This is a genomic window from Streptomyces mobaraensis, assembly GCF_020099395.1.
Taxonomy (GTDB): Bacteria; Actinomycetota; Actinomycetes; order Streptomycetales; family Streptomycetaceae; genus Streptomyces.
This window is the reverse complement of the sequence record NZ_CP083590.1, coordinates 6336373-6451715: the sequence shown is the minus strand read 5'-3', so window position 1 is coordinate 6451715 and position 115343 is coordinate 6336373. Positions and strand designations below refer to the sequence as shown.

At 72.1% G+C, this 115343-nt stretch carries 101 protein-coding genes and 4 pseudogenes (2 of these 105 only partly in view); 59 read left to right on the top strand and 46 right to left on the bottom strand.

Going from position 1 to position 115343, the window contains the following annotated elements; translation table 11 throughout:
- The 10 genes from K7I03_RS28595 to K7I03_RS28550 form a co-directional block, all read right to left on the bottom strand.
- A protein-coding gene (locus K7I03_RS28595) for a hypothetical protein (RefSeq protein WP_185944538.1) crosses the window boundary here: on the bottom strand, window positions 1–266 show its 5' portion. The gene continues 181 nt to the left of window position 1, outside the view; the window shows 266 of its 447 coding nt (coding positions 1–266); it begins with the start codon at window positions 264–266; its stop codon lies beyond the left edge, outside the window.
- Window positions 263–718 carry a hypothetical protein gene (locus tag K7I03_RS28590; protein ID WP_185944537.1) on the bottom strand — a complete coding sequence of 152 codons (456 nt, stop codon included), beginning with the start codon at window positions 716–718 and terminating at the stop codon, window positions 263–265. Before K7I03_RS28590 ends, K7I03_RS28595 begins: the two co-directional genes overlap by 4 nt.
- A 101-nt stretch (window positions 719–819) precedes the next feature.
- Window positions 820–1161, bottom strand: coding sequence for an SH3 domain-containing protein (locus K7I03_RS28585; RefSeq protein WP_185944536.1), 342 nt, complete (start codon window positions 1159–1161; stop codon window positions 820–822).
- 188 nt (window positions 1162–1349) lie between these two features.
- On the bottom strand, window positions 1350–2078 hold the full coding sequence (locus K7I03_RS28580; protein ID WP_185944535.1) for a hypothetical protein: 729 nt from the start codon (window positions 2076–2078) through the stop codon (window positions 1350–1352).
- 14 nt (window positions 2079–2092) lie between these two features.
- Complete coding sequence (locus tag K7I03_RS28575; protein ID WP_185944534.1) at window positions 2093–2818, bottom strand: hypothetical protein; 726 nt, start codon at window positions 2816–2818, stop codon at window positions 2093–2095.
- Between the two features lie 31 nt (window positions 2819–2849).
- On the bottom strand, window positions 2850–3320 hold the full coding sequence (locus tag K7I03_RS28570) for a GNAT family N-acetyltransferase (RefSeq protein ID WP_338019838.1): 471 nt from the start codon (window positions 3318–3320) through the stop codon (window positions 2850–2852).
- Window positions 3317–3916, bottom strand: coding sequence for a DUF3631 domain-containing protein (locus K7I03_RS28565; RefSeq protein WP_185944533.1), 600 nt, complete (start codon window positions 3914–3916; stop codon window positions 3317–3319). Before K7I03_RS28565 ends, K7I03_RS28570 begins: the two co-directional genes overlap by 4 nt.
- Window positions 3913–4395, bottom strand: a complete 483-nt coding sequence (locus K7I03_RS28560; protein ID WP_185944532.1) for a hypothetical protein — start codon at window positions 4393–4395, stop codon at window positions 3913–3915. The genes K7I03_RS28565 and K7I03_RS28560 overlap by 4 nt, the downstream gene beginning before the upstream one ends.
- Window positions 4392–5012, bottom strand: a complete 621-nt coding sequence (locus K7I03_RS28555) for a DUF4913 domain-containing protein (protein WP_185944575.1) — start codon at window positions 5010–5012, stop codon at window positions 4392–4394. The genes K7I03_RS28560 and K7I03_RS28555 overlap by 4 nt, the downstream gene beginning before the upstream one ends.
- A 191-nt stretch (window positions 5013–5203) precedes the next feature.
- Complete coding sequence (locus tag K7I03_RS28550; RefSeq protein WP_185944531.1) at window positions 5204–5959, bottom strand: DNA-methyltransferase; 756 nt, start codon at window positions 5957–5959, stop codon at window positions 5204–5206.
- 534 nt (window positions 5960–6493) lie between these two features.
- Here K7I03_RS28550 and K7I03_RS28545 point away from each other — a divergent pair.
- The 34 genes from K7I03_RS28545 to K7I03_RS28370 all read left to right on the top strand — a co-directional run bounded on the left by K7I03_RS28545 (window position 6494) and on the right by K7I03_RS28370 (window position 39669).
- On the top strand, window positions 6494–7642 hold the full coding sequence (locus tag K7I03_RS28545) for a C40 family peptidase (protein ID WP_185944530.1): 1149 nt from the start codon (window positions 6494–6496) through the stop codon (window positions 7640–7642).
- 131 nt (window positions 7643–7773) lie between these two features.
- Entirely contained in the window at window positions 7774–8082 is a 309-nt protein-coding gene (locus tag K7I03_RS28540; RefSeq protein WP_221903327.1) for a DUF6112 family protein, read from the top strand.
- Window positions 8082–8762: a hypothetical protein gene (locus K7I03_RS28535; protein WP_185944529.1), complete on the top strand. Its 681-nt coding sequence runs from the start codon at window positions 8082–8084 to the stop codon at window positions 8760–8762. Before K7I03_RS28540 ends, K7I03_RS28535 begins: the two co-directional genes overlap by 1 nt.
- Before the next feature lie 32 nt (window positions 8763–8794).
- Complete coding sequence (locus tag K7I03_RS28530) at window positions 8795–10159, top strand: SCO6881 family protein (RefSeq protein WP_185944528.1); 1365 nt, start codon at window positions 8795–8797, stop codon at window positions 10157–10159.
- Window positions 10160–10252: 93 nt separating this feature from the next.
- Complete coding sequence (locus K7I03_RS28525; RefSeq protein ID WP_185944527.1) at window positions 10253–11725, top strand: SCO6880 family protein; 1473 nt, start codon at window positions 10253–10255, stop codon at window positions 11723–11725.
- Between the two features lie 41 nt (window positions 11726–11766).
- On the top strand, window positions 11767–12225 hold the full coding sequence (locus K7I03_RS28520) for a DUF6238 family protein (RefSeq protein ID WP_185944526.1): 459 nt from the start codon (window positions 11767–11769) through the stop codon (window positions 12223–12225).
- Between the two features lie 28 nt (window positions 12226–12253).
- On the top strand, window positions 12254–13768 hold the full coding sequence (locus tag K7I03_RS28515) for a TraC family protein (RefSeq protein WP_185944525.1): 1515 nt from the start codon (window positions 12254–12256) through the stop codon (window positions 13766–13768).
- A gap of 16 nt (window positions 13769–13784) precedes the next feature.
- The gene (locus tag K7I03_RS28510; RefSeq protein ID WP_313772166.1) at window positions 13785–14480 is read left to right on the top strand and encodes a hypothetical protein; all 696 of its coding nucleotides are present in this window, start codon (window positions 13785–13787) and stop codon (window positions 14478–14480) included.
- Between the two features lie 59 nt (window positions 14481–14539).
- Window positions 14540–15277, top strand: coding sequence for a glycosyltransferase family 2 protein (locus K7I03_RS28505; RefSeq protein ID WP_274390186.1), 738 nt, complete (start codon window positions 14540–14542; stop codon window positions 15275–15277).
- Between the two features lie 34 nt (window positions 15278–15311).
- A complete protein-coding gene (locus tag K7I03_RS28500; protein ID WP_185944523.1) occupies window positions 15312–16499 on the top strand; it encodes a hypothetical protein in 1188 nt (395 codons plus the stop codon).
- 624 nt (window positions 16500–17123) lie between these two features.
- Window positions 17124–18089 carry a hypothetical protein gene (locus K7I03_RS28490; protein WP_185944522.1) on the top strand — a complete coding sequence of 322 codons (966 nt, stop codon included), beginning with the start codon at window positions 17124–17126 and terminating at the stop codon, window positions 18087–18089.
- A 92-nt stretch (window positions 18090–18181) separates the two neighbouring features.
- Window positions 18182–19438 (top strand): MFS transporter, encoded by a 1257-nt coding sequence (locus K7I03_RS28485; protein WP_185944521.1) that lies wholly within the window; start codon window positions 18182–18184, stop codon window positions 19436–19438.
- Between the two features lie 28 nt (window positions 19439–19466).
- A complete protein-coding gene (locus K7I03_RS28480; protein WP_185944520.1) occupies window positions 19467–19964 on the top strand; it encodes a hypothetical protein in 498 nt (165 codons plus the stop codon).
- Window positions 19965–20074: 110 nt separating this feature from the next.
- The gene (locus K7I03_RS28475; RefSeq protein ID WP_185944519.1) at window positions 20075–20518 is read left to right on the top strand and encodes a hypothetical protein; all 444 of its coding nucleotides are present in this window, start codon (window positions 20075–20077) and stop codon (window positions 20516–20518) included.
- Window positions 20515–21297: a tetratricopeptide repeat protein gene (locus K7I03_RS28470; protein ID WP_224347257.1), complete on the top strand. Its 783-nt coding sequence runs from the start codon at window positions 20515–20517 to the stop codon at window positions 21295–21297. Before K7I03_RS28475 ends, K7I03_RS28470 begins: the two co-directional genes overlap by 4 nt.
- A gap of 8 nt (window positions 21298–21305) precedes the next feature.
- On the top strand, window positions 21306–22145 hold the full coding sequence (locus tag K7I03_RS28465; protein WP_224347256.1) for a hypothetical protein: 840 nt from the start codon (window positions 21306–21308) through the stop codon (window positions 22143–22145).
- Window positions 22146–22171: 26 nt separating this feature from the next.
- Window positions 22172–22867 (top strand): hypothetical protein, encoded by a 696-nt coding sequence (locus tag K7I03_RS28460; protein WP_185944517.1) that lies wholly within the window; start codon window positions 22172–22174, stop codon window positions 22865–22867.
- A gap of 28 nt (window positions 22868–22895) precedes the next feature.
- Complete coding sequence (locus tag K7I03_RS28455) at window positions 22896–23657, top strand: hypothetical protein (RefSeq protein ID WP_185944516.1); 762 nt, start codon at window positions 22896–22898, stop codon at window positions 23655–23657.
- Between the two features lie 402 nt (window positions 23658–24059).
- On the top strand, window positions 24060–24452 hold the full coding sequence (locus K7I03_RS28450; protein ID WP_185944515.1) for a hypothetical protein: 393 nt from the start codon (window positions 24060–24062) through the stop codon (window positions 24450–24452).
- Window positions 24449–25255 carry a DUF317 domain-containing protein gene (locus tag K7I03_RS28445; RefSeq protein ID WP_185944514.1) on the top strand — a complete coding sequence of 269 codons (807 nt, stop codon included), beginning with the start codon at window positions 24449–24451 and terminating at the stop codon, window positions 25253–25255. Before K7I03_RS28450 ends, K7I03_RS28445 begins: the two co-directional genes overlap by 4 nt.
- 141 nt (window positions 25256–25396) lie before the next feature.
- On the top strand, window positions 25397–26212 hold the full coding sequence (locus tag K7I03_RS28440; RefSeq protein WP_185944513.1) for a DUF317 domain-containing protein: 816 nt from the start codon (window positions 25397–25399) through the stop codon (window positions 26210–26212).
- A gap of 103 nt (window positions 26213–26315) precedes the next feature.
- A complete protein-coding gene (locus K7I03_RS28435; protein ID WP_224347255.1) occupies window positions 26316–26909 on the top strand; it encodes a hypothetical protein in 594 nt (197 codons plus the stop codon).
- Window positions 26906–27676 (top strand): DUF317 domain-containing protein, encoded by a 771-nt coding sequence (locus K7I03_RS28430; protein WP_224347254.1) that lies wholly within the window; start codon window positions 26906–26908, stop codon window positions 27674–27676. Before K7I03_RS28435 ends, K7I03_RS28430 begins: the two co-directional genes overlap by 4 nt.
- Window positions 27677–27709: 33 nt before the next feature.
- Window positions 27710–29512, top strand: a complete 1803-nt coding sequence (locus tag K7I03_RS28425) for a type IV secretory system conjugative DNA transfer family protein (RefSeq protein ID WP_185944511.1) — start codon at window positions 27710–27712, stop codon at window positions 29510–29512.
- An 89-nt stretch (window positions 29513–29601) separates the two neighbouring features.
- Window positions 29602–30204: a hypothetical protein gene (locus tag K7I03_RS28420; protein WP_185944510.1), complete on the top strand. Its 603-nt coding sequence runs from the start codon at window positions 29602–29604 to the stop codon at window positions 30202–30204.
- Between the two features lie 45 nt (window positions 30205–30249).
- Window positions 30250–31050, top strand: coding sequence for a hypothetical protein (locus tag K7I03_RS28415; protein ID WP_185944509.1), 801 nt, complete (start codon window positions 30250–30252; stop codon window positions 31048–31050).
- Between the two features lie 216 nt (window positions 31051–31266).
- Window positions 31267–32142, top strand: coding sequence for an adenine nucleotide alpha hydrolase family protein (locus tag K7I03_RS28410; protein ID WP_185944571.1), 876 nt, complete (start codon window positions 31267–31269; stop codon window positions 32140–32142).
- Complete coding sequence (locus K7I03_RS28405) at window positions 32142–33395, top strand: DNA cytosine methyltransferase (protein ID WP_224347687.1); 1254 nt, start codon at window positions 32142–32144, stop codon at window positions 33393–33395. Before K7I03_RS28410 ends, K7I03_RS28405 begins: the two co-directional genes overlap by 1 nt.
- Window positions 33395–34528, top strand: coding sequence for a DnaB-like helicase N-terminal domain-containing protein (locus tag K7I03_RS33950; protein WP_185944507.1), 1134 nt, complete (start codon window positions 33395–33397; stop codon window positions 34526–34528). Before K7I03_RS28405 ends, K7I03_RS33950 begins: the two co-directional genes overlap by 1 nt.
- 54 nt (window positions 34529–34582) lie before the next feature.
- Entirely contained in the window at window positions 34583–35965 is a 1383-nt protein-coding gene (locus tag K7I03_RS28390) for a DUF317 domain-containing protein (RefSeq protein WP_185944506.1), read from the top strand.
- A 390-nt stretch (window positions 35966–36355) separates the two neighbouring features.
- Complete coding sequence (locus K7I03_RS28385; RefSeq protein WP_185944505.1) at window positions 36356–36571, top strand: hypothetical protein; 216 nt, start codon at window positions 36356–36358, stop codon at window positions 36569–36571.
- Between the two features lie 300 nt (window positions 36572–36871).
- Complete coding sequence (locus tag K7I03_RS28380; RefSeq protein ID WP_185944504.1) at window positions 36872–37072, top strand: hypothetical protein; 201 nt, start codon at window positions 36872–36874, stop codon at window positions 37070–37072.
- Window positions 37073–37828: 756 nt separating this feature from the next.
- Window positions 37829–38494: a spirocyclase AveC family protein gene (locus K7I03_RS28375; RefSeq protein WP_185944503.1), complete on the top strand. Its 666-nt coding sequence runs from the start codon at window positions 37829–37831 to the stop codon at window positions 38492–38494.
- Window positions 38495–38622: 128 nt separating this feature from the next.
- Window positions 38623–39669, top strand: a complete 1047-nt coding sequence (locus K7I03_RS28370; protein WP_185944502.1) for a terpene synthase family protein — start codon at window positions 38623–38625, stop codon at window positions 39667–39669.
- A 240-nt stretch (window positions 39670–39909) separates the two neighbouring features.
- On the opposite strand, the gene K7I03_RS28365 is transcribed toward K7I03_RS28370, so the two are convergent.
- Both K7I03_RS28365 and uppS read right to left on the bottom strand, forming a co-directional pair.
- Complete coding sequence (locus K7I03_RS28365) at window positions 39910–41025, bottom strand: terpene synthase family protein (RefSeq protein WP_185944501.1); 1116 nt, start codon at window positions 41023–41025, stop codon at window positions 39910–39912.
- Window positions 41026–41128: 103 nt separating this feature from the next.
- The gene (gene uppS, locus K7I03_RS28360) at window positions 41129–41803 is read right to left on the bottom strand and encodes a polyprenyl diphosphate synthase (protein WP_224347673.1); all 675 of its coding nucleotides are present in this window, start codon (window positions 41801–41803) and stop codon (window positions 41129–41131) included.
- 1140 nt (window positions 41804–42943) lie between these two features.
- On the opposite strand from uppS, the gene K7I03_RS28355 reads away from it, so the two are divergent.
- Entirely contained in the window at window positions 42944–44437 is a 1494-nt protein-coding gene (locus K7I03_RS28355; protein ID WP_185944499.1) for an ABC1 kinase family protein, read from the top strand.
- A 718-nt stretch (window positions 44438–45155) separates the two neighbouring features.
- The gene (locus K7I03_RS28350; protein ID WP_185944498.1) at window positions 45156–45329 is read left to right on the top strand and encodes a hypothetical protein; all 174 of its coding nucleotides are present in this window, start codon (window positions 45156–45158) and stop codon (window positions 45327–45329) included.
- Between the two features lie 701 nt (window positions 45330–46030).
- On the opposite strand, the gene K7I03_RS28345 is transcribed toward K7I03_RS28350, so the two are convergent.
- Together K7I03_RS28345 and K7I03_RS28340 are read right to left on the bottom strand one after the other, a co-directional pair.
- The gene (locus tag K7I03_RS28345; RefSeq protein ID WP_185944497.1) at window positions 46031–46339 is read right to left on the bottom strand and encodes a polyhydroxyalkanoate synthesis regulator DNA-binding domain-containing protein; all 309 of its coding nucleotides are present in this window, start codon (window positions 46337–46339) and stop codon (window positions 46031–46033) included.
- Window positions 46339–46605: a hypothetical protein gene (locus K7I03_RS28340; protein ID WP_185944496.1), complete on the bottom strand. Its 267-nt coding sequence runs from the start codon at window positions 46603–46605 to the stop codon at window positions 46339–46341. Before K7I03_RS28340 ends, K7I03_RS28345 begins: the two co-directional genes overlap by 1 nt.
- A gap of 582 nt (window positions 46606–47187) precedes the next feature.
- On the opposite strand from K7I03_RS28340, the gene K7I03_RS28335 reads away from it, so the two are divergent.
- The 4 genes from K7I03_RS28335 (at window position 47188) to K7I03_RS28320 (ending at window position 52775) form a co-directional block, all read left to right on the top strand.
- Entirely contained in the window at window positions 47188–49068 is a 1881-nt protein-coding gene (locus K7I03_RS28335) for a 1-deoxy-D-xylulose-5-phosphate synthase (protein WP_185944495.1), read from the top strand.
- 435 nt (window positions 49069–49503) lie between these two features.
- Entirely contained in the window at window positions 49504–50637 is a 1134-nt protein-coding gene (ispG, locus tag K7I03_RS28330; protein ID WP_185944494.1) for a flavodoxin-dependent (E)-4-hydroxy-3-methylbut-2-enyl-diphosphate synthase, read from the top strand.
- Window positions 50634–51722 carry a polyprenyl synthetase family protein gene (locus K7I03_RS28325; RefSeq protein ID WP_185944493.1) on the top strand — a complete coding sequence of 363 codons (1089 nt, stop codon included), beginning with the start codon at window positions 50634–50636 and terminating at the stop codon, window positions 51720–51722. Before ispG ends, K7I03_RS28325 begins: the two co-directional genes overlap by 4 nt.
- A gap of 78 nt (window positions 51723–51800) precedes the next feature.
- The gene (locus tag K7I03_RS28320; RefSeq protein WP_185944492.1) at window positions 51801–52775 is read left to right on the top strand and encodes a terpene synthase family protein; all 975 of its coding nucleotides are present in this window, start codon (window positions 51801–51803) and stop codon (window positions 52773–52775) included.
- On the opposite strand, the pseudogene K7I03_RS28315 reads toward K7I03_RS28320, so the two are convergent.
- Window positions 52766–52969 (bottom strand): annotated as a pseudogene (locus K7I03_RS28315) (integrase core domain-containing protein); the annotation flags it as partial. The gene K7I03_RS28320 and the pseudogene K7I03_RS28315 overlap by 10 nt on opposite strands.
- 475 nt (window positions 52970–53444) lie before the next feature.
- Between K7I03_RS28315 and K7I03_RS28305 the strand changes: the two are divergent.
- Both K7I03_RS28305 and K7I03_RS28300 read left to right on the top strand, forming a co-directional pair.
- Window positions 53445–54449 (top strand): hypothetical protein, encoded by a 1005-nt coding sequence (locus K7I03_RS28305; RefSeq protein ID WP_185944491.1) that lies wholly within the window; start codon window positions 53445–53447, stop codon window positions 54447–54449.
- A gap of 355 nt (window positions 54450–54804) precedes the next feature.
- Window positions 54805–55701 carry an IS5 family transposase gene (locus tag K7I03_RS28300; protein WP_224347253.1) on the top strand — a complete coding sequence of 299 codons (897 nt, stop codon included), beginning with the start codon at window positions 54805–54807 and terminating at the stop codon, window positions 55699–55701.
- Window positions 55702–55759: 58 nt separating this feature from the next.
- On the opposite strand, the gene K7I03_RS28295 is transcribed toward K7I03_RS28300, so the two are convergent.
- Window positions 55760–56020 (bottom strand): Lrp/AsnC ligand binding domain-containing protein, encoded by a 261-nt coding sequence (locus K7I03_RS28295; protein WP_185944490.1) that lies wholly within the window; start codon window positions 56018–56020, stop codon window positions 55760–55762.
- A gap of 767 nt (window positions 56021–56787) precedes the next feature.
- Between K7I03_RS28295 and K7I03_RS33945 the strand changes: the two genes are divergently transcribed.
- A complete protein-coding gene (locus tag K7I03_RS33945; RefSeq protein WP_260630345.1) occupies window positions 56788–56910 on the top strand; it encodes a hypothetical protein in 123 nt (40 codons plus the stop codon).
- A gap of 193 nt (window positions 56911–57103) precedes the next feature.
- On the opposite strand, the gene K7I03_RS28290 is transcribed toward K7I03_RS33945, so the two are convergent.
- Window positions 57104–57982: a DUF5655 domain-containing protein gene (locus K7I03_RS28290; protein ID WP_185944489.1), complete on the bottom strand. Its 879-nt coding sequence runs from the start codon at window positions 57980–57982 to the stop codon at window positions 57104–57106.
- A gap of 584 nt (window positions 57983–58566) precedes the next feature.
- Window positions 58567–58966: pseudogene (locus K7I03_RS28285) on the bottom strand (oxygenase MpaB family protein); the annotation flags it as partial.
- Window positions 58967–59177: 211 nt separating this feature from the next.
- Between K7I03_RS28285 and K7I03_RS28280 the strand changes: the two are divergent.
- Complete coding sequence (locus K7I03_RS28280; RefSeq protein ID WP_185944488.1) at window positions 59178–60116, top strand: alpha/beta hydrolase; 939 nt, start codon at window positions 59178–59180, stop codon at window positions 60114–60116.
- Between the two features lie 10 nt (window positions 60117–60126).
- Window positions 60127–60846, top strand: a complete 720-nt coding sequence (locus K7I03_RS28275; protein ID WP_185944487.1) for a helix-turn-helix transcriptional regulator — start codon at window positions 60127–60129, stop codon at window positions 60844–60846.
- A 239-nt stretch (window positions 60847–61085) separates the two neighbouring features.
- Here K7I03_RS28275 and K7I03_RS28270 read toward each other — a convergent pair whose 3' ends face one another.
- Window positions 61086–62495, bottom strand: coding sequence for an MFS transporter (locus K7I03_RS28270; RefSeq protein WP_185944486.1), 1410 nt, complete (start codon window positions 62493–62495; stop codon window positions 61086–61088).
- A 298-nt stretch (window positions 62496–62793) separates the two neighbouring features.
- A complete protein-coding gene (locus tag K7I03_RS28265) occupies window positions 62794–62970 on the bottom strand; it encodes a hypothetical protein (protein ID WP_185944485.1) in 177 nt (58 codons plus the stop codon).
- 377 nt (window positions 62971–63347) lie between these two features.
- Between K7I03_RS28265 and K7I03_RS28260 the strand changes: the two genes are divergently transcribed.
- Both K7I03_RS28260 and K7I03_RS28255 read left to right on the top strand, forming a co-directional pair.
- On the top strand, window positions 63348–64544 hold the full coding sequence (locus K7I03_RS28260; protein ID WP_185944484.1) for a multidrug effflux MFS transporter: 1197 nt from the start codon (window positions 63348–63350) through the stop codon (window positions 64542–64544).
- A 224-nt stretch (window positions 64545–64768) separates the two neighbouring features.
- Complete coding sequence (locus K7I03_RS28255) at window positions 64769–66241, top strand: helix-turn-helix domain-containing protein (protein WP_224347252.1); 1473 nt, start codon at window positions 64769–64771, stop codon at window positions 66239–66241.
- Window positions 66242–66591: 350 nt separating this feature from the next.
- On the opposite strand, the gene K7I03_RS34135 is transcribed toward K7I03_RS28255, so the two are convergent.
- From K7I03_RS34135 to K7I03_RS28235, 4 genes are all read right to left on the bottom strand, one after another.
- The gene (locus K7I03_RS34135) at window positions 66592–67782 is read right to left on the bottom strand and encodes a polymorphic toxin-type HINT domain-containing protein (RefSeq protein ID WP_313772165.1); all 1191 of its coding nucleotides are present in this window, start codon (window positions 67780–67782) and stop codon (window positions 66592–66594) included.
- 190 nt (window positions 67783–67972) lie between these two features.
- On the bottom strand, window positions 67973–69397 hold the full coding sequence (locus tag K7I03_RS28245; protein WP_185944483.1) for a DEAD/DEAH box helicase: 1425 nt from the start codon (window positions 69395–69397) through the stop codon (window positions 67973–67975).
- Between the two features lie 440 nt (window positions 69398–69837).
- A complete protein-coding gene (locus K7I03_RS28240; RefSeq protein WP_185944482.1) occupies window positions 69838–70308 on the bottom strand; it encodes an MSMEG_6728 family protein in 471 nt (156 codons plus the stop codon).
- A gap of 310 nt (window positions 70309–70618) precedes the next feature.
- Window positions 70619–72004 carry a LuxR family transcriptional regulator gene (locus K7I03_RS28235; protein WP_185944481.1) on the bottom strand — a complete coding sequence of 462 codons (1386 nt, stop codon included), beginning with the start codon at window positions 72002–72004 and terminating at the stop codon, window positions 70619–70621.
- 336 nt (window positions 72005–72340) lie between these two features.
- Here K7I03_RS28235 and K7I03_RS28230 point away from each other — a divergent pair, with 336 nt between their 5' ends.
- Genes K7I03_RS28230 through K7I03_RS28220 form a run of 3 tightly spaced genes read left to right on the top strand, consistent with a single transcriptional unit; the run spans window position 72341 to window position 77093 of the window.
- Window positions 72341–73696 carry an ATP-grasp domain-containing protein gene (locus tag K7I03_RS28230; protein ID WP_423229697.1) on the top strand — a complete coding sequence of 452 codons (1356 nt, stop codon included), beginning with the start codon at window positions 72341–72343 and terminating at the stop codon, window positions 73694–73696.
- 32 nt (window positions 73697–73728) lie between these two features.
- A complete protein-coding gene (locus K7I03_RS28225) occupies window positions 73729–75747 on the top strand; it encodes a PEP/pyruvate-binding domain-containing protein (RefSeq protein ID WP_185944569.1) in 2019 nt (672 codons plus the stop codon).
- Entirely contained in the window at window positions 75744–77093 is a 1350-nt protein-coding gene (locus K7I03_RS28220; protein WP_185944479.1) for an MFS transporter, read from the top strand. Before K7I03_RS28225 ends, K7I03_RS28220 begins: the two co-directional genes overlap by 4 nt.
- Here the strand turns inward: K7I03_RS28220 and K7I03_RS28215 are convergent.
- Window positions 76981–77613, bottom strand: a complete 633-nt coding sequence (locus K7I03_RS28215; RefSeq protein ID WP_185944478.1) for an HAD family hydrolase — start codon at window positions 77611–77613, stop codon at window positions 76981–76983. The genes K7I03_RS28220 and K7I03_RS28215 overlap by 113 nt on opposite strands.
- Before the next feature lie 243 nt (window positions 77614–77856).
- On the opposite strand from K7I03_RS28215, the gene K7I03_RS28210 reads away from it, so the two are divergent.
- Window positions 77857–78816 (top strand): NAD-dependent epimerase/dehydratase family protein, encoded by a 960-nt coding sequence (locus K7I03_RS28210; protein WP_185944477.1) that lies wholly within the window; start codon window positions 77857–77859, stop codon window positions 78814–78816.
- A 27-nt stretch (window positions 78817–78843) separates the two neighbouring features.
- On the opposite strand, the gene K7I03_RS28205 is transcribed toward K7I03_RS28210, so the two are convergent.
- The 4 genes from K7I03_RS28205 to rph all read right to left on the bottom strand — a co-directional run bounded on the left by K7I03_RS28205 (window position 78844) and on the right by rph (window position 86425).
- Window positions 78844–79740 carry a short-chain dehydrogenase/reductase gene (locus K7I03_RS28205; protein WP_185944476.1) on the bottom strand — a complete coding sequence of 299 codons (897 nt, stop codon included), beginning with the start codon at window positions 79738–79740 and terminating at the stop codon, window positions 78844–78846.
- A 27-nt stretch (window positions 79741–79767) separates the two neighbouring features.
- Window positions 79768–82131: an MMPL family transporter gene (locus K7I03_RS28200; RefSeq protein ID WP_185944475.1), complete on the bottom strand. Its 2364-nt coding sequence runs from the start codon at window positions 82129–82131 to the stop codon at window positions 79768–79770.
- Between the two features lie 304 nt (window positions 82132–82435).
- Window positions 82436–83719 carry a glycosyltransferase gene (locus K7I03_RS28195; protein ID WP_185944474.1) on the bottom strand — a complete coding sequence of 428 codons (1284 nt, stop codon included), beginning with the start codon at window positions 83717–83719 and terminating at the stop codon, window positions 82436–82438.
- 102 nt (window positions 83720–83821) lie between these two features.
- Entirely contained in the window at window positions 83822–86425 is a 2604-nt protein-coding gene (rph, locus tag K7I03_RS28190) for a rifamycin-inactivating phosphotransferase (protein ID WP_185944473.1), read from the bottom strand.
- 311 nt (window positions 86426–86736) lie between these two features.
- Between rph and K7I03_RS33940 the strand changes: the two genes are divergently transcribed.
- From K7I03_RS33940 to K7I03_RS28165, 5 genes are all read left to right on the top strand, one after another.
- Window positions 86737–90576 (top strand): DEAD/DEAH box helicase, encoded by a 3840-nt coding sequence (locus K7I03_RS33940; RefSeq protein ID WP_185944472.1) that lies wholly within the window; start codon window positions 86737–86739, stop codon window positions 90574–90576.
- A 201-nt stretch (window positions 90577–90777) separates the two neighbouring features.
- Window positions 90778–91179: a hypothetical protein gene (locus tag K7I03_RS28180; protein WP_185944471.1), complete on the top strand. Its 402-nt coding sequence runs from the start codon at window positions 90778–90780 to the stop codon at window positions 91177–91179.
- 131 nt (window positions 91180–91310) lie between these two features.
- Window positions 91311–92135 carry an aminoglycoside phosphotransferase family protein gene (locus tag K7I03_RS28175; protein WP_224347251.1) on the top strand — a complete coding sequence of 275 codons (825 nt, stop codon included), beginning with the start codon at window positions 91311–91313 and terminating at the stop codon, window positions 92133–92135.
- Window positions 92136–92371: 236 nt separating this feature from the next.
- Window positions 92372–93034 carry a hypothetical protein gene (locus tag K7I03_RS28170; RefSeq protein WP_185944470.1) on the top strand — a complete coding sequence of 221 codons (663 nt, stop codon included), beginning with the start codon at window positions 92372–92374 and terminating at the stop codon, window positions 93032–93034.
- 19 nt (window positions 93035–93053) lie between these two features.
- On the top strand, window positions 93054–93821 hold the full coding sequence (locus tag K7I03_RS28165) for a class F sortase (RefSeq protein ID WP_224347250.1): 768 nt from the start codon (window positions 93054–93056) through the stop codon (window positions 93819–93821).
- Between the two features lie 43 nt (window positions 93822–93864).
- On the opposite strand, the pseudogene K7I03_RS28160 reads toward K7I03_RS28165, so the two are convergent.
- The 3 genes and pseudogenes from K7I03_RS28160 to K7I03_RS28150 all read right to left on the bottom strand — a co-directional run bounded on the left by K7I03_RS28160 (window position 93865) and on the right by K7I03_RS28150 (window position 96242).
- Window positions 93865–94753 (bottom strand): annotated as a pseudogene (locus tag K7I03_RS28160) (class I SAM-dependent methyltransferase).
- Window positions 94750–95616, bottom strand: coding sequence for a polyphosphate polymerase domain-containing protein (locus K7I03_RS28155; RefSeq protein WP_224347249.1), 867 nt, complete (start codon window positions 95614–95616; stop codon window positions 94750–94752). The pseudogene K7I03_RS28160 and the gene K7I03_RS28155 overlap by 4 nt, the downstream one beginning before the upstream one ends.
- Entirely contained in the window at window positions 95613–96242 is a 630-nt protein-coding gene (locus K7I03_RS28150; protein ID WP_185944469.1) for a DUF4956 domain-containing protein, read from the bottom strand. The genes K7I03_RS28155 and K7I03_RS28150 overlap by 4 nt, the downstream gene beginning before the upstream one ends.
- 316 nt (window positions 96243–96558) lie before the next feature.
- Between K7I03_RS28150 and K7I03_RS28145 the strand changes: the two genes are divergently transcribed.
- Window positions 96559–97035: a DUF779 domain-containing protein gene (locus K7I03_RS28145; protein ID WP_224347248.1), complete on the top strand. Its 477-nt coding sequence runs from the start codon at window positions 96559–96561 to the stop codon at window positions 97033–97035.
- A 9-nt stretch (window positions 97036–97044) separates the two neighbouring features.
- Here K7I03_RS28145 and K7I03_RS28140 read toward each other — a convergent pair whose 3' ends face one another.
- The 5 genes and pseudogenes from K7I03_RS28140 to K7I03_RS28120 all read right to left on the bottom strand — a co-directional run bounded on the left by K7I03_RS28140 (window position 97045) and on the right by K7I03_RS28120 (window position 105110).
- Window positions 97045–99267, bottom strand: coding sequence for a putative bifunctional diguanylate cyclase/phosphodiesterase (locus K7I03_RS28140; protein WP_398858097.1), 2223 nt, complete (start codon window positions 99265–99267; stop codon window positions 97045–97047).
- 140 nt (window positions 99268–99407) lie between these two features.
- A pseudogene (locus K7I03_RS28135) lies at window positions 99408–100202 on the bottom strand (SAM-dependent methyltransferase); the annotation flags it as partial.
- A gap of 547 nt (window positions 100203–100749) precedes the next feature.
- Complete coding sequence (locus tag K7I03_RS28130; RefSeq protein ID WP_185944468.1) at window positions 100750–102315, bottom strand: amino acid permease; 1566 nt, start codon at window positions 102313–102315, stop codon at window positions 100750–100752.
- An 81-nt stretch (window positions 102316–102396) separates the two neighbouring features.
- Window positions 102397–103392 (bottom strand): hypothetical protein, encoded by a 996-nt coding sequence (locus tag K7I03_RS28125; RefSeq protein WP_185944467.1) that lies wholly within the window; start codon window positions 103390–103392, stop codon window positions 102397–102399.
- Between the two features lie 320 nt (window positions 103393–103712).
- Window positions 103713–105110 (bottom strand): C39 family peptidase, encoded by a 1398-nt coding sequence (locus K7I03_RS28120; RefSeq protein WP_185944466.1) that lies wholly within the window; start codon window positions 105108–105110, stop codon window positions 103713–103715.
- A gap of 213 nt (window positions 105111–105323) precedes the next feature.
- Between K7I03_RS28120 and K7I03_RS28115 the strand changes: the two genes are divergently transcribed.
- Both K7I03_RS28115 and K7I03_RS28110 read left to right on the top strand, forming a co-directional pair.
- Window positions 105324–105932: a uridine kinase family protein gene (locus K7I03_RS28115; protein ID WP_185944465.1), complete on the top strand. Its 609-nt coding sequence runs from the start codon at window positions 105324–105326 to the stop codon at window positions 105930–105932.
- Window positions 105933–106428: 496 nt separating this feature from the next.
- Window positions 106429–108270 (top strand): AAA family ATPase, encoded by a 1842-nt coding sequence (locus K7I03_RS28110; protein ID WP_185944464.1) that lies wholly within the window; start codon window positions 106429–106431, stop codon window positions 108268–108270.
- A gap of 150 nt (window positions 108271–108420) precedes the next feature.
- On the opposite strand, the gene K7I03_RS28105 is transcribed toward K7I03_RS28110, so the two are convergent.
- From K7I03_RS28105 to K7I03_RS28065, 9 genes are all read right to left on the bottom strand, one after another.
- On the bottom strand, window positions 108421–109506 hold the full coding sequence (locus tag K7I03_RS28105; RefSeq protein WP_185944463.1) for a hemolysin family protein: 1086 nt from the start codon (window positions 109504–109506) through the stop codon (window positions 108421–108423).
- Window positions 109503–110837: a hemolysin family protein gene (locus tag K7I03_RS28100; RefSeq protein WP_185944563.1), complete on the bottom strand. Its 1335-nt coding sequence runs from the start codon at window positions 110835–110837 to the stop codon at window positions 109503–109505. The genes K7I03_RS28105 and K7I03_RS28100 overlap by 4 nt, the downstream gene beginning before the upstream one ends.
- Window positions 110838–111033: 196 nt before the next feature.
- Entirely contained in the window at window positions 111034–111501 is a 468-nt protein-coding gene (locus K7I03_RS28095; RefSeq protein WP_185944462.1) for a PH domain-containing protein, read from the bottom strand.
- A gap of 74 nt (window positions 111502–111575) precedes the next feature.
- Window positions 111576–112424 (bottom strand): ATP phosphoribosyltransferase, encoded by an 849-nt coding sequence (gene hisG / locus K7I03_RS28090; RefSeq protein ID WP_004952247.1) that lies wholly within the window; start codon window positions 112422–112424, stop codon window positions 111576–111578.
- A gap of 48 nt (window positions 112425–112472) precedes the next feature.
- The gene (locus K7I03_RS28085) at window positions 112473–112742 is read right to left on the bottom strand and encodes a phosphoribosyl-ATP diphosphatase (protein ID WP_004952249.1); all 270 of its coding nucleotides are present in this window, start codon (window positions 112740–112742) and stop codon (window positions 112473–112475) included.
- Window positions 112743–112776: 34 nt separating this feature from the next.
- Entirely contained in the window at window positions 112777–113262 is a 486-nt protein-coding gene (gene ribH, locus K7I03_RS28080) for a 6,7-dimethyl-8-ribityllumazine synthase (protein ID WP_185944461.1), read from the bottom strand.
- 43 nt (window positions 113263–113305) lie between these two features.
- Complete coding sequence (locus tag K7I03_RS28075; protein ID WP_185944460.1) at window positions 113306–114580, bottom strand: bifunctional 3,4-dihydroxy-2-butanone-4-phosphate synthase/GTP cyclohydrolase II; 1275 nt, start codon at window positions 114578–114580, stop codon at window positions 113306–113308.
- Window positions 114581–114629: 49 nt separating this feature from the next.
- Window positions 114630–115295, bottom strand: a complete 666-nt coding sequence (locus tag K7I03_RS28070) for a nicotinamide mononucleotide transporter family protein (RefSeq protein WP_185944459.1) — start codon at window positions 115293–115295, stop codon at window positions 114630–114632.
- Window positions 115292–115343, bottom strand: partial view of a riboflavin synthase gene (locus tag K7I03_RS28065; RefSeq protein ID WP_185944458.1) — the end only. Its footprint extends 590 nt past the window's final position; only the last 52 of its 642 coding nucleotides appear in the window; its start codon lies off the right edge, out of view; its stop codon occupies window positions 115292–115294. The genes K7I03_RS28070 and K7I03_RS28065 overlap by 4 nt, the downstream gene beginning before the upstream one ends.

Here is a 115343-nt window from a genome sequence, read left to right as displayed (position 1 = left end):
GCCTCCAGCCACTGGGCGTCCATCCGCAACTCCTCCGCGGACAGCTCGCCCATGTCGCGATCGGGGCCGGTGGCCTGGTGGACGCGGTCGCGGACCCGGGCGACCTGTTCCTCGGCAAGGGCGAGGAAGCTGCGCAGCTCCATGGCGCGTCGCAGCGCCGCCGGCGCCTCCTCTGTGAGCGCCCTTTCGTACAGCACGCCGATGACGAACCCGAAGGCATCCTCCAGCCGGCGGTCCTGGCTGCTGGGCTTGGTGCTCACGCTCATCGCGTTGCTCCCCGGACCGGAACCGCCGGGGCCGACGGACGGGTCGGCGGGCTCGTCTGCAGAGCCGGACCCCGGCCGATGGCCAGGGCGGCGCCAAGGCGGGGGCCGGATCGGTGCCCGGCGGGGGCGGCGGAGTCCAGGAGGTGGCGCACGACCAGGGCGCGGCCGTCCCGGACCGTGACGGCCGCATTCACCCGGTGGGCACGTTCCATCGCCGGATCGTCGAGCGGTACCGGATCCTGGATGAGGACCGCGACGAGGTCGTCCTCGGCTCGCTCCAGCGCCGTCTGGGACTCCGCCAGCAGACCGAACCAGTGCACGACTTCGGTCGCCTGCTGGTTGGCACGCGGGGCAGCCATCACGGCCCGGCGCAGCTCGGGCAGGCTCATGTGGAATCGGGTCTCGATCTGCTGGGCGATGACGCCCATCACATCGTCGACGTCGTCGGGCACGGCCAGCTCCTCACAGTGAGTATTCCGACGAGGGAAAGGGGCCCGGCCTGCCCCCCTCGAAAATGCTTTGAGTGGCAGATCCGGCTGCTAGGGATGGGGAATTAGTCCAGACAGACGTAGACCTCGTTGTAGACGTAAGTGCCCGAGACCCAGCCGGTAACGCCCGTCGTCCGGTCGGTGATGTAGCGCCAGCCCCCGCTCGACTTGTGAACGGTGAACTTGTGGCCCCGGTACAGGATGCCGACGGCAGTGGAGTTGCTGGTGGCCCTGGAGCGGATGGTGACCGCGCTCGCGTCGATCACCCACGGGCCGGTCCGGTGGCAGTAGTCGGACGCGACGGTCGGGGCTGCAGCGGGCGCCGCATGGGCCTGGGAGGTGAAGGCGAACGGCAGGGACAGCGCCCCGAGGACAGCGGCGTGGACAGCGAATTTGGAAGAACGCATGGAGAAGTAACCCCTGGGAAGATAGAAGGAGATAGGGAGATGCCCCTCCGGAATTCCGATGGGGACGGATACAAGGGTCTGGACAATTCCCGGTTTCGCTAACCGGAGATGAGCTGCTATGTTCCGGCCCTCACACGAAGGCCAGTGCTTTCCGACAGCGACCCGAAGTCATCACGTCGGCCGCGCCGTCAACGCCCGCGGCCACGCGGTGGTACGGCCACTGCGGGCCGTGCGGGCGTGAGGGGTACCGGGCGGCGGCGTAGGGGCGGTGCAGCCGCCGGCAGGGCGGGAGTCTCGCCGGTGAGGTGGTCCTCGCACCACTCCGTCGCGGCCTCGTAGGTGGCGAAGGCGCCTTCGCGCAGCGTGTGGGTGCCCGCGTCGAGGTCGGCTTCCTCCAGCAGGATCCGGAAGGGCAGAGGTGCCCGCTCGTCCAGGGCCCGCAGCAGGACCACGGTCTCCGGCCGGTCCGTGGTGTCGTCGGTGTAGCTGTGCAGCAGGGCGAAGTGGTCGCCGTCGGTCATCAGCCGCTCTTGCAGGGCCCGGGTGGTCTCGTCGGCGGGGCGTGTGCCCATGCCGTCCGGCAGGCCGATCGCCTCCTTCGGGCAGCCACGGGCGATCAGCCAGGACTGGGCCATCGCCGGCAACGGCAGTACCGCGTGCTGGAAGCGGAACGCACGAGCGGCCGGGTCCCGCTGCAGGTGCAAGGCGATAATCTGCGGCTCCCCCGGGACGCCCCAGGTCGCGGCGCCGTCGTGGAGGACGTAAAAGCTGTGCTTGTCATCGTCGGTGTGGTGCTGGGCCAGCACCGTGAGGTCGGCCTGATCGACGGCGATGTGCTGCCAGAACTGTTCCTCGACGGCCGGGCTTTCGGCTTCATATCCGTCGAGGTGGAAAGGGTCGGGTTCGGAGTGCGGCATGGCGGCTTTCGATGTCAGGGGCGGTGGCCGGAGGCCGGATCGTGGCGGACATGGGCCGCCTGCGGCACCGGCCAGGCCCCGGCCCGCCGGCCGGGCACGGCGGGTGGGCTCGTGCGGCGCGATCCGGGCAGCGCCGCGCGGCCGGCGTCGGTGAGGGTGACGGGTTGTCCCGCGTGCACGGGATGGGAGGTGTCGCGCTGGACGAGACCGGCGTCTTCCAGGCGCTGAAGTTGGCTGTAGGGAAGGCGGGTTCCCGAGGCGGTGACGACCGACAGGCGCTGGGTGAGCAGGTGCTCGTGCAGCTTGGCGCCCTGGGCGATGGCCAGTAGCGCGGCGACATCCGGGGCCGTCATCTCCCGGCCGTCGAACGAGGCGTGCTCACGGGCGGCCGTCTCAAGCGGCTCCAGGACGGCCACCAGGTGCTGTTGGCGTTCGTCGCGGGTGACTGCTGCCTGCTTCAGCTGATCGACGGTGCGGTCGATGCGCGCGAACAGAGCCGCCTCGACGGGGAACCCGCCGGAGGACAGGCGGTGCAGCAGGACACGGTGGTAGGTCACCGAGGTCTCGGCCTGGGCAAGGCTGCGATGGGCGTCGACCAGACGGCGATGGGGCTCGTCGAGCAGACCGCGGTCGCGGTGCTCCCACAGCTGGTCGACGCTGCGGCCGGTGGCGGCCTCGACGCGGTGATCCAGTGCCGTCAGCGCCTTTCGTGCCGTGGTCGGCGCGCGAGTGGTGGACATGAGGTGCACGGGGGGGTTCCCTGGGGTGATGTCATAGCGCACGGCCGAGGGGAATCCGGACGTCGATGCGGGTGCCGTCGCGCGCGTGCTGGGCAGGGCCAAGGCGCTGCAGGAGGCGGAGCATCGGGGTGTTGGCCGCGTCGGTGTGCACGGCCAGGGTGTGCGCACCCCGGGCACGGGCGTGCGCGGCGACGTGCCGGGCCAGGGCAGTGCCGATGCCGCGGCGCTGATGAGCGTCGGCCACCTGGAGGGCGAGGTCGACGACGCCGGCTTCCTGGCTGATCCAGCCGGCGGAGGCCAGGGCGAGCGGGCGGCCTGCGGCGTCGAGGCTGATCCAGCAGGTGCTGTGCTCCAGCAGGCGTTCGAGATCGCGGCAGGTGACGCGAGTGGGGCCCCAGCGGCGCAGGAGGTTCTCCGGCGAGCAGCGCCGGTGCAGGTCGTCGACCAGGTGCCGGTCCGCCGCCCGTGCAGGCCGGGTGAGGCAGACGGCGGGGTGGTTCAGCAGCGGCGCTCCCGCCCGGCGGCCTGGAGGGCGGCGCGCCGGTAGGACTTGCGGCGGCGGCCGTCGGAGAGGGTGACGTCGCGGGGCGCGATCTCGTACCGGGACAAGAGGTTGGCCAGGCGTATCGGGGTGAGATCGGCGTAGCGCCAGCGGTTCTCGGCGACTCCGGGAAGGTGCTGCAGGGCGGCGACGAGGTCGGTGGAGGCCATGGCGTCCGGGCCGCCACGATCGGCGAAGACCTTCAGGCACGCCTCGACGATGCTGTCCGACGACTCGGTCCGGCGCGGGTCCGGGGCTTCTGCGGTGTCCGCGGGTGCGCCGTCCGCTGTGGTGGGGGTGCAGCAGCAGGCTGACGACAGCAGCGCTCGCAGCTCGCCTCCGGCCTGCAGCCGGGCGAGGAGAAGCTCCGTGAGGTCCACCAGCTCGTCGAAGGCGCGGGCACCGCCGTCGACGACGTCGAGGATGTGCTCGTCGATGTGCTGGATGGTGAGGAAGGTCTCCAGCAGCCGTCGGTGGTGCGGGTTCTCCTGGAGCGGTGCGCCCTCCGTGAGCAGGCGGGTGACAAGCGCTTCGAGGAGGGCGGGGGACGTCGTCAACGGTGGGGGCCTTTCGACAGGGCAGGGGCGGCGGCGGGTTGAGGCAGGCCGGGCATCGCGTACGGCGGGCCCGGCTTCGGGACGGGCCGGTGGGTGTCCGCCAGTTGCGGAGAGCGGGTGCGGGCGGCATGGGTGCGCGCGCTGGTGCGGCGCGCGGTGATGCCCAGACGGGCCCGGGCGGTGTCGTAGACGTCGTAGCCGGCGCGCTGCCGCACCGCGACGACGTGGATCTCGGTGCGGTGGGCGGAGTCGGCGGGGGCCGGACGCTGGGCGTAGACGATGCGCCAGGCGTTGCGGGAGTCGACGTAGACCTTGCGGTACCCCTCCAGGTCGCCGGCCAGTCTGCCGCCGAACAGCTCGGCGTTGACGACGCCTTGGAGCCGGTCGAGGGCAAGGTCGCGGATGTCGCTGGGGGCCTGAAGCAGGTCGGTGAGCGCGCGGGGGTCGAAGCTCAGGCCGAAGGCCGGCTCCCCGTTCATGAGCCGGCCCCGGTTCCGGCCGCGTTCTCCACCGGATCCTCGGAGTCGGCACGGGCTGTGCGCAGGGAGGGCTTCGGGCCGGGGAGCAGGCGGTGGGCGGGCCGGTCGGGGTCGGTCATGCACGCCGAGAGCGGTCCGCCCGGTGCCCGGACGGTCGTCATGGCGTGGGTGAGGAAGTCGCGGTGCCACACGAACGGGCCCGACGGGCCGGCTTCGGGGTCCTTGTGCTGCTGGTAGGCCATCCACAGGGCGTGCAGCCAGGCCACGACGTCGTCGTGTTCCTGCCACTGCTGGCACCACGGGGAGGCGGTGGTGACCTCGGCGCCGTAGGTGGGCATCAGAAAGTCGTCCACCCAGTCGCTCAGCGAGTCGAGTTCGTTCTCGTACTCCTCGCCCTCCAGCTCCAGGATCGGGCGCGGCTCCGGCGGCGCGGTGGGCGGGGGCGGCAGGCCCGGCAGGCCCGGCATGCCGAAGGCGGGAAACGGCGAGGGGGGCACCTCGGGAGCGGCGGCCAGGTGATCTAGCTGCCGGGCCTGCTCGGCCGACTGCTCCATCAGCCGGCGGACGCTCGCCTCGATGCTCTCCAGATTGGAGTCCGGAAGCCGGACCGGCTCCATCTCCCCCTCGTCGCGGGGGTCTACGGATTCAGGCACGAATGGATCTCCTTGCAGCCACGGCCGTCAGTTCATGAAGTGCGGCTCCAACCATCCGGACATTCCCCGGTTTCACTAACCGGGGAATGCCTGCTATAAAGCGCCGACGCCCAGGCGGAAGACGCTTCTTCGTGCTGCGGATCCGGGGCGGCGGGTCAGGCGGAAAGCGTGACGTCGTCCTGGCTGAGGGTCTGGCGCAGGGTGTCGGTGAGCCGGTCGGCGGCGATTTCGGCGTAGTGCATGGTCTTCTCCACGCCGATGAAATCCCGGCCCTCCAGCAGGGCTGCCACCCCCGTCGAGCCGGACCCGGCGCAGAAGTCCAGGACAGTGCCGTCCGGCGGCGCGATCTTCACCAGCTCGCGCATCACCTGGATCGGCTTTTGCGTGATGTGCTGCCGGTCCTTCCCCGAGGGCTGCGAGGCGCTGTACAGGCCCGGCAGGTACACGGGGTTGCGGGAGGCGTCGATCTTTCCCTTGGCGCCCCAGACGATGTACTCGCAGTCCTGACGGAACTTGCCCTTCTGCGGCCGGGCCTGAGGCTTGTGCCAGGTCAGGATGCCAAGCCACAGCCACCCGGCCGCCTGAAAGGCGTCCGTGGTGGCCGGCAGCTGACGCCAGTCAGTGAACAGCAGCGCCGTCCCGCCGTCCTTGGTGAGGCGGTGGGCCTCGGTCATGATCTGGGTGAGCCAGAACGTGTAGGAGCGCTGGTCCATGTTCTCGCCCGTGAAGTCCGGCAGCGCGTGCTGGGCGTCGGCGGAGACGTACTTCTGGCGAGCCGAGCGGCTCGTACGCTCCTTCGCCGTCCGGCCGCCGGAGTTGTAGGGCGGGTCGGTGATGACGGAGTCGACACAGGCATCCGGCAGGCTGGAGAGTACGCTCAGCGCGTCGCCCTGGTGGAGGGAAAAAGGCAAAGGGAAATCCCAATCTGGGTGCGTGAGATGAGAGAGAAGGCTGCTGCCACCCTCACGTGATCCCCGCGGCTGCATGCGGGCGCAAGAAAGCCCACGAGCCGATTGGCGGGGTCTGAGAGGGAGCGTGCCAAAACTGTAGGTCACGATCCCCGGTTGAGCGGTACCGCCAGCCGCCGCGCCCTGGGAACGGGCGCGGGCCGCCCGGTTTTTTCGCCAACCGGGAATCGCCGCTTACTGTTTTGAAACCGCCCGGCCCACACGGCCGCTGGCCCCTTTTCTGCTCTCATGCCCTCACGGAGGTTCGCCCTGTCCCGGTCCACCTGACCTGCCCGCCGGCCCGGGCATCGAGCTGCCACTCGCGCCCTCGTCCGCCGGCCTCGGTTCACCCACCACCCCGGCCTCCGCACCCTTTCCACCCTTTTCGCGCGTGCACGGCCGGGGCCTCACTTCGAAGGACACCGCAGTGATCCACCACCCCCCTCCGCTGCCTGAACCACGGCCGCGCTACCAGCGCTTTCCGGGAGGCGGAACGGGTTGAAGGGCATAGCCGCCGTCCTCGGCGTCGTCTGCCTCTCTCCCCTTCTGATCGCCGGCGCCGCGGCAACCGCCGCGGCCGGCTCCGGCGGTGCCCATTCCAAGGCCGCGAACTGCACCACAGGCGCGGACATCGACACCGACGCCGTCGCCAAGCAGGTCGCCTCCATTCTCGGCGGCAAGGGCTCGAAGAAGGATGTCCACGTCGAGGGCCTGGAGCTGCCCGCCGAGCAGATCCCGAACGCCAAGACCATCGTGGCCACCGGCATCTCCTTGAAGGTGCCCGAGCGCGGGCAGATCGTCGCGCTCGCCACCGCCATGCAGGAATCACGGATCCGCAACCTCAACTACGGCGACCGCGATTCGCTCGGCATCTTCCAGCAGCGCCCCAGCCAGGGCTGGGGCACCCCGCAGCAGATCCGCGACCCCGTGTACGCGAGCACGCGGTTCTACAAGGCGCTGCTCGAAGTGCACGGGTGGCAGCAGATGACCGTCACCCAGGCCGCCCAGGCCGTACAGGCATCCGGGCTCCCGGACGCGTACGCGCAGTGGGAACCGCTGTCCCGGGCCCTGCAGCAGACCATCGTCAAAACCCTCCCGGACAGCGGCAAGAACGCCGCCGGCACCAAGAACAGTAAGGACAGCAAGGACAAGGACACGCCGGCCCCGAGCGGCGGGGGGTGCAAGCCCGGCGAGGACGGGTCCGGGTACGGCCCGATCCCCGAAGGCGCGGTACCCAAGGGCTACTCGATTCCCAAGGACGCCAACCCCAAGGCGCGCAAGGCCATCGAGTGGGCCATGCACCAGCTCGGCACCATGTACCAGTGGGGCGGCGAGTGCACCAACCCGCACGGCCCCGACCCGATGGGGCGGTGCGACTGCAGCTCACTGATGCAGCAGGCGTACGCCCACGCCGGCGTCCAGCTCAGCCGCACCACCTACACCCAGGTCAACGAGGGCAAGCCCGTCTCGCCCAAGAGCCTGCAGCCCGGTGACCTGCTGTTCGCACGCGGCACCGCCGCCGTCCCCGAACACGTCGGGATGTACATGGGCACGGGCCTGGTGATCGAGGCGCCGCGCACGACGAAACCGGTGCGGATCCAGCCGGTCAAGGACTGGAACATCCTCGCCGCCCGCCGGGTCATCTAGCGCCCCTCCCGCCGCCCTCCGGCCGCGCACCAGCGCCCGTGCTGTCTCCCCGGGCGCCGCCTTCCTCTCCGCTTCTCCCCCTCACCGCGGGCTGCCGCCTGCCCGCGCCCGCAAGGAGTTTCGCCATACCCATGTCTGTCGCAGACCGCGTGATCATCCTCGCCTATGACCCAGGCGTCGCGCCCAAGGAGGGCGGCCTGCCCGGCCTGTCGGTGCTGAAGAACGTGGTCAGCTCGATCAACCTCTTCGGCATCATCGCCGTGGTCGGCGCGCTGGCCGTCTCGCTCGGCGTGTGGGCCTGGGGCCACCACACCGGCGGCCACCAGGCCGAGGCCAACGGCAAGAAGGGCGCCGTCGTCGCCGCCGGCGCCGCTCTCGGCCTCGGTGCCGCCAACGGCATCGTCGCCTTCTTCTCCGCGCTGGGGTCGCAGGTCCACTGATGCCACGCTTCCCCTCGCCCCTCTCCGGCTACGGCACCACCTGGTCCACCAAGGCCCGCGTCCTCGCCGGCGCCTTGGTACTGAGCGTCCTGCTCGCCGTCGCGGGCGTTGCCGCGTGGGCCACCGGCAGCGGCGGCCAGGACCACGACGACACCGCCGCCCCCTCCCCCAGCAGCACGTCGGTGCCGGAGTCCACGTCGAAGCCGGCCGCGGGGACGGGCTCGGTGCCCAAGCCCCCGCAGCTATCCGACCCGCTCGCCTACGCCAAGGCCGCCGCGGTGATGCTGTGGTCCTACGACACCCGCACCACCAACCGCGACCAGCAACTCGCCGGGATGGCCGCGTGGATGACCAAGGAGACCAAGTACACCGACTGGACCTCGATCTCCGCCCAGGTCCCCGACCCGGTGCTGTGGTCGCGGATGGCCGACAACGCCCAGTACGCCACCGTGAAGATCACCGAGGCACACTTCCCGTCGGCCTTCAAGCAGGCCCTGGCGGAGAACCCCTCGGCAATCACCGAGGCGTACATCTACGCCGTCACCGTCACCGGCAAGCAGCAGATCAGCTGGAAGAAGGGCGGAGGCGGGGCCGAGGACCGCTCGGTCACCCTCGCCGTGCAGTGCCGCCCCTCCCGCGACTGCGCCCTGGTCTCCATCGCCCCCCGCGTCGCCCCGTGACGGGCCACTGACCGAAGAAAGGAGGAAACGCAGTGGACTTCTGTTCCATCCCCCTCGCGGGCAAACTCTGCAGCGCGGCCGACGCCATCGACTTCGTGTCCGACCCCGGCAAGGCGATCACCGAAGGCATCGGCAACTGGATCGCGAAGTCGACAGGGCAGCTGGCCGCCGCGGCAGCCGACCTCGCCGCCGAGGCCGTCAACAAGACCACCAACGTCGACCTGGGTGCCGGCTGGTTCCGCAACAACTTTGAATTGATCTTGCCCATCGGCCTCGTACTGCTGGTGGCCACCTTCTGCGCCCAGCTCATCCGGGCCGCCGTCAAACGCGACGGCCAGGCCCTCGGCCAAGCCTTCACCGGCACGATGAGCGGCGTCTTGTTCGCCTTCTCCGCCATCGCCGCCACCACCGTGGCCATCGAAGTCGTCGACGCGCTGTCGGACGGGCTGTTCAAGGCCGCCGATTCCTCGCTGTCCGACGCGGTGCGGCGCATGGTCAAGGTCTCGCAGCTCGGCGCCCTCGGCCCGCTGGGCTGGCTGGTGTGCGCCTTCTGCGGCATCGGCGCCGCCATCGGCGCGTTCCTGTACTGGTGCGTGATGATGGTCCGCAAGGTCGGCATCCTCGTCATGGTCACCCTCGCCGTGTTCGCCGGAGCGGGCGGCGGCTGGGAGGTCGCCCGCCGCTGGAGACGGGGCTGGATCGAAGCCACCGCCACGCTGGTCTGCAGCAAGCTGCTGATGACCGTGATCTTCCTCCTCGGGATCTCCGCCATGGGCAAGGCGGACTCCAAGGGTGGTCTCGACGCGCTCGCCGACGTCATGTCCGGCATCGTCATCATGATTTTGGTGCTGCTCTGCCCGTACGCAACCTTCAAGTTCGTCCACTGGGCATCGGAAGGCACCAACGGCGAGGACATCCACCGCGCCGGCGGAGCCGGCGCTCAGCTCGCCAAGCAGCACGCCGAGCGCGCCGCCCGCAAGGCCGCCCAGGCCGCGGCAACCGCCGGAACCGGCGGAGCCGCTGCCGGAGCGGGTGCTGCCAGCACTGCGGCACCGCAGGGTCCCGACGCGATCCCCGGCGGCGGCTTCCCCGGCGACATCGCCCCCACCAGCAGCGGCGGCCAGGGCGGAGGCAGCGAGTCCTCCGGCAACGGTGCGAAGAACGGCCTGGAACAGGCCGTCCAGCCTCCGCCGACGCGCACCACCGAGGACACCAGCGGCCTCGGAGGTAGCCCCGCCCAGGGCGGATCAGGATCCGCAGCCGCGAGCGGCCAGGGCGGCGGATGGATGTCCGCCCCGCCGACCGGCGCCACGCCCCCGCCGCAAGGCGCCCCTCCGGCCACGGGTGACGCGGCGAACGGTCCCGTCTCCCCGACGCCACCGCCCACCGGCCTCTGATCTCGCCCCGTTCGACGCCGAAGGCGGGACGCACCGGCCACTTCACCGGTGCGTCCCGCCCCCGGCCCCGCCCCGCGCACCCCTCCCGGAACCATGTCTGATCTCTCCGTCGCCCCCCTCACAGTCAAGTTCCCCCACCGATCCCGGCGCGGGATCCTCCTCGGTCTGTCCCTGCCCCAGCTCCTCCTCGTCTCGTGCACCCTGGCACTGCTTTTGCTGACCGTGGTGAGCACCGGTCTGGTCGGCGCCGTCGTCCTCGCTCCGCTGTGGGTGGCCAGCGCGGCCCTGGTCGCCATCCGCCGAGGCGGCCGGTCGCTGATCGACTGGTCCCCGATCGTCGCCCGCTACGCCCACCGCCGGCGGACCGGGCAGACGCTGTGGCTGGCCCGGCCGGTCTCCCGCCCTCGCCAGGAGGGCGTGCTGCACCTGCCCGGTACCACCGCCTCGCTGCGCGTGGTCACCCCCGGCGACTCGGCGAACGGCGCCGCCGCGGTGCACGACCCGCACCAGCAGACCCTGACCGCCGTCGCCCGCGTCTCCTCCCGCGCCTTCGCCCTGCTGGACCCCGCCACCCAGAACCACAACGTCCAGTCCTGGGGCCGTGCGCTGGCCGGTATCGCTCGCACCGGCCACGTCGCCACCGTGCAGGTCCTCGAGCGCACCGTGCCCGACTCCGGCGACACCCTCGCCCGGCACTGGACGCAGCAGGGCCGGCCCGAGACTCCGGTGGCCGGGCAGGTCTACGCCGACCTCGTCGCCTCCGCCGGCCCCGCCGCCGCCCCACACGAGGCGTACCTGGCGATCTCACTGGACATGAAGGCCGCCAAGCGGCTCATCAGCCAGGCCGGCGGCGGACTGCCCGGTGCCTTCACCGTGATGGAGCAGACCACCGCCTCCGTCGCGCAGGCCGCCCGCACCGCCGGGCTGATGGTGACCGGCTGGCTCACCGCCCGCGAAATCGCCGCCGTCATCCGCACCGCCTACGACCCCAAGGCGCTCTCCGGCCTGCAACAGTGGTCCCGCTCCGGCAGAGCCGAAGCCGACCCGGCCGCCGCCGGTCCCGTGGTCCAGGTCGAGGAGTCCGACCGGGTGATCACCGACTCCGCCCGCCACACCACCTACTGGATCGAGGACTGGCCCCGCACCGAAACCAGCCCCGGTTTCCTGCACGGGCTGATGTTCACCGCCGGCGTCCGCCGGAGCCTGTCCCTGATCTACGTGCCCCAGGGGCTGGAGTCCGCCCTGCGGGACGTGCAGCGCAAGAAGGCGGCCATCATCGCCGATGCCAACGAGCGCGCCCGCCGCGGCCAGGTCGACAACGAGGCCGACTCCATCGAGTACGCCGACGTCAAGGTCCGCGAACGCCAGCTCATCGCCGGCCACGCCGACGTCGCCCTGACCGGCCTGCTCACCGTCAGCGCGGAAACCGACGCCCTGCTGGACGCCGCCTGCGCCCAGATCGAGACCGCCGCCGTCACCGCCCAAGTCGACCTGCGCCGCCTGAAGTACCAGCAGCCCAACGCCTTCACCGCCGCCGCCCTGCCGCTTGCCCGCACCACCTTGTAACCCGCGCCCTGCCGGTGCCCGGCAGGAAGGATTCTGCTCTTTTGACCTCCCTCTCCCCCGCCGAGGCGCACCCGTACCTGCGGGCCGCCACGGCTGGCATCCGCCACCATGCCCGCTCGCTCGACGAGACGCCGCCGGGTCGGGCCGACCGCGTTCAGCTCGACGTGCTCCACGGGCACCTCACCGCGCTGCACCAGCTGCTCGACCACCTCGCCGAGGCCACCCGGCCTCCGCACCCGGCGGCAGGCCGGCACCTGGCCACGGCGCACGTCCGGCTGTGGCAGGCCACCGCCGCCGTGCACGACGCCTTCCACCTCCTGCCCCCGACGCCCGACGGCGCCGCAGGCACCGAGTGCCGGCCCGAGCGGCTGCCGGAAGGACCCCCGGTGCTGACCATCTGCCATCGCCACCTCGGCGCCGGCCACGCCATCCGCCGCAGGACCACCCCCACCGATCTCCACACCCCGCTCCCCGGCCACACCGCCGACCGCGCCGCCTGAGCGGGCACCGCCGAATCGAGCACCACCGATGACCCACCGGCCCGCCCGCCGCGCCCGACGCGCCTCGGCCTCCCCGCTATTCACCCCGCACGGCACCGACCGCGCCGCCCGCAAAGCCGCCCGGCGCCAGCTCGCCGAGGCCACCGCCAAGGCCCGCGCCGAAGCCGCCGCCCACCCGAACGGCCAGGACCCCGCCGAGCAGGAAACCCCCGCTCCTCTTTACCCGCTGCGCGGGCGCCCCGGCCCCGCCTCGGCCCGGGGCAACAAGCTCAAGCTGCCCGCCCACCGGATGACCACCGCCACCGCGAGCGGCGCCTACCCCTTCCTCGCCGAAGGCGGCCTCGGCGCCGAGGGCATCTACATCGGCCGTGACGTCCACGCCGAAGCGAGTTTTTGTTTCGACCCCTTCGCCCTCTACGGCAAGATCGAGGGCTTCACCAACCCCAACGTCCTGCTCGCGGGCGTGATCGGGCAGGGCAAGAGCGCCCTGGCCAAGTCCTTCGCCCTGCGCAGCGTGGCCTTCGGCTACCGCGTCTACGTGCCCTGTGACCCCAAGGGCGAGTGGACACCGGTGGCCAACGCCCTCGGCGGCACCTCGATCGCCCTCGGCCCGGGCCTGCCGGGCAAGCTCAACCCGCTCGACGCCGCTCCCCGGCCGAACAGCGTCTCCGAGGCCGACTGGGCAGGTGAGATCCGCAAGCGCCGCCTTCTCCTCCTCGGCTCCCTGGCCCGTACCGTCCTCGGACGGGACCTGATGCCGATGGAGCACACCGCGCTCGACGTTGCCCTCGACGCCGTCGTCACCCACGCCACCGCCACCGGCCGCACTCCGCTGCTCAGCGACATCGCCGCCACCCTCAACAACCCCACCGCCCTCGACACGGCCGGCGGCAGCATGTCCGGCCACCTCGGCGACGCCGCCCGCGACCTCGCCCACGCCCTGCGCCGCATGGTCCACGGCGACCTCGCCGGCATGTTCGACGCGCCCTCGACTGTGGCGTTCGATCCGAACTCGCCGATGCTGACCATCGACCTCTCCCGCCTCGGTGGTTCCGGCGACGACACCGCCCTCGTCCTCGCCATGACCTGCGCCTCCGCCTGGATGGAATCCGCCCTCACCGACCCCCGCGGCGGACGCCGCTGGATCGTCTACGACGAAGCCTGGCGCCTCATGCGCCACCCCGGCCTCCTGCAGCGCATGCAGTCCCAGTGGAAGCTGAGCCGTGGCCTCGGCATCGCCAACCTCATGGTCATCCACCGCTTGTCCGACCTGCTCACCGCCGGCGACGCCGGATCCCGCGGACGCGCCCTCGCCGAAGGACTGCTCGCCGACTGCTCCACCCGCATCGTCTACCGGCAGGAGACCGACCAGCTCCACGCCGCAGCCGCCCTCCTCGGCCTCACCTCCGTCGAAACCGAAGCCATCGCCCACCTCAACCGGGGCAGGGGGCTATGGAAGGTCGCCGGCAGGTCGTTCATCGTCCAGCACCTTCTCCACCCGCACGAGAGTCGACTCTTCGACACCGACGCCCGGATGCACTGAGTTCCGAACTCGCCCGGTGAGCGGGCCACTGGCCAGCACACCACCGCTCCACAGCCGCTCCGCCTCGCCGCGTCCCGGCCGTACTGCTCACGACACACCGGGGACGCGTCCCTCCCCCATCCCCTTCAGGAGCATTCCCCTGGCTACGCGCTCTTTCATCGCCCGCCCCACCAGTACAGGGTTCACCGGCGTCTACGTCCACTGGGACGGCTACCCCAGCCACCACCTCCCCCTCCTGCTGGCCGCCTACCAGCACCGCTTCGCCGGCGACCTGGAGGCCATGTCGCAGCACCTCGTCGACAACGTCTCCGTCGGCTGGTCCGAGCTGGGCACCGACCTCCTCGACGGCGCCCCCGAGCCCCTGCGCCAGGCCCTGGCCGGTAGCGAGAACCACCCCAGCAGCCAGCTGGACGACCTCATCACCCCTGACGGCTCCCCGCCCCGGCGCATGACCGTCACCGAAGCCTCCACCGAGGGCCTGGACTGGGGATACATCCTCCGCCCGCACGGCATCGAGGTCATCCACCAGTACGAAGACCGCGGACCCGTCGTGGGCTGGAAGACCGACCCCCGCGCCCGGTTCAGCGACGGCTACGCCCGGTGGACACCCGGCGGCCCCGTACCGGCCACCGCACCCCCGCGCACCACCCAGCCGCCGGCACCCGCCAAGTCGGCGGCAACGAGCATCGCCCGAAACGCTGCACGCCGCTGACCCCCTCCTGCCACATCCGTCACCTGGAGAAGTTCCACCCCGTGTCTGAACACCCCGAGATCACCGTCGTCATCGCCACCCAGCTGCGCGAGGACCGGCTGGAGTACCTGGCCGCCATGCACGCCAGCCTCACCCGGCAGTCCACCCCCTGGGAAGCGGTGATCGCGATCGACGGTGCCGATCCAGCGCGGCTGCCCGGATCCCTCGACCGCGACCCGCGGGTGCGCACCCTGGCACTGCCGCGCCCCGTCGGAGCCGCCTGCGCCCGCAACCTCGCCCTGAACGAGGTGCGCACCGAATTCTGCAACTGGGCTGACGATGACGATGAGTTCCACGACACGGCGATGGCCGCGCGGCTGCAGGTGCTGAAGACGCAAGAGGTGGGCTGGGTCGCCGGGTACAGCGAAGACCTCCACCCGGACGGGACGACCACCCTGTGGAGGTGCCCCACACCGCCCGGACGGCACGGTGCCGGTGATGTGTGGACGTACTGGAACGATCCGGCGGACACCATCCCCATCGGCCCGACGACGATCCTGGCCCGCACCGAGCTGATGCGCGCAGCTCCCATGGGCGGTCTCGTCCAGGGCGAGGACTACATGGCCGCCGTCGGCGTCACCTGCCTCGCCCCCGGAATCCTGCTGCCCCGGCCGGTCTACCGCTACCGCAAACACGCCGGTCAGATGACCCAACAGGGCGAGTACGACGCACTGGAGGCAGCGGCGCGCCGGCACGCCTGGAATTTCGGACGCAGTCTGCGCACTGCCCTCGCCGTGCCCCCTGTCACCACGGCGTAGGGCTCGCCACCCACCCCGCACGATCGAGAGCCCGATGACTTCCACGAACGCCCCCGCGCAGATCACCCTTTCCTTCAGCCGGAGCGCCGGCATCGTCGCCGTCGCTGCCGGCGAGAAATATCCCTGGGCGCAGACCGCGCTGGAGGCCACCGGCTTCCAGCGGCGCCAGGACGGCACGTACACCCTGCCCATCGAGGACCCGCAGGCTGCTCAGGCCACGATGGCCGAGCTTCTTCGGACCGCCGACCGCCACCAGAGTGTGGTGAAGATCAGCGGCCGGACCTTCATCGGTGATGTCGCCGAGGGCATCGCCGCGCAGCTGCCCGGCCAGTGGAGCGCGACGGTGGACGTCTACAGCCATCCCGTCTGGCAGGAAGACCTCGTCCCGCTGCTGTGGGACGCCGGAGAACTCGCTCAGGCGGTCCGAACCGCCAGGATCCCCTGCGCCGCGGTACTCAACGACGGCGCCGGCACCGAGCTGCTCCTCATCGAACGGCCCGGCCACCGCCAGGACTACCTCGTCGGCGCGTTCGCTCCGGAGGGCTTCGACGACAACTACGAAGAACCGCACGCGCCGAGCAGCATCGTCATACCCGGCGCAGCCCAGCCGGCAGCACAGGCGATCACCGAACGCTTCCTGCCCGCCTACCAGCAGGCGGTGCATGCCCGGCGTATCGCCGATATCGCCTCGACCCTGGAGCGCCTCCGCGAGGAGTACCAGACCTGGGAGGCGATCAAGGCGTCCGGCCGCTACAGCGACGGCAGTCCTCTGATGGCCGGGGTTCTACCCGGCGCCGAGGAGGCGTTCGCGAACCTGTCCTGGAATGCGTTCGGCGACACATTGCGCCATGCCCTGGCCGTTCTGGAGCGCTGCCCGCCTGCCGGGCCCGTCGCACCGCAGGACGCTGCCGCTCTCGACCGCCTTGCCGGAGCCCTGGCCCGTGGGGAGGAGGTCCTCGCGGACTGGGACGCTCTGCAGGAAGACTGGCGGAGGACGCCGAGAGCGCTGACCGTCGGCTCCTACATCGACGCCAAGGCCGAGCGGGACGCCCGGTTGCGGCCGGTGATCGAGACGTGGCTCGCCGACGGCGACGCCTTCCTGCGTCACGCCCGCGCCGTCACTCCCGTCTCAACCAGCGCACCGTCCGGCCAGGGCCGTACCCTCCCCGCGCTCCCGCCCGCTCTGCCGGCACCGCCCGGCTCCGCGCCCGTCCGGCGTTGACCTCGCGCAGAAAGGTTCCCCCTGCCCGAGCATTTCCACTTCGGCACCCACCCCCACCACGGCTTCGTCGCCGCCGCTACCGCCAACCTGCCGGCCCACCTGGCCGATTGGTTCTTGACGCAGGAGCAGTTCGAATCCGTCCCCGGGACCCCCGGCCTGTACCGGCTGAGTGATCCGGACCGCGACGGACAGCGGCGCACCCGCCAGGCCGTGCAGGACCTGCGCCGGCACGGCTACACCGTCCAGGCCGACTACGCCCTCGACCCGGCCCTGACTCCCGGCCCACCCCAACACCCCGCTCGGCATGGCCAGGTGGAACAGCGCAGTCGCATCGCCCAGGCAGCCGCGGCCCGTTCACCGCAACGCGGTCCCGCTCCGGCCACTCCCCTTGGAGGCCCGCCCGTTCCGCCCTCCTCCGCCACAGCCCCACCGGCGCCAGGCCGGACGAAGGCGGCAATGGCCGTCCAGCCCGTTACCCCGCCTGTCCTGCAGCGTCCTCGCCACTGACCCGTTCACCCGGAGCCCCTCCTGACCTCTTCCGCCGAGATCATTCTCTACCTCAGACCGCCCGACGGGATCGTCGCCCTGTCGAGGGGAGCCAGCCGCCTCTGGGCCGACACCGCCTTGACCCTCGCAGGCTTCACACAGGACGATCGCGGACTCCACTTCCTGCCTCTCAGTGACCCGGCCAGGGCACGAGAAGCGCTCACCCAGCTCACCCAAGCCGCCCGCGACTGCAGGGTAAGCGTCACCACCAGCAACAGCCCTTACCTCGGCGACATCGCCCAAGCCGTCACCGAACAGTTGCCCGGCTGCTGGGAGGCGGCCGTCGAGAAACTACCGGAGCAGCGGCATCAGGAAGACATGATGCTGTGGCTGTGGGACGACGATCTGCTGCCGCCGGTCATGAGGAGATCCCGCGTACCTGTCTGCGCGATCCTCCGCGACGGTGTCGGTACCGAACTGCTGCTGATCGAACGGCCTTCGGACGGGCGGTACCTCGTAGGCGCCCTGGTTCCCAGCCCCGACAGCGTTAACGCCACGGCGCCACCACCACGTACCGTTTCCGCGCCCAACGCCCTTGCGGCGGCAACCGCGGTGAGAACCCAGCTCCTGCCCGCCTACGAACGCGCCGTCCTGCTCTCGCGACTGAGCGAGGCCGAGGAGGACCTGCGATGGGCACACGAGACGTACGAGCCGGGCTGCGTGCGCACTCCGTATCCCACGGACCTGGATGCTGCGCTCGACCGATTCGCCACCCACGCGACGGAGTTCGTCGCAGCCCTGCGTCGGCGCAGTGACCGGCCGCTGACCGCGCAGGAGAAGGCGTTCCTCGACCATGTCGAGGGCGGTCTCGAAGCAGCACGCCAGACCGACGAAGGCCCCGTGCGCAGCGGGGAAGGCGCAGCGTCCTCGGCCGATCCGATGGCGCTGTGGCTCACTGAGGGTGAACACCTGCTGGAAATGGTCCGCACCGCCATCACGCCTCCCGCCCTGGCCTCTGCTGCCAGCCGCGGCCCGGGTGCCGTACGGACGTCTCTGCCGCCCCCGCCTCCGCCGCCGGCCACAGTCGGCGGGCCGCGCCGCTGACTCCCGTCCTCACCGCGCCCCAGGACACCACCCCTTGATTTATCCGCCCGCGCCGTAGGCGTGCCGTCGCCCACCACGGAAAGCCCCTCGCGTTGACCACGACCGTCCACCCGCCCACGCCACCTGGTGCCCACCCGGTGCTGGCCCATCCGCACGTCGCCCGCCTCCTGGTGGGCACCCTGATCGGGCGGCTGCCCAACGGCATGGCGCCGGTCGCCATCCTCCTGCTGGTCACCGACCAGGGCGGAGCCCTGTCGCTCGGCGGGTCGCTGTGCGCCCTTTACGGTCTGGCGTCCGCCGCGGGGCAGCCGCTTCTCGGCCGGATGGTCGACCGTCGCGGCCAGAGTCTGGTCACCTCGGCAGCGGTGATCGTCACCACCATGTCTCTCCTGCTGCTGCCCGTGGTCAACGCGGCGGCGCGGCCCGGCCTCGCGGCGGCCCTGGTCGCGGTCGCCGGGCTCAGCACGCCGCCGTTGGAGGCCGGTCTGCGGGCGCTGTGGCCGCAGGTGCTGCCCGATCCGGACCGTCAGCGGGCCGCTCTGGCCCTGGACACCGGCACCCAGGGGTTGATCTACGTCGCCGGGCCCCCGCTGGTGGCTGTCCTCGTCGCCGCCGCCGGCCCGGGCACTGCGATGACCGCGAGTGCCGTCCTGGGACTGCTCGGTGCGGCCGTCGTGCTGTCCGCAGCCCCATCCCGCAGGTGGACGCCCACTCCCGTCGCCGGGACGGACCGCTTCGGGCCGCTGCGCCATGGCGGACTGCTCCTGCTCTTCATCGCCTTGACCGGCGTCGGGTTCGCCCTGGGCGCCATGAACGTGTGGGCCGTGGCGATGGCCGACCGCTACGAGATGAACCTGCTCTCCGGGCTGATCCCCGCGGCGCTGTCCGCCGGAAGCCTGCTCGGCGGGCTCCTGTACGGGCGGCGGACCTGGCCGGGTGCGGTCACCACCCAGCTCACCGTCGGCGCCGCGGCGTTCGCAAGCGGATGGCTGGCGCTGATGACCGGCCCCGGGCCGATTCCGGCGGTCGTGTTCACCGCGCTGCCGGGCCTGTTCCTCACCCCGCTGATCACCAATGCCTTCCTCACCGTCGACCTGCTCGCCCCGGCCGGCACCACGACCGAGGCGTACGCCTGGCTGATCGCCTCCATCGGCGTCGGCCAGGCCGCCGGAACCGCCCTGTCCGGCACCGTGGCCGCCCACCCACTCACCGGTTCGGCGCTCCCCGCGGCAGGCGCCCTCACCTGCCTGGCCGTGCTCGTCGCCGCGCACCGCCGGATCACCCCCGCAGGCGTACTCCGTCGACGAGGCCGGCACCGCAGGGTTCCCGCTCACGCCGCCCGCCCTTGACCCCCTTTTCCCGCAAGGAGATTCACCGATGGCTGTCCGTACGAACTGGACCATTGCCCATACCTGTGGCCACAGTGTGGAGCAGGACCTGTCGAACCGCCCGGCCGACAAGCGCGCCGGCTTCGCCCGCTGGCTGGCCGGCAAGGACTGCACCGACTGCTGGAAGGCCGCCCGCGACGGCGACAGTGCCGGCAAGGAGGAGTGGCTCGCCGCCAAGCGTGCCGAGGAACAGCAGGCCGCCGCCACGTGGGCCGGCCAGTTCCAGATGCCGCCGCTCGAAGGCCCGGCCAAAGCCCTGGACTGGGGAGAGCGCTCCCGCCACCAGCTGGTGACCGCCGCCTACACCGCCCTGGTCACCGAAGGAACGTGGGACGAGGCGGACTGGGCCGAGCTGGAGGAGAAGGTCCGCGCCGTCACGCGGGCCGGCTGGTGGATCGACCAGCGCGACGCCGAAGCGGCGGACCTCCCCGAACTCCTGGACGCCGCCACCGACGACGACCGCGGCACGGAGAACCCGTTCCGGTAGAAGCACGGGCGTATACCCGAGGATCCCCGGTTAGCGAAACCGGGGATCCTCCGGACCATTGATCCTCCCACCGCCACCCCAAGTGCCGTTCGTGGAAGGACCCTTTCGAAGTGCCTGACGCCACCGCGCCCCGCCCCCCACATATCTCCACCATCTGGGCACCGGTCCCCGACCGCCTCACCCCCCAGCGCGACATCACCCACGCGCACTTCCGCCCCGGCGAACAGGTCGTCATCGTCAAGGGCGTCGCCGACGGCGAGCTGTGGGGCGACGCCATGACGGTCGTCACCCCCTCGTGGCACACCCCGACCGACGAGGACGGCTGGCGGCTGCGCAACCCCAACGGTGGCGAGCGCACCTACATCACCGCCCACCCCCGGTACATGATCCACCTCTCCCGGCGCTGCGCCGACTGCCTGATCCACCACCGCGCCCTGAAGGAGATCCTGCTGCCCGCGTACGCGACGGCGACCGGCATCGTCGACTGCGGTTGGTACAGCGTGACGGCCCTGAACCAGCTGGTCCACGTCGACGACGCCCGGAGCGGCCGATGACCACGACCACGATCCGCGCACGCAGCGCCGCTCTCGAACGCATCCGTGCCGCCACGACTACGTCCCTGGCTTCCGGCGGCGGCTGGCCGGACGTCCTCGCGGGACTCCTCGGCGACATCGACGCGACCTGGCAGGAATCCGCGGAGGTCTGCTCCGACATCGCCTGGCAGGCCCGCGCCACCGGCACGAGCGCCCTGCTGGTGCTGCGTCCCGAACAGATCACCGCCCCCGTCGCCGATCCGGTCATCGCGCGGGCGCACCGGCACCTGTATCTGGCGGGCCTGCGCTACGACTTCCGCTGTCCCAGCATCGAGGCGCTCTTCGACCGCATGCCCCCGGAGGTCGTAGACCGGTTGGATGTCTACAGCCGCGCCCTGTGGGCCTTCGCCCTGCTCGGCCAGTCCCGCACGGGCGGCTTCGAGCTGATGGACCAGGTGCTCGTGGACGCCGGTGATCACCCGAAGGTGCTGCAGGTGCTGCTGCACGGGCTGTGGCTGGGACACCGCCTCCCTGGCCGCGAGGAGCACATGCTCGGTCTGCTGGACCGGCCGCCGTTCGCGGACCGTACGGACCCGGTCGCCCTCTTCCGCGAGGCCGCAGCCCTGCGCGGGCTGGGCAAGTATCGCAAGGCGCTGGACGTCATCGACCGGGCGCTGGACCTACTGCCGCCCGGCGACCCCGCCGTGCACGCCGACTTCGTCCGCGAGCGCTCCCTGATCACCGCAGCAGACGACTGGACCCGCCTTGCCCGGCCCTCCTGCGCGGAGCCCCAGCGTTGATCGCGCGCGTGTCCCGCTCGTTCCGGTCCTTCAGCGAAGCTTTGCGCGAGATCACCGGCCGGCTCCAGGCGCTGGAGGAGGAGCTGAGCGGTGAGACGGTCCTCGCCCACTCCCCCGGCCTCGCCGCCGCCGGCCGGGGAGGGCCACCCTGGGGCGGCAGGGATGTGACGGAGTACCTCGCAGCCCCCGCCCGCGAAAGCGGATACGGCGAGCACGAGGAGCGGCCGTTCCTCTTCCACCTCGCCGTGCGTCTTCACCCCGAGGAGCGCACGGTGACCAGGGGAGAGTGGTCGGAAGTCGCGCACCGGCTCGTCCGGGCCGCCGGCATCGCTCCGCCAGGGGAAGAGCAGGCGTGCCGCTGGGTGGCCTTCCAGTCCCGGGCCGGCCGACTCGACCTGCTGGCCAACCTCATCCGAGAAGACGGCACCCGCGCCCGCCAGCCGCGCCCCCTGCACACGCACCTAGGGACCGAGTGCCGCCGCATCAACCAAGACCTCGGCCTTCGGACCGCCAGAAGCCTCCCGATCGCGCCCAGCGACACGGAGTCCGCGGTCGCCGGCGCGGCGCAGGCGGCATTCCTGCACCGGCTCGTCGGGGAGAGCGACGGGCCCCTGGCTGCTGTCCGACGACAGCTCGAACAGGCGGCCTACCTCGTCGCCGGGCTCCCCGACGGCCAGGGCGGCGACGCCAGTCGGCGTCTGGAGTGGGCCGCCCGCCGCCTGTACGTCCTGCAGGAGGACTTGAAGGAGACCGCCACCGCCCTGGGCCGCGGCATCCAGTGCCTGCCCACCGCCGTCACTCCGGTTCCGGTGACCACCGCCGCAGTCCCGGCCGGCCGTTCCCGATGACCGCGCCTTTCAGAAAGATCTCGTTCTTGGCTCTTGCCGACCGTCTGCTCACCCTGCGGCGCGATGTGCACTTCGGCGAAGTCCTCGCCCGCGGCGGCGATATGGAAGCGCACAGCATCCTCCAGCGCACCATGTTCGTACCCGTCGTCCGCCTACATGAGGACTACCACCGTCTGCCCACCGGGCTCGACACAAGCGAGGAGATCCGCCTTGCCACCCGGGCCGTGGCCCGCCTACGGGCCGTGGGCTACCACGTCGACTGCGACCCGGACTTCGACACCGAGCACCGCGAGCCGCACTACCTCACTCTCGGCGCCCAGGTCGCGGCCATCGCCAACCGCATCCGCACCGCCGAAACCACCGAGGACGTCGCCGACGCCCTGACGGAACTGACCGCCGCCCAAGACGGCATCCTCGACGGCTTGTGCGAAGTCCTCTTCGCCACCGTCGACTTCTACCAGGACCTGGGCCAGGGCGCCGATCCGTACTGCGCCCAATGGCTGCGTTTCCTCGCCGACGAGCGTCTGGGCGCCATTGCCTCCGACGTGCGCGGCCTGCGCAACGACCTCGCCGACCGGCACGCGCCCCACCCGCGGCGCACCGCCTGCGAAGGCGAGGTTGCAGGTAACGAGCGGGAGGCGTCCGCTGTGTGCGCCTGCCCTCCCCCGCCGCCCCGCATCGCCTCCGCGCCCGCCGCCGCGGCCGGCGGACGGCGCCGCTGAGCCCCCACCTGCTGCCCCTGAGGAGAACATGCCCGACCCCGCTGACATGCACGACCTCGAGTCGTTCGCCCCAGTTCTCGCCGGTGAGCTGCCCGGCCGCTGGACCAGCGCCTACCACCGCCACGCTGAGTACGCCGACCAGTTCCCGCTCGCCGAGGAGGTGTGGGACATGAACCTGGTCTCCGGCGCCGTCGCCGCGTACGTCCTCGGCCACGACGCCGTCCTCACCCGCGACGACGGCGCCCGCCTCTACATCACCGGCCGTCCCGGCCACCCGGAGGAGTACCTCGTCGGCGCCATGGCCCCCTCCGGCTTCGAACCGGATGCGTTTCGGGGTGTCCGCGAGCCGGACGGCATCGCCGTCCCCGACGACCCCTTCCGCGCGGCGCACGAGATCGCCTCCGACTTGCTGCCGCGCTACGACCAGGCCGTCGCCCAGGTCCGGTACAACGCCGCCTACCCACAGCCGCCAGCCTCCGCTCCGGTCCCGGAGCCGGAGCGCGTGGTGATGACCTGGTTCGGCGACGGCATGCTGGCCGCCAAGCCGGACAGCTCCCAGGCCGCCACGGTCCTGCACGAGGCCGGTTTCGTCTACGACCCGCGCGAGCAGGCGTTCGTCCTCTCCGGCGACGACACCGCCCTCCAGGCGCGGGCCGTGCGCGCCGCCGGTGCCCAGCTGGCCGCCCACGGCATCGGCGTCATCCTGCGCCACCCGCCCAGCCGGCCCGCGCTGGAGACTACGGCCGTCCCGCCCCCACAGCCGGCCAAGCCGTCCACCCGCACCCGCTGAGAGCGCCCACCGCGGGAGAAAAGCCGCGCTTCTGCGTCCTGGGCGGGCAACCCACGAGCCTGCCGACCCGGCCCAGTAACGGTCCGGCGCTGACCACCGCTGCGCGCCGCCGCGCCTGACGCCACCGGCCGGTCCCGGTCTGCGACCGGGGCCGGCCGCCCACCCCCGATACCTGGAGTTTGAGCAATACCCGAGCGCGACCGCACCACCCCGCCACCGATCACCGCCGACCGCCCGCCCCGCCTGGCCACCTTCCTCTTCCGCCGCTACCTGCACGCCTGCGCCCTCGGCAGCAGCACCCGCGGCCATCCCCTGGCCACCGGCCCGCACGGAGCCCTCGACGACGCTCGCCGCCGCGGCCAGCGCCCCTGACCAACCGCCGCCTTCACTGCCCGGAGCGCCATGCCCGATCCGACGCCCTACCCCGTACTTCTCGCTGACAACATCGCCCGTCAACTCGGGCTTCTCGCCCAGCACCTCGCCCAGGCGCCGCCCGAGCAGACCGCCCAGATCCTCGGCCGCGTCCTGGACACCGACACCGGAGTCCTCGGCCAGGTCACCGCCCTGGCCGAAACCGGGGCCCGCTCCACCCGGGCCCACGCCGAGCAGGGGTCCTTCCCGCCCGAGCTGTGGCTGGCCCTGGGCCGCGCCGCGAACGACCTCCACGGCCTGTGCACGGACATCAGCGACCACGTCGAGGACTTCCAGCGCCTGGCCCGGCCGACACGCGCCGAGGCCGCGCCCCGTCCACCGGCCCCGGTGGCCGCGGCCTTCGTGGCCCGGAGGCGCCGATGAAGAAGGAGTGGGCCGGCCGGGGACCGGCCGGCCAGCAGGCCGAGCAGTACTACCTCATCGAACCCCGGCATCTGGCCGGCGGCGGCGACCTGCGCCACGTCACCGAGTTCCTGCGCGCCTCCGGCTGGACGGACCGCTCGTCCAAAGCCGGCATGCCGATCGTCTTCGACAGCCCCGACCGCACGGTCCGCATCGGCTACGACCCTCATACTCAGCCCGGCGGTTGGACGGTCCGCGGCGCCGCCACCGGCCGGCAGGAAGCCTGGCACGGCACCCTCGGCAAGCAGGTCCCGGTGGAGATCGTCGCCGGATTCACCGACGCCCTCACCCGCCCTCGCTCCGCGCACGCCCCCAACGTGTGGCAGCCGCTGCAGCACAACGGGTGGCGCACTGAGCAGGGGCAGCACGTCACGGCGACGAGCACGGACGGCAACGCCGTCGTCCAATTCCACCAGGACGGGCAGGGGCAGGCGTACTGGTGGGCCGCGGCCCAGACCGAACACGGGCCGGCGTGGAACGCGGTGTTCACCCCGACCACGCCGATGCATCTGTTGCAGGGGCTCACCACCGCCCTGTCCGACCCGCAGCCGGTGATGCGCCCGCGCGGACACGTACCCCCCACCCAACGTATCCGCACCACCTCCGTCTCGGTACTGCCCTCCCAGCTCAGTGCCTGGCAGCAGGCCCGCGTCACCGCCGCCCGCGCCGCCACCTGGGCCCGCAACTCCTGGGCCAGCACCCGCCCCCGCAAGACCGCCACCGGCCCGTACGCCGCCGCCGGCGGCGCGCGCTCCCACCGCTGACCAACCACACCCCCGGTACCCCGGGGGCTCCGCCCGAGAGAGAACCCCGCGCGTGCACCACCCCGCCCGCCTCACCGCACGGGAGGCCGACATCGCCTCCGCCGGACTCCGGCGGCCAAGCGACCAGCGCGGACACCAGCCATGAGCCAGCCCTACACCCCCACCCGCGCCAGGGATCCCCGCGATCTCATCTGGTACGCCACCCGCCCCCGGCACCTGGCCGGGCCCGGCGACCCCCGCCACGTCACCCAGGCCCTGCGGGCAGCCGGCTGGAAGAACCACTCCGCCCCGGACTACCCCCACGTCGTCCTGGCCAGCGCCGACCACCGGCACACCCTCCTGCTCGAACCCGTCCCCGACACGTACGCGGCTTGGTGGCGCATCTCCTCCCGGACCGACGGGCAGCACTGGCACGCCTCTTTCGGCGGCAACACTCCCGTCGAAGTCCTCGCCGCCTACACCGACGCACTCATCCGGCCCGCGCCGAAAGCCGAGCCGGAGGTGTGGTCGGCGGTCACCCGGGCGGGCTGGACGTATGAACGCGACGAGCACGGCAGCGAGCAGGCTCTCCATCCGGACGGCGTTCTGAGCCTGCGCCGGCAGGTCAGCCACGACCCCGCGTTCGTCCACTGGCGCGCGGAAGCCGCGCTGCCCACCGGCCTCGGCGGTCAGCGCCGCCTGTGGGAAGCCTGGTTCAGCGAGAACTCTCCGCCTCATCTGATCGCCGCCTTCGCCACCGCGCTGGCCAGTAACGAACCGGTCCAGCGCGCCATGTCCGGCGTCCCGCACCCGCACCTGGTCACCCAAGAGATCAGCGGGCCGCAGGGCGAACAGCTCCTGACCTCCCACGAGGAGCGCCTGACCGCCGCCCGTGCCGCAGCCCGCCGCGCAGCATCACCGCGCGCCCGGCCCCGTGCCGGTCCGGCCGCTGCTGCCCGCGCCTCACGCAGCCGCTGACCCTTACCCGCCCTTCCGTCCCCGCCCGCCGGGGGAGGGAGAGCGGCACCGATCCGCTCTCCCTCCCCCGCGGCTGCGCCCTGCCTTCGGAGACTCACCGACTTTGACAACCGATCCCGCCGCGACGCACCAGTTGCTCCTTGACCAACTTGCCGCCTTCCTCAAGGAGAGCGAGCAGATCCTGGCCGACTGGGACGCCTACTCCGACCAGCACACCGACCTCGACGGCTGGCCCCACGACGAGATCACCTACGGCCTGCGCGCCGGCCGCCGCGATGCCGACACCTGGCGTTCGTTCAACCGCGTCCGCCACGCCGCGAAAGATCTCCTCGCCACCGCCCAGGCGCAGCTGCGCACGCTGCCCGCCTCCCGCATCCAGTCCCAGTGGGCGTGGCAGCTCTCCGCCCTGGACGACGCGCTCGACCAACTCGCCGCCCTCCAAGAGCAATGGCTCCAGACGCGGGAAGGACTGCCGTCGTCGGCCGTGCCGGGCACCGCGGCATACGACGACGCGCTGGCCGAGCGCAACGACGAAGCCTGGCACCACCTGCACCAGTGGTCCCTGCACGGGCAGAGCGTCCTCGACATCCACGCCGCCGCGCAGGACGAGGCCCTCTTCCGCACGGCGCCGGTCCTGCCCTCACGCGCCCCGGCCGCCCCGACGCAGCCCCGGAAGGCGCCGGGGGTCCGCCGGTGACACCCGTACCCGAAGACATCGAACAGGTCCTGATCGCCCCGCGGTACCTGGCCGGCGGCGGCGATCCGGCCTGGATCACCGCCGCGCTCCACCGGGCCTGCGGCTGGAGCCACGGCAACGACCCGTTGATGCCCCGTGTTCTGCTGACCAGCCCCGACCAGCAGGCCATGCTCCGCCTTGACCCCACCCCCGACCAGCAGTGGTGGACCGTGCAGCACGCCCGCACCGCCGCGTCGCCGGCCTGGTCGGCGTCCTTCGGCGCCCGCACCCCGGTGGAAATCATCGCCGCCGTCACCGACACCCTCACCCACCCGGCGCTGCCCACCGCCTCGCTCGCCGCCGACCCCTACGAGCCGCTGCGTCAGGCCGGTTGGCACGAGGACGAGCAACGCCGCGCTCTCGTCTCGCCCGACGGTGTGGCCTGTGTCGAGCACTTCGTCGAGGGGCGGTCCAACAGCTGGTTCGTCGACGTCGCGGACGAGAGCCGGCAGGAGCGGGTGTGGCGGGCGTACTTCAGCGGAAGCGCCCCACTGCACCTGGTCGCCGCCTTCACCCGCGCCCTCGCCGGCGAGACCCCGCTGTCGCGCGACCCGCTCCACGTCCCCCTCCTGGGCCGCCACCACCAGCGCGCCACCACGCGCCAGGTCCCGGCAGCCGCCGTCGCCTTCGCGCTGGAAAAGCGCGTCAAGGCCCTCGCCAGCCGCGGCGCACCGACGCAGCCGCCGAAGAGCCCGCCGAGCGTTCCTCCGCGCCCCCGTTCGCGCTGACCGCCGCCCCTCCCCCACGCCCCCTGGAGCTCCGTGCCTCCGTCTCCCTCAGCTCCTGGCGGCAGCTCCGACGGCTACGACATAGCCTTCCGCGTTCTGCTCGCCCTCTTCGCCATCGCCGTGCCGCTGGCCAACCTCGCCTGGCTCGGCGGCAACATCACCGTCTACCTGACCGGCTCCGGCCCCTGGGCCGCCTACCAGCCGGTCGAGGCCCTCCTGCATCCCGAACGCCTCTGGCCGGATACGGGTGAAACGTCCCTGCTGGTCGGCACGCGCATCATCCCCGCCATCCTCCTGATCGCCCTGGCCATCGCCGGAGCCGTGCTGTGGTCGCGGCACCGGGGCGGAACCGGCAGCCGGAAGAAGACGGTCGCCGGGATGGCGAAGCAGAAGGACATCGAGCCTCTGCTATCGAAGGCCATCACCGCCAAGGCCCGCTCGCTGCGCCCCAGTCTGAAGGAGGTCAAGAGCGTCGAGGCGAAGGACACCGGCATCCTGCTCGGCAACCTCCAGGGCACCCGGCGTGAAGTCCGCATGGGATACGAGGACGTCGCCGTGGCCATCATGGCGCCGCGCTCGGGCAAGACCACCAGCCTCGCCATCCCCTCGATCCTCGCCGCGCCCGGCCCCGTACTGCTCACCTCGAACAAGGCCGCGGGCGACGCCTACACCGCCACCCTCGAAGCCCGGGCGAAGGTGGGCCGGACATGGTCGATGGACCCACAACAAATCGCCCACGCCAAGCGGGAGATGTGGTGGAACCCGCTCGCCGACGCCACCACCCTCGAAGGCGCCGGCCGGCTCGCCGGGCACTTCCTCGCCGCCTCCGTCGACGCCTCCCAGCAGGGGGACTTCTGGTCGAAGGCCGGCAGCAACATCCTGAGCCAGCTCTTCCTGGCCGCGGCCCTGGACGAGCGGCCGGTCACCGACGTGATGCAGTGGCTGGCCTTCCCCGCCGACCGCGGCCCGCTGGACATCCTGCGCGACCACGGCTTCAGCGCCGTCGCCGCCCAGCTCAAGGGCACCGTCGAAGGGCCGCCCGAGACCCGCGACGGCATCTACGAAACCGCCCGCCAGTACGCCGCCGCCCTGCTCAACAGCGAGATCGCCGCCTGGGTCACCCCCCAGAAGGACGTCGCCGAGTTCCGGCCGGCCGACTTCGTCACCTCACGCGACACCCTCTACCTGCTGTCGAAAGACGGCGGCGGCGGCGCCAGCGCGCTGATCGCCGCGTGCGCGGACTCGGTGATGCGGGCCGCCACCGCCCAGGCCGAACGCGCCGGCGGACGCCTGGACCCGCCGATGCTCGCGATCCTGGACGAGGCCGCCAACGTCTGCAAGATCTCGGACCTGCCGGACCTGTACTCCCACCTCGGCTCCCGCGGGATCATCCCGATCACCATCCTGCAGTCCTACCGCCAGGGCCAGAAGGTCTGGGGCGACGCGGGCATGGACGCCATGTGGTCCGCCTCCACGATCAAGGTGATCGGCTCCGGTATCGACGACCCGGACTTCGCCGACAAGCTCTCCCGCCTGATCGGCGACCACGACGTCGAGACGAAGTCCACCTCCGTCTCCGAGTCCGGCAAGTCCACCAGCATCAGCATGCGCCAGGAACGCATCCTGCCCGCCGACGCCATCCGCGCCCTGCCCAAGGGCACCGCCCTGTGCTTCGCCACCGGCATGCGCGCCGCCATGCTCGACCTGCGCCCCTGGTACCTCGAACCCGACGCCGCCGAACTCTCCGCCGCCTCCGCCCGTGCCTCGAAGGCCATCACCACCCGCGCGGTGGCCAAGGCCGCCCCGAAGCAGACGGACTTCGGCACCGCCGCCTGATCCGCCAGTGCCGCCGCAGCAGGCGCTGGCGCCCTCCTGCGGAGGCATCGGCTCCTCCGTTCTCCATCTGTATCTCTTTATGGAGTGACATGGCCTTCATCGACCACCACGACGTGGTCGTCGGCTCGACCGACGACGGTCACACCTTCATCGTCCTCAACCGCCCGATCCGCACCGCCCACCGCGCCCTGACCGCCAGCGGCTTCACCGCCCGAGAACACAACCGCCGCACCGTGTACCTGCTTCCGCCCGGTACTTCGGCGGAAGAGGCGCACAACCGCACCGGCGACGCGCTGCACGCTCTCCTGGCGCACACCATGGACTTCGTCGACCTGAGCTGGACCACCCGCTACCCGGCCGCCGGGCCCGTGCCCGAGGCCGCCGTCCGCTTCGACCTCTCCGACGGCCAGGTCACCGCCACCGTCCACGCGCCGACCGCCCGCGACGTGATCGCCCAGCACGGGTTCGCCCCGACCCCGCAGGGACACGTCCTGGCCGCCCAGCTGAGCGAGCGCGAAGCGGTCGGCGCCGTCGCCCGCGCCGAAGCACATCTGTCGTCCCTCGGCCTCCCCAGCAAGATCACCCTCGGCATACCCACGCCCAAGGCGATCCCCGCGGCCCCCGGCCACACCGGCGCGACCACTCCGGCACGGCCGTCTCCCGTCCCTCGACAGAGCCGGCGCCCGCGCTGAGCCGCTGCTTCACCACGACACACTTCGCTCCCAAGGACCCCTTCATTGGCCGCCGACCCCTTCCTTCCCGAGCAGATCCTCGCCCTGGCCTCCCACATCACCCGTCACAACGACGCCCTCCCCGCCATCAACCTCGCCTCACCCGCGCCAGCCCGACAGCTCCTCCTGCACCTCCCGCTCACCCAGCGCGTGGCCCACGAGGCGTTCGACGCCGCCGACGCCCTCGCACACCAACCGCTGCACCCCGCGCCCGCCGTACGCAGGAGCGAGCTGCGGATCAGGCAGCTAGCCCACCTGATCACCGAAGCAGCCGAACACCTCCTCGACGCCGCGGACCTCCTGGAAGCGACCCGCCCCCAGGGGCACGAGCCCCATGACGAGCGCACTCTCGCTCTGGCCTACCAGGAAGTTCGCGCCCGCATCGCAATCGCCCGCGACCTGACCGCCCTCGGCCCGGACGACGCGGTCGAGGCCGCCGAACTCCTCGGCGGCGAGATGCAACGACAGCACGCCGCCCTCGTCCACCCGCCCCACGCACTCTCCGCCGCGCAGCTGGCGGCCCTGCGGGCCGTCGCCCGCGGCCAGGTGACGGTCGAGGGCCGGGACGACAAGCTCGACGTCTTCAGCGGCGAGAGGCGGGTGAGCAGTACGACACTGCGGGCCCTGGAAGCCAAGCACCTCCTGCTGCGTGAGGCCCTTCCAAACGGCAGTCGCCGACAGCGCCCGCACCTGACCGCCGCCGGCCGCCGGACCTTGTCCGCCACCTTCGCCACCGGCACGCCCGCCCCTCGCTCCCCGGCGGCACCTGCCCGGCCGGCGGCCCGTTCAACGGCCCGCACTCGCTGATCGAGCCCAGCCCGTCCGCTCGGCCTCACCGCCCAGCCGAGAACCTTCTCAGCCATCGCCTGCCGTCGCCAGCATGCCCTCCACCGGTGACGGCGCTCCGCGTCTCGCCCTGCCGACCACTCGGCAGTCACAGCCCCCACCGCTCAAGGAACAACCATTTCAACCGCTCCCCGATTCCGTGCCATTTCCCTCGGTGCTGGTGTTCAATCCAGCGCGCTGCTCGCGCTGTCAGCCCAAAGGGTTCTCCCCAAGGTCGACTACGCCCTTTTCGTCGACACCGGCTGGGAACCGGCCGCCGTCTACGCCCATCTCGACCGCCTGGAACGAGAAGTAGCCGCGCCCGCCGGCATACCGATCCTGCGCGTATCCTCCGGCAACGACCGCAACGACGCGCTGAACCCCTCTCATCGCTTCGCCAGCATGCCGCTGTACATCCTCAACCAGGACGGCCGACCCGGCATGACCCGCAGGCAGTGCACCGGCGAATACAAAATCAAACCGATCAAGGCGAAGGTCCGCGAACTCCTCGGATATCCCTATCCCGCACGCATCCCGAAGGGCACCTTCGCCGAGCAGTGGGTGGGTATCTCCACCGACGAATTCCACCGCGCCAAGGACGCCGACGTGCAATACATGCGCAACCGGCATCCCCTTATCGACATGGGCTGGTCACGCACCGACTGCACCCGCTACCTGACCACGCTCGGTCTGGCCGACACCCCGAAATCCAGCTGCCTGGGCTGCCCGTTCCACGGAAACGCCCAGTGGCGGCACATCCGCGACACCTCGCCCACGGAGTGGGCGGACGTCGTCGCCTTCGACGCGGCCATCCGCAAGGGCAACGCCCGCGCCAACGCCGTCGGCAACCGCCTGCTCGGCGAAGCGTTCCTCCACCCCTCCCGCCTGCCGCTGGACCAAGCCCCGATCGACCACGTCACCGCTGCCGAATGGGCTGCCCTCCAGCAGCCGCCCGGCACATCAGCGGTGGATGCCGAGGAGCTGGAACAGGGCGTCGAGAACGGCTGCTCCCCGTGGGCATGCCGCGGCGCCGAAACGAACGCCGTGCATTCCGACTTCGGGCTGGCCGCGTGATCGTTGTCGATCTCTTCGCCGGACCCGGCGGATGGTCGCACGCGTTGTCGCTCCTCGGCGTACGCGACGTGGGACTGGAGTGGGACGCCTGGGCGTGCAAAACGCGAGCGGCAGCCGGGCAGTTGACCCTTCGCACCGATGTGGCGCTGTACCCGGTCGCGCCCTTCGTCGGAAAAACCGCGGGATTCATCGCGAGCCCGCCGTGTCAGGCATGGTCGATGGCCGGCAAGCGCCTGGGCCTGGTCGACCAGCCGCTCGTTCACCAGGCCGTCGCCGACCTCGCCCGCGGCCGCGACACCCGCGCCGGACTGCTGAGCGCATGCCGGGACGAGCGGTCCCTGCTGGCCGCCGAGCCGATGCGCTACCTCTACGCGCTCAACCAGGCCGGCGAACCGGAGTGGGTGGCCATGGAGGAAGTGCCGGACGTCCTGCCGTTGTGGAAGCAGTACGCCGCGATCCTGCGCGGCTGGGGCTTCTCCGTGTGGACCGGGATCCTCAACGCCGCCGACTACGGGGTGCCGCAGACCAGACGGCGGGCGATCCTGCTCGCCTCCCGCGCCCGCACCGCCGAGCCGCCGGCCCCGACCCACGCGAAGATCGCCGAGCCGCAGACGCTCTTCGGCCCCGGTAGGGCACGGTGGGTGTCGATGGCCGAGGCGCTCGGCTGGGGTGCCACCGACCGTCCCGTCCCCACCGTCTGCGCCGGCGGAGGCCCTGGCGGGGGCCCCGAGCCCTTCCCCTCCGGCTCCCGCAAAGCCCTCGCCGACGCCCGAAGCCGCGGAACCTGGAAACATCACGCCACCCCGACGAGCGTCACCCTCGCGTCGCGGCATCAGGGCTTGAAGCCGCCCGAGCGGTACAGCGCTGGTGAGGACCGACCCGCCCACCACTGCGAGGTCCATCGTTGGTCCTGGTCGCTGCGCAGCAACAACCAGTCCCACGCGACAGTGCGGCGCGCAGATGAGCCGGCGGGGACCTTGTTCTTCGGGCACCGCGCGAACGAGTGCCTGTGGATGCCCGAGCCGGTGCCCGGCGGATCCGGCGCGAAAGCGCCGGTGCCGAAGTCGGTGCGGATCACCGCGGCCGAGGCCGGGGTGCTGCAGACCTTCCCCGCCGACTACCCCTCGCAGGGAAACAAGGGGCAGCAGTTCTCCCAAATCGGCAACGCGGTCCCACCCCGGCTGGCCGCGCACTTGCTCGCCCCGCACGTCGGCAAGACCCTCAACCGCGACGACTTCACCCTGGCCGCCTGATGCCACGCCCCGAACTGCCGCACGAGGAGAGCGGCCTGGAGGAGCCGACGCCCAGGCCGGCCGTGCACTACGCCGAGCAGGCCCTGCTCGGAGCGCTGCTCCTCGACCCCCACCGTCTCCGGGCCCTCACCACTCTCGCGCCCGAGCACTTCGGCGACCCCGCCCACAGCGCCCTCTTCGCCGCCATGCACACCGTGCCGCCCCCGGTACCCGAGGTGCACCGGAGCGAGCCGGCCTGGCTCAACGCCGTCCTTATGGCGGCGCGCCGTGAAGCGGCCGGGCTCACCGCGTCCTACCTGCACACGCTGGTCGACGCCTGCCCCTGGCCGCAGCACGCGGCGGCGTACGCACGGATGGTCCGCGCCGATCACGCCCGCCGAAGCCTGCGCATACACGCGACGCGCCTGGCCCAAGCCACCACCGACACCACCGGCCCCAACCCCACCGCCACCGTCCTCGCCGAGGCCGACACGCTGACCCGCTTCCTGAACGACCTCGCCGGCCAGTTCCCCCCGCACCCCGGCTCCCTCCCGCGCACCCCGCTCCCCTCACTCCCGCCACGCGAGCGCAGTGGAGAGGCGCTGTCCGAGGAACAACTGCTGCTGGCCGCCGCCACCGCGTGCCCGGACGACGTGAAGACCATGCGCTGGCTGCAGGCCGACGACTTCGCCCTGCCCCTGCACGGCGCCCTTTTCTGCGCTCTGACCGCCCTGGCCCACCGAGGTGATCCCGTGGATCCGGTCACCGTGTTTTGGGAGGCCCAGCACCACGGCCTGCTCGCCACCGCCCTCGCGCCGGCCGACCTCATGGCCCTGGTGACGAACCCCGTCGGCTCGCCGGACCACTGGGGTGAACGCGTCCTCCAACGCGCCCTGCTCGACCACGCCCGCCTCGCCGCCCTGCGGATCCAGGCGTTCGCCGACGACCCGGCCAACAGCCCCCACCAGCTCGTCACCGGCAGCCGCCGCGCCCTCGCCGAGCTGACCGCCGTCCGGACCCGCTGGCAGCGCGCCACCACATCCCCAGCGCCATCGACCCGTCTGCGCATGCCCCGCGCACCGGTAGCCGCCCGAGCCGGGCCGCCCCGCGGCTCCGGCCATCCCGCTTCCGCAGCGCAACGCGTCACCCGATGACCTCACCGGCCGGCCGCCGCACGTCCGGCCGGGCCCCGCGAATTGAGCACACCCATGCCAGATCCCGCCTTCCACGTCCACGTCCGGCTCGGCTGGCACCCCGAGCACCCCAACGCCGTGACCGCCGCCACCGTCGGCACCGACACCTACGCTGCCCGAGCGCTGCTGAGCGTCCACGGGTTTCGCCCCACCGACGACCAGACGATGATCCTGGCCCGCATCGACCGCGAGGAGCCCTACTACGCCGACCAGGCCGCCCACGCCCTGCGAAAGGCAGGCGTCACCGTCGAGATCACGCCCAACCTGCAGGAGGACATCGACAGCGAGTGGACGTGGCTCGATCACCCCATGCACTGGCTGAACCGGGACGAAATCCGCGAGGTCTCCGCCGAGGCCCAGAAGGTCTACGACGACATCGCCTCCGGCCGCCTCGTCATCCACGCCCACGCCCACGACGGCTGGACCCACGTCGCGGTCGGCACCTACCCGGGCGGCGAAAGCATCCACCTCCACGGCGAAGACCACCTGCGGCAGGTCGCCCTCGTCTACGACACCCCCACCCAGGCCATCGCGGAGTTCCAGAAGCTGTACGGCGAGGCGGTCCGCCCCGGTCCGGTGCCCGCCACGGAAACCGAGCAACAAGCAGCCAAGGCCCTGGCCACCACAGGCACAACCGCACCGTCCTCCACTGCATCCGGAGCACAACGCAAGCCCGCGCGGCCGGCACCGGAGATCGTCCCCGTGTATGCCGCCGAGGCCGGTGACCACGAGGTCCTTCTGCACGACTTCCTCGCCACACAGGCCGACTGGGAGAAGGTGCGGGCCCGGGGCGAGAACGCAACTATCGCCAGCCACGAATCCCTCACCCTGCGCGCCCTCTTCGACCATGAGGCCGACGGCCGCGACATCAAGTGGGCCTTCGCCGCCTACGAGACCCCGGTCAGCGACCTCTTGTGGCATGGCAAGGCCACCGCCTCCACCCCGTCCCAGATCGTCCGCACCCTGCTGACCTTCATGGCCTCGGAGAACGCCTGGGGCCGAGGCCCCTGCACCAGCGTCACCGAGACCGCCATCGCCGAGGCGGCCCGGCCACTCGCCAACGCGGGCTGGAAATACGCCGTCGACGACCGCTACCTCACCTGGCAAGCCCCCGGCACCCACGCCGCCGGCGTCCAGTTCGACGCCTTCGCCGCCCAGCAGACCAACAGCCCCCTCCCCACGTGGACCGTCTGGGGCGGCCACGCGGCCCACCAGCCGGACTGGGAAATCCACCTGTCCGCGAACGCTCCGGCAGCCCTGGTCAAGGACCTCACCGCCCACATGGTCCTCGGACATGGGCTCCGATCGCCTTCCAGGCCAACACACCCTGCCCTGCCCCTCGCCTCACGGCTGGGCCCGCCGATCCCTTCTCCCAGCCACGGTATACGCGCCCGCTGACGAACGAGGGCGGTTGCGCCCGAACGAAATGCCAGGGAGAACACCAGCGTGGTGACAGCCGCCATCCGCTCGCCGGTCTCCAGCTGCCGCTCGTCAGACACGCACAGCGCCGAGAGGCCGGAGGACAGAGCCGGCGTACCAGCGGCGGCCTTCGGCCTGTTGCGGAGAGGGCTGCGGATGGACGAGCTACCTTGCGGGCGCCTGCGGTTTCGGGCCCGGAAGGGTTGCTGACGGAGTCGCTGCCCGTCGAAGACACAACGCAGGACTTCACGACCGTCAGGCGCGCGCTGGGAGGACAAACTCGTCGCCCCGTTGGTCACTGACGCCCAGCGGTTCAAGATCCAGCCTCACTGGACAGTGACGAGTGACTTTCGCGGTCGTTTGCACAGCATGAGCATCTTCGGAAAATCGCATGTCGCCGCCGGGGCTTTCCTTGCGGTGATAGCCGTCCTTGGAGTCGCCCCCTCCGCCCACGCCGACCCTGGCACTCTTTACCCTGCTGTCACTGCTGCCACCTCTCTGGATGCCCAGACGTTGGGCATCGCCGAAGGTGTCGCCTGTTCCGCTGCGATGACCTTCGACTTCCGCGCGGACAGCAGCGCTTGAGGCGGCGCCACTGTGGTGTCGCCGGGCGCCACGGGTCGCCCCGGGTAGCGACTCCGTCAGCAACCCTTCCGGGCCCAAAACCGCAGGCGCCCGCAAGGTAGCTCGTCCAGCCGCAGCCCTCTCCGCAAGGTGGGCTTCAATCCGCAAGGTTCGCCTGCACAGGACACGCGCAATGGCACCTTCAAACCATCAGGGTGGTGATACGAACAGCATCGCGCTCAAGTCCAGCGCTTATAGCAGCGGATCCCCGGTTAGCGAAACCGAGGATCCGCTACACCATAGGAAATCCACCGCCAGTCCATGACCACCTCGACGCGGTCACCACCGGCAGACCTCTTGATCTATACCGCCGGGTTTAACGAACTACCGGTAGTCAGCAGATGGAACGCGGTGTCGGTGGCCGCGTGCGCGCTGACCACGACCGGGCGTGTCGAAGAACGCGGCGAAGCGCTGGTCGAACCCCGGCCACGCCAAATCACCGGTTGCACGGTCATCATCTAAAGCACCAGCGTGCCAAGCCGAGAGCCGCCCCAGCACATCCCAACTACGAGGGTTTCGCCAAGACTTCCCACATTCGACGCGGAGGGCGCACGGAACATGCCACTGTCATTTGCACTGCCTTGTGGCGATCCACGTGCCCCCCTTCGCCGGGGAGTGCCAGGCCGGACACGGGGGAAGCTGAAAGGTGTACGGGTGATGGGCCAGCTCCGGCCAGGGGAAAGCCCTGTATCAGCGGATGCAGCTGGAGGCGGTGACCCGCGCTGGCGGTGCGGGCGGAGAATCCCCAGATTCGGCCACCCGCCCCGAAAATCTGTGGGCCCTGACGCCGGAGCTGCCGGCACAGCCGGCCGCCGCGGTCCGCTCCCTTCTCGCGACCAAGGCGTGGGCATGGCAAGACATCCAGCCCGTGCCTAGGCGTCGCGAAGTCGGGAATGGCGTTGCATCGAGGGGAGCATCGAAGATGTCCGAGGCACCTGCCGAAAGGCCACGCTCATGAAAGCCACAACGTCTGTGAGGGCGTCCCACTCTAGGGTGACCCCAGTCAAGGTGTGGGCAGGAATCGGTGTATTGCTCCTGTGCGTCGCCGTTTGGACGCTCGGGCGCTGGGCGCTCGATGGTGGCCTGCGCTCGGTGCCTAGCAGCGGGCGACTTTCCACTACTCGAGCGGTAGTAGTGTGGGGCGTCCAGGGCGCCGTTGCCGTCGCCCTGCTTTTCACTGCTGTGCGCGCCGTCCGAAGGACACGTCGCACGGGCCGCGTGAGGGTTGAAGACGCGCTGTACTTCGGCTTCTTCACATGCTTCTGGCTGGACCCGCTCACCAACTATTGGGAGTTGGGTTACGTAGTCAATCGCTATGCGCTGAATGTAACCACCTGGGGACCCTACTTCCCGGGCTGGAACAGCCCCGACTCCTCCAGCCAGGCGGTAACGATCTTCGCGGCCGGAGGTTTGGCTTGGGGCCTTGGACCCGTCTGGATCCTCATTCCGTGGGCGATTGTCCGCCGCCTCACCGAGAACAGGCCGCACTGGGGCATGTACCGGGTGCTCGTAGTGGCTCTGTTGGGATCAGCTCTGGCGGAGCTCATCCTGGAGGCACCCTGGGCGCTCACCGGCACCTACAGGTGGCGAGTGGGCGGGTCTTGGGACCTGTTTGCAGGCCACTGGTACCACGTTCCCCTGTTCGAAATCGCGCTTGCGTCGATCGTATTCAGTGTGCCGGTAGTCATGTTGCTCTACCGGGCACAACGCAAGGAGACGGAAGTGTGGCCACTACGCGGCAGCAGCAGCACAGGGCTGCGACTACTGGCCGCATCGGGCTTCACTCAGGCACTGACCGTCGTCTACCTATTCAGCCTGAGCGTTGCCGTCGCGTTCTCCCCCGTACATGTCCCGGCCGACACTCCTCCCTACCTCCTCCCCTGAAATCTCTCACCCACACGTACCGGCCCGAGTCCACAACGATCAGGCTTCGCCGCCACGCTCCAGACCCCTGCGACCCGGCAGCGCCGTCACGGCTTGCAGGCAAAAGTGCGCTCCTCAGGAGGACTGACATGAGCGAATCCAAGTCGTCGAAACTCACTCTCCCGCTGCTCTACTACCCGTTCCCGGTGGGGGTGAGCTCCGATCTGGAGGCAGTTGAGGCAGAGGCTCTGCAGTGGGCGATCGATTTCGGGCTGACGGAATTCGGGGTGGAGCGGGAGGAACAGATCCGGGACACGAAATGTGCGGAGTTCATCGGACGGCTGTTCCACACGATGCCGCCCGAGCGGTTCCGCGTCGCGGCCATCTGGTGCACCTGGATCTTCGTCATCGACGCCTCGTTCTGCGAAGCGGGAATCTACCTCACAGACCCCGCCGAACTGGCCGCGTTCCAGCTGTGGTTGCACGACATGCACTACGACCCCAAAGGGTACGACCGGCGGCCGCTGTGCGAGGAACTGGCCAGCCGGCTGCCCGCCGAGCACGCCGAGCTCTGTCGCAGGCTGGCCCCGGCCACGGTGGATGTCAGCGAACGCGTCGAGCGTCTGACGGGGCCGGGCCTGTACATGCAGTGGCTCGGTGAGATGAACTACTGGTACATGAGCACACTCTGGCAAGTGGGCCGCCCTTTCACCGGCACCCGGCCCAGTGTTCGGCAGTGGCTGTCGGCACGCCGGGCCCTCACGGCGATCCTGCCCACGCTCGCGGCCTGGCCGGCCTTTACGGGATCCGACGTGCCGGAGCACGAGTGGAACCGTGCGGATGTCCGTCGGTTGATGGCCTTGACCTCAGACATCGGCGGGATGTTCAACGACATCATCTCCTTTCCGCGGGAGAAGGGGGTGATCTGGAGCCTCCCGATCATCCTCGCCGACGAAGGCAGGAACGATCAGGAAGCAGTGAACGAGGCGGTGAGGCTGCACAACAACGCCGTCACCGAATATCTCTCTCTGGAACGAGACGTACGGAAGCGGGCCAGTCCCGGCCTGTGCCGATTCCTCGACGCGATGCGTACCCATCAACGGGGGCAGTACGAATGGTCCATCCGCGCCGGCCGCTACCGCAGCGATGAGAACTACGAGATCGAAGGGTGCATTGAAGCGGAAGCGTCAACATGAGTATCGGCGTGCCAGCGCCCGACTCTCGATGTCCGGGGCGGGGGCGCCGTAGGCGGGACTCGGGTGGAGGCCTGCCATAGCCGGCCCGGCCGCGGAAGTGATGGCGTGCTGTTCCCCCGTCGCGAGGCAAGAACATCCCCGCTGGAGGAATGTCCCGGCCATCACCGGCAGGTCGGCGGCACACAGCACGGCGGTGGTGACGGAGGAGGAGGCCCCGTGCCCATGGGATGTGAACGGGCCTCAGGCGGTCGCGAGTTGATCCCACCACCAGCTGATGGTGGGGATGGGCAGGGGTTCCGAGGCGTTGTCCGGCGGTTTCGAGGTGAACCGGTATGCGACGCGCAGCAAGGTGTCGGGCGAGCGGCCGTCGGGGTTGCGGTACTTGTCGGTGACGCCGTAGTAGTCGAGGTTGCCGCGGATGAGGTATCCCAGGTGCCGCATGTAGTTGCGCAGAGCGCTGCCGGCCCGCGGTCGGTGCCGTTCGGTGAGCTGGTCGCGCAGTGCGAGGAAGAGGGCCGTCAACCGGTTCCTCATCCAGGTCACTTCCCTGAGAGCCTGGTCGGTGGTGCAGCCGCCCTCGGCGGCCAGGACGGTCGCGAAGTTCCGCAGGGTCACTCCCTGGTTCTGATGGAACCAGAGGTCATTGGCGTAGGAGAACAGGTCGTTGTCGATGCCGACGATCAGTCCGGTGATCTCGGTAAGGGCGCGGACCGACGGGTGGTCCATCTCCGAGGCGGGTACTTCGACGCCGGTCAGAGTGTCGATCCAGCTGGTGAAGAGCGCCCCGCCAATGGTCTGCTGGCGTTGGGTGGTGTAGTCGTTGAGGGAAGGGGGCTCAGGGCGGGCGTGATCCGCGACTTCCCAGACCAGAGCCGACGCCCACAAGTGAGTGCCTTCGACGATCCGGCGCCTTTGCGAGGGTGTGGTCATGCGGTGCATCCGCGTGGCGAGGTCTTCCAGGGGGGCGCCGAACGGGCTGGTGGTCAGCAGTCCGGCACCGGGCGTCTCAAAGGTACGCACCAGTTTGACGGCCAGTTCCGCGGCCTCGGCCAGTACGTTCCGGTCCGACCGGGCCAGGGGGATACGGTCGAAACGCTCGTCGATCACGAAGCCGAGGTTGCACCAGTCGGTAAGGACTTGCATCGGGTCCAGCAGCCCGTGTGGCGCCATGCGCCCGACGAAATCGGCGGAGTTGAAAGAGCGCACGAACTGCAGGCTTGCCGCGTCCGGGCAGAATCCGTACCCGTGCATCCACTCTTCCGAGCGACGCCGCAGATGGTCGGTGTGGGGGTGGATGGCTCCCTGAATGGGACAGTAAAAGGGCGGGAGTTCGACCACTGGTTGCACCTTCTGCATCAACACACCTCCTGATTACGGGCAGGGACGCCGTGTGCGGATGTAGTGGGCGTGAGCATACATGCGCTTCTTCAGCCTCGACCTTTCGTGACGATCAGCCTTCTCAGCGGCCGAAACGCCGATGTCGACCGTGATACCAGCGCAGTGCCGCGTCGAAGCTGTGGTGGTCGAAGTCGGGCCAGGCGGTATCGGTGAAGTAGAGTTCCGCCTCCGCGACCTGCCACACCATGAATCCGGACAGGCGCTGTTCGCCCGAGGTGCGGATGACCAGGTCGACGTCGGGCTGGCCGGCCGTGGACAGATGCCGAGCCAGCCGGTCTTCGGTGACAGCCCCGCCGCCCGCACCATCGCTGCGGATGAGGGAGCGGACGGCGCTCACGATGTCGTCCCGCCCGCTGTAGGCGACGGCCACGTTCAGCGTGATGCCCTGGATGTGCCGGGTCTGTTCCGTGATCTCTCGCAAGGTGCGAGCGTCCTCGGGCCGCAGTTCGTCCATGGCGCCGATGATGCGGATGCGCCATCGCCTGGTGGAAGCCATCGTCTGCAGCCCGGCCGTGACCGCTCCCGTGATCTGTCGGACCACGGCGGGAGCCCTCCGCAGATTGTCCCGGGAGAGTGCCCAGACGGTCACGAAGGTGATGCCTGCCTGTTCACACCAGCCGGCGAGTTCGTGCACGCGCACGGCTCCCGCCCGGTACGCGGCGAAGAGCGGGAGCCGGTGTTCCGCGGCCCAGCGCCGGTTGCCGTCGAGGATCACCGCCACATGCCTCGGCGGCATACCCTGCCCGGCCGCTGTGGGTTGAGGGGCCGGGACGGGCTGGGGCATGTCCGTGACATTCACGTCGGCCTCCCCGCTCAGTTCGCTTGGACGAGCGGGTTGCGGCGGAATTCCCTGGGAGTGAGAAGGTGCCGGCCTTCTCGACGGCGGCGACGGTCCGGAGTTCCGCGTAGCCGCACTGTGCCGGCCGCTGGGAGACCTGCTGGATCGGAGGACGTGACCGAGGCATCGAGGTCCCAGACCATGCCGCCGAATTCCCCGGCCAGGCCGGAATGCAGGCCACCGACTACCCTACGATTCCGTGCCATGACATCCTCCCTCGGTGCTCTGCCGGCAGGAACGCCCCCACGGCGCCCGCTGAGCCGCATGCGGGGATTTATTTCGTCGGAAAAGTTTGTGTTCCCGGCAGTTGCCCGCCGGGAATGTGGAGAGCGTTTTCGCAGGGTGCGTTGACGTGAGCTCCGCGTGCGTCTCCCCGCCGTGACCATACGAAGCCGGTCGGCCGCCCCATGGGGGGGGGTGAACTTGGTCCCGCGCGCACGGAGAAACCGGAGCCCATCGGGTGCTCACGAGCGGATGTGCCCACTCCTTTCATGACGACACACCGCGCACTTCCAGTCCAGGCGCGCAACGCCCCGATCGGCGGCACTCGGCAGCCATGCGGAGTACGCGAGGGGCGTACGGCATGCTGACCCGCCCATCGCTGACGACCGCGCCGGGGCGTCGGCTCGCACCACGCGCACGGACGACGCGGAGCCCCGGCACGAGCCGCCGCGACAAGCCGGGTGGTGCACACGGATGGCACCCGGGCCCGTGCCCTGGTCCATAGTCGTGTCAGGGAGTACCGGCACGGTTCCCACGGCCGGCGAGTGCGCCCGCCGAGCACATCCCGGCCGGCCGTTCGGGCGGAGGGCCGCGCGGAATCGCGGGCGGGGATGACCGGGCCCGCGCGCCGCTGCCGGCCGCCGTGCGCCTCCCCGCACCCATCACGCGCCGCCGGGTGCGGGGTTGTGGGCCGACGGCGAGGTGCCGTGCACTGGAGATGACCGGAAGGGAGTCAGAGCAGGAAGTACCCGCCCCCGGTGCGCGGGTGGGCCGTATCGCCGGTTCCGGCGCGGGTTCGTGCACGGGGGAGGGACTGTGGGCGGTGGCCGCACGCGGCACGTCTCCCGTGTGGTGGGACGGCTGCTGGCCGAGCAGGTCCGCGTCCGCCGGGCGAAGCCGGAGGAAGGCGCCGAGGGCCAGGCGCGGGCCGTCCGGGAGGCGCTGCAGGAGCTGGGCCCGTTCTACATCAAGGTGGGGCAGATGCTCTCCACGCGGCCGGACTTCGTACCGCGGGCCGTGCTGGAGGAGTTGGGGCAGTTGCACGACCAGGTCACCCCCGTGTCCTTCGCCACGTTCGAGCCGGTGCTCGCGGCGGAGCTCGGGCCGCGGTGGCGGCGGCTGTTCCGGGAGATCGACACCTCGGCGCCGCTGGGCGCCGCCTCGCTGGCACAGGTCTACCGGGCGCGGCTGGCCGACGGGGCGTTCGCCGCGGTCAAGGTCCAACGTCCGGGTGTGGAACAGGCGATGGCCGAGGACATCCGGCTGTTGCGGCGGGCCGCCCGCCTCCTGGCGCGGGCCGCTCCCCGGTTCGCGGCCGTGGTGGACGTGCCGGCCATGCTGGGCGTGCTGTTCGAGGCCATGGAGGCGGAGACGGACTTCCGGGTGGAGGCCGGCCACATGCGCCGGGCCCGGGAGCTGTGTGAGGAGTTCGCGTTCCTGTCCGTGCCCCGGGTGCTGCTGCCGCCGACCCGGCGGGTACTGGTACAGGCGCTGGCCCCGGGCGTGTCGATCCGGGACGCCGATCCGCGCGCGTTCACCTCCGCCCAGCGCTCGGGTATCGGCCGGGACTTGATGGCGTTCATGTACCGCGGCTACTTCCTCGACCGCTTCTTCCACGCCGACCCTCACCCGGGCAACATCTTCGTCGCCCCGGGCGAGCCCGCGCACCTGATCGACTGGGGCATGGTGGGCCGTATGGAGAGCGGTACCAGCCGGCACCTGGTGCTGGCCCTGCTGAACCTCGCGGCCAACGACGGCGCGGGTCTGGCCGCGACCTGGATCGACATGGGGACCGCCACGACCTGGGCCGACGTCGCCGGGTTCCGCTCCGACATCAGCATGCTCGTCCCGAAGATCGCCTCCGTCACGCTGGAGGAGCTCAACTTCGGCGTCACCCTGACCGCGATCCTCGTCCACGCCACCCGCCGCGGCATCCGCACCAGCCCGGTGATCTCGCTGCTGGGAAAGTCCTTCGCCAATCTCGAGGGGTCGATCCGCTACCTGTGCCCGGAACTCTCCCTCACCGACGTCTTCGCCGACAACCTCCGCACCATCGTCTTCGGCCTCGCCCGCGAGACCCTCTCCGAACAGCAGGCCGCCCGCACCGCCCTCGATCTCATGATCGCCGCGCCGGGGGCCCTCCAGCAGACCCGGGGGATCCTGCGCGCCTTCGCCGAGAAGGACGTCACCTTCCACGCCAAGGTGGCCGGTGAGGACGACCGGCGGAAGAGGGCCACGGACGCCGGGTCGTGGCCCTTCTGGGCCGCCCTCGTCCTCGCCGGCTTCCTCGCCCGTGGCAGGAGGGGATGAGCCCACGCGACGTCGCTCGCCCTGCCACCGCCGTCCGAAGCCGGCAGTACCCCGGTGGGCGCCCCCGGGTGTGGACGGCGGGTGACGAGCAGGCGGAGCCGACCGCGTCGCCGGCAGCCGTAACAGCTTCCCCGCGACGTGGCCAGACGGCACTCCCGCCGCGCACGCCGCCCGGGGCGTGCCGTACGCGCCTGATGCGCTCGCGCGCCGCCGGGTGCGGGGTTGTCGCCGAGGGGCGGTGTGCCGTGCACTGGAAGGGGAGAAACCGATTTACGGGGGCCGGCCATCGCCCAGTGCCAAGGGCCGGCGGTGCGCTCCGGAGCGGACGCGGAGGCGTCCGGCGGCCGTACCGACGTCGTGGAGGGGGATGTGGCCCGTGGCCGCGCTCGTTCGGACCGGTGCCGGGACGGCTGCCCCTGGGGCAGACCCCACGGCAGCGGTGGCCGGAGCCGCCCCGGAAGACCGGCCGGAAGGCCGTCCTCTCCTCGGAGGCCGACGCGGCGCGCCGGCACCGGACTCGACGCCGCGGCGCAGCCTCCGAGGCATCCAAGCCGCCGAAGCCGCCGCGCCGCCCGGCGGACGGGAGCGGTGGCCGCCGGCCCCCGATGTGCTCCCCGCCGCCCGCGCCCCGACCCGATCCCGGGCCCGACGCGGCAGGAGGACGTGAACCCGGAACCCACCGCCCGTCCGGTCCCGCCCGCCACGAAGGGTAAGCCCCTTGCTCTCGCGTCCCCGCGGTCTCTTCTTCTGGCTGGTCCTGATCATCTTTCTGTTCTTCATCGCGACGGCTCCCGTCGCCACCGCCCACGCGATCCTGGCCGTCTGGCGGGCGATCATCTCCCTCTTCACCGGACTGAAGACGTTCATGAGCGTGCTCAGCGCGCCACGGTGACGACAGCCGACCGGCCCGATACCTGCCCTCGGCCCCGCCCCTCATCCCGAGGCGGGGCAGGGCTTCGCTCTCCCCTCGCGCCAAAGCGGTCTGGGAGCAGTCCCGAGCAAAGGAGTTCCCCGTGCGGTTTCCCCGCTACGTCTTACGACGCACGCTTGCCGCCGTTTTCCTGGCGACGGCCACCGGGTGCGCTTCGTTCAGCGCCACATACGTCGAACCGGTCCCTCAGCGGCTGCCCGCTGTTCCGTCACCGGTACCCGGCAGGAGCGGACCGACCACACCGGCGGGCTCCGCCGCGTCGCCCTCCCGATCCGCCACACCGTCACCCGGCGCATCGCGGCAGGGCCCACCGCCCGTTGGCGCGCCCATCCCGGCCGGCGACGCCGCGCCGACGCCCTCGGCGGACAGCCGGGACGCCGTGTCCCAGCGCTCCCTGTCACCACCGAGGCCGCGATCCGGCCCCGCCGGGGGCAGCGAGGCTTCACCAGGCCGCAGTGGCGCACGGGAAGAACCGTCGCCCGCCCCCGAGCCCACACGGCCGTGCCCTCGCCGGCCACTCCCGGGCGACGCGCCGCCGGACGGCGCCACCTCGTTCGACCGGCCCGTGGCCGACGGCACGCCGCTCACCTCCCCCTCCGCCGGTGGACCGGCGGGATATGGCTTGCCGGACGGCGGCGCCGATGACTGCCTGTGACGCCCGGTCAGCTCCGCTCGGGCGCCAGAAGGGTGGCGATCGTCGCGGACGGCACGGCCCCGTGCCCCAAAGGGGCGGGTATCCAGGAGAGCGCTCCGGCGAGGACGGTGGCCAGGACCTGGTAGGTGCAATCCCGGTTCGTGGCCGCGTCCCGCGCCCGAAAGGTGGCTCCCGCGCGTACGTCGTCCGCCAGCTCGCCGAGCGAGACGGGCCGGTGCGCGGTGGTGTCGTGCAGCGAGCCGTCATGGTGACGGGTCAGTTCCCGCACCACCCGGGCCGGTCCGGGCGGCCCTTGGCGTGAGGCGGCATCCCGCATCAACGCACCCCGGGGCCCGTCACGTCCGGGTGCTTCTTGCCGGCCACCGGCGTCCGCGGGGTGGCGGTGCGGCCGGTCCGGGCGGCCGGCCGGCGGTCGTCGTCCTCGTCGGGCCGGACGGCGTTGCTCGCCGCCTTGCGCAGGTCGTACTCCAGGTCGCGTGCCCGGTCCAGGCAGTCGTCGGTGAAGTCCTTCGCGTCATCGATGACGTCGCCGATGAAACGGATGAGGCCGCTACGGCGGCGGCCCCTCGAACGGGTGGTCATGACTGGCCCCTTCTTCTGCGCCGGCTCTTCCCGGCCGGCACGCGCGGGCAGGGGTGCCGTGCCCATGCGGCGCTCTCGCGGACGGGCCCGGCCACTCCTTTCATGACGACACACGCCGTCATACCCGTCCAGACGCGCACGGGCCCGGCCGGCGGCACTCGGACGCCGAGGGAGAGGCATGAGGGCGTACGACGTGGCTGCCCGCCCCATGCCTCCCGACACGCCCCACCCTCGGTGCGCACCACGCTCGTGGGCGCCTCAGTGCCCCGGCACAAGGAGGCCGGGACAAGCCGGGTGGTGCGCACGGTGGGAACCCGCCCGGCCCTGTGTGGCGCGGACATTCGCGGAGGTACCGCCGCGCTTCCTCCGGCCGGCGAATGCACCTGCCGCCCTACATCGGGGTTGCCGGACGCTGGGCATGTGCACCGTGGACGACGTCGCCGCCCCCAAAGTAACGGTCGCCGACCCCGCGGCGCGGCGGCCCGCACGAAGCCGCCCTCGGAAAGGAACACGGCGTCGATCACCGCACCCGGGCCCGCCGCCGCAGGCGGGGCCCATTATCAGCCCAGCGCGGAGGCCCTCATGCAGAACCCCCCTGGCAATACGACAAAAGTACCGCCACTTCTGGCGTCCGTAACGGGCCCGGAGGCCTTACGCACCCTGCCGGCGGAAGCACTGCCGGCGCTGGCCGAGGACATCCGGCGCTACCTGGTGACAACGGTGTGCGCCTCGGGCGGTCACCTGGGCCCGAGCCTGGGGGTGGTCGAGCTGACGATCGCCCTGCACCGCGTCTTCCACTCGCCGCGCGACAGCGTCCTGTTCGACATCGGACACCAGGCGTACGTCCACAAGCTGCTGACCGGCCGCCAGAAAGGCTTCGAACAGCTGCGCCGGGCCGGCGGCCTGTCGGGATACTGCTGCCGCGCGGAGTCCGAACACGATCTGATCGAGAACTCGCACGCCTCCACCGCCCTGTCCTACGCCGACGGGCTCGCCAAGGCCCGCGCCCTGGCGGGGGAACGGGACCGTGCGGTGGTAGCGGTCATCGGCGACGGCGCGCTCACCGGCGGCATGGCGTGGGAAGCGCTCGACAACATCGGCGCCGCCCCCGAACGCCCGGTGATCGTCGTCCTCAACGACAACGGCCGCTCCTACTCCCCCACCACCGGCGCCGTCGCCACCCGCCTGGCCGCGCTGCGCGCCCCCGGCCCGCACCCGGCCGGGAACGACGTGTTCGCCGCGCACGGCCTGGCCTGCCTCGGGCCGGTCGACGGACACGACATCCCCGCGGTGGAGGAGGCGCTGCGCCAAGCCCGCGCCCTGGGCCGCCCCGCCGTCGTGCACGTCGTCACCGTCAAGGGCAAGGGATATCCCTTCGCGGAGGCGGACGAGGCGGACTGCTTCCATGCCGTCGGAGTGATCGATCCCGTCACCGGCCGCACCCGGGCCACCGCCGCGCCGCCCGTACGGCAGCCCGGCAGCTGGACCGACGTCTTCGGCCAGGAGCTGCTCGCCTTGGCCGAGCAGCGGCCGGACCTGGTCGCGGTGACCGCGGCGATGCTCCGCCCCACCGGCCTGCACCCCATGGCCGTGGCCCATCCCGGCCGCGTCTTCGACGTCGGCATCGCCGAACAGCACGCCGTCACCAGCGCCGCGGGCCTGGCCATGGGCGGCCTCCACCCCGTGGTGGCCGTCTACGCCACGTTCCTCAACCGCGCCTTCGACCAGGTCCTGATGGACGTGGCCCTGCACCGCCTGCCCGTCACCCTCGTCCTGGACCGCGCCGGCATCACCGGCCCCGACGGCCCCTCGCACCACGGCATGTGGGACATCAGCCTCCTCGCCCTCGTCCCCGGCCTGCGCGTCGCCGCCCCCCGCGACACCACACGCCTCAAAGAGCTGTTGCGCGAGGCCGTCGCCACCGATGACGGGCCGACCGCCCTGCGCCTGCCCAAAGCCCCGGCCGGGCCCGACCTGGAGGCACTGGCTCGCATGGACGGCGTGGACGTCCTCCACCGCAGCGCCGGCCGTTCCCTGGACGTCCTCCTCGTCTCCGCGGGCCTCACCGCGGGCGCCGCCGTCGCGGCGGCCCGGCAACTCGAAGAGGACGAGGGCATCGGCTCCACCGTGGTCGACCCCCGCTGGATCACCCCCGTCAACCGCGCCCTCGTCCACCTCGCCGCACGCCACCACCTGACCGTGACCGTGGAGGACAACACCCGCACCGGCGGCTTCGGCAACCTGCTCGCCCAGGCGTGCGCCGACGCCGCCGTCACCACCCCGGTGCGCTGCCTGGGCCTGCCCCGCGCCTTCCTCCCCCACGGCACCCGAGCCGACCTCCTGGCCGACGCCGGACTCGACGCCGACGGCATCACCTCCGCCATTCTGCGCGCCCATACCGACTTCCTCACCTACGACGTCGCTCCCCTCGCCAACCCGGTCAACGGCCGGCGGCGACCGTGATGAACACCGGCCGCCGGCTGCCCGGCCGACCCCCCGAGCCGCCGGAGCACCGCCCGGCCCGGCGCGCCCCCGGCGCCGATGCCCTCCTCCCCGGGCGGCACTCCGGCCCTGGCGCCCTGCCGGCGGCCACCGGACATCCGTTTCTCCCACCCGCTGGGAATTGGCCACGCCCTGCCCGTCCCCCGCCCCTGACCTCTCCTGCCCCCCGGCGCCTTCCTGGACATCACCCCGCGGCCCTCCTGACACCAGTGACAGCGCGCCACAGGAGTCCGGCCCTCCCGCCGAAAGCCCCCGGCCCGCACGCACCTCGAACGGAGCCCCCATGCCCCCGCCACCACACGTCAGCAGCACCTACGGCCGCGAGCCCGCCCACAGCTCCCCCCGACGACCGTTCACCACCCCGCCTGGCGGAACCGGCCGCGTACCGGAGATGTCATGACGCCCACCCGCCTCGGGCTGCCCACCGTCCCCCCGAAGCCGCCGGAACGCCGTGCCTCGCGGCGGATCCGGGTCGGTGACGTCCCGGTCGGGGGCGGTGCGCCGATTTCCGTGCAGACCATGACGACCACCACGACCGCGGACGTGGATGCGACACTGCGGCAGATCGCGGAGATCACGGCCGCGGGTTGTGACATCGTGCGGGTGGCCGTGCCCTCGCGGGACGACGCCGACGCCCTGCGGGCCATCGTCGCGAAGTCCCCCCTGCCGGTCGTGGCGGACATCCACTTCCAGCCCCGTTACGTCTTCGCCGCGATCGACGCCGGCTGCGCGGCGGTGCGCGTCAACCCCGGCAACATCAAGCGCTTCGACGACCGCGTCGCCGAGATCGCCAAGGCCGCCTCGGCCGCGAAGGTACCGATCCGCGTCGGCGTCAACGCCGGCTCCCTCGACCCGCGGCTGCTGGCCAAACACGGCGCCGCGACGCCGGAGGCGTTGGTGGAGTCGGCGTTGTGGGAGTGCTCCCTCTTCGAGGAGCACGGCTTCACGGACATCAAGATCGCGGTGAAGCACCATGACCCGATGACCGTCGTCGCCGCCAACCGCCTCCTCGCCGCCGCCTGCGACTACCCCCTCCACCTCGGCGTCACCGAAGCGGGACCGGCTTTCCAGGGCGCGATCAAATCCGCCGTCGCCTTCGGCATCCTCCTCGGTGAAGGCATCGGCGACACCATCCGCGTCTCCCTCTCCGCCCCACCCGTCGAGCAGGTCACAGCCGGCATCCACATCCTCCAGTCCCTCGGCCTGCGCCCCCGCCAGTTGGAGATCGTCTCCTGCCCCGGCTGCGGCCGCCTTCAAGTCGACATCCACCGCCTCGCCACCGAAGTCCAGGCCGCCTTCGACGGCTTTCCCCATCCCCTGCGCGTCGCCGTCATGGGCTGCGTCGTCAACGGCCCCGGCGAAGCACGCGAAGCCGACCTCGGCGTCTCCTGCGGCAACGGCAAAGGCCAGATCTTCGTCCACGGCGAAGTCGTGCGCACCGTTCCTGAACACCGCGTCGTGGAGGCCCTGCTGGAGGAAGCTCTCCGCCTCACCGAACCGCCTCCCCCCGAAACGGGTGACCCCACATGAACCCGTCTCCCACCCTGACCACCGGACCCCCGGACCTCGTCCACCTCCGCCGCCAGATCGAAGAGGCCCTGACGAGCTTCGTCAACGCCAAACGCGACGCCACACACGCAGCAGGCATGCCCGCGGAAGCGACCGAGGTCCTGGCCGAGTTCGTCCTCGACGGCGGCAAACGCCTGCGCCCCCTGCTGTGCCTGCTCGGCTGGCACACCGTCGCCGAAGCGCCCCCGCCACCGCCGGTCGTCCGCACGGCCGCCGCCCTGGAAATCTTCCACGACTTCTGCCTCATCCACGACGACGTCATGGACCACTCCGCCCTGCGCCGCGGCCACCCCACCGTCCACCGCATCCTGGCCGCCCGCCACCGGCCGGCCCGCTCGCCGGCCGGCGCCGACGAACTCGGCGCCCACGCCGCCGTCCTCGTCGGGGACCTCGCCTTCGTCTGGTCCGACGAACTCCTGCACACCGCCGGCCTGACGCCGACGCAGGCAGAGGCCGCCTGGCCGCTCATCGACGCCATGCACGCCGAGGTCATTCACGGCCAGTACCTCGACCTCATCCAGGACGCCACGACCGCTACCGACCTCGACGCCCCGCTGCGCGTCATCCTCTACAAGACCGCCAAGTACACCGTCGAACGGCCCCTGCACATCGGCGCCGCCCTCGCCGGGGGCGGCCCCGCCCTCCGCCAGGCCCTCACCGCGTACGCCCTCCCGCTCGGCGAGGCCTTCCAGCTCCGCGACGACCTCCTCGGCGTCTTCGGCGACCCCACCCGCACCGGCAAACCCAACCTCGACGACCTCCGCGAAGGCAAACACACCGTTCTCATCGCCCACGCTCTCCACCACGCCGACTCCGACCAACGCGAACTGCTCCGCCAGGCCCTGGGCGACCCCGGCCTGACCGAAGACACCGCCGCCCGCGTCCGCGCCGTCCTCGTCTCCACCGGCGCCCGCGCCACCGTGGAACAACTAATCCGCCATCGTTGTAAGCAGGCCCTCAATGCCCTCGACGGCCTCCCTGCCCCGCCCGCCGCCCGCCACGTCCTGCACGACGTCGCCTTGGCGGCCACCGTGAGGCAGTCATGACCACCTTTCCCGACGTAGCCGGCGCTTCGGCCGCTGACCACCGCTGCCCTCTGTCACCACCGAACGCCAGAGGCCCTCATGCCCATGGTCGACTTCGACATCCCCTTCCCCAGCCGACGCAGTCCGCACATCGCCGACACCCACGAACGCGCCCGCCGATGGGCCCTGGACACCGGCTTGCTCAACTTGCAGCACTTGCCCGCCTACGACGCCTGGCAGATGGCCCTCTTCTGCGGCCTGGCCTGGCCCGACGCCCCGGCCGATGACCTCTATCTGGCCACCCGACTGTTCATCTGGTGGCCCCTGTTCGACGATCAGTTCGACAGCCCGCTCGGCGAAGACCCCAAGCGCGCCGCCACCATCTGCCTGCCCTACATCCACACCGTCCGCACCACCGACACCCGCCCCCGCAGCACCGACGACCCACTCCTGGCGGTGTACCGCGGCCTATGGGCACGCATCACCGGCCCGATGTCGGAGCAGTGGCGACAGCGTGCCGCCGACCACTGGCAGGGCTACTTCCATGTCTACGAATACGAAGCCGCCATCAGAGGCAGTGACCACCCGCTGCCCGGCCTGGACGAATACCAGCGGCTACGCCTGCACTCCACCGCCGTCCAGCCCTGCTTCGACCTCGCCGAACGCTTCCGACCCCACCTCACCGCCGAAGTACCCGACCACCTCGCCCGCCACCCCCACATGCACCGACTGCGGGAGCTGTCCACCCTGGTCGTCGGCACCGTCAACGACGTCATCTCCCTCGACAAGGAGGAAAAGCACACCCGGGAGCGGATCAACCTCATCCCCCTCCTCGAACACCACCAGGACATGACCCGCGACGAAGCCGTCCGCCACGCACAACACCAGGTCCAGCACTGGGTGCACAAATACCTCACTGAGGAAGCCCGCCTACGGGCGGCCGCCGAACGCGTCACGCCCACCCCAGCCGAACACGATGCCCTCGACAACTTCCTCACCCACACCCGCGACTGGATGCGCGCCAACTACGAATGGCACCTCGTCACCGGCCGCTACACCGGCACCTACGCCTGACAGCAAGCCGCACGATCTCCCAGCATCACGTTTCCCAACACGCCCTGGGTGTGCTGACCGGACACGTTGGTGACGCGGTTGGCTGGGGGTTGGCCTCCGATGCCGGTGTGGGGCCGGTGGTAGTTGTACCAGTCCAGCCAGTCGGGGAATGCTGCCTGGCGTTCGGCGTCTGAGGTGTAGGGCTGGTGGTAGGCCAAGGGAGGTGAACCGTTGAGCACGGAACTCGGGGGCGGGAGTGTCGCGCAGGTCCTGTGGTATCCGCTCCCGCAGCGACCGAACCCGCGTGCCGACGCCGGCATCTGGTGTGTACCAGCCGAACAGCGCCCCGAACTTCCACCGGAGCACCCAGAGCGCCCGAGCGGCAGGCGACCAGGTCCGCCGGGCTCCACCCAGTGGTCATCGGACGCAAGGACCGCACCATCTGGTCCGGGTCACTCTTCCGTGCGAAGACGCGGCACTTGCTCTTACTCATCATCCGGCCCGATCTACATTCGAAGCGGTTACCACTTCGATGCCTGAGGACTGGCTGACTGCCTGAGCGGTGACGGTGGCGGCCGGCCCGGGTGCGCCGTCGTCGTCGCTTCCACGGAACGAGCGGCGGCCCTCCCCACGATGTACGCGACACACGCTGTACAGCGTGGGCTTCCCTGTAAGAACGAGAGGATCCGTATGTCCTTCGCAACTCAACGCCGCTCCGCTCTGTCGGCGGCCGTGCGGCCGTGGGGTGTGGTGAGTGCCTCGGCGGCGCTGGTCGTCGGCGGTGTCTGGGGGGCCTACCCGGCGCACGCGCAGAACCGGGCGGTCTTCTCCGCTCCCTCGACCGTGGCTGACCCGGCGATCTGGAAAGTCCCGGCCGGGGTCCAGGAGTTGACCATTACTGCTGTCGGTGGAGGCGCCGGTGGCAGCGGAGGCGGCGGGGGTGGGGGCGGAGGCGGAGGCGCCGGGACGAACCTCTTCGGCAATTCGGCGGGCCTCGATGTGCACGGCCGTCCGGGTGGCCGAGGTGGTGCCGGTGGTGGAGGCGGTGGAGGTTCGCTGATCGTCTGCCGCGTCAGCGTCAGCCCGGGTGAGGAACTGGACATCGTCGTAGGGGACGGTGGCGAGGGCGCCACCGGGGGCCAAGGAGGTGCCGGGGGCTACGGCACCGTCCGCAAGACCCTCGGGCGGGACGCCGGCCCCGGAAGCACGGGCCAATCGGGTCGCACGGCCTCCCCCGGACTGCTCTCCGGCGTCCTGCGGCACACCGGGGAGAAGCACTATCGGTACGGCCGCGCCCTCGCGGACGCCAAGGGTGGATCGGAGGGGCACCCGGGGTCCGGTGGCGGGGGTGGCCGCGGCGGCTCCCCCAACGGAACGCCGCACACCGAGGGCGACCCCGGGACAAACGGAGCAGGCGGCCGGAACGGCAACACCTTTTGCAAGCAGAAGTCGCTGCGGCACGGTTACGGCACTCAAGCGGGCGACGGAAGGTCGTCCGTCGGCGGCAAGGGCGGTCCCGGGCCACTCGGTGACCGTGCCGGACGCGGGGGTGACGGCGGCGCCGGTGGTGACCCCGGTTTCGGCGGCCGGGGCAAGACCCACACCAACGACCAGCACACCGGGGAGGGATTCAAAGGCAGCACGGGGGCGGCGGGCCTGCGCGGTTCCCCCGGCACCGTCATCCTTACCTGGTGAGCGGCCAGCGCCAACCGACCGCACCAGCCGCCCCCCCCTACTGCCCCAAGCGCGGCTCGGCGCAGTAGGGGGCGGCTGACTCCGCGCCGCCGGGCCACGCCGCAGAAACCGGGGAATATCGAAGCAACCGAGGTCGACACGACCTCTAACTGAGCGTTTGGTCCTGTTTGCGGGCGGTGTGTCGGGGTTTTCCCGCCTAGGTGGTCTGGGGCGGGAGGGGCAGGTGCGGTGGCTGTCCGTGCTGCGACAGCAGAGGACTACTTCGCTCCGGCTTCTCCTGTCTCATCCCAACACCGCCCCGTGCGCGGGGATTTACCTGCTGACAGGGCCTGTTCCCGCGCGGCACACCAGAAACATGACTCTGCGTAGCGGCTACCCCGGCGACCTGTCCGACGACCGCTGGACGCTGATCGAACCCGTCCTCTCGGCCTGGCGGGCCAGCCGGCGCCAGCACGCCCTGGACATCGGACGCCCGCCTGAGCACGACCTGCGGCAGATCATGAACGCCATCCTCTACGTGGACCGCACCGGCATCCCCTGGCGGTACCTCCCGCACGACTTCGCACCGTGGGCCACCGTCTACGGGTACTTCGCAAAGTGGCAGCAGGACGGTGTTTCGAACAGCTCACCGGCTTGCTGCGGCGCCTGGTCCGCCAGAAGGAGGGACGCGACAGCGAACCGTCAGCCTGCGTGCTGGACTCCCAGACCATCAAAACCTCCGCCAACGTCCACCTCGCGGATCAGGGCACCGACACCAGGAAACGGATCATCGGCCGCAAGCGTCACCTGGGCCACGGACACCCCTGGGCTGCTGCTGACCGTCATGGTCACAGCCGCGAGCATCTCCGACACCGCCGCCGGCGTCCAGCTCCTGTCCCGCATCGCCACAGCCCACCTCCGCTTCAGCAAAGCCTGGGTAGACGCCGGCTACCGCACCACCGCCATCGGCCATGGCGCCCGCCTCGGCATCGACGTCCAGCCCGTCCAATGTCCGCCGGGCACCCAAGGGTTCACGATCGTCCCCCGGCGCTGGACCATCGAACGCAGCATCGGCTGGCTCATGCACCACCGCCGCCCTCGCCCGCGACTACGAGACCCACCCACACCGTTCCGAAGCCATTTTCCCAATCGCGATGATCGACCTAATGAGCCGCCGCCTCACCGACGAAGCCACCCCAAACGGGCGCGGCACCTGACCTGCCGGAACCAAACGCAAACCAGCGGACCAAACGCTCAGTTACGGATTGCGTGAGTCAGGCACTGGCCGCATCACTGGGGTGGCGTGCGTGCGCCTGGCCGCTACGCGGTGCTCATCGGGCGGCGGTGGGGTGGTACGTCAGGCGTTTGACTTCTCGCAGGATGGGGGTGGTCTCGATGGACTGCACGCCGGGGAGGGTGCCGATGCGGTGGTCCAGGTACTGGTACAGCTCGTCGGTGTCGCGAAAGAGCCCGGTCGCGAACAGGTTGGATGCGCCGGTGGTGACGGCCGCGAAGGGGATTTCTGGGTGGGCGGCCAGGGCGGTGCCGACGGTTCCGAGCTGTCCGGGGGCCACGCGGAGCCAGAAACGCACCTGCATGTCGTAGCCCAGGTATTCCGGGATGTAGTCGACGGCGAGGCGCAGGGCCGCGGTGGAGCGCAGGTGGTCGAGACGCCGGGTGATGCTGGCGGGTGAGCGGCCCGTGGCGTGGGCGAGTTCGGAGACGGTGGCGCGGCCGTCCTTGGACGACCCGGACGGTGACGCAGCCAGCCACCGGATGATGTGATCACGGCGCGGGCCGGACAGACCCTCGACGGAAACTACTGAGAACCCGGGAGGCGGGCTGTCGTGCCTTCGCGCTCCTGGCGTTTTCGCTCGACCTCCTTCTGCATGAGGTCGTCGGTGCGGCTGCTGTGTCAGACGGTGCCCTGCCAGAGCGCGTATTGCGGTGCCTCGTTCCGCAGGAGGGCGGGCTTGAGGTGGCCGTGGAAGAGAAGGGTGCGGCCCTGGTTCGCGCGGAGGCGGCTGAACCACTTCGCGCTCTTGTTGTGCCGTTCGAGCCGGTTGAGGGCGATGCCCGGCAGCCGTGGTCCATGACCTCACCTTCCACATGACCCACGGGCAGGGGTCCGATCACCTTCCGGACCAACACGCACTGTCCTGCCCGTCGCGTCAGCACGGCTTCCCCCGCCCGCCCCGTCGCCCGGCAACGGTGCACGCGCCCGCTGACGATTTAGGGCGAGAAGGTCCGCAACGTTCGCGTCGTCGGCCCCGGCGTGACGGTGACCGGAAGCCAGGCCAAAGGCCGCTGCTGGTGCGTCCTCGAAGGCACTGCGGTCATCAAGGACGACCTTGGATCCGTGGCCGACGCAGACCGACGCTACACCCAGCGGTACAAGCCCCCGCGCGTCAACCCGAACCGGGTCGTCATCGAAATCACCGTGGCCCGTGCCGTGGGCACCGCCAAACCCTCCGGCTGGTGATGTAGGGAGCGCCGTGCCCAGGTTCAGCGCTATAGCAGTGGATCCCCGGTTAGCGAAACCGGGGATCCACTGCACCATAGGAAATCCACCGCCAGTCCATGACCGCCGCATCGAGAGGCCCTAGCAAGACCGAACCGCCAACTCCATACGCCGTGGCCCGCCACCCGGGCACCGGGCAAGTACCCGCCGGTGCCTACGCCGCGGTGTAGCTGAGCCGGAACAGCTCTTGGGCCCGCTCCAGGTCGCGGTCCGTGCGCAGCCGCACTTCCAGGTCGCCGGTCCCGTGGTGGCCGAGCGCCGTGACGTCCCGGGTGAAGCCGGGGACGAGTTCGATCTCCTTGGGGTTGACCTTGAGGTAGACGAGCAGCTTGTTCTTCTGTGGCGGGCAGACGCAGGCGAAGTTCCGCAGGCGCTGGTAGGCGCGGTAGGTCTTGCGCTGGACCTTGGTGATGTCGTCACCGAGCCCGAGCAGAACCTGGTCGACCTCAGCGAACAGCTCCTCCATCGCTGCAGCGGCCACACGGGCACCGGGCGCCGCGGTCTCACTCGCCCGGCGGGTGCGCGGCACCGTCGTCTGGGCGGCGACGGAGGCGACAGTCTCCAGGCCGAAGTGGTCGGTGCCGAAGAAGCGGTAGCGGACCAGGTCGATGCTGCGCCGGTGCTCGCGGATGGCATGGACGTCGTAGCGGGTGAAGTTGCCGGCGACGCAGATCAGCCGGGGCGCGCTCCAGAGCACCTGGGCCGCGACCGCTGCCCCGAGCCGGTCGCGGACCAAGTGCCCGAACTCCGCCTTGTGGTCCACCAGCCACGAAAGGTAAAAGAGCCCCTGGTTGATTACGCCAGCGTCTATCGCACGCTTGAACTCGATGACCACGGGGGCACCGTTCTCGTCGATCCCCAGGGTGTCGATCCGGCCGCCGTGCACGGGCCCAGTGCTGTACTCACTCGCCAGGAACCGCACACCGAGCATCACCTCGAGGTTGGCCTCGACAAGGTCCTGCACATCCGCCTCGACCTCGGCAAGACGCGACCCGACCTCCGTAACACAGCCCTGCGTGCGGAACAGCCTCATCCCCAAATCCCCTCCCTCAGCTCCATAACGGCAGCAACAACAGGCGCAGCACGGCTATTTCGAGGTGCCGCCGACCCTACGTCCGTCCTGTCGTCGTCTCGCCTGACAACAAGCGCAGCTTCACGACGCCACGGCTGATCTCTTCACCTCCTCGCGACGCTGGCCACCCTCCGCCGAACACGCGACAGCAGCCCGGGGCGCCGGACGAACGGGACCAAGATCCGGACCATTCCCGGCCCAGACTCCTCCCAGAAGCCGCACACAACAGCATTTCCCCTGGTCAGAGCAGTGCGGCTGCTGTACCACCAGCAGACGAAGAACCTGCTCGTCTCGTACTCCCCGAAGAAGCTCGGCTTCTTCTAGGGGCCACACGAAAAGGCGCCTGACCCGGGCTTTTGTCGTCAGGCGCCTTGCTCGGAGCGACAGTCCGGCAGGGCCGGGACTATGTCGTAACCCCCAGTTCTCCCGGGCCCATACCGCTCCCGACCGGCCGAAGGGGGGCACGGCCCACTGCGGCACCTGCGGCACGTGCTGTGAGCGCCGCGAAGCCTTCGCCCTGTAAGGTCCGGCCACCCCACGGAGCGCCGAACCGTGCGGGAAACCGCGCTGGAGACGCCGTAGTCCTTCTTGAGCTGTTCGGGAATGGCGTAGTGCATGACGTGTCCGCGAGTGAAGGAGGACAGCTCGGACACGGTGGTGAGGTGGCCGAGGCGGCCCAGGGCCCAGGCACCGAGCGGGGAGCGGTCCTCTATGGTTTCCAGGATGCCGAGGAGGTGGGGTACGGCCTTGACGACGGTGTCCCACGGGGTCCGCGGTACCCGGAGCCATTCGGCGCACGTGTCGCCGACGAGGGGGCGGATGAGGGCGGACACGATCGGGTCGAAGAGGTGCCGGGCACGACCTCCTCGTAGAGATCGATCAGTTGCCGGGTCAGGACTCGCCCTCCTCGGACGGCCCCATGTGCCGGACCATGTACAGGTCGAGCAGGCATGCCTCCCCGTCCCGACCAGACGTGTCGTCATATCCCGTCGGTGCTCACTGGATTCCGGTCGCGGAGGGATGCCGCGGCTGGGCCGGGACGACGCGCCGATCAGGCGGTGGGCGGGGCTGGGTGGCGGCGCGGGCAGACCTGTGACGCAGCTCACCGGGAAACGGTGACAGGACGGTGTCGCGGACGGCTGCGACTGTCGGCAACATGATGATGACCGATGAGGACTGCCTCGCCGAGACCCTGGCATTCAACAAGCAATTCGAGGCCGCCGCCGCGAGCCGCCCAGCACGCGAAGAGGCGCCGGACGCGACCCTGCTGGCCACGCTTCGGCGCAACCGGCTCGGCGGCGACAGGCCGCCGGTACGACTGCCACAGGGCCAAGACCGCGTCGTCGAGGGCGGAGTGAAGGTACGGGTCTTCGTGCCGGACCACGTCGAGGGCGTGTATGTGCACATTCACGGAGGCGGCTGGGCGTTCGGCTCCGCGGACGGACAGGACGAGAGACTGTGGCGACTCGCCGAGCAGGCGCGGCTGGCCGTGGTCAGCGTGGATTACCGCCTCGCGCCGGAACACCCCTTCCCCGCCGGGCCCGACGACTGTGAAGCGGCCGCCCGGTGGCTGGTGAGGCACGCCGCGGCCGAGTTCGGCACCTGGCGGCTGCTGATCGGAGGTGAATCGGCCGGTGCCCACCTGAGCGTCGTGACACTGCTGCGCCTTCGCGACCGGCACGGCATCACCGGCGCGTTCCAGGCGGCCCATCTGCTGTTCGGCCCCTACGACCTGTCGATGACACCAAGCCAGCGATCGTTCGGCTCCAAGCGGCTGCTGAGCAACACCGACACGCTTCGGCGGACCTATGAGCTGTTCACACCCGGCATGGGGGCGGAGCAGCGCCGCGACCCGGAGGTCTCACCGCTGTTCGCCGACCTGACCGGCCTGCCGCCCGCCCGGATCGTCGTCGGCGCCGAGGACCCGCTGCGGGACGACTCGCTCTTCCTGGCCCGGCGGTGGCAGGCGGCAGGCGCACCTGTGCAGCTCGGTGTCGTCGCCGGAGCCATGCACGGCTTCACCCTGTTCCCCCTGACCATCACCGAGCGGGAACTGCGGCGCGAGCGGGATTTCCTGTCCGCCACGGGCCGGTAGCGTCGCCCGCATGAACCGCACTGCCCGGCTCTACGCACTGGTGGAGGAGTTGCGCGCGACGGCACCGCGACCACTGACGGTCGCGGCGCTCGCCGCGCGATTCGAGGTGAGCACGCGCACCGTCCAACGCGACCTCCAGGCGCTGATGGAGACCGGCGTCCCGGTACGCACCACACCCGGGCGCGGCGGGGGCTGGTCGATCGACCCGGAAATGACCCTGCCCCCGATCCGCTTCACCACCGATGAAGCCTCGGCCCTGGCTGCCGCGCTCGCCACGGCCGACGCCTGCGCCCCGTACGCCGGTGCGGCCCGCACGGCAGCCCAGAAGATCGCGGCCTCGATGACCGGCCCGGCCTCGGCGGCGGCCCAGCACCTCGCCGCACGGATCGTCGCGGTGCCCGCGCCGTCCGACTCCGCGGTCCGCACGGCGGTGGAGCAGGCCCTCACCACCAGCACAGTGCTGCGGCTGTCCTACATCGACGCGGCAGGGCGCGAGAGCGAGCGCGCGGTGGAGCCGGCCGGGCTGCTCACCGCCGACGGCCGGTGGTACCTCATCGCCTGGTGCCGCACGCGAGAGGCGGGCCGGGGCTTCCGTCTCGACCGCGTCACGGCGGCGACTCCCACCATGGAGCGGGCCGGGACGCACGATCTGGCCGAGCTCCTGCGCGGCTCGGCCGCCGCCGGCGCGGTGCGACCCGCCGCACTGGCCGCGCTCGCACCCCCGCCATGAGAAGCGGCGATCCTTCGTAACCGTCACACGCCGCCAGGGTGCCCGGCGAATCGTGCGGCTGGGCCTGTGCACCGCCATGACGACCGGACGAGGCAGCAGGACGGCAATGCCGCACGCTGCACATGCTCACCCCGTCAGCGGAGGGAAAGTGCCCTTCGGGCTCCGCTGGGCACCAAGACCCCCTGCAAGTTCCGCTGGACACCAGGACTCTGCGCCCCCTGGAGCCGCCAGACTCTGGATCAGGCGCACCGGGCCTCCGGGTCTGCGGCCTGCTTGCCGGTGATCAGGAATCCCAGCAGGGCGGTGGTCACTCCGCCGGCCGCGAGGATCCACCAGGCGGGTCGGACGGCCGAGGTGAAGGCTGCCGCGTCGGTCAGCGGGGCGCCGTGCAGCCCGGCGTTGAGGATGGCACCGAGGACTGCGACGCCCATCGCGAAGGCGGAGCGGCCGAAGGTGGTGAGCATCCCGGAGGCGAGTCCGGCCCGGTCCTCCGGCATGCCCGAGACGCCGGCGGTGATCATCAGCGGGCTCGACAGACCGACGCCCAGTCCGAAGAGGACGTACTCGACGGCGATCAGCCAGCGTGCGGAGTCGGCGGCGAACAGGGCGATCAGTGCGCCGCTTGCCGCGAGCGCGACTCCGGCTCCGACCATCAGCGACCGCGCTCCGTACCGCTGGGCGAGCCGGGCCGCGTACAGGGAGGAGATCGCGAGGACGCCCGCGGGCACCAGCATCCACAGGCCCGCCTCGGCGGCGGACATCCGCAGCGGGTTCTGCAAGTAGATGGCGGTCAGGAAGAAGAAGCCGCCGAACGTCCCGAAGATGGCCACCGCGGCGGCGATCGCGCCGCCGAACTGCGGATCATGGAAGAACCCCAGTTCGATCAGTGGTTCCGTCCGGCGGCGCTCGTAGGCGAGCAGGGCGGCACACGAGGCGACGGCGACCACGAAGCAGGCGATGACGGCCGGCGCCGTCCAGCCGGCGCGCGGCGCTTCGATGATCCCGTACGCCAGCGGCGCCAGCAGGGTCATCACCAGCAGCTGGCCCACCGGGTCCGGCCGGCGCGGCCGCTCGGCCCGCGACTCCGGGACGCTGCGCACCGCGATCACGGACGCGGCGATCCCGAAGGGGACGTTCAGCCAGAACACCGACCGCCAGCCGGCAGCGTCCACCAGCACCCCGCCGACCACCGGCCCGAGGGCCAGTCCGAGGCCATAGGCCCCCATCCACATACCCATGGCGCGGGTCCGCTCATGCCGCTCGGGGAAGGTGTGCGCGACGATCGCCATGGCGACGGGGCCCAGGCCCGCGGCCCCCACGCCCTGAAGGATCCGGAAGCCGATCAGGGCGGGCAGAGACGGCGCGAGCGCGCACAGCACCGAGGCGACCGTGAAGATCACGATGCCTGCCAGCAGGACCTTTTTGCGCCCGATCCGGTCAGCGGTGGACCCGGCGTAGAGCATCAGCGTCGCCATGCCCAGGCTGTAGGCGGCGACGGCCCACTGCATCCCGGAGACGGAGGCGGACAGCTCCCGCTCCATGGCGGGGAGGGCGACGTTCAGCGCGGTGACATCGACGCCGACCATGAGGATGGCGGCCGAACAGACCGCCAGGGCGAGACCGCGTCGGCGGGGGGCGAGCTCGGGCACGGCGGCTTGTCCTTCCCTGCGGAAGCCTTTTCTCTCCGACAATTCCTCCGCTTGTTCCCGGCCGCCAGCGGACGGACGGGGTGGGCGGGGCGCCCGCTCCGGGGAGCCGGCCGGCGAACCGCCCGGACAGCCTGTCCGGGGCCGATCGCCGATGCGGCGCAGTGCTCTCGCCTGACCGGGCGTACTGCCCACCGGCCGCAACGGCCCGCGTGTGCGGCTCGTGGAGTCGACCCGTCGCGGGGCGGAACGTCCGCAAGCCGGGCGGCAGCGACGGACGGACGGTGCCGTCCGCCGACCCTCACCATCTTTCGCTGGTCAGAGCCTTCCTGATGTCCGTAACGGCCCGTTCCAGCTCCTCCGCGGCCCTCTCCCGCACAGCATTCTCGCGGGCGTCCTTGGGCAGTCCTCGCAGGTAGAAGGCGGCGATCTCGGACAACCGCCGAGTGGCGGCCTCGTCCCCGGTGGTCGCAGACATGACGACCCGTACTCCCTTCGCATCGATCGGCGGCTTGCTGCTGCCGCCCCGATCCCTTCCAGGGTCCGGCCGTACGGCCCGCCCGCGCGTCGGCCGATCGGCGGGTAGGGCGGGCGACGTACGTCCGCCGACGGTCCGTCCTGGGCCGGGGCCTGCGGAGCAGCACTTTCGGAGGGCTACATTCCGGTCCGCGGGCCGATGCGTCGACGGGGGCGCAGTTCCTACGGTCGATGCGGGTGGCGGGCGCCTCGAATGCCCTCAGGCTCCGCGCGCCGCGGTGGGCGTCGTGCGGGCCCCGTCGCCCGCCCGGCGGGACCTCCCTCCGCTCCGGAGGAGGGCCCTGTCCTTCCTCGACCCGTTCCTTTCGGAGACAATGCATGCCTGTTGTGATGATGGCGGCCCTGGTGCTGCTGGCGTTCGTGATGCCCCTGGCCACCGACATGTACTTGCCCGCCTTTCCCGAGATGGCCGGTGACCTGCACACCAATGCCTCGGGCGTCCAGCTCACCCTGACCGCGTTCCTGACCGGCATGGGCCTGGGCCAGCTGGTCCTGGGGCCGCTGTCCGACCGGTTCGGCCGCCGACGGCCGATCCTGGTCGGCGGTACGGCGTGCATCGCGGCCAGTGCCCTGTGCGCCCTCGCCCCGTCGGCGGGCTGGCTGATCGTGCTCCGCTTCGTCCAGGGCTTCAGCGGCGCGGCCGGCGTGGTCATCGGCCGGGCCGTCATCTCCGACAGGGCCAAGGGCGACACCGCGGCCCGGCTCTTCGGGGTCCTGATGACCATCGGCAGCGTCGCCCCGGTCGTCGCCCCCGTCGCGGGCGGCGTGGTGATCGAGGCCGCCGACTGGCGCACCGTGTTCTGGGTCCTGACCGGCGTCTCGCTGCTCGCCCTGCTCGCCGCCGTCTTCGCCCTCCCGGAGAGCCTGCCCCGCGAGCAGCGCCACACCGGCGGCACGGCCGGCACCCTGCGCGCGGTGCGGGAGGTCCTGGCCGACCGTGGCTACCTCGGCTACACGCTCTGCTTCGGCATGTCCATGGCCGTCCTCTTCTGCTACCTGGGCGGATCGTCCTTCCTCTTCCAGAACGTCCTCGGCCTCACCGTCGGCCAGAACTCCGCCGCCCTCGCCTCCGTCGGCATCGTCAGCGTCCTCGCCAGCACCGTCATCACCAAGCTCGTCGGACGCTTCACCCCGGCCGCCCTGCTGCGCACCGGGCTCTTCGTCATGCTCGCGGCCACGGCCGCAGCCCTCGCCGCCGCCGTCGCCGACGGGCTGAACCTGTGGCTGACCCTGGCCCTGCTCTACGCCGCCCTGGTCGGCATATGCCTGGTCGGCATCACGACCACCTCCCTCGCTCTGGAACACGCCTCCCGCGCCGCCGGCACCGGATCCGCCCTCCTGGGCACTGTCCAGAGCGTCCTGAGCGCCGTCGCCGCCCCACTGGTCGGCCTCGGCGGCCGGGACACGGCTGTCCCCGTCTTTCTCGGCATGACGATCTGCGCCGTCCTGGCCCTCCTGGCCCTGAACCTGACCCGGGCCGCACGGCCCACGGCCGCGACGGAACCCGCCTCCTGAGGCGTCAACAGGCCAAGGCCCTGCCCCGACCGGAGGTTGGGGTCCCGGTGACGTTGCGTCCCGAGCGCCGACCGACGGGCGGTTCTGCCTGGGCGGGGCGGTAATCCGGGAGCGGTTCCACGGGCGGAAGGGCGGGTTGTCCGACACTGATCGTCGGGGAGGCCGCCCTGCCGGTCAGGGGATGCGGGGCCGGTTCTGCCGTGTTTGCCTGTGGGGGACGATCGGTGTCCCGGGAGGCACGCCATGGGCGCGCCACCGAACGGGAGCGGGAGGCCGGCGCCGTGTCGAGCGTGATGATCATGCTGCGGATGCTGATGCTGGACCAGATGTACTCCGGCGACTGGAAGGAGGCGGAGCGGACCGGGCACCAGGCGCTGGAGCTGTCCACCGCGCACGGCCACGTCCTCCTCGCGTACCACACCCGGGCCGTGCTGGGGCAGTTGGCGGCCAGACAGCGGCGGCTCGGCGCCGCGCGGCAGCCACAGTCCGCCGTGGACGCCTGGGCCCGCCCGCGCGGGGTCGGTCTGCTCACCCAGATCACGGAGGCGATCGCCACCGGAGTGCCGCTCACCGAAGGAGACTTCGAGGCGGCCTGCCTGTGCGCCATCGGGATGACGCCGCCGGGCAGCTTCGACCGCCACGCCCACCAGATCGCCCCGCGCGCCCTGCTCGAACTGGTGGAGGCCTCGCTGCACAGCGGCCGCCGTGAGCAGGCGCGGCAGCACACCCTGGCGGCCCGCGAGGCCGGCCTGCCGGAGGCGTCCCCACGGCTGGCCCTCTCCGCCTACGGCGCCCTCGCGATGACCGCCGCCGACGACCTGGCGGAGGCGACGACGATGTACGCGCGCGTCGAAGCACACCCGGCGGCCGGCGACTTTCCCTTCGAGCTGGCCCGCATCCGCCTCGCCTACGGCTCCGCCCTGCAACGACTGAAGGAACCGCGCGCCGCCCGGCAGGCGCTGGTGCCGGCCGCCGAGGCCTTCGACCGCCTCGGCTGCGCGGCGTGGGCGGACCGTGCCCGCACCGAACTGCGGTTCGTCGGCCACCCCCTGGCCCCGTCGGCCCGCGACGTCGCGGCGCTGACCTGGCAGGAACGCCGGATCGCCGAGCTCGCCGCGACCGGGCTGACGAACAAGGAGATCGGCGAGCGCACCCGGTTGTCCCCACGGGCCGTCAGTTCGCGCCTCTACCGCGTCTTCCCCAGGCTCGGCATCACCTCCCCCGCGCCGCCCTGCGCGACGCGCTCACAACCACGCCTGCGCGGGGTGAGACGGCGCCCTCTGCAGCACCGGCACCCGGTGGGCAGCGGGGGGCGCAACGCCCCCGGCCGCCGGTCGACCCACCGGGCAAGCGGCTGCGATCTCCGTCGCCACTCCGATCGTACAGAGCGATGCGGGCGCGCTGATCTGCGGCGGCCTGCTCCAAGGCGAGCAACGGGCCTTCGCCCTCAGGGCCGTTGGCAGCGCGCCATCACACCCCACCACGCGCCCCCGTGCACCGGCAGCCGCCCGGGCCGGCCGTGCCGGCGTCGCCGGTCTTCCCGCGTCCCGCTCCCGCCGCACGAGGCGTCACCCGATGCCCCCACCGCCCAGGCGGCACCGTTCGGCCGGGCCCCGCAAATCCCAAAGGGGTTTCACATGAGATTTCAATCTCCGTCTAGACGCAATTGCATTTCTCCTTTCCCGCGGCATTCATGAGCCAGCCTGAGCGCGCCTTCAAGGAACTCCCTCATTGCAGGGTCTTCGACACGCATGAGTTCGTCCTCGATTTCCGAGATGAACTGATCCATCTCGCTCGACCCCAACACCAGAGTCCCGTAGGGATCCACTCGACTCAGCATGGGGAGCACACTGGATCCACAAAGGCGAGCGAATCCGTCATGAAGATCGAGTACGGCATCAACTTGACTAGAACGCCGCCGCCTCGGACTGCTCCCCCGCTGCTCTACACGCACGAGAGCCACGTCTACGCCCACAACACCTCCTTGAGTGGAAGCCCGGCATCAAAAGCACTCATCACCCGGGCCCCTCGGACGGGAAGACTGTGATTAGTTTGCGATCACGAACCACAACCCGAATGTAGTACTGATCATCTCCAGCCCCGTTCCGGCCGATCGGATTCGGGAACTTGTAGCAGTACGCTCCGTCGCCGGTCTGACCTCGAGCGCACGGTTGACCATCTTCCGGATCTTCGCTTTGCTCGTCGTCAAGAACTTACTCTTATTGGGGAACTCGCCGCCTCTAACAACATGCCGGTCCCATATGTGATCCCATCGCCCCTTGGAAATTGGAACAGGGCAGTTGGAATTGTGGACGAGTACAGGAGTCTTTCCCGCCAGCACATAATACGTGTGGAGGTTGTCGACGGTGAGGTTGTAAGTGCGCGCGTGGTCGTCGTAGGCGCGGTTGGCCTTGACTCGGGCGGTGGTGCCGTCGCTGGTTCGAAGGGTGGTGCCGGGGCTGAGTTCGCGGGCGGGGAGCCAGCGGTGCTTGTCGGGTGCCCAGAAGGGGTGCTCGTGAGTGGCGGTGAGTCTTGCCGGACCGTTGGGGGTTGTGATCGTCAGTTCGTTGAAGCGCTTGTCGCTGTCAGTGACGATCGTGCGGGTGACCTGACGGGGTACGGTCCGTCCGGTGAGTGGATGGGTTGCGAGAACCTGGTCACCCACCTTGAGCGCCTCAATATTGCGAGAGGAGCGGTCGCCCATGAGGACTTTGGTGCCGACCAGGAAGCACTTGCAGTCGGACAGGCGGCGTCCCTTGCCCGCAGCCTTCTCGACTTCCTTTTCAACTTCCTTCTTGCCCCACTTGCCGTAGATCCACTTCCCGCCCTTGAGTCCCCACTTGGCTCCCTTTCCACCCGGGCCCGGGGTGAGTTCAGCGCAGTCGAGGTTTATTCCCGGGTCATGGAAGCACCCAGATATGCCACTCAACGGTGTGACCTTGGCGATGACGCCGGCAATACCCGTCCAGCATCCGGGGTCCCACTTGGGGCACTTTTTCTTCTCCTGGCCGCCGGCCTGTTCCTCGACATTTTTATATTGGAGGAGTTTGTTGGCCAGTTCTGACGACGCGCCGGCGATCTGGTCCTGGGCCTCCCGCATGGCCTTCTCTGCGGCCTTCAGGTCACGGACACGGACCTTGATCTGGCTGACGGCGTCCTTGGCCGCGGCGGCGTCCTGGCCAGCCTGCGCGGCGGAATAACGGGCGTCTGCTGCTGCGGCGTAGGCCGTGTCGGCCAAGTCGTAGGCCCAGCGAGCCGATACGGGCCGCCGGTCAAGCCGACGAAGACCTCCGTCGGCGCACCCTCGAAGGAACCGCTGCGATCAAGAGCAGCAGGACGAATGGACGAAGATGCGGACCAGTTCCGGTCCACCGAGGAGCAGCCCCGCCGGACCTGCGCAGAAGGCGGTGATATCCGCTAGCCGGAGCTCAGCCGCCGCGCCGGACTCGGGCGGCCTTGCGGGCCTCCGCGAGCTTGCGGGCCTCGGTGGTCTTGCGGGACGGCTTGCCGCCGGAGCCGTGCTTCGTGTCCTTGGTGCTGCCCAGGCCGGGGAACGGGGTGTTGTGGTTCTTGGGGCGTGATGCGGCCGGCCCGCCGTCGAGAGGTTCGCCGGAGGGGGCCCTGGCGCCGGTGATGCGGCTCAGCTCCGCCTCGCCGGACCGCACCTTGGTGACCTTGGCGGCGACGTCGGCGTCCGCCATGACCTGGCTCGTTTCGCGGCGCTGCGCCGACAGGACGAGGGTCACGACGGTCCCGGAGCGGCCGGCCCGGGCCGTGCGGCCCGCGCGGTGGAGGTAGTCCTTCGGGTCGGTGGCCGGGTCGACGTTGACCACGAGGTCGAGGTCGTCGACGTGGAGGCCGCGTGCGGCGACGTTCGTCGCCACCAGCGCGGTGACCTGCCCGTTCCTGAACTGGGCCAGGGTGCGGGTGCGCTGCGGCTGGGACTTGCCGCTGTGCAGGGCGGCGGCGGCCACGCCGCTGGCCCGCAGGTGCCGCGTGAGCTGGTCGACGCCGTGCTTGGAGTCCAGGAACAGCAGGACGCGGCCGTCCCGGGCGGCGATCTCCGTGGTCACGGCGTACCGGTCGGGGCCGTGCACGACGAGGACGTGGTGCTCGATCGCGGACACCGCGCCGGACGAGGGGTCCACGGAGTGGACGGCGGGGTCGCGCAGGTAGCCCCGCACGAGTTCGTCGACGTCGCGGTCGAGGGTGGCGGAGAACAGCATCCGCTGTCCGTCGGAACGCACCTGGTCGAGGATCTCGCTGACCTGCGGCAGGAATCCCATGTCGCACATCTGGTCCGCCTCGTCCAGGACCGTGATGCGCACCCGTCCCAGCCGGCAGTCCTTGCGCTCGACGAGGTCGTGCAGCCGGCCGGGGGTGGCGACGACGATCTCGGCGCCGTCCCGCAGCGCGGCGGCCTGGCGTCCGATGGACACGCCGCCCACCACGGTCGCGAGCCGCAGCCGCAGTACCTCGGCGTACGGGGTGAGCGCCTCGCCGACCTGCTGCGCCAGCTCCCGGGTGGGCACCAGCACGAGTGCCAGCGGCTCCTTGGACCGCGCGCGCCGCCCGGCCGTCCGGGCGAGCATCCCCAGGCCGAAGGCGAGGGTCTTGCCGGATCCCGTGCGGCCCCGGCCCAGGACGTCCCGCCCCGCGAGAGCGTTCGGCAGCGCCGCCGCCTGGATCGGGAAGGGCCTGGTCACACCCTGCTCGCCGAGCACCCGCAGCACCTCGGCCGGCAGCCCCAGCTCCGCGAAGGAGGCCACCGCGGGCCGCGCCGGAGCGGCGGCCGGCGCCTCGGGCGCACCGTCCTGTCGTCGGGCATCGGTACGTGCTGATCCGCTGCTCACAGAAAGCCTTCCTTCGAGGAGACCGTACCGAGGAAGGCGCGGCCGGGTCGCGGCCACCAGCGTGGGACACCGCAGGGAGCACCGACACGGCGACGATGCAAACGGATGAGGTTAGCACGGGGCGCGTCGACCGGGCCTCCCACGGCGCTGAGAACGGAACCGGCCTGGGTGCTCACTTCCGTGGCCGCGACCCATCGGCAGGCGCTCCGCGCCAACGGCCTGGAGGTCAACGCCGAACGGACCTCCCATGTCAGTGCCCAGCACTTCGGCGGTGTTGCGGATGCCCCGGTGCGGGGCCCTCGGGGCCGAATGTGCCGAGGGGCGGGTGGCGGGCATCACGCCGGATTCGCATCGGCGCCCGCTTCCGCAGGGGTGCCGCCGAGGGCGGGCTCGCCCGCTGCGCGGCCGTGCCGCGCGAGCTCCGGTCCCGTGCCCAGGGGTCAGGCCGGGGCGCGGTCGGAGGTCGGCCAGACGTAGGGCAGGTTGTCGGGGACGCCCGGGAAGAGGGGGGAGTAGATCTCCGGCGCCTTGCGGACCAGTGCCGACTGGTGGCTGCGGTGGAAGGCCGGGTCTCCCAGCCAGGGCGGCAGCTCGTCGTCGTCGGCGAGTTCGTCCTGGGCGCGTACGGGGGCGCCGGGGCGGTGCCGGGAGAAGTCGGTGGCCAGGGTGGTGGCGCAGGTGTCGGCGTGTCCCTTCGCCACCCATACCGCGCACACGTCGAGGCCGTAGCGGACCAGGGCCTCCTCGTAGCCGGTCCACATGCGCACCGCGGGGTGGTGCCGCCATCCGTAGCCGGGCACGGTCAGGCCGCGCAGCACCTGCAGCGCCTCGACGCGCTGCTTGCCCAGGCGGGGCGGGTCCAGGACCTCGGCCGAGCGGGTGAAGCCGGAGTACGGGAGGAAGGTCTGCACGCGGAATGCCTACCGCGCGGCGGGCCCGCAGCCGCCTCCTGGCCTTGGGCGCACTCCGTCCGGATCAGGAACACGCCGGGCATCCGGCCGAGGCGGCCGGCGTGCGCGGGCGCCGGCGCGGTGGCCGTGGGCAGGACGGGACGGCCTACGCGGCGGCGGATCCGCCGGGCGGCCGATCCGCCGAGCACGGCCTGCGTACGGCTCCAGCCGCATCCCTCCTGCCTTCGCAGGGCCGGACGGGAGCGTTCGGCGCAGCGCGGCCTCGCGCCCCGGAAAGCCCACCCCGGAAGGCCCGCCGCCGCCCCTTCCCTCAGACCACGCTGAGTGGATGGGCCGCCGTGGCGGAGCGCGGCGGCCAGGCGCACGGGGTCAGGATGCCGAGGACGTAGGCGCGGGCGACGAGGGCCGGGCGGGTCGCCGCGCCCAGGAGTCGGCGCAGGCGGCCGAGGTGGTAGTCGACCGTCTGCCGGGACAGTTGCAGCGACGTGGCGATGTCGCCGTTGCTGCTGCCCTCCGCCAGCAGGGAGAGGATGCGGACCTGTGCGGCGGTGAGCGGCGCGTGTGCCTCGTGGGCGAGGCTCAGGTGGGTGACAACCGCCCAGACGTGCCGGGCCCGGGTGGTGGAGTGGCCGGTCGTCGTCAGGTGGAGCCGTGCGCGGCGCCGGAGCCCCTGGGCGTCCACGAGCGTCACGGAGGTCTCCACCCGCCTGGTGCGGCGCGCTATCAGGCCGTTCCAGCGCCGGAGCAGCCGGTCGGGGTCGGGTTCCGGGGCGAGCAGGGTGTGCGCGCGGCGGCCGACCAGGTCGTGCGGGCTGAGCCGGAGCAGTTCGGCCGCCGCCGCGCTCGCCTCGACCACGCGCCCGTTCGCCGAGAGCAGCGCGCAGGGCAGGCCGCTGTGGTCGCGCAGGGCCTGCAGGTTCTCCTCGGCCTCCTGCCACCGGACCGTGGCGCGCAGGTGGTCCGTGACGTCCACGTAGATCCCGGCGACGCAGGTCTGCGCGTTCTCCCGGACGGGGAAGCGGTGGCCCACCGCCCGGCCCGCGCTGCCGTCCGGGCGCCGGTAGCCGACGGTGTGGCGCACCGGCGTGCCCCGGCTGAGGATCTCCTGGTCGAGGGTGCGGAACCGGTCGGCCTCGGCGGGCTCGTCGAGGTCCTCTATGTACTTGCCGACGACCTCGTCCGGGACCGTGCCGTAGAGGTGCCCGTAGGCGTGGTTGGCCCACAGGTAGCGTCCGTCGCCGTCCCGTATGAAGGCGGCGGCCGGGGCGAGGTCCACCAGGTCGGCGAAGGCCGCGTGGCCGCGCGGGGGTTCGGTGCGGGTGCCGACCTCCATCGCGAGGCCGTGCGTACGCCCGCGGGGCCGGCTCTCGCCCGGGAGCCGGCCGACGTCCGAGGTGTGGCCGACGTCCGAAGTGTGACCGACGCCCGAGGCATGGCCGACCTCGAAAGTGCGGCCGGCCTCAAACGTGCGGCTGACCTCAAAGGTGCGGCCGTCGAACCGTATTCGGTGGCGCCCCTCCCCCTGCGAGTGGCCCAGGTCGGGGAGTTCCCCGCGCAGCCGGTCCAGGAAGCGTCGTTCCGTGTCCCTGTCGGTGAAGGCGCCGCCTCCCCGTTCCAGCACCTGCCCCGTCTCGTCGGCTTCCCACCAGAACGCGGGAAGGTGCTCGAGCAGCGCTGTGAGCCTGGAATCGTCCACTGCGGTCTCCGTCCGTGTATGACTGGCTGACGCTCAGTCACACAACGCCGGATGTCCCGGCCGCGCTCCGCACACGCCCGGTTCTCGGCCGGATGCCGCTGTGACGGGAGCGGCGGCAGGGGCGGAGGCGTTCCGGGACTCAGGCAAATGCCTGAGTCCCGGGCTTCCCCAGAGGCGTTGGGGGCGTCCGTGGCCTGGTCCCCTTGAGTGAGCGGGTGAACACGCCCCGCCACGGGGGCCGCGGCGCCCCCCGTACCACCACACGTTCCCCCGGCATACGGCGATCCGTTGACACCGGACGATTGGAGACGAACTTCAGTGAGCAAGGTGCTGTTAGTGCATGCCAAGGGTGGTCCGCCGCTCGGTCACGTCCTGTCCCGGACGGCCGCGAAGGCGGAGGTGCACCTGCTGGCGCTCAGCGCTCTTCCTCCCGCCGTGGCAGGTTCCGCCCGCAGACTGTGCGCCTCGGTCGTGACGCCGGCCGACGCGCACCGCGCCGACCTGGTGTCCCTGATCGTCGCGCGGGCCGAGGCCGTGGGCGCGGACGCGGTGCTCACCTTCTCCGAGTACGCGGTCGTGGCCGTCGCCGAGGCGTGCGAGGCGCTCGGGCTCGCGGGGGCGGGCGGCGCCTCCGCGCTCGCCCGCGACAAGCGGCTGATGCGCCGCACCTGGCGGCAACACGGTTTGCCGCAGCCGGAGTTCCGTCCCGTGGACACCGAGGCCGACCTGCTCGCGGCGGCGCGCGCCTTGCCGGGACCGCTGCTGCTCAAGGCGGCCTGGAGCGCCGGGTCCACCGCGCACCAGATCATCCGTTCCCCGCACGAGGTGCCGGCCGCCTGGGCCCGCTCCCGTGCCGTGATGGCCGAATCGGCCCAACTGGGCTTCGCCGAGCTGCATGTGGCCGAGGCCGACGCGCACTACGTGGTCGAGCGGATCGTCACCGGCACCGCGTCGGACTGGTTCGACGAGCCCGGCTGGGGCGACTACGTGAGCGTCGAGGGCGTCGTGACGGACGGCGTCTTCCGCCCGGTGTGCCTCAGCGGGCGGATGCCCACGGTCGAGCCGTTCACCGAGCGCGCGAGCATCACCCCCGCCCTGCTCGCCCAGGACGCCCAGGACCGGATCGTGGACCTGGCCCGCCGCGCGGTCGACGCGCTCGGCCTGCGCGACTGCGGGACCCACACCGAGATCAAGCTGGGCGCCGACGGCGAGATGTGGCTGATCGAGACGGCCGCCCGGTTCGGGGGCGCGATGACCGTGCCGCAGATCGAGGAGGTCTTCGGGCTCGACCTCGTCGGCATGCTCGTCGACCACCTCCTCGGACGCCCGGTCGCGTGGCCCGAGCGGGCCCTCGGCCCGGCGCAGGCGCGCGGCGCGGCGGGCTCCCTCGTCGTCCTCGCGGTCGACGGCCGCGGCCGGGCCTGGCCGGACCGCAGGGTCTGGGACTTCGGCGCCGTCTCGGCGGACGTCGCCCTCAGCCGGGGCAGCCGCCTGTCGGTGGTCCCGGAGAGTTCGCTCCCCGACGGCAGTGCCGTGCCGGTGTACGACCCGGCCGCCGGCGCCAACACCATGGCGGCCCTGTGCCTGCTCTCCGCCGCCGACGCGCGGACCGTGCTCCGCGACTTCGAGACCCTGGTGGACGCCCTGCCCCGGGTGCTGCCCGCCGCCCGGCCGCAGGAGGTGTCGGTATGACCGCCCACACGACCGCCCGCACGACCGCCCGCATGACCGCCCAACCGCTCACCGGCGCCGCCGAACCGGCCGCGGACCGCACGGTCGTCGGCGAGAACCTGTCCCTGCCGCTCTTCCGTACGCTCTCCGGCGTCCTGGCGGGACACCCGTACCTCAAGGTCGTCGTCGACCGTGCCGAGAACACCTGGCACCTGCTCGACACCGCCGCGCACCCCTTCCACGTCAACTACATCGCCACCCGCGTCCTGGGCATGGACCTGGCCGCGCTCGACGCGGACCTCGACGCCTTCAACGCGTCCGTCTACACGGACCCCGGGCGCCGCTTTCTGCTCGGCGTGCTGTCGCTGCACACCGACGAGGACACGGACGGCCGCGAACGCACGTTCCTCGTCCTGGAGACGACCGAGGCCGACACCATGCACGGTGAACTCCTCGCGTTCTTCTACGAGTTCGTGCGCGCACGGGTCGACGGCAGGCTACCGCTGCTCCTCAAGCCCGCCAACCACGGGCAGGAGGAGGAGCTGGCGGCGATCAGCGAACAGCGGGTGCCGCGCATCCTCAGCCACGAGCTCTTCGGCTCCCGGACCCGTACGCCGCTCAACCCCGGCGAGGCCGTCGGGCGGCTGCGGTACTTCCGTACCCACGACGAGTACGCGGCGTACGCGGCGGCGGGGGCCGGGCTCGGCTGGGCGGACATCGTGGCCATGCCCTGTCTGCCGGACGACGTCCCCCGGGTCGCCGGGTTCCTCAACACCGCGCCGATCACCCCGCTCTCGCACACCAACGTCCTCGCCTCCGGCTGGGGCATACCCAACGCGATCGTGCGCGACCTGGACGAGCTCGTCGAGAAGGACGGCCTGGACGGCGCGTGGGTCCGCTACCGGGTCCGCGAGGACGGGATATCCCTCGAACGGCTCGACCACGAACCCGACCTGCGGGCCCCGGCCTGGCACCAGCAGCGCATCCGCCTCGACCCGCCGCTGCTCGAGGACGTCCCCGTGCTGGCCCTGCACCGGCTGCGCGCCGCCGACCGCGACCGCTACGGCACCAAGGCGGCCCACCTCGGCGAGCTGCACCACGTGCTCGACAGCCGTACGGCCGACCTGACCGCCTTCTACGGGCGGCCCCGCCCGCCGCGCGAGGACCTCTACGGGCACCTCGCGGCCCGCCTCGGCCTGGACGCCCCCTCCTCCGCCGAACTGCGCGCCGCGGCGGCCGACTTCGTGGCCGCGACGGTCGGCGCCCCCGAAGGCGTGGCGCTGCCGTTCGCGCTCCAGCAGCACTTCCTGGCCTCCTCCCCCGCCATCCAGCAGGGCATCGGCAAGCTCAAGATGGCCCTCGAACTCGACGCCGGCGACGTCCTGGACTCGCTCTGCCTCCAGCTCCAGCACCTGATCCGGCACACCCCCGTCCCCGAACCGGTCGCCCGGCAGATCGGCCACGCCCTGCCCGCTCCCGCCGGCCCGGACGGGCGCCTGGTGGTGCGCTCCTCGTCCAACGCCGAGGACCTGCCGGGGTTCTCCGCGGCGGGCGTCTACGACTCCGTCATCACCGCCCGCGGCGCCGGCGAACTCCTGGACGCCGTACGCCAGGTGTGGGCCTCGCTGCTCTCGCCGCGCAGTGTGCGCCTCCGCCACCAGGTCGGCATCTCCCTGGACGACACCTACATGGGCGTCATCGTGCAGGAGTACGTGCCCGCCTCGCTCGGCGGCGTCCTGGTGACCTGCGATCCGACCCGCCGCCAGGACTTCCGCAACGTCTACCTCAACTGCTTCCCCGGCTCCCCGGAGCAGGTGGTCGAGGGCTCGGTCCTGCCGCAGCAGTACCTGTACAACACCGTGGAGGGCGGCGGCCGTACCGTCTCCCTGGGCTCCCGGGGCCGCGAGCTCTCCGCCGCCACCCGGGCCCGGCTCGCCGACCTGTGCCTGACCGGGCGGCTCCTGCAGTCCCACTTCAGCGCGTCCGACGTGGACCGGCCGCTGGATATCGAGTGGCTGATGACCGACCGGGGCGACTTCCGGCTGGTCCAGATCCGCCCGTACGCGCTGTGAGGGCGGACACCGGCCGACGGGCGGCGGGCACCGGCCTCACCGCCACCGCCCGCCGGGTCATCCGGCTCAACTACGGCTTCCAGCTGCTGTTCAACCTGCTGTGGTGGATGCCGGTGTTCTACGCCTACCAGAAGGAGGCCGGGCTCTCGGACGGGCAGATCTTCGGCATCCAGAGCATCTACTACGTGGCCTTCTGCCTGTTCGAGATCCCGACGGGCCTGATCGCCGACCGGATCGGCACCCGCAACTGCCTGCGGGCCGGCGCGGTGGTCATGACCGCGGCGAACCTGGCCCCGGTGCTCAGCGCCTCCTACACCGGCTTCCTCGTCCACTTCCTGGCCATCGCCGCGGGCCGTTCGCTCACCTCGGGGGCGGCCAGCGCCTACCTGTACGACGGCCTGCGTGCCGAGAAGTGCGACGAGCACTACATGAGGGCGGAGGGCACCGCCCGGGCGCTGGGGCTGGTGGCGAAGGTCGTGTGCTGGCCGCTGGTCGGGCCCCTGATGGCCGTGGCGCACCCGGCCCCGTACGTGCTCAGCGCCGCCAGCGCGGCGGGCTCCCTCGCCTGCGCCGTCGCCCTGCCCCGCCTCGCGGGCACGGGCGGCGGCACGGAGAGGGCGGGCGGAGGACGCGGGGGCGGGGCGTTCCTGCGGGACGCGGGGGCCGCGCTGCGCTGTGTCGCCTCCTCGCGGTGGCTGGCCCTGCTGATGGTGCAGGGCGTCGCGGTCTTCACGCTCTCGCGGATCTGCCAGGTCAACCTCTTCCAGCCGATCCTGCTGGACCACGGCATCGGGGAAGCCTCGCACGGCAGTGTGATGGCGGCGATGACGGTGGCGGAGGCGGTGGCGTCGGCCCGTCCGCAGTGGCTGAGCCGCCGTCTGTCACCGGTCGCCTGGGTCTCGGTCCTCAGCCTCGCGCTGGCGGTCGCCCTGGCGGCCATGACGTTCGGCGGGCCGTGGGCCGTCGTCGCGCTGCTCTGCCTGTTCGCCGCCGCGACCGGCTTCGCGTACCCCGTCCAGCGCAAGCTGGTGAACGACGCGGTGCCCGCGGACGCCCCGCGCGCCACGCTGCTCTCGGTCGAGAGCATCGTGGACCGCGCGGTGTGCGCCCTGGCCGCGATCGCCGTGGGCGCCTATCTCGCCGCCGGGCGCCTGGACGCCCTGCTGTGGCACAGTGCGCTCGCCACGGCACTGCTGATCGGAGTCCTCCACCTGCTGCTGCGCGGCGGGGCGGTCAGGCGGGGGAGCGCCGGCCGAGGAGTTCGACCAGCCGGACCGGGAGGAACGCCGGCCGGTGCGGCCGGCCGACCTGATACGACACGAACCCGAGCGAGGAAGCCGCTCTGACCTCCTCGGCCGTCTCCGCCTGATAGACGACGCGGCAGCGGCCCGAACCGGCCTTCGCCCTCCGCCAGAGGGCGGGGGCCGGTTTGCGTTCCGCCTCGGTACGCGGGGTGAGGACGCGGTCGCCGAAGTCCTTCCAGGCGAAAGGCGCGGGCCCCCGCCACGTGGCGTCGACCTCCTTCCGCAGCCTGGCGGCGCGCTCGGCGTCGGTCCTGCCCCAGGAGGGCGGCACATTGGTGATCAGGCCGACGGGAACGCGGCGTACGCGCAGGGCGCGCAGGTAGGAGGCCGCGCCGGGCCGGTAGCCGATGCCGCCGTCGGCGGCGGTGTGCACGAGGGTCTCGCCCAGGTCGAAATACACGACGGGGCAGCCTCGTTCCCGGGCGGCGGCACCCGCTGCCGCGACTCCGTCCGCGTCGTCGAGCGGCGCCGCGCTCGCCGTGGCGCCGAGCGCGGCCCACACCAGAGCCGCGCTCAGCGCGAGGCGTATCCGCGCGGAGCCCTTGGAGGCGGATCTGTTCATACGTCGTCACCCTTTCCTCACGCGCACCAGTTCACCCCGCTCTACCCCTGCGCATCACGTGTCACCCCCATCTCGGGGTGTTTTCCTCCGAGTTCACCCCCCGGCGCCAGGCAGACAACGGCGTCACGATCGCGTGACCCCGTCGCTCTGGTTCTCCCCGCCCTCGGTGTGCACACTGCACGGGAGGCCGGTGTCCGGCTCCGCGTCACGAGAGAAGCTCCGCGTCCCGAGAGAAGAGGCGGCATGTCCCTTCGCGTCCTGGTGATCGGCGCCACCGGATTCCTCGGCCACCACGTGACGCGAGAGCTCGTGGCGAGCGGACACGACGTCACCGCGGTGGCCCGACGTCCCGGCACGAACACGCACCCGCACGGGAACGTGACCACCCGCACGGTGGACATCGCGACCTGCGACCGCCTCACCGACCTGTTACAGGACCACGACGGCCTCGTCTTCGCCGCCGGCGCGGACGACCGCGCCGTTCCCCCGGCACCGGCCTACCGGTACTTCGAGACGCGCAACGTCGCACCGGTCAGGCGGCTGATGGCGGCGGCCGCCCGCACCGGGTGCACGCGGGCGGTCGTCCTCGGCTCCTACTTCACGGCGCTGCACCGCACCTGGCCCGGTCTCGATCTGCCGGGCCGGCACCCTTACATCCGGAGCCGCGTGGAACAGGCCCGGGCCGCCCGGGAAACGGCGGCGGGCACGGTGGCGGCCACGGTCCTGGAGATCCCCTTCGCGTTCGGTTCCGCGCCGGGCCGGACACCCCTGTGGGCACCGCTCGTCCGCTGGCTGCGCTCGCCCCTGCCCCTGGCGGCCCCACCTGGTGGCACGGCCGTCGTCACCGCCCGCACCGTGGCCCGCGCCACCGTCCGGGCGCTCGAACAGCGGGCGACCGGACCGTATCCGGTCGTGGACGAGAACCTGGCCTGGGCCACCCTCCTCCACCGCTTCGCCGAGGCGGCGGGCCGCCCCCGCCCCGTCCACCGGCTGCCGCCGCCCCTCCTGCGAGCCGGCACCGGGGCCCTGCACGCCGTCCACACGGTGCGCCGGCGTCAACCGGGCCTCCAGCCGCCCGCGTTGGCGACCCTGCTGACCCGCGAGCTGTTCCTCGACCCGGCCCCCTGCCGGGCCCTGACCGGCCGGGCCGGACCCTCCGTGCGGGAGGCGTTGGCGGACACCGTCCACGGCTGCCGTGGCTGACCCGCCGGGTCCGCGGGCCCTCACCCGTCAGGCTTCTTCACCCGCAGTCATCATCGCCTCCGCCTGCCGCATCGGGCCTCCCCCACCCTCCTCCAGCGTCCGCAGCAGGGACTGGAGATGCCCGTGCCGGATCAGGGCGCGGTCGACGAGGGGGTTGACGAGGCCGCGCAGCGCGCCGACCGGTCGCCAGCGGCCGGGGACGGTGACGGCGGCGGCGCGGCGTTCGATCCCCCGCACGACGCGGGCCGCCACCAGCTCGGGGCCGACCGCCCGGGCGAACGGACGCGGGAACGCGGCTTCGCGCATCCGGGTCGCCAGCGGGTCCCCGCCGAAGGCCACCCGGGACATCCGCGTCTCCACCCAGCCGGGATAGAGGACTCCGGCCGTGGTCCCGCGGGTTCCCAGCTCCACCCGCAGCGCGCGGACGAGCTGCTCGACCGCGGCCTTCGAGGCCGCGTAGGGGGCGTTGGCGGCACCGTTGACGTAGGCGTAGACGGACGCGTTGACGAGGACGTGGCCGCGGCGGGCGACGACGTGCGGCAGGGCCGCCCGTACGGTGCGCCACGTGCCCAGCACGTTCACCTCGATGACGCGCTCGAACGTCTCGGGATCGATCGTCGCCGGCGTGGTCGGACGGGTGGGGGCGGCGCCCGCGTTGGCGAAGACGACGTCGAGTTCTCCGAAGCGGTGCTCGGCGCGCGCCACCGCCTCGTCGATAGCGGCCGGGTCGGTCACGTCCGCTCGCAGCGGCAGTGCGCGTTCCGCCCCCGGCTCCCGCGCCAGAGCCGACAGGGCGGAGGTGTCGCGGCCCAGCAGGACGACGTTCGCTCCCCGGGCGTGCGGCGCGCGGGCGCCGGCCGTCCCGATGCCGCCGGTCGCGCCGGTGACGAGGACCGTCCTGCCGGTGAGGGAGTACCGTGCCATGCCCTGCCTTCCTTTGACGGTCGGGAGTTACTCGGGTGCCGGCGATCCGTGAACCCCGGCCGCCTCGGGACCCGTTCGCCCGCGCCAGGCCGGCGTCCACCAGTTCGCCCGGCCCGCCAGCCGCATCACGGCCGGGACGAGCAGCCCCCGCACGAGGGTCGCGTCCAGGAGCACGATCGCGGCGATCGTCGCCCCCAGGACGACCAGCAGACTGATCCGGGCCGCCATCAGCGCCCCCATGCTCACGGCGACGACCAGGGCGGCGGCGGTGAACAGCCGGCCGGTGTGCTCGATGCCGAAGACGATGGAGGCGGTGTTCCGCCGGGTGCGCCGCCATTCCTCCGCCATGCGCGCGACGAGGAAGACCTCGTAGTCCACGCAGAGTCCGAAGGCCAGGGCGGCCGCCAGCAGCGGCATGGTGATCTCCAGCGTGCCCCCGCCACCGCCGGCCGGGGGCCCGAGGAGGTGCGTCCGCTGGAAGAGCAGCGCCATCAGTCCGGTCGCCGCCCCGATGCTGAGGCCGCCCAGGACCGCGGCCTTCAGCGCGACCAGGGGGCTCCGGGTGAGGAGCAGGAGCATGACGAACACCCCGCCGAGCATCAGCACCGCCCACCGGCCGAGGGCTCCCGTCACGGCCTGCCGGGTGTCGGCGAGGTGCACGGCGGCGCCGGCGACCTGTGCCGGTCCGGGTGCGGGGGTGGCGCGGACGGCCTCGACCAGGGCGGCGGTGCGCGGTGACTGGGGGGCGTCCGCGGCGAACACCACGACCAGCGTTCCGTGCCGCCCGCCCGCGTCGATGCGCCGTGAGGCGGTGAGCCGCCCGCCGGCGTAGTCCCCGGCCTCGGTGCTCACCCGGGCCGCGCCGGGCAGCGCCGCCAGGCGCCGGGCGTAGGCGTCCAGTTGGGCCGCTCCGGTCACCGGGTCCGTCCGGGGCAGCACCACCGTCAGCTGCCGGTCGGGAGCGTGGGCGAAGTCCGTCCGGATCGCTTCCGCGGTGGTCCGGGCCTCGGCGTGGCGCGGCAGGATGGTCTCGTCCATCAGCGCGGGCCGCAGCCCGACGACGGGCGCCGCCAGCCCCAGCAGCACGGCGGTTCCGGCCAGCGCCCACAGCAGGGGCCGCCCGGTCACCGTGACGGCGACCCGCCGCCAGAAGGGACTGCCCGCCGGCCGGGCGGTACGGGGGCGCCAGGGGAGGCGGAGGGACAGCTTCGCGTCGTCGAGCCGGCCCCCGAAGACCGCCACCAGGGCGGGGATCAGGAACAGGGTGCCCACCGCGCAGAACCCCACGACGACGAGCGAGGCGATCGCCAACGAACGGATCAGCCCCAGCGGGAAGATGAGGAGCGACGCCATGCACCACGCCATCGTCAGGGCGCAGAAGGTCACAGCACGGCCGGTGGTGGACATCGCCCGCCCGACGGCCGCCTCCGCGTCCAGCCCCCGGGCGCGCTCCTCCCGGTACCGGGAGAGGGTGAACAGGGCGTAGTCGACGGCCAGTCCGAAGCCGAGGGCGCAGCTGAGGTTGACGGCGAAGACGGAGACCGGCGTCAGCCGGGTCACCGCCGCCAGCAGGGCCAGGGCCCCCGACGCCGCGGTCAGGCCGATGCCCAGGGGGACGAGCGTCGCGCTCAGGGAACCGAAGGCCAGCGCCAGGACGGCGAACGCGGCCGGCAGGGCGAACAGCTCCGACCGCAGCAGGTCCCGCTCCGCCTGGTCGGTGGCGGACACGTTGACCCAGGCGGGACCGCTCACCGACAGCCGGAGCCCGGGCGCGGCGGCCCGCAGGGCCGGTACCAGGGTCCGCGCGGTACGGGCGGTCTCGGACTCGCCCCCTTTGAGGTCGACGCGCAGCAGCGCGCCCCGGCCGTCGGCGGAACGGAGGGCTTCCAGCCCCGTGTTCCAGTACGACTGCGCGGACGCGACTCCCGGGGACCGTGCGGCCAGTTCGGTCAGCCGCCGGCCGCGCTCCGCCACCTCGGGTGCGTCGACCGGGCGCCCGGAGCGGGCGTACAGGACGAGGTCCGGTGTGCCGGCCCCCAGCCGTTCGGCGGCCCGCTCGGCCCGCTGCGCGGCCGTGCCGTCGGCGATGACGCCGCCGTTGGACCACCGGTCGCCCGCGCTCAGTCCTACGAGGGCGCAGAGCAGGAACAGGCAGGCGGCCGAGCCGAGGACGAGCCGGCAGTGCCGGTACGCCCACCGTGCCACCGCGCCCAGTACGTCCGTCCGCTCCCCGGGGCCGTCGGCCGTGGGTGCCACCCGGCGGTGGCGGCCCGAGGGGACGGCGGGGCCGAGCGGGTCGCGTCGGCGCAGCGCGAGGCGCACGGTGCGGCGGCGCGCCGCGGGCGGTTCGTCCGCCGTGAGCGTGGCGCTTTCGGATTTCTTGTCGGCCATCGACTGAACCATTCCTTTGAGCGGCCACAGGCCGGGTGCTTTCGGTTGCCGGGGCCGGGCGGGTGGTGCGGCGTGGCCCGTCGCTCGAGTCCGCGAGGGGGGCGGCTCGTTCGAGCGCGTGGAGTGCCAGTGAGCGGCCTGAACGGGTGGTGGGGCGGCGATCGTGACGAGGTGGGCCGATCCCGGCGGCGCGTGCGGGCGGTGGGTGGCCACGAGCACCGGCCGCGTGGCGGCCAGGCGGCTCAGGGTTCCACGGGGCGCGCCACCACGACCGTCGTGAAAGCGCTCACTGGTACGCCCCTCGTCAGCTGGTCAACACGACCTGGTCGCGCGCCCGGTCAAGGGACCGCTCCACGATGTCGCAGGCCGCCTCGGTACCGGACTCCGCCCGCAGCCGGTGACCGAGCCGTTCGGCCGTGCGGCGCATGTCCTGGTCGTTGACCGCCTGCACGATGGCTCCCGCCAGATTGCGGACGGTCAGCTCGGCGGCCGGAATGGGCCGGGGGCCCACCCCCAGTTCGTGCACGAGGGACCCCCAGAACGGCTGGTCGAAGAAATGGGGGCAGACGACCGTGGGAACTCCCGCCGTCAGACCGGCGCCCACGGTGCTGGCTCCCCCGTGATGGACGACCGCGGCCATCCGGGGAAAGAGCCAGGAATGAGGAACGCCCGGGACGACATGGACGAGGTCGTCCGACGGCGTCACTTCGGGATCCCCGAGCAGCACGCCCCGCACACCGGCTTTGCTCAGGGCATCGCGAACCAGCTCGTGCCGGTGGTGCGGATCATCGGTGAGCATGCTCCCGAAGCCGACGTAGACGACCGGCGGCCCCTGGGCGCCGAGGAACTCCGCCAACGCACGAGGCGGCTCCCACCCGGCAGGGGTGTCCAACAGCCAGTACCCCGTAACGTGTTCACTCGACGGCCAGTCGGGCGGAGCCGGCAGCACGGACGGGCTGTAGCAGTACAACGTGGGCCGTGATTGACGACGCCATTCACCGAACGGCCCCCCGAAGGGCCACGGGGGAAGACCCAGCGTCCCCGTCCGCCACGCGTTGACGCGCCGGCGGAACACCTGCCAGATCACTTGCTCGGCGAGACGGAGACTCCACACATTGCCGACGGCCCCCAGGGAACGCCCCAGTCCGCTCGGCGAGAAATGGCGGGTAGGACGCAGCGGAACGAAGGAAGCCGCGAACGACACGGCCCCCCAGCGCTCCGCGAGACTCTGCGCGGGAACCGCGAGCGGCGAATAGATGACGCAGTCACTCGGCCGCGCCACCGCGGAAATCCCCCGGAACAGCCGATCCGCGGCGGGCCCGCCCACCTGCCGCAGCCACCGGGCGAACGCCACGGGATTGTCCCCGCACCCCAGCAACCGCTGCCCGCCGGAGGTCATGAGCAGCTCGTCGGGGTCCGGTTCCACAGCGCTGTACACCACTCCGGTGCCGCGCACGGTATCCGCGTAACGGCCGGCCCCGATCAATTGCACATCGAAACCCCGCCCCTTCAGCGCTACGCCCAGCGCGGCGAGCGGCTGAACGTCCCCGCCAAGCCCCACGGAAACGATGGTAATTTTTTTCGACATCAATCTTCTTCCGCGTGCGGATTTGCCCTGCCGAGGAATGCTTTGCCCGATTCAGGCTAGGTCCTGAACCGGGGTTTTCGTGACAGGGCGTCACGCGGAATGTCACACAGGCGGCAAAATCTCGACGTACCCGTCGGTTCCGTGCACGCGGATGCGCTGTCCGTCCCGGATCAGCCGGGTGGCCCGTTCCACGCCCACGACGGCCGGCAGGCCGTACTCCCGGGCGACCACCGCGCCGTGGGTCATCAGGCCGCCCACCTCCGTCACCAGGCCCGCGATGCCGACGAACAGCGGCGACCAGCTGGGGTCCGTGAACGCCGTGACGAGGATGTCGCCCGCTTCGAGATCGGCCTCCGCCATGTCGAGGACGACCCGGGCCCGCCCCTCGACGGTCCCGGCGGAGACCGGCAGGCCGACGAGGGCGCCGGCCGGCACGTCGTCGCGCCGGTACGCCCCGGTGAGGGCCTCGCCGTCCGAGGTGAGCACCCGGGGAGGGGTGAGCGCGTGGTACGAGCGGAACGCCTCCTTGCGCCGCCGGATGAGCCCGCCGTCCACCCGGTTCGAGCGCACGGCGTCGTGGAGTTCCTGGAAGGTGAGGTAGAAGGCGTCCTCCGGCTCGGGAAGCACGCCGGCCCGCACGAGACGCCGGGCCTCCTCCAACAGGGCCTGTTTGTAGAGGAGGTAGCGGCAGACGATGTCGTACTTCGGGTACTCCCGGTATCCGATGAACGTCCTGACCCGGTCGATCATCCGCTTGGTCTCGTCGGCCTTCCGGTCCCCGTCCGGCAGGGCGCGCAGGCGCGACAGTACGTCCCGCTCCTTCTGTTCCGCCTTCCGCCGCCCCTGTTCGAAGCGCCGCCCGGCGGCGCCCGGTTCGAAGTTCCTGACGCTGTCGAGGATGACGGGCACGAGCGTGCCGGGACGTTCGCGCCAGCGCGGCCTCGTGATGTCGATCTCGCCGACGCAGCGCATGCCGTACCGGTCGAGATAGGCAACGATGGCGTCGCGCGCCTCGGTCCCGCCCGCGAGCTTCGGCAGCTCGTCGAGGAAGTCCTCGTCCTCCACGCCCCGCAGGAACGCCACCACGTCCGGCAGCGGGCGGATCACGTCCGCGACGTCGAGCAGCGCCAGTCCCATCTCCGACGTGACGTTGCCGGGGGCGGACAGGGTGAGCGTGTCGGCGGCGCTCTTCTCGCCGAGCCATTCCCACAGGCGGTCGTTGAGCCACCACGTGGCCTCCATCCCCGCCGAGATCACCCGCATGCTCAGCGGATCACCGAGGACCCGCTTGTGTTCCTCGAACGCCTCCGGCAGGAAGTCGAACAGCGCGGGTCCGGTCCTCGTCCGGAGGGCGCGCTCCAGGGCGGCGACGGACGCCTGGCTCCGCCGGACCAACTCGGTGACGATCGCCGGATCGTTGTCGAGCGGGGCGGGCGGCCCGCCGGCCGGCGGGCCGCCGGGAGCCGCGTCCGGCAGCGGCGCGACGAAGTCGGCACGGCCGAGCACGGTCTCCAGGGCGTCCCTGGTCAGCGGATCACCCCTCCCGATGACGTCCAGGAGGGCGGCGCGGCTCGCGGGCGCGGCCAGGCGCCGGGTCACGTCGACGAACAGCCTCCCCCCGGCCTCGTGCATGGGCACCATGGCGGTCAGCCGCCACATGGAGAGGCCCAGGGGCTTCATGGGATCCGTCATCATCTGCCCGTGACCGACGGAGACATAGACGCGGTTCTCCCGGTCGCCGGCCTCGGGGAGGGGGAACAGCGTCGTGATCGGCCGGCTCTGGACGATGCGGAAGCCGTCGTCGGCCAGGCACCACTCGATGTCCTGCGGACGGCCGAAGTGCGCTTCGATCCGCCGCCCGAGCCGGACGAGCCGCACGGCCTCCTCGTCCGTCAGGGCCGGCCGCTCACGCCGCCGGGCATCGACCGCCACCTCCCGCGTACCACCGCCGGGCACGGCCTCGACGGCCCGCTGTTTCACGGCGATCGTCCTGGCGACGACCTCGTCGTCCCGTACCGTGAAGACGTCCGGGTTCACCAGGCCGGAGACCAGGGCCTCGCCGAGGCCGAAGCCGGCGTCCACGGTGGCGACCTTCCGGTTTCCCGTGACGGGGTCGGCCGTGAACAGGACGCCGGCCGCGCGCGGGAAGACCATCCGCTGGACGACCACGGCCATCCGGACCGTACGGTGGTCGATGCCGTTCCGCCGGCGGTAGGTCACGGCCCGCTCGGTGAACAGCGAGGCCCAGCACCGGCTGATGTGCCGGAGGACCGCCGTGGGTCCCACGACGTTCAGGTACGTGTCCTGCTGGCCGGCGAAGGAGGCCGTCGGCAGGTCCTCCGCGGTGGCGCTGGACCGGACGGCGCAGGCCGCGCCCTCGCCGAGCCGGGCGAGCGCCCGGGTGACCGCCGCGGCGAGGTCGTCCGGGACGGCGACCCCTTCGACGGTCCGGCGGATCTCCGCGCTCAGCGCGCGGACCGCCTCCCGGTCGTCCGGGTCCACGCGCGACAGCCGATCGAGCCGATCGCCGATCGACGGCGCCTCCGCCATGATCCGCCGGAAGGCGTCCGTGGTCACGCAGAAACCGTCCGGCACATGGATGCCGTCGATCCGCGACAGCGCGCCCAGGTGCGCGCCTTTGCCGCCGACGGCCGCGGCCCGCGTCTCGTCGACTTCCCGGAGATCCAGCACGTCGTGTGCGGTCATCGCGACACCTCCGGGGCGGCCGTGCTCCGTCGTGCCGCGGCGGCCGGTCGGCACACCGGCGCCTCCGGCTCCGTCGGGCCCTTTTGTGTCGACAACAGCACAGGCATGTCCTTGCGCCCCTTTTCCGCGACTTGTGGCATCGGCCGACGATTCTGCGCCACCACCGGGGCCTTGCGGCAAGCCCCCGGGCGCGCTATATGTTGAGAGTGGCGAGGAGAGGGTTCTCCTTGCCTTTTCCTTTCGCGCACTGTCGGCGGGGCCCTTTCCCGCCTCTGCTACGGTGCCCCGAGATCGCGATCTCAGGGGGGCGGGTGGGGGCCGTCAATCGGTCGGAGGCGGAACGGCGGCGGCGGGCCCGGATCCTGCGTTTCTGGCGGGCGGTGGAGTACTTCAGCCCGCCGAAGGTGGACCCGGTCGATCCGAAGAAGATGGTGTACGCGGTGGGGGCGAACCGGCCGCTGCCCTGGGAACCGGGGCACGCGGTCGGCCGGCTTCCGGCCCGCCCGAACTCCGTGTGGCAGCACACCGTTTACGCCGGGATCTTCGCCGTCGACAAAGTGCGCGACGTCCTGCTGGAGGCGTTCCGCGCACCGGAGGCCGAGCAGGACTTCGACGGCCGGACCGGCGGTGACGGCGCCGTGCTGTGCTTCACCGTGAACGAGGAAGGCCGTCTGATCAAGGACAGCGCCACGCTGTCCTCGTGCGCCTGGGCGGTGGGGCAGACCCTGGATCCCGGCCCGCACGACGACCGGTGGCTGACCGGGTTCGAGGCGCAGAGCGCGGAGTCGCTGCGGAGCCTGCTGGACCTGGCGGACGGGAAGGTGGACGTCGAGCGCCGGCCTTCGCCGGGCGAGGAGGCGTCGGGGCTCGGGCCGGTCGCGGGGCTGATGTCCCGGCTGGCCGTCGAGACGGTCGGGGGCGGGCTGGGGCTGACGGCCGCGGCCGTCGACGCCGGTCTCGGTGCCGTGGCCGCGCAGGCGGCCGGGCGGCTCGCCGCAGGCCTGGCCGACTCCGTGACCGCGAGGCTCACCGGGCGGGACACGGACGACGGCCTTCCGGACGAGGAAGAGAACGGGTCAGGCGAGGACGACGCGGCGGAGCCCCCGGCCGAGATCGGCACGAAAGTCCTCGATGTGCACGACCTGGCCGCCGTCACCCGTTGGGTGGCCGAACGCCTCGGAATCGCCGACGCGTTGGCGCCGAACGCGATCCGCGTCAAGAGCTACCGGGTTTCGGCCAAGCACGCCGACGACTCCATCGGCGACCTCTTCCTCAACAGTTTCTACGCCGACGACCTCGAAAAAGTCTCCGACGCCGTCGAGGCGGGAAACGCGGGCACCGCCCTGCTGGACTATCTGCGCGCCGAGGCGGACCTCGACTCCCTGCCCCGTTTCGACGTGCGCCGTACGCCCGAAACCGTCCTGGAACACGTCCGGCCTTCGAGCATGCCCCTCGGGCGGTGGCCCGCGGACAATGACAAACCCCTCGTGCTCAGCCAGCAGTTCGCGGTCAACCGCGTCATGGAAACCCTCGGGACGGACGACGGGCGTGGCGTCTACGCCGTCAACGGGCCGCCGGGCACCGGAAAGACCACCATGCTGCGCGACCTGATCGCCGCCCTCGTGGTGCGGCGGGCCGAGCGGCTGGCGACGCTGTCCCGCCCGGAACTCGCCTTCGCCCGCGAGCCGTTGTCCTGGCGCACGGAGGAGAACGCCGGGAAGCGGTTCCCGCGCACCCTCCACCCCTTGATTCCCGAACTCACGGGTTTCGAAATGGTGATCGCTTCGTCCAACAACGGAGCGGTGGAGAACGTGACGCTGGAAGTCCCCGGGGCCCGGGCGATCGGCGACGCGTGGAAAGCACGCGCGGACTACCTCTCCGGGCCGGCCGGCCTTCTCCTGGACGACGACGCCTGGGGCGCCGTCGCCGCGTGCCTGGGACGCCGGAGCAATCGCTCCCACTTCGTCGAACGGTTCTGGTGGGGCGAGCCGGGAAAGGAATCCGGCCGCCGGCAGCCGAAATCACCGCATGAGGAGCCTCCGGTCCTGGGGCTGCAGAAAATGCTGCAATTGCAGGGCGAGTACGCCGCGGCGCTCTCGGACGGGGCCACGGGACCCGACGCCTCCCGGCCGGAGCCGCCGCTCGGCCGGGAGACGTGGACGCAGGCGGTCCGGCGTTTCACCCGGGCCCGGGACAGGGTGCGCGAACTGGCGGCGGAGCGCCAGGAGATCGCGGACCTCCACGCCCGGGTGGCGGGCCCGGACGCCCTGCTGGACGCGTTGCTGGCCCGGGAGTCCGACGCCCATGACGCTCTCCTGCTGCTCCGCGAGGAGCGGCACCGCGCGGAGGCCGCGCTGCTCCGCGGCCGCGAGGAGTACGCCCGCCGTCGCGCCGCCCTGCCGGCCGAGCGGGCCCGGCTCGACGCGGCCGAGGCCGGGGTGCGGGAAGCGGAGGAGGGCGTTCGGGTGGCCGAGTCGGCGCTCCACGCCCACGACGCGTACCGGCCCGGCCGCCTCAAGCGGGTGTTCGCGCGCGAGGCCGTGCGCCGCTGGGAGGAGGAGCGCCTACCGTACGCGGCGGACGTCGAGGCCGCGGACGCGCGTCTCGCCACGCTGGAGTCCGCGCTCGCCGACCGCCGCGCCGCCCTGCGCGCCGCGCGGGAACGACTCGACGAGGCGCTGGCGGCCGTCCGGCGCGGGGAGGCGAGGCTCGCCGTGTGCGAGCGGGCCCGCGAGCGCCAGGCCGCGACGGCCGCCGAGGCCGGGGAGCGGGTGAGCCGCCGACGGCGCGAGCGGGAGGAGGAGCGGCACCGGCTGGCCGGGGCCCGGGAGCGGTGGGGCGCCGCCGTGCCCGGGGAGGAGTGGCGGGCCGGGCCCGACGACCGTCCGGCGATGGAGGCGCGGGAGCTGTCGGCCCCCTGGATGGACCCCGCGTTCGCGGAGGCGCGCGCCGGACTGTTCCTCGCCGCCCTGGACCTGCACCGCGCCCTGCTGGCCACCGCCCCCGACCGGATGCGCAGGAATCTGCAGGCCGTGATGGACGTGGTGAAGGGGCAGGCGCCGGCCGAGCTGCCCGCGCGGACGGTGCTCGCCGCCTGGCAGATGCTGTTCCTGGTCGTCCCGGTGGTGTCGACGACCTTCGCGTCGATGGGGCGGATGTTCGACGGGCTGGGCAGCGAGGCCCTCGGCTGGCTGTTCGTCGACGAGGCCGGCCAGGCCGCGCCGCAGGAGGTGGTCGGCGCGCTGTGGCGGTCGCGGCGGGCCGTGGTCGTCGGCGATCCCCTCCAGCTCGAACCCGTGGTCACCCTGCCGTGGACCGGCCAGCGGCGGCTCGCCGCGCACTTCGCGGTGGACCACCCCTGGGCGCCGTCCGCGGCCTCGGTGCAGACCCTGGCCGACCGGCTCAACCCGTACGGCACCTGGCTGGCGGAAGGGGACGGCGAACGCGTCTGGCTGGGCTCCCCGCTGCGCGTCCACCGCCGGTGCGACCGCCTGATGTTCGACATCAGCAACAAGATCGCCTACGACGGGATGATGGTCTACGGCGTCTCCCGCGACCAGGACGACTACCCGCTGGCGCAGCGGAGCGTCTGGATGGACGTGGGCTCGCTGCCGGGCGAGGACAAGTGGAACCCCGAGGAGGGCCGGGCGCTGGAGCGGTGCCTCGACCTCATCCGTGAGCGCGTGGAGGAGGCGCTGCGCCGGGAGCGTCCGGACGACGGCGCGGTGCCGCTCTCCCCGGCCGGCCCCTCGCCGTCCGCCCTCTCCCCGTCCGCCGCGGGCGGCGGTTTCGCCGACGAGGTGACGCGCCGGCTGAACGAATCGGTGTTCGTCGTCAGTCCGTTCCGCGATGTCGTCAACGGCATCGGCCGGGTGGCGAAGAACCGTCTCTCCGCCAAGCGCTACGGGACCGTGCACACCACGCAGGGCAAGGAGGCGGACATCGTGGTCCTGGTGCTCGGCACCGGGACCGGCCAGGTGGGCTCCCGCGACTGGGCCGCGCAGAAGCCCAACCTCCTCAACGTCGCGGTCACCCGCGCGCGCCGTCGGCTGATCGTCATCGGGGACTTCGACACCTGGTCGCGGCACCGCTACTTCCGGGACCTGGCCGGGCACGAGCGGATCGGCAGGTGGACGCCGCCGGCCCGCTGAGCCGGCGGCCCCGCCGCACCCGTACCCGCGCCCCCGGCCGTCCCGGTTCCCGGCGATTCGGGCCCACCCGTACGAAAACGGCTCCCGTACGAAATCGCCCGTCCGCCACGAACGATGGAACACCCTTATCTGAATTGGCGTCAACTGCCCCGGCTCCTCTAGAATTTGAGCGCATACCGGCAAAAGGGAAAGGCGCCGTCCATGGGCACCAAATTCATCGAGGTAGACGAAACCCACAAGGGTCAGCCCAACGTGGAGGAGGGGGTGAAGACGATCGAGGTCGGCGGTCAGACGATCACGACGCCGATTTACGTGCAGCGCATCGATTTCGACGACCTCGCCCCCGAGGTCACCGACAACCTGACCACGGTCAAGTTCGCGGTGACGGTTCCCGAGGAAATGGAGGACCTTACCGGGGAGGTGGACGAGGACGGTTCGCCGGTGACGGAAATCAAGGAAATCCAGGTCCCCAAGTGGCTCGAAGTCGACCTGGGTCCCGAATCCCTGAAGCAGTACGAAGAAGCGATGGCCCCCTTCTTCGCCGCGGCCCGCGAGACCGAGGCCCCGCTCATCCCCGCGCCGCGCAAGCGCCGGAAGAAGTGACGCCACGCCCCTCTCCCCGCCACCGGGAGGGGGGCTTCGTCGATCCTGACACCCTGAGGGTCCTCGCCGGTCCGCGCCTCCCGGGAAAAGCGGTTGACCTCCCCCGCCCCCCACCGGTCGGATGACTCCCCATGAGGCTGCCGTCCGGCGGGACGGTCAACGCCGTGTACCGGCTGGGCGACGAGCTGCTGGTCCGGCTGCCGCTGACCGAGGGCGGCGTCGCGGACATCCTGCGGGAGCGGGAGTGGCTGCCGCTGCTGGCGCCCCGGCTGCCCGTCGCCGTGCCGGAGGTGCTGGGGGCCGGTGAGCCCGCCGAGGGGTATCCGTGGCCGTGGTCGGTGTACCGGTGGCTGCCGGGGCGCGTCCCCGAGGAGGGGGCGCTCGACGATGCGGTGCGGCTCGCCGCGGACCTGGCCGGGTTCGTGGCGGCGATGCGGGAGGTGACCCTGCCCGGGACGCCGCCGCGGGCGCACCGCGGCGGGCCGCTCGCCGCGCTCGACGCCGCGACCCGGGCGGCGGTCGACGCGCTGCGCAGGTTCCCCGAGGAGGGCGTCGACCGCGACGCCGCGCTCGCCGTCTGGGAGGACGCGCTGGGCGCCCCGACCCGGGCCGGGCCGCCGGTGTGGCTGCACGCCGACCTGATGCCGGGCAACCTCCTGGTGTCCGGGGGCCGGCTCGCGGCCGTCATCGACTTCGGGTGCGCGGGGACGGGCGACCCGGCCTGCGACCTCTTCCCGGCGTGGAACCTGCTCCCGTCCGCCGCCCGCGGGGTCTTCCGCGACGCGCTCGGCGTGGACGACGCCGCCTGGCGCCGCGGCCGGGGCCGGACGCTCTCCCAGGCGCTGATCGCCTTCCCCCACTACCGGACGGCCAACCCGTCGATGGCGCGGAACGCCCGGCACGTCCTGCGGGCGGTCCTGACGGAGGACCGGGCCGGCGAGCCCCAAGTCACCTGACGTACGCGGCGGTTGAGGGGAAGGCCGCCGCCTCTCGCCCGCACCCGCCGACACGCCCGACACGCCCGGCCCTCCGCCGGCGCCCCGGGAACCCCCGGAGGCCCGATGTTCAGCCCCTTTCCGGCGTGTCCCTCCCCCGCTCGGACCAGCTCCGTCACCGAATGGAGCAATACGGCTACCCTCCGGATGCCGCCGGGAGGGTGCCGGGTGAACCTCGGATCAAGGAGGTACACCCAATGAAGTCAATTCGTACCGCTCTCTGCGGCACTCTGACGGCAGTCGCCGTCTGTGCGGCACCCGCCGCCGCCTACGCCCTCGAGGCCCCCTCGGCCCCCTCGGCCGGTCAGGTCGTCAAGCACGGCGACCACGACCGCGACCATGGTGACCGTGACCACGGCCGGGACGACGACCACGGCCGTGACCACGACGGCCGGGACGACGACCACGACCGGAACAAGGGGCGTGACCACGACGACGGCTGGAACGAGGACCGCGGTCGTGACGGACACGACGACCACGGCAAGGACGACGACCACGGCCGGAGCCACGAAGGCCGGGACGACGACCACGGCCGTGACCACGGGCGGGACGGCGACCACGGCCGTGACCACGGGCGGGACGACGACCACGGTCGCGACCACGGCCGTGACCACGAGGGCCGGGGTCACCACGAGGAGCACGGCCGTGACCACGGCCGGCACCACGGCGACCACGACAAGGGCCACCACAACCGGCCGCACGGCTGGTCGCACGCGGGTGGCGGTGCCACCGCGCCGGTGGCCGCCGCGGAGTCGTCGTCCGTCGACACCCCCGTGCTCATCCTCGCGGGTGCCACGGCCGGTATCGCGGGTGGTCTGATCTGGTCCCGTCGCCGGTCCTCCCGCACGGTCAAGCAGTAACAGGGAGCGGACCGGAGACATGTCAGAAAAGCGCACAGGTGGTTTCGGCCGCCTGCTGACAGGGGCGGCCTGGGTAGCACTGCTGCTGGCCCTCTGGCTATGGGGCCATGACATCGCCGAGGAGCCGATATCCACGGCTCCGGTCACCGGTGACGTCAAGCCCTCCGGCCGCCCTCCCGCGCATGGCCTGCTCCCGGCGCACTCACCGCTGCCGGTAGCGGCCCCGCAGACCCTGGCCATCAAGGCCATGGGTCTGCGGGCCCCCGTCGAAGGGCACGGCCTCGACCCCCAGGGCGGGGTCGAGGCCCCCTCGTACGACCGGCCCAACACCGTCGCCTGGTACAAGGACGGGCCGGCGCCCGGTGCCGTCGGGGCCGCCGTGCTCGTCGGGCACGTCGACACCAAGACCTCGCGGGGCGTCTTCTACGAACTGAGCAGCGCGAAGCCGGGGCTGAAGGTGAACGTCGTCCGCAAGGACGGCAGCACCGCCGAGTTCACCGTCGAGGACGTCGCCGTCGTCCCCCGGGACCACTTCGACGCCGACAAGGCGTACGGGCCCAAGGACCCGAAGCGCGCCGAGCTGCGCCTCGTCACCTGCGGCGGCGAGTACGACCGCGAGCGGCACGAGTACACCGCCAACGTGGTGGTGTCCGCCTACCTCACCGGGACGTCCGGCGCCCCCGCCGCCCCGTCGCCGGCCGGGAAGCCGGCCGAACCGGCACCACCGGCGCAGCCGGCCCAGCCCCCGGAGCAGGCCGACGAGGGCGAAGACCCCGACGCGCCCTGACGCGCCCCGACGCGTCCTGACGTCCGGCGGGCGGCCCGTGGCCTCAGCCCGCCCGGCGCCGCGCCCGCAGCGCGAACATATGCGGCACCCGGGGCTCCGCGTCCGGCAGCCGCCACCAGCCGCCCGGGTCCCGGACCATGCCGGGCAGCCGCGGCCAGGGCAACAGCTCGGTCTCGCGCAGCACTTCGAGCTCCAGCCCGGCCCCGAGGACGGCCCCGACCGTCTCCCCGAGCCCGTGCCGCCACTCGTAGCTGGTCACGGCCTCCCGGAGCGGGGGGCCGTCGGTGTACGTCCGGGGGTTGTCGCCGCGGATCGGCCCCCGGCCCTCCAGGTAGTCGTGGCGCAGCAGCAGCCCCTCCTCGCCGGGCGCCGGGACCGGCCCGAGGGCGTTGAGCAGCGGGTGGAACTCCACCAGGTACAGGACGCCGCCGGGCCGGAGCAGCCGGGCGACCACGTCCGCCCAGGCCGGCAGGTCGGGGAGGTAGCAGAGCGCGCCCTTGCCGGTGTAGACGACGTCGAACCGCCGTCCGCCGAGCGCCTCGACGGCCCGGTGGACGTCGGCCCGGACGTACTCGACGTCCCGTCCGCGCCCGGCGGCGAGCCGGCGGGCCTCCTCCACGGCGGCCGCGGAGAAGTCCAGGCCGACGGTGCGGGCGCCCCGGTCGGCGAAGGCGTGGGTCTCGGTGCCGAGGTGGCACTGGAGGTGAAGGACGTCGCGGCCGGCGAGGTCGCCGAGGTCGGTCCACTCGAAGGGGGCGAACCAGTCCTCGGCGGTCCGGGAGCCGTCCAGTCCGTAGAAGTCGCTGGCGACGTGGACGGGGGGGGCGGGCGTCCCAGTTGCGCTCGTTGGCGCGGAGCATCTCCTCGATGCCGGGCGGCCGTTCGCCAGGAGGCCGTGCGCCGGACGCGGTCGTGCGGTCGTCTGCCGTCATGGGGCCTTCCTACCACCGCCGGCCGCGCCGATCACCCCGCCGCCCGCCGCCGGGAAGGCGAGGGCGGCGGCGCGGCGCCAGCGGTTGCCGGGCAGGGCGGGGTGGAGCGCGGCGAGGGCGCCGCAGTACTTGGTGAAGACGGCGGGCCGGACGCCGTGGGCGTGCAGCAGCCGGTCGGCGTCGGTCAGCCGGCCGGTGCCCTTGGTCTCGACGAGGACGAGGCCGGGGGCGCAGCGCACGGTGGCGCCGGTCCGGCGGTCGGCGCAGACGAGCCCGGCGTCGCAGGTGACGCGTTCGCCGTCGGCCACCAGGGTGGCGCGCAGGTAGTCGGTGGTGACCGAGGGGGTGAGGTCCGGCGGTGCGGTGATGCCGTAGGCGGTGCGCAGGGTGGTGTCGAGCCAGGCGCGGTACGCCGGGTCGAGCGGGCCGGCGCCGGCGGTGAGCGGGAGCCGGTGTTTGACGGTGTCGCCCCGGCCGCCCTTGAGCTTGAGCTCGAACTGCCGCTCTCCGCTGTCCCGGTAGACGCGTTCGCGGATCTTGAAGCGTTGCCGGCGGCCCTGCCGGTGCTCGTGGAAGGAGCGCAGGCCGGGGGTGTCGTAGTAGACGGAGTGGTAGTGGAAGACCCGTCTGCCGTCGATGGCGAGGACGCGGTAGGCGCCGCCGGGCCGGTGCGGGGCGGTGAGGAGGGCGACGAGGTCGGTGAGCAGCCGGGCGGGCACCAGGTAGCCGCGGTCGAAGCGGGTGAGCAGGCCGGAGCGCGCGTTGACCTCGTCGAGGGAGACGGGCCGGGCGGCGCCGACGACGCGTTCCAGGGGGTGCGGCGTCGGGCTGGGGACGGCGGGGGCCGGGGCGGCGGTGCTCACGCGGCCTCCCAGGCGCGGGCGTCGCGCACCGACGGACGGGCGGCAGGGGCCTGTTGGGCGGTGCCGGGCCGGAACTCGCGGTAGCGGACGTCGACGACCATGAGGTCGCGGACGTAGTCGATCTCGGTGACGGTCCAGTGCAGCGGTTCGCCGAGGCGGTGAGCGAGTTCGGCACGGAGGGCGGCGGGGTCGGTGAGGACGACGTCGAGGGTGACGACGCTGCGGCGGGCGCGGGTGAGCAGCCGCGGGTGGTCGGCGACGTAGACGACCAGCAGGAGGACGGCGCTCAGCGTGGCCGCGTAGCCCAGGCCGAGGTGCGGCAGGCCGCAGAGCAGGCCGAGGACGAGGGTGCTGAAGTAGTAGGCGACCTCCTCGTGCTGTACGGCGTCGGAGCGCAGCCGGATGATGGAGAGCACGCCGAACAGGCCGAAGCCGAGCGCGGTGCCGCCCTTGGCACCCACCTCGGCGAGCGCCGCCACGACGGAGAACAGGGCGACGTTCAGGGCGAGATAGGCGGGGACGAGGTCCCGCCGCCGGTGTCGCGGATGGTAGATCGCGAAGGTCAGCAGACATACCGCGAGCAGGTCGAGACCCAGGTGGGCGGCGAGGTCACGCACGGGTTCCACGGCTTCTTCCTCCCTATGCGGCTGTGCCGGTCGCACAACTCCAGGGAAACGATGGGTGAACGGAAGGACTCCTCCGGGTCCATTCGAGCGAACCGTGCGGGTCCTTGACGGCGGAGCGGCGGAGCTGGCCGGATCCGGTGGATTCCCGTCGCGTTCGGCGCACTTGCGGCGGGGGGAGCGGCTGTGCCGGATGGTTCGCGGGACCCGTCCCGGTGCGGCCGACGGGCCTCTGGCGATCAGCGTCGGGACCCGGGCAGGCTGGGGCCCCGTGGAACGGATATACGCCTGCGTAAATGGACGTTCGAGGAGGGCACCCGTGACCCCGACCCGACCGCAGCCTGACTCCCCCGGACGCGTCGCCCTCGCCCCGGCGGCGGCCCGGCTGCTCCGGCGGCTGCGCCGCAAGCACGGGCCGCTGATGTTCCACCAGTCCGGCGGCTGCTGCGACGGCAGTTCGCCGATGTGCTATCCGCGGGGCGAGTTCCGCACCGGCGGCAGTGACGTGCTCCTCGCCGAGCTGGCCGTCGAGGGGGTGGCCGAGCCCGTCGGCTTCTGGATGGCGGCGGACCAGTTCGAGCGCTGGCGCCACACCCACCTCACCGTGGACGTGGTGCCGGGGCGCGGAAGCGGCTTCTCCCTGGAGGCCCCGGAGGGCGTCCGCTTCCTGATCCGCTCGCGGCTGCTGACGGACGCGGAGGCGCGGCTGCTCGGCCCGGGTACCGGCGGCCGGCCGGGTACCGGCGGCCGGCCGGGTACCGGCGGCTCCCGGGACGGGGATCAGGTGACGGGCTGAACGGCCGGATCAGGACGCGGCGTCCGCCAGCGAGAGCTTGTGCAGCCGCTCCGGCGGGCCCGGCCGGGCGTAGTACCAGCCCTGCGCCGTCTCACAGCCCAGTATCCGCAGGTGGTCCGCCTGGGTACCGGTCTCCACGCCCTCCACCGTCACCGACAGGTCCAGGGTGTGGGCGAGCGAGACGATCCCCTCGACGATCTTCACGTCGACGGGGTCGGCGGGCGCGCGCTGCATGCCGCGGGTGAAGGAGCGGTCGAGCTTGAGCGTGCTGACCGGCAGCCGGCGCAGGTAGGACAGGTTGGAGTAGCCGGTGCCGAAGTCGTCGAGGGCGATGTCCACGCCCAGGTCGGCGAGTTGCCGCAGCGGGCGGAGCTGCTCCTCGTCGGCGCCGATGAGGGCGTTCTCGGTGACCTCCAGGCAGAGCGCCGACGGGTCGAGGCCGGCGTTGTCGAGGACGGCGATGGTCTCGGCGACGAGCGCGGGGTAACGCAGCTGCGAGGGCGAGAGGTTGACGTTGACCCGGAGCGGCACCCGGCAGCGGCCGTCGCTGCGCCAGGCGCGGGCCTGCCGGGCCGCCTCCTCCAGGACCCAGCGGCCGAGCGGGACGATCAGTCCGGTGCTCTCGGCGAGCGGGATGAACTGGTCCGGGCCGAGCACCCCGTGCACCGGGTGCAGCCAGCGGACGAGCGCCTCGGCGCCGCGCACGGTGCCGTCGGAGAGCCGGACCAGCGGCTGGTACTCGATGAAGAACTCGCCGTTCTCCAGGGCGCCGGGCAGGCAGTTGGTGAGATCGTGCCGGGCGATGACCCGGGCGTCGGAGTCGGCGTCGGCGAGCTCGTAGCGGTTGCCGCCGGCGGCCTTGGCCCGGTACATGGTGATGTCGGCGCTGCGCAGCACCTCGGCGGCGTCCGCCTCGCCGGGGCGGCCGGTGACGATGCCGATGCTGGCGCGGACGCACAGGTGGCGGCCGTCGAGGTGGACGGGGTCGGCGAGGGCGGCGAGCATCCGGCGGGCGAGGGCGGTGACGTCGCGCTGGGCGGTGGGGCCGGTGGTGAGGGCCACGAACTCGTCGCCGCCCAGCCGGGCCACCAGTTCGTCGGGCCCGGAGGCGCAGGCGCGCAGCCGCTCGGCGACGGCGACGAGGAGCTGGTCGCCGACGGCGTGGCCGAGGCTGTCGTTGACGGCCTTGAAGCCGTCCAGGTCGAGGTAGCAGAGGCCGAAGTGGCTGTCGGGGCCCAGGGGACCGCTGGGGTCCAGGGTGCGGTCGAGGCGTTCGAAGAAGAGGGTGCGGTTGGGCAGGCCGGTGAGGTCGTCGTGGGTGGCCTGGTGGCGGAGGCGCTCGTGCAGCTCGCGGCGCTCGGTGATGTCCTCCATGAGCGCGAGCTGGTACTGGGGGCGGCCGGTGGCGTCGCGCAGCAGGGAGACCGTCAGATCGGTCCAGAGGACGCTGCCGTCGCCGCGGTAGTACGGCTTCTCGACGCGGTAGTGGTCGCGGTCGCCGCGGACCAGCTCGGCGTAGAGGCCCCAGACCTCGGGCGAGTCGTCGGGGTGGACGAGCTCGCCGACGTTGCGTCCGGCCACCGGGCGGTCGATGCTGCCGAACATCCGGCAGAGCGCCTCGTTGACGTCGGTGATGTGCCCGTCGACGTCGGCGATGCCGACCCCGATGGCCGCGCCCTCGAAGACCGCGCGGAACCGCTCCTCGCTGGTGTGCAGGGCCTGTTCGGTCTCGGCCCGGGCGGCGAGGGCGGCACGGGAGATGGCCTCCTGCTCGGCGAGGGCGCGTTCGCGGAGCTCGGCGGCGAAGCCGGCGGCGAGGGCGTGCTGGAGCCGGGTGCAGCGGGCGCGGCACTCGTCGGCGGGGACGGCGTCGTCCGGCGGGCAGTAGAGCAGCAGATAGGCGTCGACGGCGCCGAGGACCAGCGGGAGGGTGGCGGGGTCGGTGCAGTGGCCGCGGACCAGGGCGGCGCCGACCTCGGTACCGGGGGCGGGGTCGAACGTCCGGGCGTGCAGCGCGTCACGGAGCCGGGCGGCCAGCGGGACCAGGAAGCGCTCGAACTCGGCACGGGTCAGCGGGGTGGACGCGGCCGGGTGGACGGCCCGGCTCCACAGCGCGGCGAACCGCCGCAGCCGCTCGTCCTGCACCGCGCTGTCGCCGGTGGGGTACGGGGCGGGGTACGGGAGCGGCTCGGCGGTGCCGTGCAGGGTGCGGCCGTTCGAGGTGCCGGTCACGGCTTGCGCCCCACACCGGCCACTCCGGCGAACCCTGCCGTGAAGACGGGGTCGGCGGCGTGGTCCGGATCCGCGGCGGCCCCGGTTTTCCCGGCGCCGCGCGTCTCCGGTTCGCCCTGGGCACCGCGCGTCTCGGGCCCGCCGAGTACGCCGCGTGCCTCCGGCTCGCCCTCCGGGTCCTCCCGGGGCTCCGGACGCCAGGTGGGCATGGGCACCAGCCCGGGCTCCACCAGGGAGAAGCCCTCGAAGAACCGGGCCACGTCACGGCGCGAACGGGTGCACAGCGGTGAGCCGATGGTGCGGTAGACGCTCTCCACCTTCTCGCCCTCCTCGGGTTTCATCGGCCCGCCCTCCGTCGCGGCGTGGGTCAGGATCAGGAGGCTGCCCGGCGCGAGCGCGTCGCGCAGCCGGGCCACCGCCGCCCAGGGGTCGTCCTCGTCCGGTACGAAGTGCAGCACGGCGACGAGGAGCAGGGCGACGGGCCGCCCCGGGGCGAGCAGGCGGGTGACCTCCGGGCTGCGCAGGATGGCCTCGGGCGAGCGCAGGTCGGCGGCGACGACCCCGGCCCGGTCGTTCCCCTCCAGCACCGTGCGGCTGTGCGCGACGGCGACCGGGTCGTGGTCCACGTAGACGACGCGGGCCTCGGGGTCGGCGGCCCGGGCGATCTCATGGACGCTGCCGAAGGTGGGGATGCCGGAGCCGATGTCCAGGAACCGGTTGACGCCCCGCTCGATCGCGTGGCGCACGGCGCGCCGCATGAACGCGCGGTTGGCCTGCATGATCTTCGGCATGTCCGGGAACGCCTCGATGGCGCGCCGTCCGGCCTCCCGGTCGACCTCGAAGTTGTGCGAGCCGCCCAGGTAGTAGTCGTAGATGCGGGACACGCTCGGCACGGACAGGTCGATGCCCGAAGGGGCCCGGCAAGGACGCTCCATCACTCTGTCTCTCCAGCTCATCGCAGGGGTGTTGAGGGGTCTGAGCAGAGGCTACTGATCGTTCGTTCGAATGGTAGAAGCAAGCGGAGAAGCGCGGTCCGCATGCGCTCGCCGCTCCCCCTTCGACTCCAGCAGGTCTGCGGTTCATCGCGGTTCAAAACCACTCGTTCGCGTGAGATGCGTCTCTGTCCGCCGTCATGGGTGCCCTCGCGTCCACGGCGGCCCGTGCCGCCGGCCGGCGCTGCCCCTTCTCCGCGCTTCTCCGCCCCTCCGTCCCCTGCTTCCCGTGCCCCCCGCGCCTCCCGGCCCGTACGGATCGGGACCAGCTCTCGCATTATTGATCACATCATTGCCGACTACAGCAAATGATCATGGACCGCCGCTCCCCGCGCAAGGGGCGCGTCCCGGTTCGCGAGGGCGCGCGGACGCGCGACAGGGACCGCCCCGGGCGTCGGCCGCCGGGGGTGCGGCCCCTGTCGTACGTCTGGTGCCAACGGGAGGTTTGCCCGGCCGGAAGCCGGTGCGCGGGCCCGTCGCCCGGCGCGCGCTACGGGCGCAGCGCGCCCGGTTCCGCCAGCGGCGCCGCGTGCGCCACGGCGTTCTTGGGGTGGTGCGGGTCCAGGAACCACCGGCGGGCCGACACCAGCCACCACACCCCGGCGAAGCCGAGCACCGCGGCCACCGCCACGGGCGCGTAGTTGAAGGTCTCCAGGGTCACCGGGTGCACCTGCGGCAGCATGAACAGCACGGTGATCAGCGCCACCCACCCGACGGCCACCACACCGATCGGCCGCGACCAGCGGCCCAGGTGCCAGGGGCCGCGCTCGAAACGGTCGCCGAGGCGCAGCCGCAGGAAGGTGGGGATGACGTAGGCGATGTACAGCCCGATGGTGGCGATGCTGGTCACGGCCGCGTAGGCGGTCTCGTTGATCAGATACGGCAGACCGAGGACGAACGCTCCCCCGGCCGCGAGCCACACCGCGTTGGTGGGCGTCCGGGTCGACGGGTTGATCCGGTGCCAGACGCGGGAGAAGGGCAGCGCCCCGTCGCGCGAGAAGGCGTAGATCATCCGGGAGTTGGCGGTGACGGAGGCCATCCCGCAGAACAGCTGGGCGGCGATGATGACCAGCAGCAGCGCCTTGCCGCCGCTCGCGCCGAGCGCGTCCATCAGGATCTGGGCCGGCGGCACCCCGGTCGTCGACTCCAGCGAGCCGTCGTAGCTCTGGATGGCGAACGTCATCCCGACGAGCAGCACGAACCCGGCGATCCAGGAGAGCCAGATGGAGCGGACGATGCCGCGCGGACCGGCCGTCGACGCGTCGTTGGTCTCCTCGGTCATATGGGCCGACGCGTCATAGCCGGTGAAGGTGTACTGCGCCATCAGCAGCGACAGCAGCCCCACGTAGAAGCCCGAGTCCCAGCCGGTGCGGTTGACGAACTCGCCGAAGACGACGGAGGCCGACTGGTGGTGGTCCGGGACGAGCGCCAGGGCGCCGACGATGACGAGCACCCCGACGACGTGCCACCAGACGCTGACGCTGTTGAGCACGGCGACGATGCGGACGCCGAAGGTGTTCAGGACGGCGTGCAGCAGCAGGATGACCCCGAAGAGGGTGATGGTGTGGCCGGGCGTCGCCGCGAAGTCGAACTGGAGGTCGAGGTAGGCGTTGAGGAAGGAGGCCGCGCCGAAGTCGACGCCCGCGGTCACCGCGATCTGGCCGAGGACGTTGAACCAGCCGGTGAACCAGGCCCACGCCGCCCGGCTGCGCTCCGGGGCCATCCGGTGGGCCCAGAAGTACAGTCCGGCGCTGGTCGGGTAGGAGGAGCACACCTCGGCCATGGCCAGCCCCACGATCAGGGTCATCAGGCCGACCCCGACCCAGCCCCAGGTGATCATGGCGGGCCCGCCGGTCGTCATCCCGTAGCCGTACATGGTCATGCAGCCGGACAGCACCGAGATGATGGTGAACGAGACGGCGAAGTTGGCGAACCCGCTCATGCTGCGGGCGAGGGTCTGGCGGTAGCCGAGCTGTGCGAGGCGCTCTTCGTCGGAAACACCGGAAGCGCCGGAGGCGCCGGGGACGCCTGAGACGCCGGGGACTTCGAGTGGCACGGAAACCTCTTCCTCGGTTCGTTGGGCCGGGGGGCGGTGGGGGAAACCGTGGTGCGGTGGTGCTCTTGTGGACCTGGGGACTCAGCCCGGCCGCGGGGGCCGGGGCGGCCGGCCGGCGGCGGCACGGGCCGCCCAGCCGCGGTACCGCAGGAACAGCTCACGCGGTTCGCCGCAGTACGACCAGGGCGCGTCGCAGGCGTACGGGCCGATCGCGGTGAACACCTCGTGCGCCTCGGCGTGCCGGCCGGCGAAGCCGAGGGCGTGCGCGAGGTAGTTGGCGTCGTCCGCGAACTGGGCGTGCGGCCGGGGCGACCGGTGCCGCCACCAGCCGTCGAGCACCCGGTCGATGTGCGGACAGTCGTTCCAGGGGTGCACCGTCAGCCCGTACGCGCCGCCGCTCTCCGCCCTGCGCTGCCGGTAGGACTCGGCGAGGGCGACCAGCGGGAGGACGGCCAGCGGGAGCCCCGCGGGCGCGGTCTGGGCCCGTTCGAGCGCCCAGTGGAACATCTCGCCGCCGGAGCCGTGGTTCCGGTCGAACAGGAAGGTGAGCACCTCGTGGTGCGCCTCCCGGTTGTACGGGTCCCGGGCGGTCGCCTCGTTCCAGATCTGCCCCAGCAGCTCGCGGTCCGGGGCGTGGACGCGCACCAGGGCCAGCAGGACCACCCACGGCGAGGGGTCCGCCGGGGCCGCCTCGGCGGTGGCCAGGCAGGTCTCCCACGCCTGTTCCATCAGCTCCCGGCCCGCGTCCCGGCCGGCGACAAGCGACCGCAGGGCCTGGACGTGGGCCAGCACGGCCAGGGCGTCCGGGGAACCGGGTTCGGCCCGGCTCCAGGTCTCGGCGAAGCGGAGGTTCACCCCGGCCCGGGCGAGGACCTGGAGCCGGAAGATCCGCCGGTCCCAGTCGTGGCCGGTGGCCGCGAGCAGGTCGCGGGGCCCCTCCCAGCGGCCCATGGCGGCGTCGTCCACGGCGGCGCGCAGCGGGCGGTCGTCGCGCGCGGGATGGGCGTCGAGCTCCGCCTCCACGGGGTCGGCCGGCCCCGCCCGCCGCGCGGAGCGGCCGAATCGTCGGCGCTGCATCGGGTGCGCCCCTCCCTGCCTCGCGGTCGTCTGCCGAACGGTTCACGTGCGGTGTCGCAGCGCCCGCGGATCCTTGGCATTGTCATGACAAGCCGCCATGACAGGGCCACGCGAGCGGGAAAGGTGCACACCGGAACCGGATCGACGGCCGTCGGGCGGCGGGACGGGCGGAGACCCGCCCCGGACACACCGGTGGGCGCACGCCCGACGGAACCACCGCGACCGGAGACGATCGGTCCTGGGCCTCGGTGCGGCCTCAGCTTATACACACAGCCGTGCGAACGGGCCGTGCTGCCGGATATTCACTGGGTGAACTTCACTCACTCCACTCCCACTTGCCGCAGAGCACGCCGCTGAGCGGCCGAGAGCTCCAGCGGGAAGTAGAGGTAACACACCCCACCCGAACCGCCCTTGACCCGGCCCTGCGCGTCATGCCGCTTGGTCCGCAGCCAGACGTTCTCGAACTGACGCCTCTTGTACACCCGTTGGACGGCCGCGTCCGAGGGGGCCGCCGGATCGTGGACGACCACGTCGCCGCTCTTGGTGAAGCCGGTGACGCACATCAGGTGCCCCGCCGTGCCGTACCCGGCCCCGTCCAGCTCGGCGGCGAGGAAGGACTGCGAGGTGATGACCGGGACGCCGGCCCGGACCAGCCGCTCGGCGTCGTTCAGCGAACGCAGCCGGGTGACCGTGCTCTGCAGGTCCCGGTAGGTCGCCGCGTAGGCCGCGTTGAACGGCCAGTTGCCGCACCCCTGGTACTGGTAGTCGTAGGTGAACCGGGCGGCGTGGCAGACCTGGGGATCGGCGTAGGACGGGTCCACCCAGGCGAGGTCGGCGGCGGACGGCCGGCGCCCCCAGTGCTCCACGGCCATCTGCGAGGAGGTCGGACTGCACCACGCCTCGCCGCCGTTGTCGTACTGCGGGTACTGCCCCTTGTGGATCTCCTGCGAGTAGCGGGGGACGGACAGCCGGTGCCCGGCCCCCTCCCCCGGCTTCGAGGCGGGCACCGTGAACCGGTCGGGAATCTCGGACCCCATCGCCCCCACCCGCCACACCGTGGGGGTGAGCCCGCCGCCCGGCCGCCGGAAGAGAGTCAGCCGCAGGGCGTACGAGACGAACCGCGCGCCGCTCGCCGGCACGACCGCGAGGGTGTCGGTGGAGACGGCGCTCCGGCCGTCCTTCTGCCCGTCGACGGAGGTGCGCCGGATGTCGCCGGCCGCGTCACCGGACGTCCAGCGGCCCATCACGTACCAGGGCGTGTGGGTGCGGTCGGCATACGTGGCGCGCACCTCGGTCTGGATCCAGGTGCCGGGCGGGGTGTGGGCGTTCCAGGACACGATGATCTCGGTCGCCGGGGCGGACAGGGTGTGCACCGGGGAGGTCCAGGTGGCGTACTCCCAGCGGGCGGTGGTCCCGGTGTGCGGGTCGGTGTACTCCCGGGTGCCCGCCGGCCGGTCGAGGACCACGCCCGGCCGCCGGCCGTCGCGGACCGCCGTGCCCGCGCGGGCACCGGCGCGCCAGTCGCCGAGGGTGGTCCAGGAGTGGTGGTCGACCGTCCCGGACGACCGTCGGGCCCCGCCCTCGGGGACGGCGGCCAGGGCGGTGCCCGCCCGGGAGAGCGACGCGGCCGCCGTGACGGCGAGGGCGGCGGTCAGGAGGGAACGGCGGGGCGGGCGGGACGAGGGGGGCCAGGGGGAGGGAGTCGGTCTGCTGGACATGGCGTGGTCTCCCGGTTCGGCTGTCAGTTTCGGCTGTCAGTGACCGTGTAGGGGCCGCCCACGCGGTCCGGTCGGGCCGCGCGGTCCGGACGGCCCACTATCCCGGGCGGGACGGCCGGGAGCCAGTGACGCGACGTACGGCGCGTCAGGCGCACCGCGCGGAAGGCGCACCGCGCGTCAGGCGCGTACGGGCCCGCCGCCTAAGGTGACCCCGTGCACGACCCCACTTCCCCTGTCTCCCCCCTCACCGTCCTCGCCCGCCGCATCCGCGCCCGCCCCCCGTCCCTCGGCCCGGTCCGGCTGGTCGCCGTCGACGGGCACGCGGGCTCGGGGAAGACGACGTTCACGGCCCGGCTCGCCGAGGCACTGGGCGGCGGCACACCGGTGCTGCACCTGGACGACCTGGCGACACACGACGAGCTGTTCGCATGGACGGACCGGCTCCGCACCGGGATCCTCGCCCCGCTCGCCCGGGGCGCGACCGCACACTACCGGGCCTACGACTGGACGGCCCGCCGCTTCGCCGGCCCCGAACGCGCCCTGCCCGCCGCGCCGGTGGTCCTGCTGGAGGGGGTGGGCGCGGGGCGCCGCGCCCTGCGCCCCCACCTCGCCTGCCTGCTGTGGATGGACCTAGACCGCAGTGACTCCTGGGACAGGGGTCAACTCCGCGACGGAGCGGAGCAAGCGGAATTCTGGGCCGGATGGATGCGGGCGGAGCGCGCGCATTTCGCGGCGGACCCCACGCGCCCCTATGCAGAACTCCTGGTGCGGCAGAGCCCCTTGGGGTACGAGGTGCTGCCGGGACCTCACGGGACCGACTGAACCCCGCCCTTCCCTACGCTGCGTAGCCAACCCGCCCCGGGACCCGGCGCACCCACGCTCCCCGCGTCCACGGACCGCCCCAACTCGGCTTGACCCCGGGCCCGTACAGGACTTACGTTCAGAAGGAGCGATCCGACGCGGTCGCCGGAGAACGCGAAGCCCCCGGTTGTTCCCCCGTGACCGGGGGCTTCGTCCTCCCTGCGGACACCCTTACACCCCTTTTGCCCCATCGCCCGGACGAGAGGCCATTACCCACGGTGACAGGCCGCCGCGGCACCTCCCGGACGCCCCGCACACCACCCCCGGCGCCCACGAAGGAAGCCCCCGCACCCTACGGGCCACGCCGACCGCGCAGGTACGATGCCAAGCGGCGCACCCGTCGTCGGCGGGCGCCGGCAACACTGGTCAACTCCCGCCCACAGAACAATGGTTCGAACGAAGCGGCCGGGCACCCGCCCGGCGGCGCGGCACGGGGGCAGGGTTTGTGGGGGATGCGATGGACTTCGGCACACAGGGCCCGCCCGCCCCGGCAGATCTCGCCTGGCTGCGCGGTGTGGACGCCTGCACGATGGGCGCCTACGCCCAGGCGGAGGAGGAGTTCCGGACGGCGGTGCGCGTCGACCCCGGGATGGCGGACGCCTGGCTGGGCCTGCACGCCCTGCGGGCCGAGACCTCCACCGCACTGCTGCGCATGTACCGCCACCGCGACCGGTTCGGCCAGCAGCGCGCCCGTCATCGGCGCCCGCTCAACTCCTGGTACTGGCTGGGCTGGTGGGTCCAGCCGGTCCTGGAGACCGGCCGCGACCTGCTGCTCGCCCACGCCTCCCACTGGCTGGACGGCCGGCACGTCCCCGAGCTGGACCGGGCGCTCGCCGAGTGCCCGCCCGTCGACACCGACGCGCAGGTCCGCTTCCTGCACGCCTGCCGCGCCTACCTCGTCAAGGACTGGGAACAGCTCGTCCGCCACACCGAACCCTTACTCGACGACCCGCTGCTGGGCATCGAGGCCGGACTGTTCGGCGGCATGGCCCGGGTCCGCCTGGAGATGTACGGCCAGGCGGAGCCGCTGCTCTCCACGGCGCTGATGCGGTGCCGCAGCGAACAGCCGCAGCGCAAGGAACTCCGCTACTGGCTGGCCCGCGCCCACGAGGGCACCGGGCGCAGCGCGGCCGCCCTCCCCCTCTACCGTGCCGTGCACCGGGTGGACCCCACCTTCATGGACACCTCCGCCCGGCTGACCGCCATCTCGGCGGGCGACGGACTCGACGAGCACACGGACCTCTCCCCGCCGTTCCCCTTCGGCGGCCCCGGCCAGGACCCGCCGGACGCCGCGGACACCGCCGGGGACCCGGAGGCGCGGGCAGGCGACGTCCTCACCGGCACGGTCCCGGCACCCGCCCCCGTCGGCGGGGTACGGGAGATGGCCCGGGTCCCCCCACAGCCGTCCTCCCCTCCCGTCCCCGGCCCCTCCGACCCCGTCCTGCTCGCCAAGGCGCTCGCCGAACTGGAGCGCATGGTGGGCCTGGAGCCGGTCAAACGGCAGGTCAGAGCGTTGTCCGCACAGCTGCACATGGCCCGCCTCCGAGCCGGCCAGGGCCTGCCCGTCCAGCCCCCCAAACGCCACTTCGTCTTCTCCGGCCCCTCCGGCACCGGCAAGACCACGGTGGCCCGGATCCTCGGCCGGGTCTTCTACGCCCTCGGCCTGCTCGGCGGCGACCACCTGGTCGAGGCCCAGCGGGCCGACCTCGTCGGCGAGTTCCTGGGCCAGACGGCGGTCAAGGCCAACGAGCTGATCGACTCCGCGCTCGGCGGCGTCCTCTTCGTCGACGAGGCGTACAGCCTCTCCAACTCCGGCTACAGCAAAGGCGACGCCTACGGCGACGAGGCCCTCCAGGTCCTCCTCAAACGCGCCGAGGACAACCGCGACCGCCTCGTCGTCATCCTGGCCGGCTACCCCGAGGGCATGGACCGCCTCCTCGCCGCCAACCCCGGCCTGAGCTCCCGCTTCACCACCCGCGTCGACTTCCCCAGCTACCGCCCGGCCGAACTCACCTCCATCGGCGAGGTCCTCGCCGGCGAGAACGGTGACGCATGGGACGAGGAGGCACTGGAGGAACTCCGCTCCATCAGCGCTCACGTCGTCGGCCAGGGCTGGATCGACGAACTGGGAAACGGACGTTTCCTGCGGACGCTGTACGAGAAGAGCTGCGCGTACCGGGACCTCCGGCTGTCCGGCTACGCGGGTGCGCTGTCGCGCGACGATCTGGCGACGCTGCGGTTGCCGGACCTGATGCAGGCGTACGGGGAGGTGCTCTCGGGCCGGGGCCCGGAGAGGTAGGCCCCGGACCCGCCCTTTCACCGTTTCTGCGGGGGCAAGCCCCCGCACCCCCGAAACCGCGCTCCGCGCAGGACGAGCGGCGAAGCCGCGACAAGGGGGTCTGGGGGCGCAGCCCCCAGGAAACGGTGAAAGGGCGGGGCCGGGGCACCCTCACCCCGTGACAACCTCCCGCACTCGCGGATCCGGCACCACCGGCGTCACAGCCGCGACCCGATGCGAAGGATCCCGCACCTCCCCCACCAACATCTCCAGCACATCCTCCAACGCCACCAACCCAAGCACCTTCCCCGAAGCATCGGCGACCGCGGCCAGATGAGCGGCAGCCCGCCGCATCACCGTCAGCGCGTCATCGAGCGGCAGCTCGGCCCGCAACGTCTCGACCCGCCGCCACACGTGCTGCGGCACGGGCCGGTCCCGTTCCTCCAGATCCAGAACGTCCTTCACATGGATGTACCCCATGAAGGCCCCACCGGACGCGCGCACCGGAAACCGCGAATACCCGGTCCGCACGGTCAGCCCCTCGATCTCCCGAGGGGTGACCGCCGGCGTCACGGTGACGAGCCCGCCCGGATCCAGCAGCACATCCGTCACCGGCCGGGTCCCCAGCTCCAGCGCGTCCTCCAGCCGCTCCTGCTCGACGGAGTCGAGCAGCCCGGCCTGCCGCGAGTCCTCCACCAGATGAGTCAGCTGCTCACTGGTGAAAACGGCCTCCACCTCATCCTTGGGCTCGACCCGGAACAGCCGCAGCACCCCGTGCGCGCACGCGCCGAGCAGCCGGGTGACCGGCCGGCAGAGCCGGGCGAAGGCGACCAGGCCGGGGCCCAGCCAGAGGGCCGCCCGGTCGGGGGCGGACATGGCGAGGTTCTTCGGCACCATCTCGCCGATGACCAGGTGCAGGAAGACCACCAGGGCCAACGCGATGACGTACCCGAGCGGATGGATCAGCCCGTCGGGCAGCCCGGCCGCGTGGAAGACCGGCTCCAGCAGCCCGGCCACCGTCGGCTCGGCGACCGCGCCGAGCGTCAGCGAGCAGACGGTGATGCCGAACTGGGCCGCCGCCATCATCTGCGGCAGGTTCTCCAGTCCGGTCAGGACGGTCCGGGCCTGCTTGGACCCTTCCGCCGCCCGCGGCTCGATCTGGCTGCGGCGCACCGAGACGAGGGCGAACTCGGCGCCCACGAAGAACCCGTTGGCCAGCACCAGAACCAGGGCGAAGAGGAGTTGCAGCACGCTCATCGCACGTCTCCCCTCACCAGCGCCGCCCGCACGAAGCGCACCCGCTCCGCCCGGTGGTGCCCGACCCGCCGCACCGACAGCCGCCAGCCGTCGGGCAGTTCGGCCGTGTCCCCGGGAACGGGGATCCGGCCGAGCAGGTCGGCGACGAGTCCGGCGACGGTCTCGTACGGCCCCTCCGGCGCGTCGAGCCCGATCCGGTGCAGGGCGTCGACGCGGCAGCTGCCCTCCGCGTCCCAGGCCGGGCGTCCGTCCTCGCAGGGGACGGGGGCCAGGTCGGGGCGGGCGGCGTCGGCGTGGTCGTGCTCGTCGCGGACCTCGCCGACGAGTTCCTCGACGATGTCCTCCAGGGTGACGACACCGGCCGTCCCGCCGTACTCGTCGACGACGACGGCCATGGGCTGCTCGCTGCGCAGCCGTTCCAGCAGCGGCTGCACCGGCAGGCTCTGCGGGACGAGCAGCGGGGCGACGGCGATCCGGGTGAGCGGCGTCCGCAGCCGCTCCTCGGCGGGCACGGCCAGCGCGTCCTTGAGGTGGACCACGCCGACGACCTCGTCCAGCCGCTCCCGGTAGACGGGGAAGCGGGACAGGCCGGTGGCCCGCGTCAGGTTGAGGACGTCCTCGGCGGTGGCGCCCGCCTGGAGGGCGCTGACCTTGACCCGGGGTGTCATCACGTGCTGGGCGGTCAGCTCGCCCAGGGAGAGGGTCCGCACGAACAGGTCGGCGGTGTCCTGCTCCAGGGCCCCGGCGAGGGCCGAGTGCCGGGCGAGCGAGACGAGCTCGCCGGGGGTGCGGGCGGAGGCCAGCTCCTCGGCCGGTTCCACGCCCAGCGCCCGCACCATCCGGTTGGCGACCGTGTTCAGCAGGGTGATCACGGGCCGGAAGAAGTGCGAGAACGCGCTCTGCGGGCGGGCGACGAAGCGGGCGACCTGGAGCGGCCGGGAGACCGCCCAGTTCTTCGGCACCAGCTCGCCGAGGACCATCTGCACGGCGGCGGCCACCAGCATGCCGGTCACCACCGCCACGCCGGGCGCGGCGCCGGACGGCAGCCCGGCCGCGGCGAAGACCCCGGTGAGCAGCCGCCCGAGGGCGGGCTCGGCGAGCATGCCGACCACCAAGGAGGTGATGGTGATGCCCAGTTGGGTGCCGGAGAGCTGGAAGGAGAGTTCGCGCAGGGCCTCGACGACGGTGCGGGCCCGCTGGTCGCCGTCCGCCGCGGCCCGCTCGGCCTCGGGCTTCTCGACGGTCACGAGGCCGAACTCGGCGGCGACGAAGAAGCCGTTCGCGAGGATCAGGAGCAGGGCCGCCGCCAGGAGCAGCAGCGAGACGGTGATACTCATGGCGCCGCCTCACGATGGGGGGCGGCGCAGGTACTACAGGACGGTCCGTCCATCCCGGAGGGGATCACTCCTCGGTTCGCAGGTGTCCCGCGGGCCGCCGGGAGGCGGCCGGGTGGGCGGGACGGGGCAGGTGGGTGCCCGTGCACACCAGAGTAATCAAGGAACCGGCGACGGGGGCGGCCGGCCGGGCTCAGGTCGTGGAGCTGCCGGTGCCGAACTCGGCGACGAGCGCGCTCAGGGTGCGGGCCTGGGCGATGGCCTTGTCCCTGGCCATGCCGGGCTGAATGCCCATGGCGGGCAGCGTCGTTCCGTCGGCGAGGTCGAGGTGGACCCAGGAGTCGCCGGGCCGCAGGTTGACGCGGACGATCTCGGCCCAGGCCAGCCGCCGGACGGTCGTGAGGTTCACCACGGTGACGCCCTCGGGCGTGGCGACCACCTTGGGCCGGGCGAGCAGGGCGAGGACGCCCAGGCCCAGCAGCCCGGTGCCGATGAAGGTGGCCCGGTCCCCCGCGGTGAACGACTCCAGCAGGAACGACATCACGGCCATCACGACGACGAGCGCGCCGCCGATGCCCAGGAGCACCACCCGGGTGAGGGCCGGGCGGAAGACGGCCGGGAGGGTGGTCTGGGCGCTTCCGGGCGCTGCTGGGCTGGTCACGTCGGTGCGTTCCTTCGTCGGGCGGTGCGCGGCGCCGCGGGGGCCGGGGTCGGGATCGGCCGGGGCCGCCGGGGTCAGAGGCGGCAGGCGTGGATGCCGGTGGTGAGGATGGCGCGCGCGCCCAGGTCGTACAGCTCGTCCATGACGCGCTGCGCGTCCTTGGCCGGGACCATCGAGCGGACGGCGACCCAGCCCTCGTGGTGCAGCGGCGAGACGGTGGGCGACTCCAGGCCGGGGGTGAGCGCGACGGCGCGCTCGACGTGCTCGACGCGGATGTCGTAGTCCATCATCACGTAGCGCCGGGCGACGAGGACGCCCTGCATCCGGCGGAGGAACTGCTGGACCTTGGGGTCGTCGGCCGGAGCGCCCGCGCGGCGGATGACGACGGCCTCGGACTCCAGGATCGGCTCGCCGATGATCTCCAGCCCGGCGTTGCGCAGGGTGGTGCCGGTCTCGACGACGTCGGCGATGACCTGGGCGACACCGAGCTGGATGGCGGTCTCGACGGCGCCGTCCAGGTGGACGACGTCGGCGTCGACGCCGTGGTCGGCGAGGTGCTTGGTGACCAGGCCGGCGAAGGAGGTGGCGATGGTCATGCCGCCGAACTCGGAGACGTCCTGGGCCGTACCCGGGCGGGTGGCGTAGCGGAACGTCGAGCCGGCGAAGCCGAGCTGCATGATCTCCTCGGCCCGGGAGCCGGAGTCCAGCAGCAGGTCGCGGCCGGTGATGCCGATGTCGAGCTTGCCGGAGCCCACGTAGACGGCGATGTCGCGGGGGCGGAGGAAGAAGAACTCGACCTCGTTGGCGGCGTCGACGAGGACGAGTTCCCTGCGGTCCTTGCGCTGCCGGTAACCGGCCTCATGGAGCATCTCCGACGCAGGCTCGGAGAGAGAACCCTTGTTGGGGACGGCGATGCGCAGCATGAGGGCGGTTCCTTAGTGCAGGGGGATGGGGAAAAACGAGGGTAAGGATCAGAGGTGGGCGTACACGTCGTCGAGCGAGATGCCGCGGGCGACCATCATCACCTGGAGGTGGTAGAGGAGCTGGGAGATCTCCTCGGCGGTCGCCTCGGCGCCCTCGTACTCGGCGGCCATCCACACCTCGGCCGCCTCTTCGACGACCTTCTTGCCGATGGCATGGACGCCCTTGCCCACCAGTTCCGCGGTGCGGGAGGTGGCGGGGTCGCCGGCGGCCTTCTGCTGGAGCTCGGCGAAGAGCTCCTCGAACGTCTTCCTGTCCATGGTGGTCCCTACCCTACGGGGTCCGCCCCGGGTGTCAGTGCCAGGGCTCCGACACCGAGCGGAGGGTGACCGCCGTGGCGACGGCCGCGGTGACCGCCTCGTGGCCCTTGTCCTCGGTCGAGCCCTCCAGTCCGGCGCGGTCCAGGGCCTGTTCATCGGTGTCACAGGTGAGGACGCCGAAGCCGACCGGGACGCCTGTGTCGGTGGAGACCTGGGTGAGGCCCTGGGTGACGCCCTGGCACACGTAGTCGAAGTGGGGCGTACCGCCCCGGATGACGACGCCGAGGGCGACGATCGCGTCGTAGCCGCGGCCGGCGAGCGCCTTGGCGGCGACGGGCAGCTCCCAGCTGCCGGGGACGCGCAGCAGCGTCGGCTCGTCGATGCCGAGGTCGTGCAGGGCGCGCAGGGCGCCGTCGACCAGGCCGTCCATGACCTTCTCGTGCCACTGGGCGGCGATCACGGCCACCCGCAGGTCACGACAGTTCTTCACACTCAGCTGGGGGGCGCCCTTGCCGCTCACGTCACTCCTCGGTAGTTCGTCGGGTGGTGCTACTGCTTCGGTGCTACTGGTTGTCGCAGGGGGAGACCTGGTGGTCGTCCAGCCAGGGCAGGTCGTGCCCCATCCGGTCCCGCTTGGTGCGCAGGTACCGGAGATTGTGCTCGCCCGCCGCCACGGGCATCGGCTCCCGCCCGGAGATCTTGATGCCGTGCTGTTCCAGGGCGATGGTCTTGTCCGGGTTGTTGGTCATCAGCCGGATGGAGCGGACGCCCAGGTCGGTGAGCATCTGGGCGCCGGCCGCGTAGTCCCGGGCGTCGGCGGGGAGGCCGAGTTCGAGGTTGGCGTCCAGCGTGTCGTGGCCGGCCTCCTGGAGCTCGTAGGCCCGCAGCTTGGACAGCAGTCCGATGCCGCGCCCCTCGTGGCCGCGCAGGTAGACGACGACGCCGCGGCCCTCGGTGGCCACCCGTTCGAGGGACGCCTCCAGCTGGGGGCCGCAGTCGCAGCGCAGGGAGCCGAAGACGTCGCCGGTGAGGCACTCGGAGTGGACCCGGACCAGGACGTCCTCGCCGTCGCCGAGGTCGCCGGAGACGAGGGCGATGTGCTCGACGCCGTCGCGGACCGAGCGGTAGCCGTATGCCCGGAACTCGCCGAAGGCGGTGGGCAGCCGGGTGCTGGCCTCGCGCTTGACGGTGGGTTCGGCGGACTTCAGATAGGTGATCAGGTCCTCGATGGAGATGATCGCCAGGCCGTGCTTCCGCGCGAACGGGATCAGCTCGGGCAGCCGCAGCATCCGGCCGTCCTCGCCGGCGATCTCCACGATGGCGGCGGCGGGCCGCAGTCCGGCCAGCCGGGCCAGGTCGCAGCCGGCCTCGGTGTGGCCGGGGCGGGCGAGGACGCCGCCGGGCCGGGCGCGCAGCGGGAAGACGTGGCCGGGCCGGACGAAGTCCTCGGAGCGGCTGTCGGGGGAGGCCAGCAGCCGGATGGTGGTGGCCCGGTCGGCGGCCGAGATGCCGGTGCCGACGCCGTGCGCGGCGCTCGCGTCGACGCTGACGGTGAAGGCGGTGCGCATGGTCTCGGTGTTCTTCTCGACCATCTGCGGGAGGTCGAGCCGGTCGACGTCCTCCGCCTCCATCGGCACGCAGATCAGCCCGCGGCACTCGCTCATCATGAAGGCGAGGGTCTCGGCGGTGGCGAGTTCGGCGGCGACGACGAGGTCTCCCTCGTTCTCCCGGCTCTCGTCGTCCACCACCACGACGGGCCGGCCGGCCGCGATGTCGGCGATGGCGCGCTCGACCGGGTCGAGTCCTGAGGCCGCGGGGGCCTCGTGCGGGGCGGTCATGGGTCACTCCGTGGGGGTCGTGGGCGGGCGGTGCGGGACGGCCGGCGGGTCAGGCGGCCCGGGTGAGGGCCGGCCCGGCGGCCGGGGCGCGGCGGGCGGCGGCGCGGGAGCGCAGCCACCAGTCGCGCAGGCCCCACAGGACGAGGCCGAGGTAGACGACGTAGACGACGCCGCCGAAGGCCAGTCCGCTGGAGAAGGCGAGGGGGACGCCGACGAAGTCCACCAGCAGCCAGGCGAACCAGAACTCGACGAGCCCGCGGGCCTGGGCGACCATCGCGGCGAGCGTGCCGACGAAGATGTACGCGTCCGGCCAGGGGTTCCAGGACAGCTCGGGCACGGCGGTGAACAGCCCGCCGACGGCCAGCGTGCCCACGGCCGTCCCGCCGAGCAGCAGGGCCCGTTCACGCCAGGTCGCGAAGCGCACGGCGAGGCCGTCCTGCGTCTCGCGCCGCCCGAGGTGCCACTGCCGCCAGCCCCACACCGAGACGCCGATGACGAGGAGCTGCTTGCCCACGCCGCCGCCGAGGTGGGCGGTGGCGTAGGCGGTGACGAGGATCAGGCCGGCGAGGAACTGGACGGGCCAGGTCCATATGGACCGCTTCCAGCCGAGGGCCAGGGCGACCAGCCCGGCCGTGTTGCCGATCAGGTCGGACCAGATGACGTGCTGGCCGAAGGCGGCGAACGCCTCGTCGCCGAGCCAGGAGACGGCGCTCATGCCCGGCCCCCCTTGGCGATCCGGTCGCCCAGCAGCCGCTCGGTGGCC

Coding starts and splice junctions, on each gene's coding strand:
- K7I03_RS28585 (WP_185944536.1), bottom strand. CDS start 1,161: ATGCGTTCTTCCAAATTCGCTGTCCACGCCGCTGTCCTCGGGGCGCTG.
- K7I03_RS28580 (WP_185944535.1), bottom strand. CDS start 2,078: ATGCCGCACTCCGAACCCGACCCTTTCCACCTCGACGGATATGAAGCC.
- K7I03_RS28575 (WP_185944534.1), bottom strand. CDS start 2,818: ATGTCCACCACTCGCGCGCCGACCACGGCACGAAAGGCGCTGACGGCA.
- K7I03_RS28560 (WP_185944532.1), bottom strand. CDS start 4,395: ATGAACGGGGAGCCGGCCTTCGGCCTGAGCTTCGACCCCCGCGCGCTC.
- K7I03_RS28555 (WP_185944575.1), bottom strand. CDS start 5,012: ATGGAGCCGGTCCGGCTTCCGGACTCCAATCTGGAGAGCATCGAGGCG.
- K7I03_RS28540 (WP_221903327.1), top strand. CDS start 7,774: ATGTCTGTCGCAGACCGCGTGATCATCCTCGCCTATGACCCAGGCGTC.
- K7I03_RS28535 (WP_185944529.1), top strand. CDS start 8,082: ATGCCACGCTTCCCCTCGCCCCTCTCCGGCTACGGCACCACCTGGTCC.
- K7I03_RS28525 (WP_185944527.1), top strand. CDS start 10,253: ATGTCTGATCTCTCCGTCGCCCCCCTCACAGTCAAGTTCCCCCACCGA.
- K7I03_RS28515 (WP_185944525.1), top strand. CDS start 12,254: ATGACCCACCGGCCCGCCCGCCGCGCCCGACGCGCCTCGGCCTCCCCG.
- K7I03_RS28500 (WP_185944523.1), top strand. CDS start 15,312: ATGACTTCCACGAACGCCCCCGCGCAGATCACCCTTTCCTTCAGCCGG.
- K7I03_RS28480 (WP_185944520.1), top strand. CDS start 19,467: ATGGCTGTCCGTACGAACTGGACCATTGCCCATACCTGTGGCCACAGT.
- K7I03_RS28470 (WP_224347257.1), top strand. CDS start 20,515: ATGACCACGACCACGATCCGCGCACGCAGCGCCGCTCTCGAACGCATC.
- K7I03_RS28455 (WP_185944516.1), top strand. CDS start 22,896: ATGCCCGACCCCGCTGACATGCACGACCTCGAGTCGTTCGCCCCAGTT.
- K7I03_RS28450 (WP_185944515.1), top strand. CDS start 24,060: ATGCCCGATCCGACGCCCTACCCCGTACTTCTCGCTGACAACATCGCC.
- K7I03_RS28445 (WP_185944514.1), top strand. CDS start 24,449: ATGAAGAAGGAGTGGGCCGGCCGGGGACCGGCCGGCCAGCAGGCCGAG.
- K7I03_RS28440 (WP_185944513.1), top strand. CDS start 25,397: ATGAGCCAGCCCTACACCCCCACCCGCGCCAGGGATCCCCGCGATCTC.
- K7I03_RS28420 (WP_185944510.1), top strand. CDS start 29,602: ATGGCCTTCATCGACCACCACGACGTGGTCGTCGGCTCGACCGACGAC.
- K7I03_RS33950 (WP_185944507.1), top strand. CDS start 33,395: ATGCCACGCCCCGAACTGCCGCACGAGGAGAGCGGCCTGGAGGAGCCG.
- K7I03_RS28390 (WP_185944506.1), top strand. CDS start 34,583: ATGCCAGATCCCGCCTTCCACGTCCACGTCCGGCTCGGCTGGCACCCC.
- K7I03_RS28385 (WP_185944505.1), top strand. CDS start 36,356: ATGAGCATCTTCGGAAAATCGCATGTCGCCGCCGGGGCTTTCCTTGCG.
- K7I03_RS28380 (WP_185944504.1), top strand. CDS start 36,872: ATGACCACCTCGACGCGGTCACCACCGGCAGACCTCTTGATCTATACC.
- K7I03_RS28370 (WP_185944502.1), top strand. CDS start 38,623: ATGAGCGAATCCAAGTCGTCGAAACTCACTCTCCCGCTGCTCTACTAC.
- K7I03_RS28365 (WP_185944501.1), bottom strand. CDS start 41,025: ATGCAGAAGGTGCAACCAGTGGTCGAACTCCCGCCCTTTTACTGTCCC.
- uppS (WP_224347673.1), bottom strand. CDS start 41,803: ATGCCGCCGAGGCATGTGGCGGTGATCCTCGACGGCAACCGGCGCTGG.
- K7I03_RS28345 (WP_185944497.1), bottom strand. CDS start 46,339: ATGCGGGATGCCGCCTCACGCCAAGGGCCGCCCGGACCGGCCCGGGTG.
- K7I03_RS28340 (WP_185944496.1), bottom strand. CDS start 46,605: ATGACCACCCGTTCGAGGGGCCGCCGCCGTAGCGGCCTCATCCGTTTC.
- K7I03_RS28335 (WP_185944495.1), top strand. CDS start 47,188: ATGCAGAACCCCCCTGGCAATACGACAAAAGTACCGCCACTTCTGGCG.
- ispG (WP_185944494.1), top strand. CDS start 49,504: ATGACGCCCACCCGCCTCGGGCTGCCCACCGTCCCCCCGAAGCCGCCG.
- K7I03_RS28325 (WP_185944493.1), top strand. CDS start 50,634: ATGAACCCGTCTCCCACCCTGACCACCGGACCCCCGGACCTCGTCCAC.
- K7I03_RS28320 (WP_185944492.1), top strand. CDS start 51,801: ATGCCCATGGTCGACTTCGACATCCCCTTCCCCAGCCGACGCAGTCCG.
- K7I03_RS28305 (WP_185944491.1), top strand. CDS start 53,445: ATGTCCTTCGCAACTCAACGCCGCTCCGCTCTGTCGGCGGCCGTGCGG.
- K7I03_RS28300 (WP_224347253.1), top strand. CDS start 54,805: ATGACTCTGCGTAGCGGCTACCCCGGCGACCTGTCCGACGACCGCTGG.
- K7I03_RS28290 (WP_185944489.1), bottom strand. CDS start 57,982: ATGAGGCTGTTCCGCACGCAGGGCTGTGTTACGGAGGTCGGGTCGCGT.
- K7I03_RS28280 (WP_185944488.1), top strand. CDS start 59,178: ATGATGATGACCGATGAGGACTGCCTCGCCGAGACCCTGGCATTCAAC.
- K7I03_RS28275 (WP_185944487.1), top strand. CDS start 60,127: ATGAACCGCACTGCCCGGCTCTACGCACTGGTGGAGGAGTTGCGCGCG.
- K7I03_RS28265 (WP_185944485.1), bottom strand. CDS start 62,970: ATGTCTGCGACCACCGGGGACGAGGCCGCCACTCGGCGGTTGTCCGAG.
- K7I03_RS28260 (WP_185944484.1), top strand. CDS start 63,348: ATGCCTGTTGTGATGATGGCGGCCCTGGTGCTGCTGGCGTTCGTGATG.
- K7I03_RS28225 (WP_185944569.1), top strand. CDS start 73,729: ATGACCGCCCAACCGCTCACCGGCGCCGCCGAACCGGCCGCGGACCGC.
- K7I03_RS28215 (WP_185944478.1), bottom strand. CDS start 77,613: ATGAACAGATCCGCCTCCAAGGGCTCCGCGCGGATACGCCTCGCGCTG.
- K7I03_RS28210 (WP_185944477.1), top strand. CDS start 77,857: ATGTCCCTTCGCGTCCTGGTGATCGGCGCCACCGGATTCCTCGGCCAC.
- K7I03_RS28205 (WP_185944476.1), bottom strand. CDS start 79,740: ATGGCACGGTACTCCCTCACCGGCAGGACGGTCCTCGTCACCGGCGCG.
- K7I03_RS28200 (WP_185944475.1), bottom strand. CDS start 82,131: ATGGCCGACAAGAAATCCGAAAGCGCCACGCTCACGGCGGACGAACCG.
- K7I03_RS28195 (WP_185944474.1), bottom strand. CDS start 83,719: ATGTCGAAAAAAATTACCATCGTTTCCGTGGGGCTTGGCGGGGACGTT.
- rph (WP_185944473.1), bottom strand. CDS start 86,425: ATGACCGCACACGACGTGCTGGATCTCCGGGAAGTCGACGAGACGCGG.
- K7I03_RS28180 (WP_185944471.1), top strand. CDS start 90,778: ATGGGCACCAAATTCATCGAGGTAGACGAAACCCACAAGGGTCAGCCC.
- K7I03_RS28175 (WP_224347251.1), top strand. CDS start 91,311: ATGAGGCTGCCGTCCGGCGGGACGGTCAACGCCGTGTACCGGCTGGGC.
- K7I03_RS28170 (WP_185944470.1), top strand. CDS start 92,372: ATGAAGTCAATTCGTACCGCTCTCTGCGGCACTCTGACGGCAGTCGCC.
- K7I03_RS28165 (WP_224347250.1), top strand. CDS start 93,054: ATGTCAGAAAAGCGCACAGGTGGTTTCGGCCGCCTGCTGACAGGGGCG.
- K7I03_RS28125 (WP_185944467.1), bottom strand. CDS start 103,392: ATGCAGCGCCGACGATTCGGCCGCTCCGCGCGGCGGGCGGGGCCGGCC.
- K7I03_RS28120 (WP_185944466.1), bottom strand. CDS start 105,110: ATGTCCAGCAGACCGACTCCCTCCCCCTGGCCCCCCTCGTCCCGCCCG.
- K7I03_RS28110 (WP_185944464.1), top strand. CDS start 106,429: ATGGACTTCGGCACACAGGGCCCGCCCGCCCCGGCAGATCTCGCCTGG.
- K7I03_RS28105 (WP_185944463.1), bottom strand. CDS start 109,506: ATGAGCGTGCTGCAACTCCTCTTCGCCCTGGTTCTGGTGCTGGCCAAC.
- hisG (WP_004952247.1), bottom strand. CDS start 112,424: ATGCTGCGCATCGCCGTCCCCAACAAGGGTTCTCTCTCCGAGCCTGCG.
- K7I03_RS28085 (WP_004952249.1), bottom strand. CDS start 112,742: ATGGACAGGAAGACGTTCGAGGAGCTCTTCGCCGAGCTCCAGCAGAAG.
- K7I03_RS28075 (WP_185944460.1), bottom strand. CDS start 114,580: ATGACCGCCCCGCACGAGGCCCCCGCGGCCTCAGGACTCGACCCGGTC.
- K7I03_RS28070 (WP_185944459.1), bottom strand. CDS start 115,295: ATGAGCGCCGTCTCCTGGCTCGGCGACGAGGCGTTCGCCGCCTTCGGC.